112 protein-coding genes and 3 pseudogenes (2 of these 115 running past the window's edge) are annotated in these 113969 nt (G+C 65.9%); 82 read left to right on the forward strand and 33 right to left on the reverse strand.

Annotated elements, in window-relative coordinates:
• The 4 genes in view from NG696_RS09845 to NG696_RS09860 are tightly spaced (at most 55 nt apart) and all read left to right on the forward strand, a layout consistent with a single transcriptional unit that may run on beyond the window.
• Positions 1-506, forward strand: the 3' portion of a protein-coding gene (locus NG696_RS09845; protein ID WP_252564840.1) for a hypothetical protein. Its footprint begins 34 nt before the window's first position; the window shows 506 of its 540 coding nt (coding positions 35-540); the start codon falls outside the window, past its left edge; it ends in the stop codon at positions 504-506.
• A gap of 55 nt (positions 507-561) precedes the next feature.
• Positions 562-855 carry a YciI family protein gene (locus tag NG696_RS09850; protein ID WP_252564838.1) on the forward strand — a complete coding sequence of 98 codons (294 nt, stop codon included), beginning with the start codon at positions 562-564 and terminating at the stop codon, positions 853-855.
• A 46-nt stretch (positions 856-901) separates the two neighbouring features.
• Positions 902-2068, forward strand: a complete 1167-nt coding sequence (ispG, locus tag NG696_RS09855; protein WP_104063099.1) for a flavodoxin-dependent (E)-4-hydroxy-3-methylbut-2-enyl-diphosphate synthase — start codon at positions 902-904, stop codon at positions 2066-2068.
• Positions 2031-2921 (forward strand): GNAT family N-acetyltransferase, encoded by an 891-nt coding sequence (locus tag NG696_RS09860; RefSeq protein ID WP_252564979.1) that lies wholly within the window; start codon positions 2031-2033, stop codon positions 2919-2921. The genes ispG and NG696_RS09860 overlap by 38 nt, the downstream gene beginning before the upstream one ends.
• Positions 2922-2974: 53 nt before the next feature.
• On the opposite strand, the gene NG696_RS09865 is transcribed toward NG696_RS09860, so the two are convergent.
• Genes NG696_RS09865 through NG696_RS09875 form a run of 3 tightly spaced genes read right to left on the reverse strand, consistent with a single transcriptional unit; the run spans position 2975 to position 5168 of the window.
• A complete protein-coding gene (locus tag NG696_RS09865; RefSeq protein ID WP_374208649.1) occupies positions 2975-3631 on the reverse strand; it encodes a TetR/AcrR family transcriptional regulator in 657 nt (218 codons plus the stop codon).
• Positions 3628-4371 (reverse strand): ABC transporter permease, encoded by a 744-nt coding sequence (locus NG696_RS09870; protein ID WP_252564977.1) that lies wholly within the window; start codon positions 4369-4371, stop codon positions 3628-3630. The genes NG696_RS09865 and NG696_RS09870 overlap by 4 nt, the downstream gene beginning before the upstream one ends.
• Positions 4372-4379: 8 nt before the next feature.
• A complete protein-coding gene (locus NG696_RS09875; protein WP_252564836.1) occupies positions 4380-5168 on the reverse strand; it encodes an ABC transporter ATP-binding protein in 789 nt (262 codons plus the stop codon).
• A 409-nt stretch (positions 5169-5577) separates the two neighbouring features.
• Here NG696_RS09875 and NG696_RS09880 point away from each other — a divergent pair, with 409 nt between their 5' ends.
• The 3 genes and pseudogenes from NG696_RS09880 (at position 5578) to NG696_RS09890 (ending at position 9481) form a co-directional block, all read left to right on the forward strand.
• Positions 5578-7386 carry a proline--tRNA ligase gene (locus tag NG696_RS09880; RefSeq protein ID WP_252564835.1) on the forward strand — a complete coding sequence of 603 codons (1809 nt, stop codon included), beginning with the start codon at positions 5578-5580 and terminating at the stop codon, positions 7384-7386.
• A gap of 9 nt (positions 7387-7395) precedes the next feature.
• The gene (locus NG696_RS09885; RefSeq protein WP_252575295.1) at positions 7396-8190 is read left to right on the forward strand and encodes a sulfite exporter TauE/SafE family protein; all 795 of its coding nucleotides are present in this window, start codon (positions 7396-7398) and stop codon (positions 8188-8190) included.
• A gap of 65 nt (positions 8191-8255) precedes the next feature.
• A pseudogene (locus tag NG696_RS09890) lies at positions 8256-9481 on the forward strand (pyridoxal phosphate-dependent decarboxylase family protein).
• Between the two features lie 60 nt (positions 9482-9541).
• On the opposite strand, the gene NG696_RS09895 reads toward NG696_RS09890, so the two are convergent.
• The 3 genes from NG696_RS09895 to NG696_RS09905 are packed head-to-tail and all read right to left on the reverse strand — an operon-like array spanning position 9542 to position 12510.
• Positions 9542-10573, reverse strand: a complete 1032-nt coding sequence (locus NG696_RS09895; RefSeq protein ID WP_252575296.1) for an aminoglycoside phosphotransferase family protein — start codon at positions 10571-10573, stop codon at positions 9542-9544.
• On the reverse strand, positions 10570-11298 hold the full coding sequence (locus NG696_RS09900) for a VIT1/CCC1 transporter family protein (RefSeq protein WP_252575297.1): 729 nt from the start codon (positions 11296-11298) through the stop codon (positions 10570-10572). Before NG696_RS09900 ends, NG696_RS09895 begins: the two co-directional genes overlap by 4 nt.
• A gap of 51 nt (positions 11299-11349) precedes the next feature.
• Positions 11350-12510, reverse strand: coding sequence for a DUF4439 domain-containing protein (locus tag NG696_RS09905; protein WP_252575298.1), 1161 nt, complete (start codon positions 12508-12510; stop codon positions 11350-11352).
• Positions 12511-12616: 106 nt separating this feature from the next.
• Between NG696_RS09905 and rimP the strand changes: the two genes are divergently transcribed.
• The 5 genes from rimP to rbfA all read left to right on the forward strand — a co-directional run bounded on the left by rimP (position 12617) and on the right by rbfA (position 18583).
• The gene (gene rimP, locus NG696_RS09910; protein ID WP_058929501.1) at positions 12617-13231 is read left to right on the forward strand and encodes a ribosome maturation factor RimP; all 615 of its coding nucleotides are present in this window, start codon (positions 12617-12619) and stop codon (positions 13229-13231) included.
• Entirely contained in the window at positions 13231-14211 is a 981-nt protein-coding gene (nusA, locus tag NG696_RS09915; RefSeq protein ID WP_058929500.1) for a transcription termination factor NusA, read from the forward strand. Before rimP ends, nusA begins: the two co-directional genes overlap by 1 nt.
• Positions 14212-14382: 171 nt before the next feature.
• On the forward strand, positions 14383-14760 hold the full coding sequence (locus tag NG696_RS09920) for a YlxR family protein (protein ID WP_252575299.1): 378 nt from the start codon (positions 14383-14385) through the stop codon (positions 14758-14760).
• Between the two features lie 152 nt (positions 14761-14912).
• Positions 14913-17828, forward strand: a complete 2916-nt coding sequence (gene infB / locus NG696_RS09925) for a translation initiation factor IF-2 (protein ID WP_252575300.1) — start codon at positions 14913-14915, stop codon at positions 17826-17828.
• A 245-nt stretch (positions 17829-18073) separates the two neighbouring features.
• The gene (rbfA, locus tag NG696_RS09930; RefSeq protein WP_058929497.1) at positions 18074-18583 is read left to right on the forward strand and encodes a 30S ribosome-binding factor RbfA; all 510 of its coding nucleotides are present in this window, start codon (positions 18074-18076) and stop codon (positions 18581-18583) included.
• 111 nt (positions 18584-18694) lie between these two features.
• Here rbfA and NG696_RS09935 read toward each other — a convergent pair whose 3' ends face one another.
• Positions 18695-19840, reverse strand: a complete 1146-nt coding sequence (locus NG696_RS09935; protein WP_252575301.1) for a ScyD/ScyE family protein — start codon at positions 19838-19840, stop codon at positions 18695-18697.
• Positions 19841-20025: 185 nt separating this feature from the next.
• Here NG696_RS09935 and NG696_RS09940 point away from each other — a divergent pair, with 185 nt between their 5' ends.
• Positions 20026-20511 (forward strand): nucleoside deaminase, encoded by a 486-nt coding sequence (locus tag NG696_RS09940; RefSeq protein ID WP_252575302.1) that lies wholly within the window; start codon positions 20026-20028, stop codon positions 20509-20511.
• Positions 20512-20523: 12 nt separating this feature from the next.
• Here the strand turns inward: NG696_RS09940 and NG696_RS09945 are convergent, their stop codons facing one another.
• On the reverse strand, positions 20524-21690 hold the full coding sequence (locus NG696_RS09945; RefSeq protein ID WP_252575303.1) for a pyridoxal phosphate-dependent aminotransferase: 1167 nt from the start codon (positions 21688-21690) through the stop codon (positions 20524-20526).
• A 142-nt stretch (positions 21691-21832) separates the two neighbouring features.
• On the opposite strand from NG696_RS09945, the gene truB reads away from it, so the two are divergent.
• From truB to NG696_RS09995, 10 genes are all read left to right on the forward strand, one after another.
• Positions 21833-22816 carry a tRNA pseudouridine(55) synthase TruB gene (gene truB, locus NG696_RS09950; protein WP_252575304.1) on the forward strand — a complete coding sequence of 328 codons (984 nt, stop codon included), beginning with the start codon at positions 21833-21835 and terminating at the stop codon, positions 22814-22816.
• 2 nt (positions 22817-22818) lie between these two features.
• Positions 22819-23172 (forward strand): hypothetical protein, encoded by a 354-nt coding sequence (locus NG696_RS09955; RefSeq protein WP_248761780.1) that lies wholly within the window; start codon positions 22819-22821, stop codon positions 23170-23172.
• A 1-nt stretch (position 23173) separates the two neighbouring features.
• Positions 23174-23644: a hypothetical protein gene (locus tag NG696_RS09960; RefSeq protein ID WP_248761779.1), complete on the forward strand. Its 471-nt coding sequence runs from the start codon at positions 23174-23176 to the stop codon at positions 23642-23644.
• A gap of 223 nt (positions 23645-23867) precedes the next feature.
• A complete protein-coding gene (locus tag NG696_RS09965) occupies positions 23868-24851 on the forward strand; it encodes a bifunctional riboflavin kinase/FAD synthetase (RefSeq protein WP_252564813.1) in 984 nt (327 codons plus the stop codon).
• A gap of 40 nt (positions 24852-24891) precedes the next feature.
• The gene (gene kynA / locus NG696_RS09970) at positions 24892-25746 is read left to right on the forward strand and encodes a tryptophan 2,3-dioxygenase (RefSeq protein WP_248761777.1); all 855 of its coding nucleotides are present in this window, start codon (positions 24892-24894) and stop codon (positions 25744-25746) included.
• 8 nt (positions 25747-25754) lie between these two features.
• Complete coding sequence (gene kynU, locus NG696_RS09975) at positions 25755-27002, forward strand: kynureninase (protein ID WP_252575349.1); 1248 nt, start codon at positions 25755-25757, stop codon at positions 27000-27002.
• A 218-nt stretch (positions 27003-27220) separates the two neighbouring features.
• Complete coding sequence (gene rpsO, locus NG696_RS09980) at positions 27221-27490, forward strand: 30S ribosomal protein S15 (protein ID WP_056348417.1); 270 nt, start codon at positions 27221-27223, stop codon at positions 27488-27490.
• 248 nt (positions 27491-27738) lie between these two features.
• Positions 27739-29991: a polyribonucleotide nucleotidyltransferase gene (locus tag NG696_RS09985; protein ID WP_252575350.1), complete on the forward strand. Its 2253-nt coding sequence runs from the start codon at positions 27739-27741 to the stop codon at positions 29989-29991.
• Between the two features lie 124 nt (positions 29992-30115).
• A complete protein-coding gene (locus NG696_RS09990; RefSeq protein ID WP_252575305.1) occupies positions 30116-31459 on the forward strand; it encodes a M16 family metallopeptidase in 1344 nt (447 codons plus the stop codon).
• Between the two features lie 31 nt (positions 31460-31490).
• A complete protein-coding gene (locus NG696_RS09995; protein WP_252564809.1) occupies positions 31491-31952 on the forward strand; it encodes a DUF1579 family protein in 462 nt (153 codons plus the stop codon).
• 134 nt (positions 31953-32086) lie between these two features.
• Here NG696_RS09995 and NG696_RS10000 read toward each other — a convergent pair whose 3' ends face one another.
• Entirely contained in the window at positions 32087-32368 is a 282-nt protein-coding gene (locus tag NG696_RS10000) for a hypothetical protein (protein WP_252575306.1), read from the reverse strand.
• Between the two features lie 208 nt (positions 32369-32576).
• On the opposite strand from NG696_RS10000, the gene NG696_RS10005 reads away from it, so the two are divergent.
• Entirely contained in the window at positions 32577-33122 is a 546-nt protein-coding gene (locus tag NG696_RS10005; RefSeq protein WP_252564806.1) for a hypothetical protein, read from the forward strand.
• Entirely contained in the window at positions 33112-33717 is a 606-nt protein-coding gene (locus NG696_RS20960) for a helix-turn-helix transcriptional regulator (RefSeq protein WP_252575307.1), read from the forward strand. The genes NG696_RS10005 and NG696_RS20960 overlap by 11 nt, the downstream gene beginning before the upstream one ends.
• A gap of 12 nt (positions 33718-33729) precedes the next feature.
• On the opposite strand, the gene NG696_RS10015 is transcribed toward NG696_RS20960, so the two are convergent.
• From NG696_RS10015 to moaA, 3 genes are all read right to left on the reverse strand, one after another.
• Positions 33730-35232 carry an HNH endonuclease signature motif containing protein gene (locus NG696_RS10015; protein WP_252575308.1) on the reverse strand — a complete coding sequence of 501 codons (1503 nt, stop codon included), beginning with the start codon at positions 35230-35232 and terminating at the stop codon, positions 33730-33732.
• A 219-nt stretch (positions 35233-35451) separates the two neighbouring features.
• Positions 35452-35718, reverse strand: a complete 267-nt coding sequence (locus NG696_RS10020; RefSeq protein WP_252564801.1) for a MoaD/ThiS family protein — start codon at positions 35716-35718, stop codon at positions 35452-35454.
• A 4-nt stretch (positions 35719-35722) separates the two neighbouring features.
• Positions 35723-36925, reverse strand: coding sequence for a GTP 3',8-cyclase MoaA (gene moaA, locus NG696_RS10025; RefSeq protein WP_252564799.1), 1203 nt, complete (start codon positions 36923-36925; stop codon positions 35723-35725).
• Positions 36926-37056: 131 nt separating this feature from the next.
• On the opposite strand from moaA, the gene NG696_RS10030 reads away from it, so the two are divergent.
• The 7 genes from NG696_RS10030 to NG696_RS10060 all read left to right on the forward strand — a co-directional run bounded on the left by NG696_RS10030 (position 37057) and on the right by NG696_RS10060 (position 42818).
• Entirely contained in the window at positions 37057-38703 is a 1647-nt protein-coding gene (locus NG696_RS10030; RefSeq protein WP_308291961.1) for a molybdopterin-dependent oxidoreductase, read from the forward strand.
• On the forward strand, positions 38700-39971 hold the full coding sequence (locus tag NG696_RS10035; protein ID WP_252575309.1) for a molybdopterin molybdotransferase MoeA: 1272 nt from the start codon (positions 38700-38702) through the stop codon (positions 39969-39971). The genes NG696_RS10030 and NG696_RS10035 overlap by 4 nt, the downstream gene beginning before the upstream one ends.
• Positions 39959-40453, forward strand: a complete 495-nt coding sequence (moaC, locus tag NG696_RS10040; RefSeq protein WP_252564795.1) for a cyclic pyranopterin monophosphate synthase MoaC — start codon at positions 39959-39961, stop codon at positions 40451-40453. The genes NG696_RS10035 and moaC overlap by 13 nt, the downstream gene beginning before the upstream one ends.
• Entirely contained in the window at positions 40450-41019 is a 570-nt protein-coding gene (locus NG696_RS10045) for a MogA/MoaB family molybdenum cofactor biosynthesis protein (protein WP_252575310.1), read from the forward strand. Before moaC ends, NG696_RS10045 begins: the two co-directional genes overlap by 4 nt.
• On the forward strand, positions 41009-41470 hold the full coding sequence (locus NG696_RS10050; protein WP_252564792.1) for a molybdenum cofactor biosynthesis protein MoaE: 462 nt from the start codon (positions 41009-41011) through the stop codon (positions 41468-41470). Before NG696_RS10045 ends, NG696_RS10050 begins: the two co-directional genes overlap by 11 nt.
• Before the next feature lie 94 nt (positions 41471-41564).
• On the forward strand, positions 41565-42335 hold the full coding sequence (gene dapB / locus NG696_RS10055) for a 4-hydroxy-tetrahydrodipicolinate reductase (protein WP_252564790.1): 771 nt from the start codon (positions 41565-41567) through the stop codon (positions 42333-42335).
• Between the two features lie 3 nt (positions 42336-42338).
• Positions 42339-42818, forward strand: coding sequence for a hypothetical protein (locus NG696_RS10060; RefSeq protein WP_252564788.1), 480 nt, complete (start codon positions 42339-42341; stop codon positions 42816-42818).
• Positions 42819-42889: 71 nt separating this feature from the next.
• Here NG696_RS10060 and NG696_RS10065 read toward each other — a convergent pair whose 3' ends face one another.
• Positions 42890-44125 (reverse strand): heparan-alpha-glucosaminide N-acetyltransferase domain-containing protein, encoded by a 1236-nt coding sequence (locus NG696_RS10065; protein WP_252575311.1) that lies wholly within the window; start codon positions 44123-44125, stop codon positions 42890-42892.
• Between the two features lie 130 nt (positions 44126-44255).
• Between NG696_RS10065 and NG696_RS10070 the strand changes: the two genes are divergently transcribed.
• The 3 genes from NG696_RS10070 (at position 44256) to NG696_RS10075 (ending at position 45459) form a co-directional block, all read left to right on the forward strand.
• Positions 44256-44741 carry a tyrosine-type recombinase/integrase gene (locus NG696_RS10070; RefSeq protein WP_252564784.1) on the forward strand — a complete coding sequence of 162 codons (486 nt, stop codon included), beginning with the start codon at positions 44256-44258 and terminating at the stop codon, positions 44739-44741.
• Between the two features lie 158 nt (positions 44742-44899).
• Positions 44900-45214, forward strand: coding sequence for a DUF6262 family protein (locus NG696_RS21105; protein ID WP_374208651.1), 315 nt, complete (start codon positions 44900-44902; stop codon positions 45212-45214).
• 98 nt (positions 45215-45312) lie between these two features.
• A complete protein-coding gene (locus NG696_RS10075; RefSeq protein WP_252564782.1) occupies positions 45313-45459 on the forward strand; it encodes a hypothetical protein in 147 nt (48 codons plus the stop codon).
• Positions 45460-45659: 200 nt separating this feature from the next.
• Here NG696_RS10075 and NG696_RS10080 read toward each other — a convergent pair whose 3' ends face one another.
• The 5 genes from NG696_RS10080 to NG696_RS10100 all read right to left on the reverse strand — a co-directional run bounded on the left by NG696_RS10080 (position 45660) and on the right by NG696_RS10100 (position 49772).
• On the reverse strand, positions 45660-47126 hold the full coding sequence (locus NG696_RS10080) for a multicopper oxidase family protein (protein WP_252564780.1): 1467 nt from the start codon (positions 47124-47126) through the stop codon (positions 45660-45662).
• Complete coding sequence (locus tag NG696_RS10085) at positions 47126-47398, reverse strand: SHOCT domain-containing protein (protein ID WP_252564779.1); 273 nt, start codon at positions 47396-47398, stop codon at positions 47126-47128. Before NG696_RS10085 ends, NG696_RS10080 begins: the two co-directional genes overlap by 1 nt.
• A gap of 181 nt (positions 47399-47579) precedes the next feature.
• Positions 47580-48464: a F510_1955 family glycosylhydrolase gene (locus NG696_RS10090; RefSeq protein WP_252575312.1), complete on the reverse strand. Its 885-nt coding sequence runs from the start codon at positions 48462-48464 to the stop codon at positions 47580-47582.
• Positions 48465-48518: 54 nt separating this feature from the next.
• Positions 48519-49157, reverse strand: coding sequence for a DUF305 domain-containing protein (locus NG696_RS10095; RefSeq protein WP_252564775.1), 639 nt, complete (start codon positions 49155-49157; stop codon positions 48519-48521).
• A 138-nt stretch (positions 49158-49295) separates the two neighbouring features.
• The gene (locus NG696_RS10100; RefSeq protein WP_252564773.1) at positions 49296-49772 is read right to left on the reverse strand and encodes a hypothetical protein; all 477 of its coding nucleotides are present in this window, start codon (positions 49770-49772) and stop codon (positions 49296-49298) included.
• Between the two features lie 215 nt (positions 49773-49987).
• Here NG696_RS10100 and NG696_RS10105 point away from each other — a divergent pair, with 215 nt between their 5' ends.
• Together NG696_RS10105 and NG696_RS10110 are read left to right on the forward strand one after the other, a co-directional pair.
• Complete coding sequence (locus tag NG696_RS10105) at positions 49988-50440, forward strand: universal stress protein (RefSeq protein WP_252575313.1); 453 nt, start codon at positions 49988-49990, stop codon at positions 50438-50440.
• 48 nt (positions 50441-50488) lie between these two features.
• Positions 50489-50923, forward strand: coding sequence for a CPP1-like family protein (locus tag NG696_RS10110; RefSeq protein ID WP_252564768.1), 435 nt, complete (start codon positions 50489-50491; stop codon positions 50921-50923).
• Positions 50924-50983: 60 nt separating this feature from the next.
• Here the strand turns inward: NG696_RS10110 and NG696_RS10115 are convergent, their stop codons facing one another.
• Positions 50984-51328, reverse strand: a complete 345-nt coding sequence (locus NG696_RS10115; protein WP_252575314.1) for a heavy-metal-associated domain-containing protein — start codon at positions 51326-51328, stop codon at positions 50984-50986.
• 221 nt (positions 51329-51549) lie between these two features.
• Between NG696_RS10115 and NG696_RS10120 the strand changes: the two genes are divergently transcribed.
• The 13 genes from NG696_RS10120 to NG696_RS10180 all read left to right on the forward strand — a co-directional run bounded on the left by NG696_RS10120 (position 51550) and on the right by NG696_RS10180 (position 66212).
• On the forward strand, positions 51550-51861 hold the full coding sequence (locus NG696_RS10120; RefSeq protein WP_252575315.1) for a DUF2933 domain-containing protein: 312 nt from the start codon (positions 51550-51552) through the stop codon (positions 51859-51861).
• A gap of 162 nt (positions 51862-52023) precedes the next feature.
• A complete protein-coding gene (locus tag NG696_RS10125; protein WP_252564762.1) occupies positions 52024-52284 on the forward strand; it encodes an SHOCT domain-containing protein in 261 nt (86 codons plus the stop codon).
• A gap of 284 nt (positions 52285-52568) precedes the next feature.
• Positions 52569-55145 (forward strand): heavy metal translocating P-type ATPase, encoded by a 2577-nt coding sequence (locus tag NG696_RS10130; RefSeq protein WP_252575316.1) that lies wholly within the window; start codon positions 52569-52571, stop codon positions 55143-55145.
• A gap of 12 nt (positions 55146-55157) precedes the next feature.
• The gene (locus NG696_RS10135; RefSeq protein WP_252575317.1) at positions 55158-56519 is read left to right on the forward strand and encodes a phenylacetate--CoA ligase family protein; all 1362 of its coding nucleotides are present in this window, start codon (positions 55158-55160) and stop codon (positions 56517-56519) included.
• 559 nt (positions 56520-57078) lie between these two features.
• Positions 57079-57312, forward strand: a complete 234-nt coding sequence (locus NG696_RS10140; protein ID WP_252564756.1) for a class I SAM-dependent methyltransferase — start codon at positions 57079-57081, stop codon at positions 57310-57312.
• Positions 57313-57485: 173 nt separating this feature from the next.
• Positions 57486-57896, forward strand: a complete 411-nt coding sequence (locus NG696_RS10145) for a hypothetical protein (RefSeq protein WP_252575318.1) — start codon at positions 57486-57488, stop codon at positions 57894-57896.
• Positions 57897-57919: 23 nt separating this feature from the next.
• A complete protein-coding gene (locus NG696_RS10150) occupies positions 57920-58666 on the forward strand; it encodes a carbon-nitrogen hydrolase family protein (protein WP_252575319.1) in 747 nt (248 codons plus the stop codon).
• Positions 58667-58792: 126 nt separating this feature from the next.
• Positions 58793-59701 carry a 4-hydroxy-tetrahydrodipicolinate synthase gene (gene dapA / locus NG696_RS10155; protein WP_252564750.1) on the forward strand — a complete coding sequence of 303 codons (909 nt, stop codon included), beginning with the start codon at positions 58793-58795 and terminating at the stop codon, positions 59699-59701.
• A gap of 41 nt (positions 59702-59742) precedes the next feature.
• On the forward strand, positions 59743-61434 hold the full coding sequence (locus NG696_RS10160; RefSeq protein WP_252564748.1) for a ribonuclease J: 1692 nt from the start codon (positions 59743-59745) through the stop codon (positions 61432-61434).
• Between the two features lie 129 nt (positions 61435-61563).
• Positions 61564-64473 carry an FtsK/SpoIIIE family DNA translocase gene (locus NG696_RS10165; RefSeq protein WP_252564746.1) on the forward strand — a complete coding sequence of 970 codons (2910 nt, stop codon included), beginning with the start codon at positions 61564-61566 and terminating at the stop codon, positions 64471-64473.
• 9 nt (positions 64474-64482) lie between these two features.
• Positions 64483-65118, forward strand: coding sequence for a CDP-diacylglycerol--glycerol-3-phosphate 3-phosphatidyltransferase (gene pgsA / locus NG696_RS10170; protein WP_252575320.1), 636 nt, complete (start codon positions 64483-64485; stop codon positions 65116-65118).
• A 9-nt stretch (positions 65119-65127) separates the two neighbouring features.
• Complete coding sequence (locus NG696_RS10175; RefSeq protein WP_252564743.1) at positions 65128-65607, forward strand: CinA family protein; 480 nt, start codon at positions 65128-65130, stop codon at positions 65605-65607.
• A 152-nt stretch (positions 65608-65759) separates the two neighbouring features.
• On the forward strand, positions 65760-66212 hold the full coding sequence (locus NG696_RS10180; RefSeq protein ID WP_056342905.1) for a helix-turn-helix domain-containing protein: 453 nt from the start codon (positions 65760-65762) through the stop codon (positions 66210-66212).
• A 75-nt stretch (positions 66213-66287) separates the two neighbouring features.
• Here the strand turns inward: NG696_RS10180 and NG696_RS10185 are convergent, their stop codons facing one another.
• Positions 66288-66857: a MarR family winged helix-turn-helix transcriptional regulator gene (locus NG696_RS10185; protein WP_256472086.1), complete on the reverse strand. Its 570-nt coding sequence runs from the start codon at positions 66855-66857 to the stop codon at positions 66288-66290.
• A 41-nt stretch (positions 66858-66898) separates the two neighbouring features.
• On the opposite strand from NG696_RS10185, the gene NG696_RS10190 reads away from it, so the two are divergent.
• The 6 genes from NG696_RS10190 (at position 66899) to dapF (ending at position 72554) form a co-directional block, all read left to right on the forward strand.
• Positions 66899-67123 carry a DUF3046 domain-containing protein gene (locus NG696_RS10190; protein WP_252564741.1) on the forward strand — a complete coding sequence of 75 codons (225 nt, stop codon included), beginning with the start codon at positions 66899-66901 and terminating at the stop codon, positions 67121-67123.
• Positions 67124-67356: 233 nt separating this feature from the next.
• Positions 67357-68415 (forward strand): recombinase RecA, encoded by a 1059-nt coding sequence (gene recA, locus NG696_RS10195; protein WP_056342912.1) that lies wholly within the window; start codon positions 67357-67359, stop codon positions 68413-68415.
• 172 nt (positions 68416-68587) lie between these two features.
• The gene (locus tag NG696_RS10200) at positions 68588-69091 is read left to right on the forward strand and encodes a regulatory protein RecX (RefSeq protein ID WP_308291963.1); all 504 of its coding nucleotides are present in this window, start codon (positions 68588-68590) and stop codon (positions 69089-69091) included.
• Positions 69092-69152: 61 nt separating this feature from the next.
• Positions 69153-70700 (forward strand): tRNA (N6-isopentenyl adenosine(37)-C2)-methylthiotransferase MiaB, encoded by a 1548-nt coding sequence (gene miaB / locus NG696_RS10205; RefSeq protein ID WP_252575321.1) that lies wholly within the window; start codon positions 69153-69155, stop codon positions 70698-70700.
• Positions 70701-70703: 3 nt separating this feature from the next.
• Positions 70704-71600, forward strand: coding sequence for a tRNA (adenosine(37)-N6)-dimethylallyltransferase MiaA (gene miaA, locus NG696_RS10210; protein WP_252575322.1), 897 nt, complete (start codon positions 70704-70706; stop codon positions 71598-71600).
• A gap of 9 nt (positions 71601-71609) precedes the next feature.
• The gene (gene dapF, locus NG696_RS10215) at positions 71610-72554 is read left to right on the forward strand and encodes a diaminopimelate epimerase (protein WP_252564735.1); all 945 of its coding nucleotides are present in this window, start codon (positions 71610-71612) and stop codon (positions 72552-72554) included.
• On the opposite strand, the gene NG696_RS10220 is transcribed toward dapF, so the two are convergent.
• Positions 72535-73149 carry a class I SAM-dependent methyltransferase gene (locus tag NG696_RS10220; protein ID WP_252564733.1) on the reverse strand — a complete coding sequence of 205 codons (615 nt, stop codon included), beginning with the start codon at positions 73147-73149 and terminating at the stop codon, positions 72535-72537. The two genes, dapF and NG696_RS10220, sit on opposite strands and share 20 nt — an antisense overlap.
• A 442-nt stretch (positions 73150-73591) precedes the next feature.
• Between NG696_RS10220 and hflX the strand changes: the two genes are divergently transcribed.
• Both hflX and NG696_RS10230 read left to right on the forward strand, forming a co-directional pair.
• Positions 73592-75157 carry a GTPase HflX gene (gene hflX, locus NG696_RS10225; protein ID WP_252564731.1) on the forward strand — a complete coding sequence of 522 codons (1566 nt, stop codon included), beginning with the start codon at positions 73592-73594 and terminating at the stop codon, positions 75155-75157.
• Positions 75150-77207, forward strand: a complete 2058-nt coding sequence (locus NG696_RS10230; RefSeq protein ID WP_252575323.1) for an ATP-dependent DNA helicase — start codon at positions 75150-75152, stop codon at positions 77205-77207. Before hflX ends, NG696_RS10230 begins: the two co-directional genes overlap by 8 nt.
• Before the next feature lie 74 nt (positions 77208-77281).
• Here the strand turns inward: NG696_RS10230 and lexA are convergent, their stop codons facing one another.
• The gene (gene lexA, locus NG696_RS10235; RefSeq protein ID WP_058929464.1) at positions 77282-78028 is read right to left on the reverse strand and encodes a transcriptional repressor LexA; all 747 of its coding nucleotides are present in this window, start codon (positions 78026-78028) and stop codon (positions 77282-77284) included.
• 349 nt (positions 78029-78377) lie between these two features.
• Here lexA and NG696_RS10240 point away from each other — a divergent pair, with 349 nt between their 5' ends.
• The 8 genes from NG696_RS10240 to NG696_RS10275 all read left to right on the forward strand — a co-directional run bounded on the left by NG696_RS10240 (position 78378) and on the right by NG696_RS10275 (position 84677).
• Positions 78378-78818, forward strand: a complete 441-nt coding sequence (locus NG696_RS10240; RefSeq protein ID WP_252575324.1) for a LysM peptidoglycan-binding domain-containing protein — start codon at positions 78378-78380, stop codon at positions 78816-78818.
• A 78-nt stretch (positions 78819-78896) separates the two neighbouring features.
• On the forward strand, positions 78897-80015 hold the full coding sequence (locus NG696_RS10245; protein WP_252575325.1) for a histidinol-phosphate transaminase: 1119 nt from the start codon (positions 78897-78899) through the stop codon (positions 80013-80015).
• Between the two features lie 81 nt (positions 80016-80096).
• A complete protein-coding gene (gene hisB / locus NG696_RS10250) occupies positions 80097-80723 on the forward strand; it encodes an imidazoleglycerol-phosphate dehydratase HisB (protein ID WP_252575326.1) in 627 nt (208 codons plus the stop codon).
• Positions 80720-81451 carry an imidazole glycerol phosphate synthase subunit HisH gene (gene hisH, locus NG696_RS10255; RefSeq protein ID WP_252575327.1) on the forward strand — a complete coding sequence of 244 codons (732 nt, stop codon included), beginning with the start codon at positions 80720-80722 and terminating at the stop codon, positions 81449-81451. Before hisB ends, hisH begins: the two co-directional genes overlap by 4 nt.
• Positions 81452-81610, forward strand: coding sequence for a CG2302 family histidine operon protein (locus tag NG696_RS10260; RefSeq protein WP_201762377.1), 159 nt, complete (start codon positions 81452-81454; stop codon positions 81608-81610).
• Between the two features lie 57 nt (positions 81611-81667).
• Complete coding sequence (gene priA, locus NG696_RS10265) at positions 81668-82414, forward strand: bifunctional 1-(5-phosphoribosyl)-5-((5-phosphoribosylamino)methylideneamino)imidazole-4-carboxamide isomerase/phosphoribosylanthranilate isomerase PriA (protein WP_252575328.1); 747 nt, start codon at positions 81668-81670, stop codon at positions 82412-82414.
• A gap of 9 nt (positions 82415-82423) precedes the next feature.
• On the forward strand, positions 82424-83320 hold the full coding sequence (locus tag NG696_RS10270; RefSeq protein WP_252575329.1) for an SseB family protein: 897 nt from the start codon (positions 82424-82426) through the stop codon (positions 83318-83320).
• 55 nt (positions 83321-83375) lie between these two features.
• Complete coding sequence (locus NG696_RS10275; RefSeq protein ID WP_252575330.1) at positions 83376-84677, forward strand: MFS transporter; 1302 nt, start codon at positions 83376-83378, stop codon at positions 84675-84677.
• A gap of 75 nt (positions 84678-84752) precedes the next feature.
• Here NG696_RS10275 and NG696_RS10280 read toward each other — a convergent pair whose 3' ends face one another.
• On the reverse strand, positions 84753-85139 hold the full coding sequence (locus NG696_RS10280) for a DUF1844 domain-containing protein (protein WP_252575331.1): 387 nt from the start codon (positions 85137-85139) through the stop codon (positions 84753-84755).
• A gap of 387 nt (positions 85140-85526) precedes the next feature.
• Between NG696_RS10280 and infC the strand changes: the two are divergent.
• Positions 85527-85928, forward strand: a pseudogene (gene infC, locus NG696_RS21110) (translation initiation factor IF-3); the annotation flags it as partial.
• Positions 85929-86248: 320 nt separating this feature from the next.
• Here the strand turns inward: infC and NG696_RS21115 are convergent.
• A pseudogene (locus tag NG696_RS21115) lies at positions 86249-86566 on the reverse strand (hypothetical protein); the annotation flags it as partial.
• A gap of 129 nt (positions 86567-86695) precedes the next feature.
• Between NG696_RS21115 and rpmI the strand changes: the two are divergent.
• The 3 genes from rpmI to NG696_RS10300 all read left to right on the forward strand — a co-directional run bounded on the left by rpmI (position 86696) and on the right by NG696_RS10300 (position 88408).
• Positions 86696-86890, forward strand: a complete 195-nt coding sequence (rpmI, locus tag NG696_RS10290; RefSeq protein WP_009358635.1) for a 50S ribosomal protein L35 — start codon at positions 86696-86698, stop codon at positions 86888-86890.
• Between the two features lie 119 nt (positions 86891-87009).
• The gene (rplT, locus tag NG696_RS10295; protein ID WP_056342954.1) at positions 87010-87465 is read left to right on the forward strand and encodes a 50S ribosomal protein L20; all 456 of its coding nucleotides are present in this window, start codon (positions 87010-87012) and stop codon (positions 87463-87465) included.
• Positions 87466-87514: 49 nt separating this feature from the next.
• Positions 87515-88408 carry a TrmH family RNA methyltransferase gene (locus NG696_RS10300; RefSeq protein WP_252564714.1) on the forward strand — a complete coding sequence of 298 codons (894 nt, stop codon included), beginning with the start codon at positions 87515-87517 and terminating at the stop codon, positions 88406-88408.
• A 78-nt stretch (positions 88409-88486) separates the two neighbouring features.
• Here NG696_RS10300 and NG696_RS10305 read toward each other — a convergent pair whose 3' ends face one another.
• Positions 88487-88762, reverse strand: a complete 276-nt coding sequence (locus NG696_RS10305; protein WP_056342958.1) for a GlsB/YeaQ/YmgE family stress response membrane protein — start codon at positions 88760-88762, stop codon at positions 88487-88489.
• A gap of 203 nt (positions 88763-88965) precedes the next feature.
• Between NG696_RS10305 and NG696_RS10310 the strand changes: the two genes are divergently transcribed.
• Positions 88966-89970 (forward strand): cation diffusion facilitator family transporter, encoded by a 1005-nt coding sequence (locus NG696_RS10310; protein WP_252564712.1) that lies wholly within the window; start codon positions 88966-88968, stop codon positions 89968-89970.
• 59 nt (positions 89971-90029) lie between these two features.
• On the opposite strand, the gene NG696_RS10315 is transcribed toward NG696_RS10310, so the two are convergent.
• Complete coding sequence (locus NG696_RS10315) at positions 90030-91238, reverse strand: MFS transporter (RefSeq protein ID WP_252564710.1); 1209 nt, start codon at positions 91236-91238, stop codon at positions 90030-90032.
• A 66-nt stretch (positions 91239-91304) separates the two neighbouring features.
• Between NG696_RS10315 and NG696_RS10320 the strand changes: the two genes are divergently transcribed.
• Positions 91305-91757, forward strand: a complete 453-nt coding sequence (locus NG696_RS10320; RefSeq protein ID WP_252575332.1) for a (deoxy)nucleoside triphosphate pyrophosphohydrolase — start codon at positions 91305-91307, stop codon at positions 91755-91757.
• Between the two features lie 10 nt (positions 91758-91767).
• Here NG696_RS10320 and NG696_RS10325 read toward each other — a convergent pair whose 3' ends face one another.
• From NG696_RS10325 to NG696_RS10335, 3 genes are all read right to left on the reverse strand, one after another.
• Complete coding sequence (locus tag NG696_RS10325) at positions 91768-92883, reverse strand: Rv2578c family radical SAM protein (protein WP_252575333.1); 1116 nt, start codon at positions 92881-92883, stop codon at positions 91768-91770.
• A 145-nt stretch (positions 92884-93028) separates the two neighbouring features.
• The gene (locus NG696_RS10330; RefSeq protein ID WP_252564704.1) at positions 93029-93673 is read right to left on the reverse strand and encodes an SIMPL domain-containing protein; all 645 of its coding nucleotides are present in this window, start codon (positions 93671-93673) and stop codon (positions 93029-93031) included.
• A gap of 2 nt (positions 93674-93675) precedes the next feature.
• Entirely contained in the window at positions 93676-94158 is a 483-nt protein-coding gene (locus NG696_RS10335) for a hypothetical protein (RefSeq protein WP_252575334.1), read from the reverse strand.
• Positions 94159-94359: 201 nt separating this feature from the next.
• Here NG696_RS10335 and pheS point away from each other — a divergent pair, with 201 nt between their 5' ends.
• From pheS to NG696_RS10350, 3 genes are read left to right on the forward strand one after another with little or no spacing between them, the layout of a single operon-like run.
• Entirely contained in the window at positions 94360-95421 is a 1062-nt protein-coding gene (pheS, locus tag NG696_RS10340; protein ID WP_252575335.1) for a phenylalanine--tRNA ligase subunit alpha, read from the forward strand.
• A 2-nt stretch (positions 95422-95423) separates the two neighbouring features.
• Positions 95424-97967 (forward strand): phenylalanine--tRNA ligase subunit beta, encoded by a 2544-nt coding sequence (gene pheT, locus NG696_RS10345; RefSeq protein ID WP_252575336.1) that lies wholly within the window; start codon positions 95424-95426, stop codon positions 97965-97967.
• Between the two features lie 45 nt (positions 97968-98012).
• Positions 98013-98687, forward strand: coding sequence for a 4'-phosphopantetheinyl transferase family protein (locus NG696_RS10350; RefSeq protein ID WP_252575337.1), 675 nt, complete (start codon positions 98013-98015; stop codon positions 98685-98687).
• A 45-nt stretch (positions 98688-98732) separates the two neighbouring features.
• On the opposite strand, the gene NG696_RS10355 is transcribed toward NG696_RS10350, so the two are convergent.
• From NG696_RS10355 to NG696_RS10370, 4 genes are all read right to left on the reverse strand, one after another.
• Positions 98733-100088, reverse strand: coding sequence for a M1 family metallopeptidase (locus tag NG696_RS10355; protein WP_374208650.1), 1356 nt, complete (start codon positions 100086-100088; stop codon positions 98733-98735).
• A gap of 76 nt (positions 100089-100164) precedes the next feature.
• Positions 100165-104025, reverse strand: coding sequence for a Pls/PosA family non-ribosomal peptide synthetase (locus NG696_RS10360; protein WP_252575351.1), 3861 nt, complete (start codon positions 104023-104025; stop codon positions 100165-100167).
• A gap of 185 nt (positions 104026-104210) precedes the next feature.
• Positions 104211-105173: a quinone oxidoreductase family protein gene (locus NG696_RS10365; protein ID WP_252575338.1), complete on the reverse strand. Its 963-nt coding sequence runs from the start codon at positions 105171-105173 to the stop codon at positions 104211-104213.
• Positions 105174-105328: 155 nt separating this feature from the next.
• Positions 105329-106420, reverse strand: a complete 1092-nt coding sequence (locus NG696_RS10370) for a fatty acid desaturase family protein (RefSeq protein ID WP_252575339.1) — start codon at positions 106418-106420, stop codon at positions 105329-105331.
• Positions 106421-106594: 174 nt separating this feature from the next.
• Between NG696_RS10370 and argC the strand changes: the two genes are divergently transcribed.
• The 7 genes from argC to NG696_RS10405 form a co-directional block, all read left to right on the forward strand.
• A complete protein-coding gene (argC, locus tag NG696_RS10375) occupies positions 106595-107626 on the forward strand; it encodes an N-acetyl-gamma-glutamyl-phosphate reductase (protein WP_252564688.1) in 1032 nt (343 codons plus the stop codon).
• Positions 107623-108789, forward strand: coding sequence for a bifunctional glutamate N-acetyltransferase/amino-acid acetyltransferase ArgJ (argJ, locus tag NG696_RS10380; protein WP_252564686.1), 1167 nt, complete (start codon positions 107623-107625; stop codon positions 108787-108789). Before argC ends, argJ begins: the two co-directional genes overlap by 4 nt.
• Before the next feature lie 43 nt (positions 108790-108832).
• Positions 108833-109789: an acetylglutamate kinase gene (gene argB, locus NG696_RS10385; protein WP_252564685.1), complete on the forward strand. Its 957-nt coding sequence runs from the start codon at positions 108833-108835 to the stop codon at positions 109787-109789.
• Positions 109786-111072 carry an acetylornithine transaminase gene (locus tag NG696_RS10390; RefSeq protein ID WP_252575340.1) on the forward strand — a complete coding sequence of 429 codons (1287 nt, stop codon included), beginning with the start codon at positions 109786-109788 and terminating at the stop codon, positions 111070-111072. The genes argB and NG696_RS10390 overlap by 4 nt, the downstream gene beginning before the upstream one ends.
• Positions 111069-112139, forward strand: coding sequence for an ornithine carbamoyltransferase (argF, locus tag NG696_RS10395; protein ID WP_252575341.1), 1071 nt, complete (start codon positions 111069-111071; stop codon positions 112137-112139). The genes NG696_RS10390 and argF overlap by 4 nt, the downstream gene beginning before the upstream one ends.
• On the forward strand, positions 112139-112675 hold the full coding sequence (locus tag NG696_RS10400) for an arginine repressor (RefSeq protein ID WP_111906510.1): 537 nt from the start codon (positions 112139-112141) through the stop codon (positions 112673-112675). The genes argF and NG696_RS10400 overlap by 1 nt, the downstream gene beginning before the upstream one ends.
• Before the next feature lie 106 nt (positions 112676-112781).
• Positions 112782-113969, forward strand: the 5' portion of a protein-coding gene (locus NG696_RS10405; RefSeq protein WP_252564679.1) for an argininosuccinate synthase. The gene runs 18 nt beyond the window's last position; the window shows 1188 of its 1206 coding nt (coding positions 1-1188); the start codon lies at positions 112782-112784; the stop codon falls past the right edge of the window.

Raw genomic sequence — 113969 nt, forward strand, 5'->3', positions numbered from 1 at the left:
TGGCCGGATTCGCAGGGTGGCCTGTGACCGCGCTGGTGTTCCGGCTCGCCCGGACCATTGACGATAAAGCGGACGCGGCCAGTAAATCGGACCAGGACGCAGCGGCCCAGGACCCGTCAGCCGATGTCACGGTAGACACTGTTTCGGGAGCCCCGCGGGCCGGTACGGATCATCACAAGGGCGGGCAAACCGTCGACGGCGAGCTGACCGCGGGTGGCGGCCAGCCGCCGTCGGACGTTCCTCAGGTGGCGCCCGCGCTGCCGGCCCAGCGGATCCTGCGGGGTGGGGCAATCATCGGAGTGCTGGAGCGCCTGGGCGTCTGCGTGGCCATCCTGACCGGACAGCCGGTGGCCATTGCCTACATTGTGGCCATCAAAGGCCTGGGCAGGTTCGCCGAATTGAAGGAGACCCCCGTGGCTGCCGAGCGGTTCATCATCGGAACGCTCACGTCCATGCTGTGGGCTGCTGGAACGGCGGCAGTGATCAAGGTGGTGTTCCTGCAGTGAGTCTTGCTGACTGCCCGGATCGGCGACAGCCCACCCCTGGGGATAGGGTGTCTTTATGACTGTTTTTGCCGTTGAGTATGTGTACGCCGCCGATTCCTCCGCCGTCCGTGATGATCACCGCCCCGCGCACCGCGCCTGGCTGGCGGGTCTGGCGGACGAGCGCCAGCTGCTGACCAGCGGACCCTACGGTGACGGGGCAGGCGCCCTGCTGATCTTCAAGGTCCAGGACGAAACGCAGCTGAACGAACTCCTCAAGCAGGACCCGTTCGCCGTCGCCGGCACCATTGCCGGGATCCGGACAACCGAGTGGACTCCCGTGATCGGCCTCCTGGCCGCGCACGCATCCTGATTCCTGGACCTTTTTCACTACCGAAACACCTACCCAAGGAGTCCACGTGACCTCGGTCAGCCTGGGAATGCCGTCAGCACCGCCGCCCGTTCTCGCCCCCCGCCGCAAGACGCGGCAGATCAAGGTGGGTTCCGTCGGGGTCGGTTCGGATTCGCCCATCAGTGTGCAGTCCATGACCACCACGCCCACCACGGACATCAACGCCACCTTGCAGCAGATCGCGGAACTCACCGCCTCCGGTTGCGACATCGTGCGCGTCGCCTGCCCGTCGGCCGATGATGCAGAGGCCCTGCCAATCATCGCTCGCAAGTCCCAGATCCCTGTCATTGCGGACATCCACTTCCAGCCGAAGTACGTCTTCGCAGCGATTGAGGCCGGCTGCGCGGCAGTGCGGGTAAACCCGGGCAATATCCGCAAGTTCGATGACCAGGTCAAGGAAATCGCCCGCGCGGCGAAGGACCACGGGACCTCCATCCGGATCGGCATCAACGCCGGATCGCTGGAGCCTGGCATCCTGAAGAAGTATGGCAAGGCCACCCCCGAGGCACTTGTGGAATCCGCCGTCTGGGAAGCGTCGCTGTTCGAAGAGCACGGTTTCAACGACTTCAAGATCTCGGTCAAGCACAACGACCCGGTCATTATGGTTGCTGCCTACGAGATGCTGGCCGAGCAGGGCGACTGGCCCCTGCACCTGGGCGTCACCGAAGCTGGGCCCGCCTTCCAGGGCACCATCAAATCCGCCACGGCCTTCGGGGCGCTCCTGGCCAAGGGCATCGGCGACACCATCAGGGTTTCCCTGTCGGCGCCTCCGGTGGAGGAAATCAAAGTGGGCAACCAGATCCTCCAGTCCCTGAACCTGCGCCCGCGCAAACTGGAGATCGTCTCCTGCCCGTCATGCGGCCGCGCCCAGGTGGACGTGTACACGCTTGCCGAGCAGGTCACCGCAGGGCTGGAAGGCATGGAAATTCCGCTCCGCGTGGCAGTGATGGGCTGTGTTGTCAACGGGCCGGGCGAGGCCCGCGAAGCCGATCTCGGTGTGGCGTCCGGCAATGGCAAGGGCCAGATCTTTGTGAAGGGCCAAGTCATCAAGACTGTGCCTGAGAGCGAGATTGTTGAGACACTGATCGAAGAGGCCATGCGCATAGCTGAAGAGATGGGGGAGGCCGATGGCGAAGATGCTGTCAAGGGTAGCCCCGTGGTTAGCGTCTCATAAAGAGGACGCCGCCCCGGCGGGAACATCCGTCCGGACCCTCGCCGGCGCTGACACCGCTGCCCTGCGTCGCCTAGCGTCGCAGGATCCGGTGGCCAATGTCTTTATCCTGGCGCACCTTCGGGCGGCCGGCTCAGCCGCGCCCACCGCTGGTGGCGCCGGCGTCTTGGGAGTTTTCGACGACGGCATCCTGGTAGGCGCGTGCTGGGCAGGGGCCAACCTGGTACCGGTCCAGCTTGACCCCGAATTTTCCGGGCTTGTCGCTGCTGCAGCAAGCGCGTCCGGCCGCCGATTCGCCTCCGCCTTTGGCCCCGCAGATGCCGTCCTGGCTCTCCATGCTGAGCTTGCCGAACTGGGGCATGCGGCCCACGAGGTGCGGGATGAGCAGCCGCTGATGACACTGTGCGGTCCGCCGTCGGTGGAGCCGAACGCGGATCTGGGGCTTGGCCGGCTGGCCGATTTTGACCGGATACTTCCGGCCTGCGCCGCCATGTTCGAAGAGGAAGTGGGCTACTCGCCGTTCCTCGGGGGCAAGGAGTTCTACAGCCGCCGCGTGGAAGGCCTCATCCGGCAAGGCCATTCATTGGCGCACGTCAACGAATCCGGCGACGTTGTGTTCAAGGCCGAGCTGGGTGCTGTGACAACCGACGTCACGCAGATCCAGGGTGTATGGATGAACCCCGGTTACCGAGGACAGGGTCTGAGCGCCGGCTACATGGCTGCCGTAGTGGAGAAGGCGCGCACGCTTGCCCCCGTCACCAGCCTCTATGTCAACGGATTCAACCTCCGGGCACGGTCCACGTACGAGCGCGTGGGCTTCCGCCAGGTTGGCACCTTCGCTACGGTTCTCTTCTAGCCGCCAGGTCCCTGGCCTCAGCGTCGCCGCCTTTCAGGCCGCCCGCCGCCGGTTCACCGGTCAGCCTTCAGGTCGCCCGTCAGGTAGTGCTGGACGTTCGGAGCCACGAGCCGGACAACGTCGTCGGGGGAGGCGGACGCGAGCGGTTCCAGACGCACAACATACCGGACCAGCATCACGCCCACCATCTGCGTAGCCACGAGATTTCCGCGCATGGCCACTTCCGCGGGCGGTCCAGGAACTCCGGCCATGATCCGGCTGAGGATGGTGCGCTGTACCAGTTCCCGCAGCAGCAACGTCTTGGCCTTGGAGCCGATGGTTCCCCTGAGGAAGGCCACCAGGCTGTGCTGGGCCGAGCTCTCCCACAAGCGCAGCACGGCCCGCACGATCGCCTCTGCCCGGTCCTCCGGCGAGTAGCCGTCGACGCCCGCCAGGACCTTCTCCGGGTCGGCCGGCAGTGCCACGCTCAGCGCAAAAAGCTCGTCCTTGCCCTTGAAGAAGTGGTGGACCATGGCGGGGTCCACTCCGGTTTCCCGGGCGATCTGGCGCAGGCTGGTCCCTTCGAAACCGTGTTCGGCGAAGAGCCGCCGGGCTGTGTCCAGGATCTGGTCCCTCGTCTCGGTTGCCCCGCCGCGCCGGCCCCGCCGGCCCGGACCAGCCGCGCTACCTGCAAGACCCGCGGCGCCCGTGGGATCATGCTGTCCGTTCACGCGGTCCGCCGCCGCAGGGTCAACGATGCGAGCACCAGGACCGCCAGGACAATGGCCACGATGACTCCGGCATCCATCCACAGCTGGTCTGTGGGCTCGGTGTTGGTGGCGATCTCCTGGAGTGCATCCACCGAAAAAGTCAATGGAAGGACATTCGACACAGCCTCCAGGGCCTCGTTCATCCGTTCGCGGGCCACAAAGAGGCCACAGAGCAGGATCTGCGGGACCACCACCACCGGCATAAACTGCACGGCCTGGAATTCCGTCCGGGCGAAGGCCGAACAGAGCAGCCCCAGCGCGACGCCAAGAACCGCATTGATCACGGCAATCATGACCACCAGTCCAGGGCTGCCTTGGATGTCGAGCCCGAAGATCCAGTAGGCAACCGCGGTAGCCACCAGCGACTGCAGGGCAGCCATGATGGAAAATGCCAGCCCGTAGCCGAACAGCAGGTCCGCCTTGTGGATAGGAGTGGTCAGCAGCCGTTCCAGGGTCCCCGAGGTGCGTTCCCGCAGCATCGTGATGGACGTAACCAGGAACATAACCACAAACGGGAAGATCGCCAGCATCATCAGGCCAACGCGGTCAAAAGTCCTGGGCACGCCCGGCGGCAGCGTCTCATTCTCATAGAGAAAGTACACGGCGGTGAGCAGCAGCGCAGGGACCACCAGGATCAGTGCGATGCTGCGGTGGTCGTGCCGGAGCTGGTCCAGGACGCGCCGGGTGGTGGCCAACAGCATCAACAGGTTCATGACTGTACCGTCCTTTCGGGGGAACCGCTGGGCACTTCGGCGGTGTCCTGGATGATGTGCAGGAAAGCCTTCTCCAGATCGGCACTGTGCCCGCGTTGACTCAATTCCGCCGGCGTCAGCTGCGCCAGGAGCTTTCCTTCCCGCAGCAGGAGGAGTGATCCGCAATGGCTGGCTTCCTCCATCACATGGCTGGAAACCAGCAGGGTGGTCCCGGACTCGGCCATGGACCGGAAACGGTCCCACAGGTCAGCCCGGAGCACCGGATCAAGGCCCACGGTTGGCTCATCCAGGACCAGCAGGCTGGGGCGAGCCACCAGGGCACAGGCCAACGACACCCGGCTCAGCTGTCCGCCGGAGAGGTCACCGGTTTTCTGCCTGGCCTGCGGTTCAAGCCCGACGGCGGCGATCGCCTCTGCGGCCTCGGCGCGGCCCTTGCGGTGCATGGCGCCGAAGTAGCGGACATTGGCTTCGACCGTGAGGTCCGGGTACACGCTGGGGGACTGGGTCACGTAACCCACCCGGTGTCGCAGGTCAGGGTGCCCGGCGGGCAGCCCAAGCACTTGGACCGAGCCGGACGTGAGCACCTGGACGCCCATGATGGCCCGCATGAGCGTAGTCTTGCCGCTGCCGGACGGGCCCAGCAGCCCGGTGATCTCGCCTGCCTGGATGGCAAAGTCCAAGCCGCGCAGGACGGGAACCTTTCCCCGTGTGACGTGCAGGGTGGTGGCGGCCACAGCGATGCTGGCTTCCGTGACTGCCGGGACGGAAGCTGCTGAATGGGACATTAATGCCTCCGAATGCTGGGAGTCCGCGTTTGAATTCACCAGGTGATGAATTAAAACTAGACCTGCTAAAGGCGGCCGTCAATTACTTCGAATGGAAAAACCCTTGTGGATGTGTCGGCTATCACATATGTTCGATCTAGCTGCGCTGGAGTGGGTGGGCGGTCTCACCAGTCCTCACCAGTACCTAGGCGTCAACGGCCATAGAGCCACGTCCGCATGTAATGACCAGCCGTTTACGGCCAGGGGCTTTGCATGCCGGGCGTGGCTCTATTGCGTCTCGCCCCCGCGGTCTCTGGCCAGCTCAGGTTCCGCCGCCTGGCGTGCCGTGGATAGCCGGTAGATTAGTACCCAGAAGAATTGCCCGGCTCTGCTTTCCAGCAGCTACTCCCCAGAAACGGATAACCCACCCGTGGTCACAAGAATGTCCAAGCTTTTCCTACGCACCTTGCGTGAAGATCCCGTCGACGCTGAGGTCGCCAGCCACCGGCTCCTGGTCCGGGCCGGCTACATCCGCCGCGCGGCGCCCGGCATCTACACCTGGCTTCCGCTGGGGCTGAGTGTGCTGCGCAAGGTCGAGGCCGTCGTCCGCGAGGAAATGGACGCCATCGGTGCCCAGGAAGTCCACTTCCCGGCGCTGCTGCCGCGAGAGCCCTACGAGGTCACCAACCGCTGGACCGAATACGGCGAGGGTCTGTTCCGGCTCCAGGACCGTAAGGGTGCCGACTACCTGCTGGCCCCCACGCACGAGGAAATGTTCACGCTTCTGGTCAAGGACCTGTACTCGTCCTACAAGGACCTGCCCCTGAGTCTGTACCAGATCCAGAACAAATACCGCGACGAAGCACGCCCCCGCGCGGGCCTGCTGCGCGGCCGCGAGTTCATCATGAAGGATTCCTACTCCTTCGACGTGGACGACGCCGGCCTGGACGCCAGCTACGCCGCCCACCGTGGCGCCTACCTGAAGATCTTTGCGCGCCTTGGCCTGGAAGTCATTCCCGTTGCGGCCACCGCCGGCGCCATGGGCGGGTCCAAGAGCGAAGAGTTCCTGCACCCCACCGAGATCGGCGAAGACACTTTCGTGCGCTCAGCCGGCGGCTATGCAGCCAACGTTGAGGCCGTCACCACCGTTGTTCCGGCCGACATCGACTTCAGCAACGCCCCTGCCGCCGAGGTCCTCGATACCCCGAACACGCCCACCATCGACACGCTGGTGGCCGCATCCAACGACCTGGCTCCCCGGAGCGAGGCCGACGGCGGCGCCTGGACTGGCGCCGACACCCTCAAGAACGTGGTTCTTGCCGTCACCCTGCCCACCGGTGAGCGCCAGCTTGTGGTCATCGGCCTGCCGGGTGACCGCGGCGTTGACTTGAAGCGCGTGGAAGCCAACATCGGTTCCTTCCTACCCATCGGCGGCGAGATCACGCTCGAAGCAGCCAACGACGACGACCTCAAGAAGCAGCCCCTCATCGTCAAGGGCTACCTTGGACCCGGCCTGACGCTGGACAAACCCCTGCTGGGCAGCGAAAGCTCAACCAAGCTCCTCTACCTCGTGGATCCCCGCGTTGTCAGCGGCACGGCCTGGATCACCGGGGCCAACGAAGCAGGAAAGCACGTGTTCGGCCTGGTCGCAGGCCGCGACTTCACCTGGGACGGTGTCATCGAGTGCACCGACGTCCGCGAGGGCGACCCCGCCCCGGACGGCTCCGGTCCTCTGGAGACCGCCCGCGGCATCGAGATGGGCCACATCTTCCAGCTGGGCCGCAAATACGCTGAGGCCCTCGAGCTGAAGGTGCTGGACCAGAACGGCAAGCAGGTGGTGGTTACCATGGGCTCCTACGGTGTTGGTGTCACCCGCGCCGTCGCCGCACTGGCCGAATCCAACCACGATGACAAGGGCCTAGTCTGGCCCCGCGCCGTCGCCCCCGCCGATGTCCATGTCGTGGCTGTCGGCCGCGGCGAGGAAATCTTTGCCACCGCCGAGCAGCTGGCCCTGGAACTCGAGGCCGCCGGCCTGGACGTCATCTACGATGACCGGCCGAAGGTCTCCCCGGGCGTAAAGTTCGGCGACGCGGAACTCGTCGGCGTCCCCACCATCCTGGCCGTCGGCCGCGGCCTGGTGGACGGCGTTGTCGAGATCAAGGATCGCCGCAGCGGCGAAGCGGAGAACGTGGCCGTGGACAAGGCCGTTGATTATGTGGTCACCGCCGTCCGCAGCTGACCTGCGGCGGTGATTTCCGGGTTCGAGTCGATCCAGCTCACCACAATCATCCTGATTGTGGTGGCTGGATTTGCTGCCGGCTGGGTGGACGCCGTGGTGGGCGGCGGCGGTCTGCTCCAGCTGCCGGCCATGCTGCTGGTACCCGGGATCACGCCGGTCCAGGCCTTGGCCACCAACAAGATGGGGTCAATTTTCGGCACCACCACGAGTGCGGTGACGTACTACGGGCGGGTGAAACCGGGCCTTCGGACGGCCGTGCCCATGGCGGTGATCGCCCTTGCCGGGAGCTTCGCCGGGGCGGTGCTGGCCGCCACCCTGCCGGCGAGTGTCTTCAAGCCGATCATCGTGGTGGCGCTGGTCGTCGTCGCGCTTTTTACGGCGTTGAAGCCCAACGTCGGTGACATCACCGTGCTGCGGCACGATGGCCGCACGCACTACGTGGTGGCATGCATGATCGGGGCCGTGATTGGCTTCTATGACGGCCTGATTGGTCCGGGCACCGGCTCCTTCCTCATCATCGCGCTCGTCTCGGCGATGGGCTATGCCTTCCTGGAGGCAAGCGCCAAAGCCAAGATCGTGAACATGGCCACCAACGCCGGCGCCCTGCTCTTCTTCCTGCCCCATGGATCAATCCTCTGGGGTGTCGGGCTGCTGCTGGGCCTGGCCAACATGGCCGGCGGCTACCTGGGCGCGCGGACCGCCGTGAAGCAGGGAAGCCGCTTCATCCGCGTTGTATTCCTGCTGGTGGTGGGCGCCCTGATCATCAAACTCGGCGTCGACGTCTGGCAGGAAAACCTAGCCTGACAGGCTAGCCGAAACCCTCGCAGCCGGTAGCGCCCGCAGCCCCCGGCCGGGCGTACCATGCAGGTATGTCCGCAGGCGGGGAACCCTATTCCGAAGCATTGTCAGCCGCGGCCCGTCGCGCCGCCGAGTGGCTGGCGAGCCTGCCGGACAGGCACGTAGGGCCCGCCCAAAGCGCCCACGATCTCGCGGCTGACTTCGGCGGGCCCCTTCCGCAGCAGGGCATGCCCGCCGCAGCTGTGGTTGAGTACCTGGCGGACAAGGCCGAACCGGGGCTGATGGCGATGCCCTCGGGGCGCTTTTCGGTTGGGTGATCGGCGGGACGTTGCCTGCCGCCCTGGCCGCGGACTGGCTGGTCAGCGCCTGGGACCAGAACTCCGGCCTGCGCTATGCCACCCCCGCGATAGCAGCCATCGAGGAGGGGGCCGGCCACTGGCTGCTGGACCTTCTCGGCCTGCCGGCGGAATCCGACGTCGGCTTCACTACGGGTGCCACCATGGCCAACTTCACCGGGCTGGCTGCTGCCCGGTGGCGGTTGCTGGCCGATCCGCCTGCTGTCGGAAGGGTCCGGGCCCGCGCTGGTCTGTCTCCAGGCCGGCAACCTCCACTCCGGAGCTTTCGACCCCTTCGACGCCGCCATCGAGGTTGCCCGGCGGCATGGTGCCTGGGTGCACGTGGACGGCGCGTTCGGGCTGTGGGCCGCGGCAGTGCCCGAGTTCGCGGACCTTACGCGCGGCATGGCCCTGGCCGATTCGTGGGGGACCGACGCCCACAAGACCCTCAACGTCCCGTATGACTGCGGTATTGCCATCGTCAGGGATTCAGCAGCGCTACGCAGCGCCATGGGACTGCAGCACACCAGCTACCTGATCCACGACGTCGAAGGCCCGGGTGACCCGTTCGAAAAAGCGCCGGAGCTGTCCCGCCGCGGCCGCGGCGTGCCGGTGTGGGCCGCCCTCCGCTCCCTGGGCCGGGACGGCGTGGCAGCCCAGGTCCGCGGGCTCGCCGACGCCGCTTCGACGATCGGCAGCCGCCTGGCCGAGGTGGACGGTGTCGAGGTGCTCAACACGGTGGACTACACCCAGGTTTCGCTCGCCTTCGGGGACGACGCCACCACGCGCGCCGTGACAGCCCGGGTGATCGAGGACGGCAAGGTCGGATGTCCGGTTCACGCTGGCAGGGCAGGGATGTCCTGCGCGTCTCGGTCAGCAACTGGAGCACTGACGCGGAAGACGTCGGCACTGCCGTCGAGGCGGTCAGCTCCGCTTTGGCGGCTGTGCGGGCAGCGGGCTGATCGCCCGGGAGGCACAGTCCCGCCTGCGAAGCACCATCCAGCCCGGGAGGCACCCATCGCTCAGCTGTCGCCGTGCCCCGGCTCAGGCAGGGCGTGCGCCGAGGGGAGACCATCGAGGGTCCGCCCGGCAAGCGTGCTGGCCACCCAGAGTGACCGGGCAAGATCTCCTTGGTGGCGCGGCAAGGACGCGTAGCAGAGGGCGTTCTCGACTTCGCGTGCCACGGCCCACTGGCGCGCAGCTTCGGCGTCGAGGCCGGCCGCGGCGCTGAAGTCCTGGCACCGCCGCCTCAACCCTCCGGCCGGATCGCTCCGGGGCAGGTCGCCGAGACGGTTCCACAGCAGCGGTGCCACCGCGAACTCCGGTTCGCCGATCATGGGCTGCGGGTCGATGGCGACGAAGGCCTCCCCGGGCAGCCCTCCGCTGATGGTGTGGGGCCGGGCCAGGATGTTCAGGAAATGCAGGTCCGTATGGACCAGGACATCGCGGCCCGAGCGGCGGCCAACGGCGCCGCGGGTCTGGCAGACTTCCAGGGCCGCCTCCAGTAGCCAGCGCGGGAACGGGCGGCCCTGCTGTTCCCAGTCGGCGGGCAGGTCATCGCTCCATTGTTCGGCCCGCCCGGCGATGTGCTCGAACTCCCGCCACTGCGGCCGGCCGTCCGGCACCAGGCCCAACTGCCGCATGGTGCTGCCCCAGGCCACCGCCGCTTGATCCAGCGGAAGGGTCTGGAGCGAGGAGTCCGCATTCAGCCGCTCCAGCAGCATGGCGCACGTTCCGGCGTCGGATTCCAACAGCCGGACGGCGCCGGATCCGCCCCACAGCGCCAGCGCATGGCGTTCCACCCGTGCCTCATCGTGGGGAAACGCGATCTTGAGCGCCGCGGGCGTCCCGTCCGTCCGGCGGACAGGAACCACCACGCCGCCGTGGCCATGCCACGGGAGGGCGCCGGCTGCCAGGTCAACAGCCAGCTCCCAATGCTCCAGCCGCCCCTGCACCAGTCCCGGGAGGGAGGAAAGCCAGGCCCGTCCCGCGCTACTGTGGCTGAAACGCCCGCTGAGGGCTGGCGGGATCGGCACGCCAATCTGGACACTCACAGGACGCCGCTTGCGCCGAGCAGGTTGCCGATGGAGAACGTGGCAGCCAAGGCCAAAGCCCCGCCCGCCACCACCCTGGCGGCGGCCCGTACCTTCGAGCCGCCGCCAATCCAGGCGCCCAGGGCCCCGGTGGCGGCAAGGGCCACCAGCACGGCCGCGAAGGTCAGGGGGACCCGGATGTTTTCCGGCGGCAGGAGGATGGCGGCCATCGGCAGGATGGCGCCGGTCACGAACGCAACAGCTGAAGCAAAGGCTGCATTCCACGGGCTCACTATGTCTGTTTCGTCGATGTTCAGTTCGGCGGACAGGTGCGCGCCCAGGGCATCGTGGGCTGTCAGCTCCCGGGCCACTTTCCTTGCTGTGTCCAGGCTCAGCCCCTTGCCCTGGTAGATCGCCGCGAGTTCCTCCAGCTCTTCCTCCGGCTGTTCCTGCAGCTCCAGGCGTTCCTTTTCGATCAGGGCCCGCTGGCTGTCTTTCTGGCTGCTGACGGACACGTACTCGCCCAAGGCCATTGATACTGCGCCACCCACCAGGCCGGCCGTGCCGGCGACGAGGATTGGTCCGGACTGTGTGGTTACACCGGCGACTCCCACGACGATTGCGGCGACCGAGACGATGCCGTCATTGGCACCCAGCACGCCGGCGCGCAGCCAGTTCAGGCGCTGAGCGACGTCGTTTTGGTGGGGCTCATTCTCATGAAGGGCGGGGGCGCCGGCACTGTTCATGCCTCCAGCAAAGCATTAGTGCCTGCGGCTGGCCAGTGTGCCGTGCCTTGGCTACGAATTGCCGGGAGTGCTGGTTGTGGAAGTCCCCTGAGTTGATACAGGCTCCGGCAGTGGCGGCAGGAGTGCTTCGTCCAGGACCATGCCGGGGACCGGGCTTGGCGACGCACCCCAATGGACGGTCCGCCGGGCCGCCGACTGAAGTGCCGAGAGTGCCCATGCCCGTTCGGGTCCCTCGCTAAGGGCCACCACGTCGCCGAGCACCGGAAGTGTCTCTGCTTCCAGTGTTCCCAGCGCCGCTGCAGGGTCTGCCAGGAACGCCTGGCTCAGGGCATAGCCGGGCTGCCTCAGGGGTACCGCGGCGCAGCGGGACCTGCCCATGGCCTCCGCTTCGCTACGGAGGACGCCGTGCTGGGCCAGGAAGTTCGACGCCGGAGCAGCGGACCCGGAGTTAAGCCTGGTCAGTGCGGCCTGGTACGCGTAGACCAGTTCCAGCTCGCTCTCCACGACTAGGGCCAAGGCTGAGCCGAGGTCCACGCCACTGCTGGCGTCGGCGGCAGCTGCTTCGCTGGCACAGCTGGCGGCGGCTGAAGCCGAAACAGGCAGGGTGGGCGCCGTCGATGCGGGGAAGGAGGAGCCAGCGGCTTGAGGCGGTGCCAACGCGATCCCGGTCGCCGAGGCCAGGTCCTCTGCAGCCAGAAGCTGGGCAGTTCCGGTGCCGGCGAGAAGGCGGGCCATGCCGCCGTCGGCCGTTTTGGCATCGTGGAGCCGCTGTGCCCCGCTTGCCTGGAGGGCAGCGGCGAAGTCCGCGGTGGTCGACGGAGGCGTGACGGTGGCCAGCGCCGTGGACGGGACAGGGACGGGGGCAGTAGCCGTACGGTCCAGGGCAGGATCGCCGGCCGCATCAGCCGGCAGCATCAACGCCCGGGCCTGGACAGTCAGCAAAGTCACAATCCGGGTCAGGGCGGCCGCTTGTGGGGCCGGCGCAGTGGCGCCGGCAGTGCCTTCGAGGTCCAGGCCACCGGCCCTGAGGGTCAGGGAATCCGCGAACGCGGATGCCCTTGCCTGCTCGGAAAACGGCGGCGCCGCAGGCAGGGACGGTTCGCGGGGGATGAGCACCAATCCCAGGCTCACCACCAGAAGGGCGGCCAGCGCAAAAACGGCGTACTGGAAATAACGCCTGCGGCGGCCGGATTCCTGCGTGTCGTCTTTCACAACAGACCATGTTCTCACGCCTGATGCGAATCTTCGTGCACCACTGTGGCCGGAAAATCGTTAGGCTAGTAGTCACAACATCATCTATTGGAAGGCGGCCGGCATCGTGAGTAATGCAGAAGCCACGACTTCATCAGACGCTACCGGAACGGGTACGGCTGAAGCTGCGCCCGCCAACAATCCCGAAGCCGTCAGGCTCCGGGCGCTGTTAGAACCGGCGGTCCAGGCCAACCGCCTGTACCTCGAGGACGTATCCATCCTGGCCGGTTCACACCGCGTGGTCCACGTGGTGGTTGACCTGCCGCAGGAGGAAACCGGCGGCGTAAACCTCGATGTCATCGCGGACATCTCCAGGGTCCTCTCCGATGTCCTGGACAATGATCCCGCAGACGACGGGCGCCCCTACGACCTCGAGGTTTCCTCCCCGGGCGTCGCGCGTCCCCTCACCGAAGTCCGGCACTGGCACCGCGCCCGGGGCCGGATGGTCAAGGTCAACGTCATCCAGGGCGAAAACGTCACCGGCAGGGTCCAGTCCGTGGACGATTCCGGCGTCACCATCATCCCGGAGATCGCCGTCAAGAAGGGCATGAAGCCCAAGCAGGGCGAGCCCCAGATTCTTCCTTTCGACAGGATCCGCAACGGAAAAGTCGAGATCGAATTCAGCCACCTCGAAGAAGCTGGTCTGGAACCTGAGCACAATGGACCTTCTGAGGAGGCCTGATGGATATTGACATGAGCGCGCTGAGACTACTGGAGCGTGAACGCGAAATTCCGCTGGACCTCCTGATCCCCACCATCGAGCAGGCGCTCCTGGTGGCGTACCACAAATCGCCCGGCGCCTTCGAGAAGGCCCGGGCCGAGCTGGACCGCAAGAGCGGCCACGTGACCATCTGGGCAGTGGAAATCGACGACGACGGCGCCCCCATCGGCGAGTTCGAGGACACGCCTGCCGGCTTCGGCCGTATCGCGGCGAGCACCGCACGCCAGATCATCCTGCAGCGCCTGCGCGACGTCGAGGACGACGCCATCCTGGGTGAGTTCAAGGGCCGCGAGGGTGAACTTGTGGCCGGCCTGATCCAGCAGGGCAACAACCCTCACATGATCCAGGTCAACCTGGGTTCGGTGGAGGCCCTGCTGCCGCCGCCCGAACAGGTGCCGGGGGAGAAGTACATCCACGGCAACCGGCTCCGCGCCATCGTTATCGATGTCCACCGCGGCACCAAGGGCCCGTCCGTCACCCTGTCCCGTTCACACCCGGGCCTCGTCCGGAAGCTCTTCGAACTGGAGGTCCCGGAGATCGCGGACCGCTCTGTGGAGATCGTGGCACTGGCCCGCGAGGCCGGCCACCGTACCAAGATCGCGGTCAAGGCCCACACCCAGGGCATCAACGCCAAGGGCGCCTGCATCGGCGAAATGGGTTCCCGCGTCCGCGCCGTTATGACGGAACTGAACGACGAAAAAATCGACATCGTCGACTTCAGCGAGGATCCGGCTACGTTTATTGCCAGTGCACTTTCCCCATCGCGTGTGAATTCGGTCACCATCGTGGACGAGGCCACCCGCTCCGCGCGTGTGGTGGTCCCGGACTACCAGCTCTCGCTGGCCATCGGCAAAGAGGGCCAGAACGCCCGGCTGGCGGCCAAGCTGACGGGCTGGCGAATCGATATCGTCTCGGACGCTGCCCCGGCGCGCGAAAGCTAATCCGGTTCCGGGGCGGCGGCCGGCGGCGGATACATTCGGCCGAAGCCCCGGTTTCGGGCAGAACTGCCCCGAGGGGCTAGAATAGACATGACCGCGCCTAACGGCCGGTATTCGTGTGCCCTGAGAATTCCCGTTCCGCCGATGCGGTTGGGGGCCTCAGGGCCGGCAGTTATGAACGTCAGGAAGATACTCACCGTGGCAGAAGTGCTTCACACCGAGGATCAACCGCAGCGTACCTGCATCGGATGCCGGAAGCAGGCACCGCGGTCTGAGTTACTCCGGCTCGTCGCCGAAGGCAGCGGTTCCACCGCAGTGCTGGTAGACGAACGACGCCGGATGGCTGGCAGGGGTGCATGGCTGCACCCCAGCGAAGCGTGCCTGGCCCTGGCGGTCAAGCGGCGAGCATTCGGAAGGGCCCTCAACGGGGCAACCGGGTCCACCGCCGTCGAACGCCGGATCATGGCAGGCAAGCAGGACGCCGGCCCGTTGCAGGTACCCCTGGTAGCTGCAGCAAAAACCGTCCAACCTGAAAGCGGGTCAGAAAACTGATGGAAACCCGATGAGTTCCCAGCGATGAGTGCGCAACGATGACAACTTTGTTGCGCTCTGCAATGGGCCCTGTAGTTGCAACCGCGGCTGGGGCCCGCAGTAAGAAGTAGACGGTTCGTGCCTGGCTCGGTGCGGACCGAGACAGGAGAAATGTGGCCAAGGTCCGCGTACACGAGCTTGCTAAAGAGCTCGGTATTACTTCCAAAGATGCAGTAACCAAACTGCAGGAACTGGGCGAATTCGTTCGCTCCGCCTCTTCAACCATTGAGGCCCCTGTGGTGCGGAAACTCCGCAACGCCTACCCCGACGCAGCTGCCAAGACCGCAGCTCCGGCAGCCGCGCCCAAGGCGCCTGCCCCGTCGGCCGACACACGACCCGCAGCACCTGCTCCGGGCCCCGCAGCTCCCTCAGCCCCGGCGGCACCAGCTGCTGCGGCTCCGGCTGCACCCGCTGCCGTTTCCGCAGCTCCGGCAGCACCTGCCGCAGCACCGGTTGCGTCAGCCCCGGCCGCAAGCGCACCGTCCACCGGCGCCAAGCCCGGTGCCCGTCCGGCACCGAAGGCTGAAGCCCCGGCCGCACCGACCCGCTCTGGCGGATCAACACAGGGTGGTTCGCAGGGCGGCTCTGCACCGCGTCCCGGCGGTCCCCGTCCGGGCAACAACCCGTTTGCCACGTCCCAGGGCATGCCCCGCGGCCGCGGTGGCGACGGAGAGCGTGCTCCCCGTCCGGGTAACAACCCGTTCGCTCCTTCGCAGGGCATGCCCCGCGCGGGTGGAAGCCGTCCCGACGGCGACCGTCCGGGTGGTCCGCGTCCCGCGGCCGGTGCCGGTGGTCCCCGTCCGGGTGGTCCGCGTCCCGCAGCCGGTGCCGGTGGCCCCCGTCCGGGTGGTCCGCGTCCCGCAGCAGGCGCCGGCGGTCCCCGTCCGGCAGGTGCCGGTGGAAACCGTCCTACTCCGGGCATGATGCCCAACCGCACTGAGCGTCCCGCACCCGCTGGTGCAGGCCGTCCCGGTGGCGGCGCCCGTGGTCCCGGACGTCCGGGTGGCGCTCCAGGCACCGGTGGCGCACCGGGTGCCGGTGGCGGCGCTCCGGCCGGCGGTGGCTTCGGCAAGGGTGGCCGCGGTCGCGGTGGCACCCAGGGTGCTTTCGGTAAGGGCGGCGCAGGCCGTGGCAAGCAGCGCAAGTCGAAGCGTGCCAAGCGCCAGGAACTCGAGCAGATGAGTGCTCCGTCGCTGGGTGGCGTGAGCGTACCCCGCGGCGACGGCAACACCGTAGTCCGGCTTCGCCGTGGCTCGTCCATTACGGACTTCGCCGACAAGATCGAGGCAAACCCCGCAGCACTGGTGACGGTCCTCTTCCACCTCGGCGAAATGGCCACGGCCACGCAGTCGCTGGATGAGGAAACCTTCGCGCTGCTCGGCGAGGAGCTTGGCTACAAGCTCCAGGTTGTGTCGCCGGAGGACGAGGAGCGCGAGCTGCTCTCCGGCTTCGACATCGACTTCGAAGCAGAGCTTGAAGCTGAAGGCGACGACGACCTTGAGGCACGTCCTCCGGTTGTCACCGTCATGGGCCACGTTGACCACGGTAAAACCCGCCTGCTGGATGCCATCCGCAAGTCCGACGTTATGGCGGGCGAGCACGGCGGCATCACGCAGCACATCGGTGCTTACCAGGTCACGCACACCCACGAAGACATCGATCGTAAGATCACCTTCATCGATACTCCGGGCCACGAGGCGTTCACCGCCATGCGTGCCCGTGGTGCGAAGGTCACCGACATCGCCATCCTGGTGGTCGCAGCGGACGACGGCGTGATGCCGCAGACCGTTGAGGCACTCAACCACGCGCAGGCAGCCAATGTGCCGATCGTGGTGGCTGTGAACAAGATCGACAAGGAAGGCGCCAACCCGGAGAAGGTCCGCGGCCAGCTGACCGAGTACGGCCTGGTTCCCGAAGAATACGGTGGCGACACCATGTTCGTGGAGGTCTCTGCCCGCCAGAACCTCAACATTGACGAGCTGCTCGAGGCTGTCCTGCTCACCGCGGACGCTGCCCTGGACATGCGCGCCAACCCGAACAAGGACGCCCGCGGTATCGCGATCGAAGCCAACCTGGACAAGGGCCGCGGTTCCGTGGCCACCGTCCTGGTGCAGTCCGGCACCCTGCGTGTCGGTGACACGATCGTGGCCGGTACGGCTCACGGCCGTGTCCGCGCCATGTTCGACGACGACGGCAGTGTCCTGACCGAGGCCGGCCCGTCCCGCCCCGTGCAGGTTCTGGGTCTGTCCAACGTGCCGCGCGCCGGCGACACCTTCTTTGTGACCGCTGACGAGCGCACCGCCCGTCAGATCGCCGAGAAGCGTGAAGCAGCCGACCGCAACGCCGCCCTCGCCAAGCGCCGCAAGCGCATCAGCCTGGAAGACTTCGACCAGGCCGTGGCCGACGGCAAGATCGACACCCTCAACCTCATCCTCAAGGGTGACGTGTCCGGTGCCGTGGAAGCCCTCGAAGACGCCCTGCTCAAGATCGACGTCGGCGAAGGCGTGCAGCTGCGCGTCATCCACCGCGGCGTTGGTGCCATCACGCAGAACGACGTCAACCTGGCAACGGTCGACAGCGCCGTTATCATCGGCTTCAACGTCAAGCCTGCCGAGCGGGTTGCCGAACTGGCAGACCGCGAAGGCGTGGACATGCGCTTCTACTCCGTCATCTACGCAGCAATTGATGACATCGAGATGGCCCTCAAGGGCATGCTCAAGCCGGAGTACGAAGAGGTCCAGCTGGGCACCGCCGAGGTCCGCGAAGTCTTCCGCTCTTCCAAGTTCGGAAACATCGCCGGTTCCATCGTTCGCTCGGGCATCATCCGACGCAACACGAAGGCCCGCATCAGCCGCGACGGCAAGACCATCGGTGACAACCTCACCGTTGAGACGCTCAAGCGCTTCAAGGACGACGCTACTGAGGTCCGCACGGACTTCGAGTGTGGTATCGGTCTTGGTTCGTTCAACGACATCACCGAGGGCGACATCATCGAGACCTTCGAGATGCGCGAAAAGCCGCGCGTCTAAGGTTCGTTGCTTGACGGGTCGGGGGCGTCGGATTTTTCCGGCGGCCCCGCCCCTACGCTGGGCGGCATGGGATCTGCGATCCCTTGCCGCCCAGCTTCGGCAGGCCCGATGCCACTCCCTGGCCGCCGGAAAAAATCCAACGCGGGTCCGTCGTAGACTCGCCTTAGGTGCGTGGCATCAAAACCCAACAGTTGTGCGGGCACCGTTCCGGCGCCGTCGTACATCCCAAATTTTTAGGAGTGGAAATGGCTGATCCCGCACGGGCTGCCAAGTTGGCGCAGCGGATTAAGGTTGTTGTTGCCGAGGCTTTGGGCCGGAAGGTTAAGGATCCTCGGCTGGAGGGCATTACTGTTACCGATGCCCGGGTGACCAATGATCTGCAGCATGCCACGATCTACTACACCGTTTTCGGCGACCAGGCTGTGCAGGCTGATGCTGCCAAGGGCCTGGAGAAGGCCAAGGGTGTGCTCCGCCAGGAGGTGGGGCGCAACGTGACTGTCCGCCTGACGCCGACGCTGGAATTTGTGGCGGACCAGATCCCCGTCGTTGCCTCGAACCTGGAGGACCTGCTCCGGGCCGCCAAGAAGCGCGACGCCGAGGTGGCTGCGCTGGCAGAGAACGCCAAGCACGCCGGCGACGCCGATCCGTACAAGAGCGACATTCCCGCCGATGTGGAGATCGACGAGGACGACTTCGACGAAGAGGATATTGACCTCACCGACGACGAAGACCTCGACGAAGACGCCAACAAGTAACCGTCTGACCACCACATGTGGCTCACAGGAAGGCCCGGACTGCAGCTGCAGTCCGGGCCTTCCTTCGTCTGCCGGGTTTTGTTTCCCCGCAGGTCTTATTTGATAGCGGCCTTATCTGATGTCAGCCTTGATGACCTTGCCCGCTGATGCGGGGGGAGGCGGGGCCGTGAAGTCAGGCAGGGCATCCACCGTGGCATAGAGGGTCCGGCCGTGGATTTCAACAGCCGCCGGCGTTGTGGCCGCCAGGAACTGTGACCTCTCACCGCTCCAGCAGCTGATCTTGAGGATCTCGTTACCGAACATCGACGCCACGTAGACGTCTCCCGTGTTGGAAACGGCCAATCCGGTGGGGCTGAGGATGTCCTCGACCCAGAGGTGGGTAGCTCCGGTCCAGGGATTGACACGGAAGATGGCTCCGCGTGCGCCCAGCGACTCATCTTCCGGACCGCCCGGAAGCGATGATACGTACAGCCAGCCGTCGGGGCCGAGCTCCACGTCCGTCGGCACGGGCTCAAAGGCGTATTCGTGTCCCACCACGCACTCAGGCACCGTAAAGGAGTTACCCATCATGTCGATGGGGATCTCCAGCCCGGCTGGTACTACGGCTGGCCGGGGTGGCAACACAGCGAGTGTGGAGACAGCACCCGTGGCAGCGTTGACCTTGAGGATCGCATTCATCCCGGCATCCGCCACGAAAACCGTGTTGCCCTGCACCGCGGCGGCATAGGGATGGGAATCCACGATGCCGGTGTATCGGGTCGGTGGGAATTCAGGGAAGCCAGCAAGGCATTCGTCGGAGACCTCCGGACCAAAGCCATAGTGCTGCTTGCCGTCCGGGTTGTTGTCCCGCTCAAACGATGCCAGTTCGGCGATCGTCCGGACCTCGCCCCGAACGTTGATGGCCTTCAGATAGCCCTCCAGCGCCGCCGGATCGCCGCCGGCACCAGTACTTTCGAGGAAGAAGGTGGTTGTGCCGCGGGTCTCTACACCGGCAACATCCCAGCCTGGTCGCTCGTACACGTCTGTGATGGAGCCATCGCGGTCCACTCTGCTGAGCTTGCCGACGGGAGGCTCACCGAAGACGGTATGGGTAACCAGTACGGACTTGTTTGTGCCGACAGCGAGACTCAGCGGCAGCCCCAGTCCGTCAGCCAAGGGATCGTCAAGCGGGGACGAAGAACCGCCTGCCGACGCGGGTGTAATGGGAATAGCCAGCATCGCTGCGAGGCAGGCGATGATGGGTATCTTTTTGTTCATGTCAGTCTCCGGGATTGAAGTGCACCCCATGGCGGGGCCGGGCAATGAGACCATGGTCAGCGCTGTGCTGAATGAACCCCCGGCGCTAGGTTAGTCCCGCGAAAGGGACGACGTCGACGTTATTTCCCCCTAATGTGCCCCCTGTCTGACGCCGCAATCAACGCCGCCGTGGCTAGGATCGATCTATGACCCACGCGAGTGACCCACACGATGCCACGCCCTTCCTGGAGCAGGCCGTTGATCTGGCCGTCCGCAACGTCGCCGACGGTGGCGGCCCGTTTGGTGCGCTGGTGGTGACCCGAGACGGGCAGGTTTATGAAGGCACTAACCGCGTTACCCGCGACAACGACCCCACAGCCCATGCAGAAGTGGTTGCCATCCGTTCGGCGGCAGCATCAGGCGCCACGTTCGACTTGAGCGGGGCAGTGCTGTATGCCAGCTGCGAGCCGTGCCCGCTCTGCCTTGCCGCCGCGCTCTGGGCCCGAGTTGACCGGGTCTATTTTGCGGCCGACCGCCACGGTGCAGCCGCGGCCGGCTTTGACGACGCCGTTTTTTATGACTACTTCAACGGAACCCGTCCGGAACTGCTGCCGGTCGCCCAAGCGGCCATTCCGACGTCGGACGCTCCGTTTGACGCGTGGCGCCGCAACGCGGAACGTACGGAATACTGACCAGGTGCCGGGTCAGGAATCTTTGCGTTTAGGCAGCCTGCCGACGCCCTCCACCAAATCGTCGCGGGTACCGCACAGTGCGATCCGCACCCAGCCTTCGCCAATCGAGCCAAAGGCGGTCCCTGGCGCGAGCGCGACGCTGGAATCGGCGAGGAACCGGCGGGTCCAGTTACGGACGTCCCCGTCGCTGACATGGGAGACGTCGGCCCAAAGGTAGAAGGCTCCCTGCGCACTCAAGTACGGGATGCCCTTGGCTTCGAGCACGGCCGAGGCCGCATCGCGGTTCGCCCGGTAATGGGCATGGGCGTCCCGTACATACTCCTGCGGCCCGGTCAGAGCCGCGAGCGCGGCATACTGCGAGGGGGAGGCTACGCAGGAGACAATCGCTTCCATCACGTTGTTCATCTTCTGCTCCAGCCCCGGCGGACAGACCAGGGCGCCGATCCTCAGGCCGGTGAGGCCATACGTCTTCGAGAGAGTCAGCGACGTGAACACGCGCGCCTCGCCGGGCACGTCGCTGTCGAACCGGGCCGGGCTGACGTGGGGGACGTCGTATGTGAAGGCTTCGTAGCATTCGTCGGAAATGATCCAGAGATCGCGCTTGCGGGCCAGGTCCACAAGTTGCCGGGTCAGGTCCTCGTCGAGGACGGCGCCCAGCGGGTTGGACGGGGAGTTCAGGATGAGCACCCGGGTCCGGTCAGTGATGAGGGCCTCGATGTCCTGGATCCGCGGCTGGAAGTCATGCTCGGGATACAGCGGGTAGCCCACCGGCACGGCATTCAGGAGCCGGCTGGTCATGGCGAATGTGGGGTAGCCGGGGTTGGGGATCAGGATCTCGTCACCGGGGGAGAGCAGGAGGCTCATGGCGAAGTGCAGGCCCTGCTGCGCGCCGTCCACCACGTAGACGCGCTCGGCACCGAGGCCGTTGTTGAGTCCGGCGCGTTCACGGAACCTGGCGGCGAACGCTTCACGTAGGGCCGGGAGGCCGGCGTTGGGCGTGTAATTCGTCTCGTCCCGGTCAAGGCACGCCATGCCGGCTTCCAGGATGTGGCGGGGGAGCGCGAAGCCCGGCTCGCCGATGCTCAGGACGATGGCCCCGGGGGCATGCCAGGCGGCCTCGGTGATTTCGCGGATCTGGTTGACGGGGACGTCGCGCGCGTGCGCCGCAAGCTCAGGCATGGATGCCATCCTAGCCGCCACCGGAATCCAGCCCCGGAGCGGCCACACCGGAGCGGCCACACCGGAGCGGCCGCACCGGGGCGGGGGCTAGGGACAGGGCTTGTGGGCAAGGGCCGCGGCCAGCGCCGATATACTGGGAAGCGTGCTTTCTGGACTGGTGATAGTGGACAAACCGCAGGGATGGACCAGCCATGATGTGGTTGGTCGGATGCGGCGTCTCGCCGGGACCCGGAAAGTGGGGCACGCCGGCACCCTCGATCCCATGGCTACCGGCGTCCTGGTGGTCGGCATCAACAAGGCCACCCGGCTCCTGACCTACATCGTGGGCACGTCCAAGACGTACACGGCAACCATCCGGCTGGGCCAGTCCACCATCACGGACGACGCCGAAGGTGACGTGATTGCCGCCGCCAGTGCCGCCGCCGTCGCCGACGAAGCAATTCACGACGGCGTCGCCGCCCTCACCGGTGAAATCCAGCAGGTGCCAAGCAGCGTCAGCGCCATTAAGGTCAACGGCGAGCGCGCCTACGCCCGGGTCCGCTCCGGTGAAGAGGTTAAGCTCGCGGCGCGCCCGGTCACCATCCACCGTTTCGAAGTTCACGCCATCAACCGGGAAACCGGCGGCGACGTTGTGGACATTGATGTCACCGTTGAGTGCTCCTCGGGTACATACATCCGGGCCCTCGCCCGCGACCTCGGCGACGGGCTGGGAGTGGGCGGCCACCTGACCGCACTCCGCCGGACCCACGTTGGCCCGTACTCGCTGGATCAGGCTCGGACGCTGGAACAGCTGGCCGAGGAGCTGAACGTCCTGGAAATGTCCCAGGCTGCCCGGGCGCTGATGCCCAACCGCGAACTCACGGCGGAGGAGACCACCGAGATTTCCTTCGGACGCCGGATCGCAGCGGGAGCGGAAGCAGGCGATCCCGCGGCTGCCACCACGGAACACCCTGCGGCAGCGTTCGCGCCCAACGGCAGCCTCGTGGCGCTCCTGGCGGACTCCGGAAACTTTGCCAAGCCGGTCCTGGTATTCGCGCCGGGCAACGGTGCGTCCGAAAAAACTGCGCCCCAGAATGCTGCGCCCGAGAATGTTGTGCCCGAAGATGCTGCGGGCGGGGACGCCTAGGCATGGACGCCTATTTCTACATCATCCTGGTGGTCGGCCTGCTCTCCAGCGGAATCTGCCTCGGTGCCGGCATCCTGAAAAAAGCCCCCAACGATCTCACCATCCTGTCCGTTGCCGCCGTCGAGCTGGCACTGCTGGTTTACCTGGTGGGTTCGATCGTGCGGGTGATCGCGGGCGAACCGATTGCCGGGGAAGCCTGGGAATTCTGGGGATACCTGGCCACGGCGATGCTCCTGCCGCCGGCAGCCGTGTACTGGTCCATCCTGGAACGGACACGCTGGAGCAACTTTGTCCTCGCCGCCGTCGGGGTCACGGCCTTGGTGATGGCCGCCCGCATGAACCAGATCTGGTACTGAAATGGAAGAAGTACGCAACGTGAAAGCACCTCGTTCCGAAGCAGCCCGTGCCAAGGCCGATGCCAAGGCCGGCGTCAAGGACACTCGGAACACCGGCCCCGGACGCCTGCTCATTGCCGTCTATGCAGTGTTTGCCATTTCGGCCACCGCACGCGCCGGTTACCAGATCCTGACCAAGTTCTCCGAAGCCCCGCTCGCCTACCTGCTTTCCGCGTTCGCGGCGCTGGTCTACGTGGTGGCAACGGTGTCCCTGGCCAAGCCCGGCCGCACCTGGTTCAAGATCTCGCTGGCCGCTGTCCTGGTGGAGCTTGTCGGAGTGCTGGTGGTGGGGGCGTTGAGCGTGTTTGATTCTGTGGCGTTCCCGCATGAGACCGTCTGGTCCCTTTTTGGCCGGGGGTATGCGTTCATTCCGCTGCTGCTGCCTGTTCTGGGTCTGGTGTGGCTGTACCGGCGGCGGCCGAACCAGCAGTAAGCCTCATCAGCGACCGGCCGGGGCCGAGGCTTAGCCTCACTTCTTCGGCGGACCGGCGAGTACCGGCAAGCGGGTACCAGGAAGGCTCCCGGACATGTCCGCGCGTGCCATCCAGTTGGCCCGGCGCCGTCCGGCAGCAGTACTGAATGCGGGTAATCTTAGAGAGTTCCGGCGCCGGTGCGTTCGGAGAGATGTCAGTTTTAGGCAGTAAAAGGCGAGGGTGATGGTCTACATCTGGAACGATCCGTCCGAGGTCCCGGCGGACTTTGGTCCGTCCGTTGTCACTTTTGGCAACTTCGACGGCGTCCATCGCGGGCACCAGCAAGTGCTTTCCGAGCTCATCCGCTCGGCCCGCCTCAACAAGACCAAGGCCGTTGCCGTCACCTTTGACCCGCACCCGGCCCTGATCCACCGCCCGGAGTCCGCGCCCGAAATGATCATGGGCCTGCAGGACAAACTGGTGGCATTAGGGGAGCTGGGCCTGGATGCCATTTTGGTGATGAAGTACTCGCTGAACCTGGCCAGCCTCACCCCTGAGGAATTTGTGGGCCAGGTCCTGGTGGACAGCCTGCACGCCAGCCACGTGGTGATTGGTCACGATTCCCGATTCGGCCGCGGCAACTCCGGTGACCTTGACACCATGAAGCAGCTCGGCGAAAAGTTCAACTTCGACGTCCAGGTCATCAGCGAGTTCGGTTCGGAAGGCTACCCGTTGCATAACGACGGCGGCACGGACCGCCGCTGTTCCTCCACCTGGGTGCGTGAAGCATTGCAGGAGGGCGACGTCGCCACCGCCGCCGCGGTGCTGGGACGACCACACCGTATGCGCGGCGAGGTTGTACACGGTGCTGCCCGCGGCCGCGTACTCGGGTTCCCCACCGCTAACCTTGCCCACGAGGCCACCGGGTTCATCCCCGCGGACGGCATCTACGCCGGCTGGCTGGTGGACCAGGCCGGCACACGCTGGCCGGCCGCCATCTCGGTGGGGTCCAATCCCACGTTCGACGGCGTCAGCCGCCAGGTCGAAGCCCATGTGATCGACCGTCCGCATGAGGCCGTGGAGGATTTCGATCTGTACGGCCAGACAGTAGTGGTCGAATTCGTGGCTCGGCTCCGCGGCATGGTGGCATACCGTGGGCCGGAGGCGCTTGTTGACCAGATGCGCCTGGACGTTATTCAGGCCCACGATCTCCTGGTGCGGCGCTGACCGGGTCCCGCCCGCAACGAACACCCAGAGAGGCAGCACAATGGCCGTCGAGAAGAACACCCGCAAACTGGACAAAGGCATAGTCCGCGATTTCAGTTCCCGGATGAGCTACGCGTCCTACCTCCAGCTGCCCACCCTGCTCAGCGCACAGCAACCTGTCAGCACGCCCGAACACCACGACGAACTGCTGTTCATCATCCAGCACCAGACCACCGAGCTGTGGCTGAAGCTGGTGCTGCACGAGCTCCGGAGCGCCGCGGCCTGGCTGCGCGCAGACGATCTCGGCTCCGCCCTCAAAGGCATCGCCCGGGTCAAACACATCCAAAAAACCCTGACGGAGCAATGGTCCGTCCTGGCCACGCTGACGCCCACGGAGTACTCCCAGTTCCGCGGGTTCCTGGGCAACTCCTCCGGATTCCAGTCCAGTCAATACCGGGCCGTGGAGTTTATCCTCGGCAACAAGAACCGAAAAATGCTGCCGGTCTTCGAATCGGACCCGGAAGCGCACGCCATGCTGGAGGACGTGCTTAAGGCGCCCAGCATCTATGACGAGTTCCTGGCCTACCTGGCCCGGCAGGGCTTCGACGTGCCACAGTCCGTGCTCGAACGGGACGTCACCCGCGCCCACGAGTTCTGCCCGGAGTTGGTTCCGCTGTTCAAGCACATCTACGAAAACGCCGCCGCCAACTGGGGCGCGTACGAGGCCTGCGAGGAACTGGTGGACCTTGAAGACAATTTCCAGCTCTGGCGGTTCCGGCACCTGCGCACCGTCCAGCGGACCATCGGGATGAAATCGGGAACCGGGGGATCCAGCGGCGCTGCCTTCCTGCAAAAGGCCCTTGAGCTCACCTTCTTCCCGGAACTGTTCGCGGTACGGACGGAGATCGGCCAGTGAGCAGCGCAATGAACGCGAACATGGAGAACCACGCCGCCGCCGACCTCCTTGAGCAGGCCGCGCAACTGGATGCAGGCGACCCGTTGGCGCGCTACCGCGGCCTCTTCATCGGGACGGACACGGACCTTTCCTACCTCGACGGCAATTCCCTGGGCCGCCCGCTGAAGCGGACACAACGGGACATCAGCACCTTTATCGAGGAAGGTTGGGGCGGCCGGCTCATCCGTGGCTGGGATGAGGAATGGCTGGACCTGCCCCAGACCATCGGCGATCAGCTGGGCCGCGCTGTCCTCGGCGCAGCCCCGGGCCAGACCGTCATCGCCGACTCAACCACAGTGGTGCTCTACAAACTGATCCGCGCTGCGCTGGCCACCGTGGCTGACCCCGCCCGCACCGAAATCGTCCTGGACACGGACAACTTCCCCACGGACCGCTACCTGGTCGAGGGCATCGCCCGCGAGGAAGGACTCACCCTGCGGTGGATCGAAGCCGATCCTGCGTCCGGCGTCACCGTCGAACAGGTGCGGGACGCCACCGGCCCGGCCACCGCCGTCGTACTTTTGAGCCACGTGGCCTACCGCTCAGGCTTCCTGGCGGACCTTCCGGGCATCACGGAAGTTGCACACGGCGCAGGGGCGCTGGTGGTCTGGGACCTGTGCCACTCCGCCGGATCCGTGGAGCTGGACCTGGACGGGGCAAACGTGGATTTTGCCGCGGGCTGCACCTACAAGTACCTCAACGGGGGACCGGGCTCGCCGGCATTCGCCTACGTCAACCGCCGGCACCTGCCCGGACTGAAGCAGCCGATCTGGGGCTGGATGGGACGCAAGGACGCGTTCGAGATGGCCGCAGGCTACGAGCCGGCGCCCGGGATCCGGAGTTTCCTCAGCGGCACTCCGGCCATCTTCGGGATGCTGGCAATGCGGGGGACCCTGGGCCTCATCGAAGAGGCCGGCATGGCTGCCATCCGGGAGAAGTCCCTGAAACTCACGGCCTACGCCGTTCAGCTGTTTGAGGCGTGGCTGGAACCGGCGGGCGTGGAGCTGGCGTCGCCGCGGGACCCGGAGCTTCGAGGGAGCCACATCACCCTGGATCATCCGGCGTTCCGGAACGTGACGGCGGCGCTGTGGGAACAGGACGTCATCCCGGACTTCCGCGCACCACATGGGATCCGCGTCGGGTTGTCGCCCTTGAGTACCAGCTTCGCGGAGCTGTTCCGGGGGATGGCCACCATCCGGGATCAGCTGCGTCGCTGAGCGGCCGCCTTTTCGGGGACTGCCTTTTGGGGACGGCCGCGGCTGTTTCGACAAGATTGCGGCGGGGCCGGTAAACTAACAGATGGATCCGGCTGCAGTCCGTGGCGGCTGGTTCCTGCCATGTGTGGAAATTCCCTGGTTTCCGGGGGATTCCCGCGCGGGCAGACCCGGCAGTGAAGTACTGAATCGGGCCTCACGGCACATCTCTAGGAGTTATTGTGGCACTTGACGCCGCTGTAAAGCAGTCCATCATCCAGGATTTCGCAACGTCCGAGGGCGACACCGGTTCGCCGGAGGTCCAGGTTGCAGTCCTGACTCAGCGGATCAAGGATCTGACTGAGCACATGAAGGTGCACAAGCACGATTACCACACCCAGCGCGGTCTGCTGGCCATGGTTGGTCGTCGCAAGCGTATGCTCACCTACCTCAAGAACACTGACATCACCCGCTACCGTGCGCTCATCGAACGTCTCGGCCTGCGCCGCTAGTCAGCTTTAAGGGGCGGCCCCTTCCGTGACGGAAAGGGCCGCCTTCTTCAGAAGAAAATTAAACAGGAGGATCAACCGCATCACGCATTCGCGGTCCTCGGTAGTGATCCCCGGGAACGGCTTCGAAGAATGAAGCCCTCGGCCCGTGGGTCTCGATCGATGACCGGGTGCAGTGCAGGCCAGTAGACAGATGCTGGACTGGGTTGATGCGGCTGGACTCCGTGAAACAAGAAACGGAGGTGACTCTCTTGGAGGGTCCCGAAATCCAGTTCTCAGAAGCAGTCATTGACAATGGCCGCTTTGGCAAGCGTGTAATCCGCTTTGAAACCGGCCGTCTTGCCAAGCAGGCAGCCGGCGCAGCCATGGTGTACATCGACGAAGACACCGCGCTGCTGTCCGCCACCACCGCAGGCAAGCACCCGCGCGAAGGCTTCGACTTCTTCCCGCTGACGGTTGACGTTGAAGAGCGTATGTACGCCGCCGGCCGTATCCCGGGCTCGTTCTTCCGCCGCGAAGGCCGCCCGTCCACCGAGGCCATCCTGGCCTGCCGCCTTATGGACCGCCCGCTGCGTCCGGCCTTCGTCAAGGGCCTGCGCAACGAGGTCCAGATCGTGGTGACCGTCCTGGCCATCAACCCCGACGAGCTCTACGACGTGGTGGCCATCAACGCCTCCTCCATGTCCACCCAGTTGTCCGGTCTGCCGTTCTCCGGCCCGATCGGCGGCGTCCGCGTTGCCCTCGTCGCTGACGAGCACGGTTCACAGTGGGTTGCTTTCCCCAAGCACTCCCAGCTCGAGAACTCCGTGTTCAACATGGTTGTAGCCGGCCGTGTTGCCGGTGACGACGTCGCCATCATGATGGTCGAAGCCGAGGCAACCGACAACTCCTGGAACCTCATCAAGGAACAGGGCGCCACCGCTCCCACCGAAGAGGTTGTCTCCGAGGGCCTCGAGGCTGCCAAGCCGTTCATCAAAGCACTCTGCGACGCCCAGGCTGACCTGGCTGCACGCGCTGCCAAGCCCACCGTTGAGTTCCCGGTCTTCCTGGACTACCAGGATGACGTCTACGCCGCTGTTGAGTCGGCTGCCGCTGAGAAGCTGGCCGCTGTCTTCCAGATCGCCGACAAGCAGGAACGCGATGTTGCAACGGATTCGCTCAAGGACGAAGTCACTGCTTCCCTGGCCGGCCAGTTCGAAGGCCGCGACAAGGAGCTGTCCGCAGCATTCCGCTCGGTCACCAAGCAGGTTGTGCGCCAGCGCATCCTCAAGGACCAGATCCGCATCGACGGCCGAGGCCTGACGGACATCCGCCAGCTCACCGCCGAGGTTGAGGTTCTGCCCCGCGTGCACGGCTCGGCAATCTTCGAGCGCGGCGAAACCCAGATCATGGGTGTCACCACGCTGAACATGCTCAAGATGGAACAGCAGATCGATTCGCTGTCGCCCGTCACGCGCAAGCGCTACATGCACAACTACAACTTCCCGCCGTACTCCACTGGCGAGACCGGCCGCGTGGGTTCGCCCAAGCGCCGCGAAATCGGCCATGGCGCCCTCGCAGAGCGCGCCATCATGCCGGTGCTGCCGTCCCGCGAGGAATTCCCCTACGCGATCCGCCAGGTGTCTGAGGCTCTCAGCTCCAACGGTTCGACGTCGATGGGTTCGGTCTGCGCTTCGACGCTGTCCCTGCTCAATGCAGGCGTGCCGCTGAAGGCAGCTGTTGCAGGTATCGCCATGGGCCTGGTCTCCGACCAGGTTGACGGCCAGACCCGTTACGCAGCCCTGACCGATATCCTCGGCGCCGAAGATGCCTTCGGCGACATGGACTTCAAGGTTGCCGGCACCGCCGAATTCGTTACGGCCATCCAGCTGGACACGAAGCTCGACGGCATCCCCGCGTCCGTGCTGGCAGCAGCGCTGAAGCAGGCCCGCGAAGCCCGCCTGCACATCCTTGACGTCCTGAACTCCGCGATCGACACCCCGGATGAGCTCTCCGAGTTCGCGCCGCGCGTCATCGCGGTCAAGATCCCGGTTGACAAGATCGGCGAGGTCATTGGGCCCAAGGGCAAAATGATCAACCAGATCCAGGAAGACACCGGCGCCGACATCTCCATCGAGGACGACGGCACGGTCTACATTGGCGCCACCAACGGTCCGTCTGCTGACGCAGCACGCTCCGCCATCAACGCCATTGCCAACCCGCAGATCCCGGAAATCGGCGAGCGTTACCTGGGTACGGTCGTGAAGACCACCACCTTCGGTGCCTTCATTTCCCTGACTCCGGGCAAGGACGGCCTGCTGCACATCTCCGAGCTGCGCAAGCTGGCCAACGGCAAGCGCGTGGACAACGTTGATGACGTGGTTTCCGTCGGCCAGAAGATCCAGGTGGAAATCACCAAGATCGATGACCGCGGAAAGCTGTCGCTGTCCCCCGTAGTGGCTGAAGAAGAAGACGCCGAGAGCGTTGACTCTTCCGCCGCAGAGGGCGCTGCCGAAGCGGAGTAGTCCACTGACGCGGAGTAGCATCCTCCTCCACACAGCATGAATCGGCGGGGCCGGTGGATGATCCACCGGCCCCGCCGCTGTTACGATGGCAGCCAGATCCGGCTGCCGCTCCTGAAAGGCTTCAATGACTGTTGTACCCCTGCCGCTTGAGCAGAACCAGCCCGGCGACACCCTGGTCCACGGCTCCGACGGCGGTTCTGTTGTCCGGCGTTCGGTGCTGCCGGGCGGCGTGCGGGTGCTCACCGAAGCGATGCCGGGCCAGCGTTCGGCGACCATCGGTTTCTGGGTGGGCGTCGGGTCACGCGATGAAGCCCCGGGCCAGCACGGCTCCACGCACTTCCTGGAGCACCTGCTGTTCAAGGGGACCAAGCGCCGCACAGCCCTGGAGATCGCCTCGGCCTTTGACGAGGTGGGCGGGGAGTCCAACGCAGCCACGGCCAAGGAGAGCACGTGCTATTTCGCGCGGGTGCTGGACACGGACCTGCCCATGGCCATCGACGTCATTGCCGACATGATCACCGGCGCCGTCCTGGATCCGGCCGAGATGGAGCAGGAGCGCGACGTCATCCTGGAGGAAATTGCCATGGACAGCGATGACCCCACGGACGTGGCGCATGAAAACTTTGTGGCTGCCGTCCTGGGCACCCACCCGCTGGGCCGCCCCATCGGCGGCACGCCCGCCGCGATCCGCGCCGTCGCCCGTGACTCCGTCTGGGAGCACTACCGCCGTTACTACCGCCCGGATGAGCTGGTCATCACCGCCGCCGGGGGCCTGGAGCACGACGTCGTCTGCAGCCTTGTGGTGGACGCCCTCCACACTGCCGGGTGGTCACTTGAGCCGGACGCCGCCCCGGTGGATCGCCGCTCCACCGAGCGGGCGGACATCACCGGCACTGCAGGACTGCATGTGGTCAAACGTGCGGTGGAGCAGGCGAATATCATCATGGGCTGCCCCACGATTGTGGCCACCGATGAACGTCGCTACGTCATGAGCGTCCTCAACGCCGTCTTGGGCGGCGGGATGTCCTCGCGGCTGTTCCAGGAAATCCGCGAAAAGCGTGGCCTGGTGTACTCCACGTACTCCTTTGCCTCCTCCTACGCCGACGCTGGCTACTTCGGGATGTACGCAGGGTGCACTCCGTCCAAGGTCCGCCAGGTGCTGGACCTGCTGGGGCTGGAACTGGACAAGCTGGCCGAAGGCGGCATCTCCGACGACGAACTGCGCAAGGCCGTGGGCCAGCTGTGCGGTGGCATTGTCCTGGCACTTGAGGACACGGGTTCCCGCATGTCCCGACTCGGCCGCGCTGAACTGGTGTCCGGTGAATACCAGGACATCGACGAGACCCTGCGCCAGATCAAGGCGGTCACCGCGCAGGAGGTCCAGGAACTTGCCAGGGAACTGGCAGCCGCCCCGCGGACTGTCACCGTGGTGGGTCCATTCGCAGAGTCCGAAACCTTCGGTCTCTGACCGGCAGGCTTGCGCCCGCCATAATGAACCTATGAACCTTCCGCAGCCGGGCACGGTGCACGCCGTCCTGGAGAACTTCCTGGGCCATTGGCGCGGCACCACCCGGCTGGACGCGTCGGCCTGGGGGCCCAAGCGCACGGCCTCGGCGGAAATCAGTTACACCAGGGCAGCCGGGGGCTACGCCGTCGTGCAAAGTTACAGACACACCGAAGCTGATGGCACGCACTTTGAAGGCCACGGCGTTTTTACTGTCGACCGCGACCACAACGACATCCTCTGGTACCACGTGGACAGCATGGGCCTGCCGCCGGGAGCTCCGGCCCGCTGCACTTGGGTGGACGGTGTGCTGCGCGTGGAACGCCACAGTGACCGGGGGACTGCCCGCAATACTTTCCGCGTGGACAACGACGTGCTGATCCACACCGCCGAGTTGCGCCTCGGCGAGGGCCAGGACTTTGTCCCGTTCATGACCTCCGAGTGCCGCCGCGTCTGACCCCATCCAGCCCCCGCGCGAACGGACACTTGAGCCCCTGCTGGTTGGCAGGCCCGCAGGTTGGCGCGAGAGGCCAGTTAAGACCCCTGCTTCTGCGCGAACGGACACTTGGGGCCCCTGCAGAATTCCGACCGTCAGCCGGCTGATTCCAGAATCCTTGTCCGCGGAGCGCCGTTCAAGGCTGGCGCCGCGGAGGAGGAATTCCACACCCTACTTTTCAGGTTCGCCAGCAAATGCTCAGCCTGGCCGCGTTCGTTGAAATCGAGTTCCACCACCACGTAGTGGGAATCATCCACAGGCTGGGAAATCCGGTGGCTGACGACTCCGGAGGCCGCGCGGTCCACCGGATCCCGGTCGAAGGCTTCTTTCCACATGCCAAAGTCCTTTATGCCATGTTCGATTTGCAGTGTGTACATTGCTGCTTCTCCTTAGCTGATCGTATTAGTTGATCGCACTTATTTGCCTCCGTGCTGTCCAACCCATGGCTCCTGTCCTGGGACAGCCGCACGGTTCCGCTGCGTCGCGTACTGTCACGTTAACCGCCGGCCGATGTGGCCGGTATCCCAGAAATCTAGGGTCTTGGTAGAAAACCCCGGCGCTGCCTACAGAGTGCATACTGGGGGAATGACCCCCGGCAGGCCCTGGAACAGGAGCCTTGAACGGATCCGGCTCATCGGCGACTCCGCCCCGGATCACCACTCGTTACGCACTGCCGTGCTCGCTGAGTTGGGCCGGGTGCTTCCGTTCAGTGCTTTCGTGTGGCCGCTCTCAGATCCGCTGACGGCGACGGGCATGTCGCCCATTGCCAGAATTCCGTGCCCGGACGAACTGCCGTTGCTGATCAGGCTCAAGTATCTGACGCTGGCAGGTCGGTGGACGCAGTTGGCGATCAGCCCGTCGCCAGTGACGACGCTGCTGCGCGAAACTGCCGGCAATCCATCACGGAGCCTGGTGTGGGAGGGACTTATGAAGCGCTACGGAGTGACCGATGTCCTGTTCGCAGTGCTGGCGGACAAGCACGGCTGCTGGGGTTGGATTGACCTCTGGCGAACGGCGCAGGACGATCCTTTTACTGCCGACGAAGTGGGATACATCGCTGCCGTGACGCGTGAGGGTCATGCCCGCCCTTCGTCGTTCGATAGCCGGGCAATTTCTCCTGGTGGTGCCTGACGGACGCGACCCCGCAGGACACGAGGTGGTCCGTGTGGGGGCGTCAGCCATCGGCGAACGTCCTGGGCCGGACTTGCCTCAGCAGGCAGTGCTGACTCTGGATGCGGATATGGCGGTGGTGGGTGGAACTGCTTCTGTGGAGGAGTGGCTGGGACTGCTTCAGGCTGGCCCGCATCCCTTTCAACGTGTACCGGCCGAGGTTCTCAACGTGGCTGCCCAGTTGCTGGCGCGTGAGGCGGGCGTGGATCGTCATCCTGCGTCCGCCCGTGTGCACACAGGGTCGGGCCAGTGGGCTCTGCTCCAGGCCAGCCGGATGGACTCCACCGGCACGGCGGCCATTCCGCCATTGGCCGTCACCATCCAGGCCTGCCCTCCGGCGGCGAGGCTTGATATGTTCGCCCGGAGCTTCGGGCTGACAACGCGGCAGCGGGAATTGTTGGAGCTTGCCGCCTGCGGCGCCGACACCAACGCCATGGCTGACGCCTTGGGGATCGGGGCCTATACCGTCCAGGATCAGTTCAAGCAGATTTTCGAGACATGCGGCGTCCATAGCCGTGCGACGTTGTTGGCCCTGGCGATGGGAACGGCCGAGTAACCGAACCCGCCTTCACCTCTGTGCCGGTGGCAGGCTTGTGTCCAGGTCCAGGTCCAGGTCCAGGTCCAGGTCCAGGTCGAGTTCCAGGTCCAGGTCCGCGTCCAAGACCGCACCGGTGTCGATGCCGGTGTTGGTCATGGGGATGTTTGATGGCCAGTCTGGTGGTTCCCAGTCGGGGTGTTCGCTGGCGTAGTGGCGTCCGGTGGGTGATATCCAGCCGGGTGGTTCGTTCTTGGTGGCTGTTGTGGGTGTCCAGGCTGTGGTGTGTCTTAGTCTGTGGTGTTTGGGGCAGGGCTGGCCGAGGATACTGATTCCGGTGCTGCCGCCGTGGGCCCAGGCGAGAATATCGTCTGCTTCGTTGTCCAAGGACTGGTTGCTGCAGCCGGGGAACGGGCACTTCCCGTCCCGCAGCCGTAGCCATTGGCGTTGGGCTTTCGTGAGTCGGTAGCTGGTTCTACCGATTTCCAGCGGTGCGCCGTCGCGTGGGTCGGTCAGGACTCGGTGGAAGGACTCGGCGCCGTCGGCAATGAGCTTGCGGGCCATGGACGGCGGGATCGGGCCGTAGCCGTCCAACATGGCGGGCTCCTGAGTGAAGCCCAGCAGCGACATCACCGGGACCGTGACCAGCACCTGCGCCTGCGGCGACGGAACACCATCGGCACGACGGCTGCTCATTTCCCCACCCTCATCACCGGTTCCGCCGAGGAGCCACGTGGCTGCGATGTCTGCGCGGATCTGGCCGATGGTCCGGTCCTCATGAGGTCCTTGGAGCGCTCTGCCTGCGGCGGTGGTGCGGTCCCAGATCCCCGCGGCCTGATCGGCGGGAAGGTAGGCGGAGAGCCAGGCCATGCCGTCACGGTCCGGGGCGTACTCCACCCGCCGGTCGGCGGCACTCCTTATGTGGCGCTTTTCGATGCTAACCGGGTGATGCCGTTCCCGCCAGGTGCGGGCTTTGTGCCGGAACCGCCCGGGGACGAGCCCACCGGCCGGACACCCCCGCGCTGGGTTAACCGCGTCGGGGTCCAGGAAATGCGCCTCCAACGCCGCAGCCGCCAGCCGGTCAAGGTTGGTGGTTTCGTCGACCATGACCCTCGCGTGCTGCCACGAAATCTGCCCTGCCTGCAGCGCGGATAGGGTCAGGGGCAGCCTGGTGGTGAGTTGGTGGGCCTCGGCCAATAGCGCCCCAGCGGACCGTTCGCTCACCGTTAGCACGCATGCCACCTCCGCGACCACGGCCATCTCTTGCCCGGTGTTGTCCTCAGGTGACGTGGCCGGACCCGCCAGGGCTTGGGCAGCGTCGTCATAGTCGTCGACTGCCTGGACTTTGAGGCCCGCCATCTTTGCCTCCGCGCAAGCGACTTCAGCCAAGGTCATCAGGGCATTATTCGCCCTCCGGCGCAGCGGATCAGAGTCCCGGGAACCTGAGGATTCGGCAGCTTCACGGATGACAACAGCAAGCCGAGCGACGGAAGCCTCGATGGCCTCTAACGCCTCCACAGCTGCTCTGCGATCCATACCTCAAGCGTCACAGGTGGGTCTGACAAAAACCGCGTAGACGAATGCCTATGTGCATAACTCAGAAGCCACGCGAGCCTCTGTGAAGGTGATCAGGACTATGGATCCGGCAGCTTCGGCGGGAAGGGACACTTACGGCCCTGGGATCGGGGGCCTCTACTGTCCGTCGCGCCAAGGTCCTGGGCCTCAAGGATCCATTCGCACGGTCTGAAGGGTGCCCTACCCGCCAGCGAACGGAGGCAGCACGTCAACCACATCGCCCGGATTTAACACAGTCGTGCGGTCCCTGACGGCCACCTCGTTGAGCAGGAAACTGCTCCGGGACAGGATGCGTTGCAGAGGAGGAGTGCCGGCAGGGGGCTCGGCGCGGTCCACAGCCAGGACTGCCTGCAGCAGGCCGGCCACTGTGGTCCCCGACGCGAGATCAAAGAACTCCTCTTCGACTCCAGCGGCAGCGCGTGCGGCAGCGAAGTAACGAACGTTCAAGAATTCAGCCTCCGATGGCGCTCATGCTGCGGTCCGGCTGGACAAAGTCCGCTGCGCCGAGACCTGTGTGGTCCATGCCGTGGGCCTTTGGCTTGACCCACATGGCGTCCTGCCAGCGTTCGGCCAGGGCCTGATCACTGGCACCGTCCCGCAGCAGACCCAAGAGATCAAACTCCTCACGGGAGAACAGGCAGCTCATGATCTTGCCCTCGGCTGTGATCCGTGTGCGACGGCAGTCGGAGCAGAACGGCTCCGTGACGGACGCGATGATGCCCACGGTGCCGAGCGCCGGCCCGGGGGCTTCCGGCGCCGCCTCCACGCCTTCCGGCCGAGGCCCGCCAGCGGCAGGCACAAGTCCCTCGGTACCCAGCGCCGGACCATCCGGCCCCGCGGTCCCGGCCGTCCGGCGTCGTACTTCAAAGCGTTCTGCGGGGGCTCCATCGCGGGCGCGGGGATCGGGACTCAACACAAAGTCGTGCGAGAGCAGGGAGCGGATCTCGGCCGCCGTGATCATGTTCCGCCGCGTCCAGCCGTGATCCGCATCAAGGGGCATCTGCTCGATGAAGCGCAGTTCGTAGCCGCGGTCCAGCGCCCAGGCCAGGAGGGACGGCGACTCGGTATCGTTGATGCCCCGCATCAGCACGGCGTTGAGTTTGACGGGGCCCAGCCCGGCCGCCCAGGCGGCGTCGACGCCCGCAAGCACGCGGTCCAGGAAGGGGCGCCGGGTCAGCTTGGTGAAAGTTTCTTCGTGCAGCGAATCCAGCGAGACATTGATGCGGGTCAGGCCCGCGGCCTTAAGCGCGGCAGCCTTTTTGTCCAGGCCCACGCCGTTGGTGGTCATGGAGATCGGCAGCTCCGGATGATTGCTTCGCAGGGCCGCGAGGATGTCAATCAGGTCCGCCCGGACCAGAGGCTCCCCGCCGGTCAGGCGCAGTTCGCGGACACCGAGCAGGTCCACACCAATCCGGACAATCCGCACGATCTCCTCGGCGGACATCACGGCCTGCTTCGACAGCCATTCAAGCCCCTCTGCAGGCATGCAGTAGGTGCAGCGCAGGTTGCATTTGTCCGTCAGCGACAGCCTCATGTCCGTGGCCCGGCGGCCGTACTGGTCCAGCAGCCCCTGCGGCGTGCCGGCCGGCCGGGCAAGCGGCAGGCCCGGCCCTGCACCTTCCCGGGGTTGCGGCATGCCTAGCTGAACAGTCATGAATTCAGGCTACGCCACCTTTACCCTTGGATCACGCCCATGACGCCCGGGATCCGGTCCATCGCCCGAAATCCATCCGAACGGTGGCGAAGTCCGGCGCTGCCGTGGCGCGGCGAACCTATGCTGGAGAGGTGAACAGCTCCCAGCCCCTGCAGGAAACGGCCGACGACGGCGCCACCTCTTCAGGGCGTTCGGGAACCGACGGTGCCGCTCAAGGCAGCCGCCGCTGGGCCGCTGTGTCGGGAGCCGTGGCCGCGGGCGCCGCCGTCGTAATAGGGGAGCTGCTGGCAGGTCTGTTCAGTCCGTCCCTCTCGCCCCTGACGGCAGTAGGCGGGGCCATGATCGATGCTGTTCCGCCGGGTGTGAAGGACTGGGCCATCTCCCTTTTCGGCACCGCCGATAAAGCGGTGTTCGTGGCCGGGATGCTCCTGGTTATCGCAGCAGTCGGGGCGTTGGCCGGAATTCTGGAACAGCGCAGGCGGTTTGCCGGTGCAGCGGTGATTGCTGTTTTTGGGCTTGTAGGCCTTAGCGCGGTCCTTACCCGCGCCCAGATGACCCCGGCCGCGGCTGTAGTGCCACTGGCCGCTGCATTGGCAGGTGCGCTCCTGCTGGGATGGCTGATCCGCCGCCTCCACGAAGGGCTCCCGGCCGGCGCAGCCGGGACAGGTGCCGCAAACACGCAAGTTCCCGCGAGGACAGTAACAACCGCCGGGCGGCGCACGTTCCTGCAGGTCTTGGCTGCGAGCGCCGGGGCCACCGCCGTTGGTGGGGTTGTGGCCGCGGTCTGGCGAGGAGCGGCATCCGCCATCAGCGCCGCCCGCGAAAAACTGCAACTGCCTGCCGCAGTCTCTGGAGCGCCCGCCATCCCGGCCGGCGCCGACGTAGGCCTGGACGGAATGCAGCCGCTGGTCACACCGAACCGGGACTTCTACCGGATCGACACCGCCCTGATCGTCCCTTCCCTCGACCCTGAGTCCTGGGTCCTCCGCGTCACCGGGATGGTGGAACAGGAGATTGAGCTGAACCTGGCTGATCTGCTGGCCAAGCCCCTGATCGAACGGCACGTGACCATCGCCTGCGTCTCCAACGAAGTGGGTGGAGACCTGATCGGCAATGCACGCTGGCTCGGCTGGCCGGTGCGGGAACTCCTGGCCCTTGCCCGGCCGCAATCCGGCGCCGACATGGTGCTGTCCCGAAGCTCCGACGGCTGGACGGCGGGCACCCCGCTGGAGGTCCTCACTGATCAGCGGGACGCCCTGCTTGCGGTGGGGATGAACGGCGAACCGTTGCCGCTGGAACACGGCTTCCCGGTCCGGTTGATCGTGCCGGGCCTCTACGGCTACGTTTCCGCGACCAAATGGCTGACGGAACTCCGCGTCACCAGGTTCGCGGACGACGTCGGCTATTGGACTCCGCGCGGCTGGTCCGACCGCGGCCCCATCAAGACGTCCTCACGGATCGACGTGCCCCGCACCGGCCGGCGGGTGGGCGCCGGAACGGTCATGTTTGGCGGCGTGGCCTGGGCCCAGCACACTGGGATCGGCAAGGTGGAACTCCGCGTCAACCGCGGTCCGTGGCAGGCGGCCCGCCTCGCACCCGGGATTTCGCTGGACACCTGGTACCAGTGGCAGCTTGGCATCGAGCTGACGCCGGGCCAGTACGAGGTCCAGGTCCGCGCCACGGACCTCAACGGCGAGCCGCAGGTGGAGGATCGCCGGCCGGTTGCTCCCGACGGGGCCACCGGCTTCCACACGATTAGAGTTGACGTGAATCCATGACGGCCCGGACCGAAGGCAGGACCTTGCACAGCTCTCCGCACCAGCACAGCCACACGCCACACCAGGCACGGTCCGTGGCCCTGCACCGCGCCGCCGTCACCGAACTGCTGGCGCCCCTGCGGGCCCACGGACGGACGGAAACGCTGGCACTCCGCGACGCGCTGGGCAAGGGCCTGGCCCAGGACGTGATGGCCCCCTTGAGCCTCCCGCCGTTCGCCAACTCCCAAATGGACGGTTTTGCCGTCAACAGCCTGGACGTGTCCGACGGCGGTGCGGAGCTGCCTGTGGTTGTCCCCGTTCCGGCAGGTGCCGTGCCGGCGGCCCTGGACTGCGGCACTGCCGCCCCCATCATGACGGGGGCCATGATTCCCGTCGGTGCTGACGCCGTCGTGCCCGTGGAACGTGCCGTTCCCGACCGGTTCCCCGCCCCGGGGGAAACAACCACTGTGTGGCTGCCGGCGACGGCGGCAGGCACCTTCGTGCGGTCGGCCGGCAGTGATATTGCGGTGGGGGAGCGGGCGCTGGCCGCGGGAACCTTCCTCGGACCGGCGCAGCTGGGGCTGCTGGCGGCCCTGGGGATCGCCGAGGTTACGGTGCGCAGGCCGGTGACCGTTTTGCTGGCTACCACCGGCGACGAAGTAGTGGAACCGGGCCAGCCCCTGCCGGCCGGCAAGATCTACGATTCCAACGGAACCCTCCTCGAAAGCGCCATGCGGCAAGCGGGCCTGGCCGTGGTGCGCACGGGCATCGCCTCGGACCATCCTGACGAATTCCGGGCACTCCTGCGCAGCCATGTTGGTGCGGTGGACCTGATTGTTACTACGGGCGGGGTCAGCAAGGGAGCCTACGAAGTGGTCCGCCAGGCCATGGACGGCCAGGCTACCGAGTTCCTGCATGTGGCCATGCAGCCCGGCGGCCCGCAGGGCATCGGGACGTTCGACGGTGTGCCCTTCCTCGGATTCCCGGGAAATCCCGTTAGCTGCCTGGTTTCCTTCGAAATGTTCCTGCGGCCTGTGCTGACCGAATTGTTTGGCTCGCCGGCACCACGGATCCCTGTCCGCGCACGGCTGGGCCACAGCCTTTCGTCGCCGGAACTCAAGCATCAGGTCCGGCGCGGAACCCTCCAGGGGGACGGAACGGTCCGCCTGGAAGGGGGCGAAAGCTCCCACCTTATGCATGCCCTCGCCGGCTCCAACGCGCTGGTGCACGTACCCGTTGGAGTCTCGGCGCTCGCCGAGGGTGACGAGGTGGAAGTATGGATGCTGTGAATCCAGAACATAGCCCGTCCGCGCTGACCCACCTGCGCCAGGACGGAAGCGCCCAGATGGTGGACGTGTCGGGCAAATCCGAAACCACGCGGGAAGCCACCGCCACTGCCACCGTCCGCACCACTGACGAAGTGCTGGGCCTGCTCGGATCCGGCGGCCTGCCCAAGGGTGATGCCCTGGCCGTGGCGCGGGTTGCCGGCATCATGGCGGCAAAAAAGACCCCCGAACTCATCCCGCTCTGCCATCCGTTGCCGCTCTCGAAAGTCACCGTGGACTTCGAGCTCGGAACCGATTCCGTGGCGATTCTGGCCACGGTCAAGACCCGCGGGGTCACCGGGGTTGAGATGGAAGCGCTGACGGCGGCCTCCGTGGCTGCCCTCAGCGTGTACGACATGATCAAGGCCGTCGACAAGCACGCCGTGCTGACCGACATCAAAGTGCTGGCGAAAAGCGGCGGCAAGAGCGGGGACTGGACACTATGAGCACCGAGAGCACTTACCCGGCTGAGCCAGACACGGAGCCGCACACGCCGCAACCTCACCTGCCGGAGCCGCACACGCACGGCGAGGTGCAGGGCCGGAAGGCCGGGGTTGTCATTGCGTCCACTCGGGCCGCCGCAGGCATCTATGAGGACGAAACCGGGCCCGTCATCATCGACTGGCTCACCGAGCATGGCTTCGAGGCGTATCCCGCCATGGTGGTGCCGGACGGCGCGCCCGTCGGGGCGGCCATCCGCGCCCTCCTCACCCAGCATCCCGCCGTCGTGATCACGAGCGGCGGCACCGGGCTCAGCCCGGACGACCGCACACCAGACGTAACCCTGCCCCTTCTGGACCGGGAAATCCCGGGCATCATGGAGGCCATCCGGCGCGAGGGCGCAGCCAAAACGCCGCTTGCGGCGCTCAGCCGCGGCCACGCCGGAGCTGCCGGGCAGACGTTCATCGTTAACCTGCCCGGCTCACCCAAGGGAGTTATGGACGGCCTGTCGGTGCTGGACCCGTTGATCGGGCACCTGTGCGACCAGCTGGAGGGCGGCCATGGGCACTGAATCGGTTTTCGAAGTGGTCCACGCGGTGCTGAGCGCAGAACCCATCTCCGTGGACCAGGCCATCGCTGCCGTGGAATCTGACACCGCAGGGGCCGTGGTCAGCTTCAGCGGCGTGGTGAGGAATCACGACGGCGGCAAGGCAGTGGAGCGGCTCAGCTACAGCGCGCACCCCACGGCTCACCAGGTGATGGCCGACGTCGTCGCCCGTCTGGCCGCCGAACATGCCGGCGAGGGATCCGCCACCCAGCCCGTGCGGATTTGGGCTGCCCACCGCATCGGCATGCTCGACATCGGAGATCCGGCGCTGGTCTGTGCGGTCTCCGCGGCGCACCGCGGGCAGGCTTTTGCCGTGTGTTCCGAACTGGTGGACCGCATCAAGGAGCAGGTTCCCATCTGGAAGGAACAGTTCTTCGCCGACGGCACGGTGGAGTGGGTGGGCGCAGGCCGCTGAGCACCACTGGCTTCCCTTCGCCTGCCGGTGGTTGCGAGGTAACGCACAGCCTCCGGTTCAATCCCGCACCCGGCCCGACGGTAGGGTTAACGGCATGACCGAACAACTCTCCGTGCCCACACGCGTGGCTGTCCTGGGCGCCAGCGGGCGCATGGGCGCCGAAGCCGTAAAGGCCGTTGAAGCTGCCTCCGACCTGATGCTCGTAGCCGCCCTGGGACGCGGCGACTCGCTGGACCAGCTGGCGGAGTCGGGTGCCCACATCGTGGTGGACCTAACCGTCCCCGAGAGCACGGAAGCGAACGTGCGCTACGCCGTCGAGCATGGCATGCACGCCGTCGTGGGAACCACCGGCTGGGATTCCACCCGGCTCGCCGCCCTGGATGCACTGCTCGCGGAGCATCCGGAAACCGGAGTGCTGATCGCCCCCAACTTTGCCCTCGGCTCCGTGCTGGCCTCAGCCTTCGCTGCCAAGGCTTCCAAATATTTCGAGTCCGTGGAAATCATCGAACTGCACCACCCGGAAAAGGTTGATGCGCCGTCCGGGACCGCTGTCCGCACCGCCGAGCTCATCGCAGCCGAGCGCAAGGCTGCGGACATTCCGCCCAGTCCTGACGCGACCACCAGCGAACTCGCCGGCGCGCGGGGTTGCGACGTTGAGGGAGTCCGCGTTCACAGCGTCCGGCTGCGCGGGCTGGTGGCCCACCAGGAGGTGCTGCTTGGCGGCCCGGGCGAGCAGCTGACCTTCCGGCACGATTCCTTTGACCGTGCTTCATTTATGCCCGGAGTGCTGCTTGGCGTGCGCAACGTCGCCGCGCATCCGGGACTGACGGTGGGCCTGGACGGCTACCTGGACTTGGGGCTCTAGGCCGTGGGCGAGTTCCTGGCTGCGTTCCGGAAGAACCGCACCAAGATCTGGGTGGGTGCCGTAACGCTCCTGCTGGTCTTCTACCTGGTGGTGTCCTTCCAGCGCTCCGTGCTCCTGCTGCTGGACAGCAACCCCGCCGCCAAGGCCATCGGGGCTGCCTACCTGGTCCTCCCGGCCATCGGCGCCTGGGCCATGATCCGTGAACTGCTGTTCGGTGCGCGCACGGAACAGATGGCCAAGGTGCTGGAGGCCGAAGGCGGGCTCCCCATCGACGAACTGCCGCGCACACCCGCCGGCCGGATCGTCCGCTCAGCGGCGGATCTGGAATTCGAAAAGTACAAGGCCGAGGCTGAAGCGGCGCCCGGTGACTGGCGTTCGTGGTTCCGGCTCAGCTGCGCCTATGACGCTGCCGGGGACCGCAAGCGCGCCCGCGCGTCCATGCGCGACGCCGTGAAGCTGTTCCGCGGCCAGGTTCCGGCGTAGGAGCCTGCTCGTAGCCGTCCGCGCTGCGGCGGCCGGTCACTGCGGCAGCGGCCGGTCGCGGCGGCGGTAGGTTAGCGCAGGCCGGCTCGTCCGCCGCGCCCCAGCTGGTTGGCCGCATGGCCCACCAGCTCCAATGGGCCCCGCCATTTCAGGACGACAAACACGATGCCCACGGTGATGGCCGTCGCGGCATGCGCCCAGTACACCCCCTCCTCGGTCCAGCCGGCGGGCAGTGGTTTCAGGTAGAACGCCGAAACCACCCAGACATGCGCTGAGTAGAGCGTGAGCGTCATGGCTCCCGCACCGCGCAGCGGCAGCAACGGGTCCAGGTCCAGCCAGTCAGCGAGCCTGCCGAGCAGGAGGAACACGCCCACGACGGCTGCTGCCACACCGCAGGTGTGAAGCAGATCCAGCGTGGTGGCCGAATGCGGCGCCGCGGCCGCCAGCCACCACCAGGATCCTTCCTGCGGGATTCCCGTGAGGTTGACCTGGAGGACACTGTCCAGCGGGTATCCGGGGGCGTTCAGGACTGCCTCCAGCGCGGCCCGGCCGCCCCAGTTCTCCATCGCGGCCGTGCCCAAAGCCTTGGCCAGTGCGGCCACCGCAGTCCCGCCGGCGAGCAGCAGGACAGGAACCATCGCCTTGGTGAGGGCCAGCCGGCCAATGACCAGGCCCACCAGCAGATATGACAGCCACTGGAACACCGGGTAGTAGCCGGTCAGGAACAGGTCTCCCAGCAGAGGGAACGGCGTCGAGAGGTCTTCCCAGGACGGGTTGTGCCCCAGATTCAGGGGCGGATTGGCTGCCATGAGCCAGGGGCGGAGCAGATATGCGAGCGCCGGGGAAACCACGGTCCAGCCGGCGGCCCAGGCGCACAGCGCCTTGACCTTCAGGCCCAGGAACGGCAGGATGCACAGGAACAGCAGCGCGTAATGGACCAGGATGATCGCAAGGTTCACTTCCAGCCCGCCCAGTGAGAGCCCGACGGCGGCAATCACCAGGGCTCGCAGTGCGATGCCGCGGCGGGCTGCGTTCAAGGCAGTACCTTCCGGAGGCAGCTGCTTGCCGGTGGACAGCGCCAGGCCCACGCCCGCCAACACGGCAAACAGGGCTGCCGCGCGGCCGGAGAAGGTCAGGCCGATCCATGTGGGCGTGAGGTCGGCGTTTGCCTCGAAGGTGGGGAGCAGATGCGTGGCCATCATGCCAAGGAGCGCCAGCCCCCTTGCTGCGTCAATACCGCGGAGTCGGCCCGCGGCCTGTGAGGTTCGAGGCACCCGCGAGGGTCTTGCCGGGGCACGGGACGTCATGAGGCGATGTTCTCACACCAACCTTTGTGGCGGCAGTCAAGAGCCAGCCGGAAACACGATCTTGAAGACCTTGTGTTCGAATATATGTTTCCTTCAGCCCTTGGCTGGACGTCTTTGACGTAGCCTACGGGTGGCCTACGACAGTCACGCTCGGCTTGGGGGAGCGTTATCTGGAGTGTTGTCCACGAGTTCACGGTTCAGTCAATTGGGCCTGTTAGACCGGAAGCCAGAACATGAGCCTGTTTCCAAGGAGCCGCCATGCCCATGGAACCCCGGAACCGCCGCCGGCCTCATCCAGGTCTGGCAGACGACGATCGGGCTCCATGATGAACAGGGCCACCCGTTCCGCTTCACCGCCCACCAACTCCGCCATACCTACGCGCGACACGACTCATCAACGCCGCCGCCGCAGGAAGTGGTCCGCCGGTTACTGGACCATGAATCACACGAGATGACCGCCCGCTACGCGCGGCTGATGGACGAAACCGTCCGGCGGCACTGGGAAAAGGCAACGAAGATCAACATCAGAGGCGAAACCATCAGCCCCGGGCAAGACAACGGGCTCAACTCATCGCAGAAGCCGAAACAGCAGGCCAGACACGCATGGTCGAAATGAACCTCAAAGTCGCCACCAACCTCGAGAACATCATCAACGCCATCCAGACCACCCCCACGGACGATGAGGACCCCCCGGATGCAGGCTGACAACACCCACCACCTCCTGGCAGCGGCCCGCGAACGATCTGAAAAAGCACGCGCACGCGCCACCAAGCCCTGACACAAATTCACGAAAGCGGGCGGACAGCCACCGCATCCGAGCTTGCCCGGGCCGCAGAAGTGTCACGCTCCTGGCTCTACACCCAACCGGACCTGCTGGACCTCCTCCAACAGCAGAAAACACCGACCCGAACCTCAACGTCTGGGTCCTCCACCCGGGCATCGGACACGTCCCTCCACCGAAGTCTGCAACTCGCCCACCAACGCATCCGACAACTCACGGACGAGAACACCCGGTTGCGCGAACGACTGGCCCGAACCCACGGAGCACTCCGCGCTGCAAACCTCACCAACGTGAACGGGCGTCCCTAACGATCGCTCTCCGCGGTGCCATGCCAAGGGAAACTGACTGGCACTAGGGTCACGCACGCGTTGATTCAGGGCCCCGGCCGGTGTCGTAGCCCTGCACTATGATCCCGGACGTGGTGAAAATCGACGTGGAAGCGGTCGGCGCGATGCTGGACGACGTGGACACGCCCCCATCAGCGTACGGGGAGCTGGAACCCGACTACGAGTACTTGGAACCGGTGGCTATCTGCACATGCTCATGCCACTAGCCGAGCCCTTACCGGTCCGAAAACTGGCCGTCGAGTGCGTGGGACCAAAAGTCACCTGACGGCGAGGGCCGAGACGTCCAGAGGCAAGCAACCCTCATCAGGCAAGCGAATTCCTTGGTGGCCGCAATTGCCATACTGTCCGGAGCTTGGAACCTCGCCGATATGAGCTTCGCCCGAGCCGGCTTCCGGCCCACGTCTTCTCACTGCACTTCGATGACGCCCATCATGCCAAGGTCCTCGTGGTCAAGGATGTGGCAATGGTAGGCGGATCGTCCTCGGAAGTCCTTGAAAGCCACTCTGACCTTTACCCGCCCGTTCGCAGGTACGTTCACTACGTCCTGCCAGACAGCGGCCTGCTTGCCTTGGCCGTATTCCTCGATGATCTGCATCGGCCAGACGTGCAGGTGGAATGGGTGGTCCATGGGGCTGGTGTTGATCAGTGTCCACTCCTCGACGTTCCCGCCCGCGACCGTGGTGTCTGTTCTGGCATCGTTGAATTCCCTGCCGTTGATGGTGAAACGCATCATGCCCGCGCCCATACCCATGCCCATGCCAGCGGCCAGGACCAATTGCCGGCGTGCCGCGACTACGGCTGAGCGCAGGTCTCCCAGCCCCTGGTAGCCAGGCACGGCGGTCGGGGGTGCGGCCGGTGCGCCCGATACGCGGAGCGTGGCCAGTGCCGCGCCGTCGGGCTCCTCTGCTGGGTTCCGTGCACCGAATCCAGGGCCCATCATTCCGGGCATGGTTCCCCGGTCCCGGTAGAACGCGCGCAGGACGGAGTCGCCGGGTGCTGTGGTCACCAGGAGGTCTGCCCTGTTTCCCGGCGTGAGCACCAGGTCATCCACTTTATCCGGTTTCTGGAAGCGGCCGGAGTCCATGCCGAGGAGCTGCATTTGCTGTCCGTCGAGCCGCAGCCGGAGGTAGCGGGCGACACACGCGTTGACGATGCGCCACCTTTCCCGTTGCCCGGGGCGGGCACCGAATTGCGGGTTGCGTTGACCGTTGACCAGGAGCAGTTCACCCTCCCGGCCCATCATCCGCTCCATCGCCGGGACCGCAGGGATGTTCCCCAGCCCGTCCAGGGTGGTGTCCGACACGACCAGCACCCGCTCCACGCTCGCCTCGATGGGCTCGTGGTCTTCGATGATGATCGCTCCGAAGAGGCCTGCGAAGATCTGATCCGCGACCATGCCGTGATGGTGGGGGTGGTACCAGTACACGCCCGGGGGATGATCCTGGGGAAGGTTGTATTCGTAGTCGAAGCTGCTGCCGGGTTCCACCGAGACGAAGACATTGTCCCCGTTGCCCTCGGGGGACACATGGAGGCCGTGAACGTGCAGGTTGGTGGCCTGGGACAGGTTGTTGACAAGCTTGATCTTCAGGACGTCGCCTGCGCGTAGGCGAAGCGTCGGTCCGGGGATGCCGCCGTTGTAGCCGAGGGCCGCGGCCTGCCGGCCGGCCAGCAGTATCTGTCCAGGGGCAGCCTCGAGCCGGACCTCCAACTGCCCGTCAGCGCTTCGTTCCTCCGGCGGCTGGGTCAGCTCGCCTCCGCTGGCCGGGACAGGTGGGGAGGTCAGCGTCCACATCAGCCCGGCCCCGCCGACGACCGTCCCGGCGGCGCCCAGGCCGCCCAGGAGCAGCGCCTGGCGGCGGCTGATGGGCCGCACTACCGGCCCTCACCGAGAACCTTGAGCTGGTCGCGGTACTGATCCGCGGTCAGCTCTCCTTTCGCGAAGCGTTCATCGAGGATCTGGCGCGCCCTGCTCCCTCCCATGGGCGGCGGACCCCCTAGCCCGTCCGGGCCTCCGGGCCCGTAACCGCGGCGGATGCCGCCGCCGGCGACCCTCACTGCCAGCAGCACCAGGAGCGCGATCCCGATAAGCAGGAGAGGGCCCCAGAGCCACATCCACTCCATGCCTTGTCCGTAACCCCACATCATGACCGGCGCCTTCCGCTTCCAGGAGTTGGTACTCCGATTCTCTGCGCGGCGCCGGCTGACCGGTAGGGTCCGAGGTCCCGGGTCCAAGGTCCCGGGCCCCGGGTACCACTGTTCGGCGAGTCCGACCCGGCCAACGGAGGGCCGGCTGATGCTCAGGATGATGCAGTGAGGAGGAAGGTGGTCAGGAGCCGTCTGCGGCGGGTCGGAACGTGACTCCGCCGTCGGTGGAGATGACCAGCCCGCCGGCCGTGGCGGCCCAGATCGAGAGGTTTGCCTCCTGGCCCTTCACCGCGGCCACAGCCTGGACTGCGCCTTGGATTTTTCCTTTTCGGGTCCAGGTCGCGCCGGCGTCCGCGGAGGAGTGGACTGTCCCGTCGGGTTCGACTCCGACGGCGTCGGCGGGGCTGGCGAAGGCGGCGAACTGGAGCACGGGTCCGGTGTCCACCGTGTTCCATGCTTTCCCGCCGTCGGTTGAGCGGCGAATCCCTTGCGGGGTGGTGGCCAGGATGGTGTCGCTGGTCGGGCTCCCGGCCAGGACGGCCGGGACGAAATCCGTGGGCACGGTGTTCCAGGTTTTCCCGTCCGGGCTGGTACGCAGTCTGCCGTCGAAGCCGACGATTCCGGATTTGGTGGCGGTGAGCGCGTGGAAGTCGGATTCGCCTTGCCGGGAGAGCTGTTCCCACGTTTTCCCGGCGTCGGTGGATCTGATGAGCCCGAGCGGGTTGGGAAGGTCGGAGCCTTCTCCGGGGTGTCCGGAAGCGTACAGGACGCCGTGGTCAGTGCCGCCGGTGAAGCCCATCAGGTCGTTGGTGGCACCGATTTTGGTGGCGGGCTGTTTCGTCATGTCGAACAGACCCTCGTGGGTGGCCAGGAGCACCTGGCCGGTCTTGCTGCTGACGCTCAGGCCGTGAATGTGAGCGTCAGGCATGAGGCTACCAGTGCTGCCTGCAGGGGATGCTCCGGCGGTGACGGAGGACGGACTGCACGCTGTCAGGGCAAAGATGAGGCCGGCGCTAGCTGCCAGGGCAGCCGTGGCGCGGGTCCGGGGACGGGAGGGATTGGGCATGGGGGCTCCAGGATTCAGGCGAGGCATGGCAGGGATGGCGCCGGAGGACACCGGTCAGAGGGTGGCCAGGAGGTCCTGCATTTCCTTGATTTCAGCTTCCTGCGCGGTCACGATGTTTTTGCTGAGGTTGATCGCGTCGGCGTTCTTGCCCTGGGCAGTTTCGGTCTTGGCCATCGTCACGGCGCCCTCGTGGTGGGCAATCATCTGCTTCAGGAAGAGCTTGGCCGCTTCGGTGCCCTGCGCCGCTTCGAGCTGCTTCAGGTCGTCCTCACCCATCATGCCGTTCATGGTGTGGCCGGCGCCCATGGTCGCGGGTTCGTTCCAGCTCTTGAGCCAGCCGGTCATCGTTTCGATCTCCGGTGCCTGGGCCGCCTTGATCCTGGTGGCCAGGTCAGTGACCGACGCGGGGATGTCCTTCTTCTGGAGCATCATCTCGCTCATTTCCACGGCCTGTTCGTGGTGCGGAATCATTCCCTGGGCGAACATGGTGTCGGGCGCGTTGTGTTCGGCTGCGGCAGCCGGTGCGCTGCTGGACATCATGCCCGTGCCGTGGTCCATGCCCGGCATGGAGCTGCCGGTGGAGGCGGAGCTGGAGGTGGCGGAGGATCCGGAGGTCCCGGTTGAGCATCCGGCGAGGGCGAGTGCCGCGGCGATGGCGGTGGCGGAAAGGCTCAGAAATTTCTTGTTCATCATTGGTATTCAAGTCCTTCAAGACATCAGGGGGCGCGTTGGGCGCCATGGGAGTGTGTGCATCAGTGATACGCCGGACGGGTCCGCAGGGGAGCGTCGGACGGGGACGGGCGCCGGTCAGGTCACAGCGCGAGCCCTGTTTTACGTTCGGCTGATGCAGAGCTCGCCCGGTGAAGGGCTGCCGGGAAGATAGGGCCACCGCGCGCTGGTCGTGGTGAGGGCCCCGGTGTTGGTGCTCCGGGCGATGATTCCGGTGCCTGACAGCGGTGCTGTCAGGGAGCCGGTCTTTGCCGACGGGGTACAAGCCTCGGTCATGGCCTGCATGCTGGTGCAGTTGCCCGAGTCCGTACACTGCACGGTCCGGGCACTTGTCTCGTCCTGGACCCCGGGCTTGTCCGGGGCAGAAGACCGCCCTTGAGCATGTTCTCCGGTGTGGCCGGCAGGGGATGAATTGTGATGGGCGCTGACAGCGGCTGCCGCCGTGGCCGGTGAGTGCATGGCATGGGTGGTGGTCATGACATGCATGCCGAAAATCCCGGCAATAAGGGCCAGGACGGCTGCGAAGAGGCCCGCACGGAGAAGGAACGCGATCGCGGTAGCGTGTGCCGGTGCGGTCATGACGGTCCTCCTCCGTTCCGTTGCGGGCTTTCTGTTCAAAGACTACCGGCCCTGTGGCAGGGCACTTACCGCTACAACGAGCCTGCGCCGGATTCTGTTTCAGCCCCCGGCCGGTGCTGGTGACGAGACCGGGATCTTCGGCCCTTGCGGTGAAAATCAGGTGGAGAACACACTAAGGGCAACACTTGTGAAGAACCTGACGGAGGGCGGCATTCATGGGCGGCGATGGAGGATTCAGGATCCTGGCCGGGGTGGACGGCTCGGTCCCGTCGCGCCTCGCGCTGGAATGGGCAGTCACGGAGGCGCGGCTGCGCCACGGCCAGGTCCGCGTCGTGACCGCGTGGGAGTTCCCGCCCGTCGCAGTCGGTATGGAAGGCCTGGTCCGGGACCCGGACGTCTTCCCGCAGACCGCGCGCCGTCTCCAGAACGAGGCCCTGAAGCGCGTGGACAGCGAGGGCGTGACAGTGACCGGTGATGTTGTACAGGGCAATGCGGCCGATATGCTCCTGCGTGCGGCCGAGAATGCCGATCTGCTGGTCGTAGGTTCCCGCGGTCTTGGCGGATTCACCGGATTGCTGCTCGGCTCCGTGTCCACACAGGTCCTTCATCACTCGCCCTGCCCGGTACTCGTGGTCCGTACCCGGTCCCGGACCGGCGGCGAGGAATGAGTTATCTGAAGCCCCGCAGGGGCAACCCCGACGGCGAAAGCAGCGACGGTGACCGGTGACCACACCTCCCACGCTCATCCGCTGGCCGACCCCCACAGAGGGACGGTTCCAGGACGGACCTTCCGGGGCAGCTTCCAAGGCCTGTGGCACACGGTCGTCGGCGCGGTGGGCCTGGTCATGGGGATCCTGCCGCACGTCCTGCACCACATCGGGCTGCTCGCCGGGACCGCACTGGTGGCAGGATCCGGCGGCACTGCGCTGTTCGGGGCGCTGGGGCTCCTGGCGTCCGTTCCCATGCTCGTCCGCCTCCACCGGCGGTTTGGCAGCTGGGTCGCACCGGCGCTGGGACTGCTGGTCTTCGGCGCCATGTTCTCCCTGTCCGCGTTTGTCATCGGCCCGGCCATCAGTGGCACCGGAGGGGACGTGACCCCTGGCCCGGTGCCCACCCTGGATCACACCGCCGATCACACCGGCGGCCACTGACCACCCGCGGAGCCCGGGAATCCGGTGCTCACCCGGGCCCGCGGATTGCGTGGGTGAAGGCTATTTCGCGCCGGCCAGGACATAGCCGGAGGAGCTTACGGCCTCAGCCAGCGCCTCCCGGTCCGCGGTGCCGGTGATGCTCAGCCGGGACGTGCCGCCCGGGACCAGGTCCACTGTTGCCGATTCAACCCCGGACACACCGGACACGGCCTTTTCAACGGTCCGGACGCAGTGTCCGCAGGTCAGCCCTTCCAGGGCGTACTGCGCACCGGAAGCCTGAACCGCCGGCTTTCCGGCGGCCGGAGCCGCAGCACGCTTTTCGGCGGCGGGCGAGCAGCAGCTGCAGCCCTGCTGCGCCGTGGATGCCAGGGGCAGCCGGGTTCGTGGTTCGGGTGTTCCGCACATGTCAGTTTCCTTCGAAGCGAGGGACGGGAAAGAGCTGTTGCGGTTGAACGGCTGTAACGGCCCGGGCCTGGACAAACCACGTCACTGGCAACACTGAAAGAATACCCCCTAGGGGTATGTTGCGCAAGGGTTGTTGCAGCACCGGGCAGCCTCGTCCGCCTCCCTGCACTGCGGGCCGTTAGGCCCTTGCCGACGGGACCCTGCGGGTCAACACTCAGGGTATGAGTAGTCTTCCTGATCCGCGTCTCCCTGAAGCACCGCGGCCGTCCCGCGGCCCATACCAACCGTGGACACAGACGCTGCTGATAGTCCTCATCGCCGCAGCGTCGATCTACCTCGTCACCAACCACTGGCTCCATGTCCTGGATGCGCTGCCCTATCTGGGTGTGGTGCTGGTGATGAGCTTTTGTATGTTCGGGCATGGGGGCCACGGCGGACACGGTGGCTCCACCCATCAGGGGCACGGCGAGCAGGAAGCCCCGGGCGGCCCTGCCCGCCCCGGGCCCGGGGGAGCTGACGACCATGTCCACTGATTACGGGTACGACCTGTCATCGGCGTCTCCCTGTTCCTCCCCGGGGAACGCCCGCCGCCGGGGGGCAAGGGGACCAAAGACTCTGACGCCGCACACCGGGCGGGACGATAATGAACCGCAGGGGGCGGCACTGGTGCGTCCGCGTGCAGGGAGGAGACAGCGATGATGTATTGGGACGGGAACATGGGCGTCTGGGGGTACATCCTGATGGGGGTGAGCTTTGTGCTGTTCTGGGCCGCCATCATCACCGCCATTATCCTCTTCGCCCGCTCCATGGGAGCGGGCAGCCGCCGGTACGAGGGCGGCGCACCCGGTGCGGGCGTCGCAGAGAATCTGCTCGCGGAACGGTTTGCCCGCGGTGAAATCGACGAGAGCGAGTACACCGCCCGCCTCGCCGTGCTCCGCCGCGGACGCGGAGCGTGACCCGCCGCCAGATCCGGTCCGAGACCTTGACGTATACCCCTGGGGGGTATATGTTCAGTGTAACCGGAAAGCGACGTCCCGGGCGAGAGCCCATACGCAGTGAAGGTCCGGCAACGGGGTTGATAGAGCCCGCTGCCCCGCCCGAATCCCTTCATTGCAAAAGGACGCGCCATGCCTGCTGACCCGAAGCCCGCTCACGCTCAACGACCGGCGCAGGCCAATCGCCCAAGCATGCCTTCTGCTTTCCGGGACGTCGGTCCAGCAGCGGGGCTGAAGGAGGAGCAGTGACCACACCGCTGAAACGCACCGTCGTGGAGGTCCGCGGCCTGCACTGGGCCACCTCCAAGGCGGTAGTGGAACGCGTGCTGCTTCAGCGGCCCGGAGTCGCCGCCGTCGACGCGAACCCGGTCGCCCAGACCGCGACCGTGAGCTTTGACCCGTCAGTGACCTCGGTGGAGCAGATCTCCGGGTGGGTACGGGACTGCGGATACCACTGCCGGGGCGAATCGGTTCCCAACCACGTCTGCTACCCGATGGAAGAAACAGTGCGCACCCCCGGGCTGATGCACCCCACCACGCGTAAAGCCGGTGCCGGTCACCGGCCGTCCGGACACGTCCAACCCGCCGGGACCGTCCATCCGATGGAGCACGTGCATCCGGTGGAGCGTGATCAGCACGCCATGCACCCGGGTCATGCGCCGGAAACCTCGGAACCCCACACCGGGCATGCCCATCCGCCGGCCGAGAGCCATGCAGGCCACGGCCCGGACCAGCACGGTGAGATGGCCCGGACCGCTCAGGACATGATGGGCCACGGCGGACACCACGCCGGAATGTCTATGGATGACATGGTCAAGGACATGCGCAACCGGTTCTGGGTCGCTGCGGTCCTGTCCATCGGGGTGACGCTGTGGTCCCCGATGGGCCGGGACATGTTCGGCTTCACCGCCCCTACCCCGTTCGGGCTCCGTGACGACGTCATGGCCCTGATCCTGTCCCTGCCGGTCATCTTTTACTCGGCATGGATCTTCTTCGACGGCGCCTACCGGGCGCTGAAGGCCCGCACGCTGGACATGATGGTCCTGGTCGCGATCGCCGTGGGCACCGGGTGGCTGTACAGCGTCTGGGTCACCTTCACCGGCGGCGGTGAAGTGTTCTATGAAGCGGCCACCGTCCTTGCCTCCTTCGTGCTGCTGGGCCACTGGTTCGAGATGCGCGCACGGGGCGGAGCGAACGAGGCCATCCGCACGCTGCTCGAGCTTGCTCCGCCGGTCGCGGTCGTGATCCGCGACGGCGACACGGTTGAGATCCCCACGTCCGAAGTCCAGACCGGGGACCTGCTGCTGATCCGGCCGGGGTCGAAAATTCCCGTTGACGGGGAGGTCGAGGACGGCCAGTCGGAGGTCGATGAGTCCATGGTCACGGGCGAGAGCCTTCCGGTGACCAAGGCCATCGGTTCACAAGTGATCGGCGCGTCCATCAACACCACCGGCACGTTGCGGGTCCGGGCCACCAAGGTCGGAGCAGACACTGCCCTGGCGCAGATCGTGGCCCTCGTCCAGGAAGCCCAGAACTCCAAGGCACCAGGCCAGAGGCTGGCCGATAGGGCCGCGTTCTGGCTGGTCCTGGTCGCCCTGATCGGCGGAACCGTGACGTTCGCCGCCTGGCTCGCCCTCGGCGCCGGAGTCCAGGCGGCCCTGCTGTTCGCCATTACCGTTGTTGTGATCACCTGCCCCGACGCGTTGGGGCTTGCCACGCCGACGGCCATCATGGTGGGCACCGGGCTCGGCGCCAAACGGGGCGTCCTGTTCAAGAACGCCACCGCCCTGGAGGTCTCCGCACGGATCGACACCGTCGTGATGGACAAGACCGGCACCCTGACCAAGGGCGAACCGGAAGTGACCGACGTTGTTGTTGAAGGAATCGACCAAAACGAACTCCTGGCGCTCGTCGCCGCCGTGGAGCAGGAATCCGAACACCCTCTCGCTGCGGCCGTGGTCCGGCACGCCCGCGAACACGGCGCGGCCGTCCTGGCTGCCTCGGATTTCCTGAACGTTCCAGGCCACGGGGCCGGCGCGACCGTGGAAGGACACAGGGTACTGGTCGGCAACCGCAAACTCATGGCCAACGAAGGCATCGACCTAGGCCCGCTGGCCGCGGTGCGCGATGAACTTGCCGCCACCGGCCGGACCGCCGTGCTCGTCGCCGTCGACGGCCGGGCCGCGGCGGTGATCGCTTTGGCGGATGCTGCGAGGGAAACCGCGGCTGCTGCAGTCGCGGCCCTGCACGAGGCCGGGATCGAAGTCGTCATGCTCACCGGGGACAACGAAGCCACCGCCCGGAGGATCGCCGGCCAGCTGGGCATCGACACCGTCATCGCCGAAGTGCTCCCCGGAGACAAATCAGCGAAGATCGCCGAGCTGCAGAAGCGCGGAAGGGTCGCCATGGTCGGGGACGGCGTCAACGACGCCCCGGCCCTGGCGCAGGCCGACCTCGGCATCGCGATCGGCGCCGGCACCGATGTGGCCATCGAAACGGCCGACGTCGTGCTCATGCGCTCGGACCCGCTGGATGTGCCGATCGCCCTGAGGATCGGCAAAGGCACCCTGCGGAAAATGCGGCAGAACCTGGGCTGGGCCGTGGGGTACAACGCGATAGCGCTGCCCATCGCGGCAGGGGTGTTCGCCTTCGCCGGGATCGTCCTCAGCCCGGAGATAGCGGCCCTGTCGATGTCCGGTTCCAGCTTCCTGGTCGCCGTCAACGCCCTGCTGCTCAAGAGGTTGCGGCTTCCCCGGCCGGCGACGCCCGAGGCCACCACGGCGCATGCTGCCCGGCCGCTGGCCCCGGCCGGGAACCGTTAGGCCCATCCCGCCATGGACATCCACCTCATCTCCCGTGTGTTGTTCCTACGGGCCGCATGGCGGAGAAGGGACCACTGGGACGCCGCGCGGATCACCGCCCACCAGGAACGCGCCCTGCAGGAACTGCGACGCGCAACCTACGCCGGCTCGGAGTTCTACCGGCGCCATCATGCCGGACTGCACGACGGTCCGCTGGACCAGCTGCCGTCGGTGACGAAAGCGGACCTGATGGACCACTTCGACGAGGCCGTCACCACACCGGACCTGAGGCTGGCGGATCTGGAGAACCATCTGCGGTCCCTGACGCAGGGCGGTGGAGACCCGGGAGTGCCGTGGAAGGGCCGGTGGTGGGCAGCTGCGACGGCCGGGACCACGGGCCGGCGCGGAACCTTCATTTGGAACCGCACGGAATGGGCGACCGTCCTGGCCTCCTACGCCCGCGCCAACGATTGGGCAGGGATCTCCGCCGGGCTGACCCGGCCGCTGAAAATGGCCTTGGTCAGCTCCCGCGTCCCCACACACCAGTCCGCCGTCGTCGGAGCATCCCTGCGCTCCGGACTCGTCCCCACCCTCCGCCTGGACGTCACCGCACCCATGGATGAGACGGTCGCCGCGCTGAACCGGTTCCAGCCCAGGATCCTGGTGGGCTACGCCTCAGCACTCAAACCCCTCGCGGCGGAGCAGCGGGCCGGACGCCTGCGCATCTCGCCGCAGGGCGTGATGTCCGCCTCCGAAGTGCTCAGCCCACACACCGCCTCGGAACTGGAGGCGGCATGGGGAAGCGCCCCCTTCGATGTCTACGCCGCCACCGAAACGGCCGGGATCGCCTCCCCTTGCACCTACCGGAACCGCCATGTCTACGAGGACCTGCTGATCATCGAACCCGTGGACCAGGCCGGCAACCCCGTCCCGGCCGGGACAACCGGGTCAAAGCTCCTCGTCACCGTGCTGTTCTCCCGGACCCTGCCGCTGATCCGCTACGAAATGTCCGACACTGTGAGGCTGGGCGGACGGGGCTGCCCCTGCGGACGCCCCTTCACCCTTCTGGAGGACATCGAAGGGCGGATCGAAGACGTCCTGCAGCTGCCAGGCACGGAGGGGCCGGTCAGCGTCCACCCGATAGTGTTCCACCACGTACTTGACGAAGCAGGAAGTGCGGGGTGGCAGGTCATCCAGGAGCCGTCCGGGCTGCGGGTCCTCCTCGCAGGCCTCGCTCCCGGAGCCTCCACCGAAGGGGTTCGGACTGCCGTAGCCGGCGCGCTCAACGAAGCCGGTGTAGTAGACACCCAGGTGGACGTACACGTTGTTGAACGCGTTGAACGGACCGCTTTGGGGAAAGCACCCTTCGTGCGAGGGTTGACGGGCCGGCGATGACAAATCCGTCCTTCTGAAGGAACCCCTGACGCTATTCGGCGATGCGTCGAATACGTGCAAACCGGGTCGTCATCGGGTTGCGAGGAAGCTCTCATGCAGAACTGCGTCGCGGCCCCGGGCCGGTATTGAGTTGGTCAGGGGCAGCACACGAAGCGTGTTGACCGCTACTGCCCGCCGGAGGAGCATGGGTGGCAGGCGCGTGCGCGGAACCGGGGCAAGATGCGGCGAATGCGAGGAACGGCATCGGTTGCCTTATTTCGCGTGATCCAGGTGGCGCTCGTCCCGGTGGGGACAATCGGTTACTTGCGGGCTGTGCCTAAGCTGCTCGTCTTCAGCCGGCAGGCGCGTGTGTCGGCGACCCTGTTCGCTTCGCTCTACACGCGATACATGCAGTACCGGTTGGGCGCCAGGGCGGATGAACCAGCATCGCGGCTCATGATGGTCATGCCCGATGTTTCCCGGGCCGGCTTCGGACTGGCGACCACACCGACGATGGCGGCTCATTTCCTCATCGGCTACTTTCCAAGGATCTACCGCTATCCGTACGAGGGCGACCCCCATGCGTCATCAACAAAGCGCACGGACCACCTTCTACGCCGCCGCCCTCGCCCGGCACCTCCCCGGCATCACCCAGCTGGCCGCCGACTTCCAGGCAGAGGCCTGGTTCGAGAAGCTTGCCGAGGCTGGCTTCGACTCTGCCGGGACGACGTTCTTCCTCTGGGAAGCGGTGACCATGTACCTTGGACCGCAACGTCCGCCAACCCTGCCTGCTTCATCCGTTCGGGAGGCCTGAATAACCCGATTAGGTGGGACCACTTTCACCGGCCCTACCGGCGCCGCAAATACTAGACCCAACGATCTTTTCCAGGCAATCAAAGACACCTGTCCAGAACGTATAACCGCAGGTCAGGGGCCTAAATTAGCCCCGAAGTTTATGGGAATATATGTTCGAATAATATGGACACCATGCAAACCCCATCCCAGCCGCGACCGTCTCCGGAATCCCCACCCGCCGGCGGATCGGTGCGCCCCGCCCGGGATGCCCAGGACGCCGCCTCGGCACAGCCTGCAGGTCTGATGAAAGCGATGAGCCCAGGAGTGGTGGACTTCCTCTTCCGCCAGCTCGTCGCAGGTCGGCTCCCTGTGGACATCCAGTGGCAGGAGGAAGGCGTCACATTGACCGCCCAGCCGGCGGGGGCAGAGCTGGCCCGCAGGTTGGACGAAACCGACCTCGATGCCTTGACGCCCACGGAACTGTTCCACTACGTCCGGGCGGCCCAGCGGCTCGCGGCCTGGGCTGAGGGGCAGCGGGAGGCTGCGGTGGACCGGTACTGCCAGCCCAGGGAAGCCGCAGGATGGCATAGTTCCCTCGGCTAGGCGCGCATCCCTAGGATAAAGGGGTGACTGATGCCCTGACCGTCTCTGCCGTGCAGTACCAGGCGCTGGAAGGCGGGATTATCCCGAACGTGCAAGAACACGTCCGGCTGATCGAGGATGCCGAATCCCACGGTGCCCGGCTGGTGGTGTTCCCTGAGCTGTCGTTGACGGGGTACAACCTGGCGCTCCTGGCCGCTGACGACTCGTGGCTTCAACGCGATGACCCACGTCTGGCCGATCTCCACGAAATCTGCCGCCGGACAGGGATCACCGTGGTGGCAGGTGCTGCCTATCGGGAACCTGACGGGACGCCGCGGCTCGCCAGCCTCGTGATCCACCCCGACGGCACCACCGAACTCGGCTTCAAAACCCACCTCCACGGCCCGGAGCGGGAGGTCTTCGCCGCGGGCGGCGGTGCCGTCGTGATCGAGCTGGATGGCTGGAAGATCGCGCTGGCCATCTGCTTTGATGCCGCTGTTCCGGCCCACTCCACCGGGGCAGCCCAGGCCGGCGCGGATATCTATGCCGTTTCGGCCCTGTACACGCAGGCGGCAGAACGGCGGCTTGGCCTGCATATCGGAGCCAGGGCCATGGACAACCGGATGTTCGCCATTCTGGCAAACCTTGGCGGATCCACCTCGCTGGGCCCCTCCTGCGGCCTCAGCGGGTTCTGGGGACCGGACGGGTTCGAAGTGAAAAGGGCGGCCGGAACCGGCACTGAAGTAGTCACCGCCATCCTGCAGCTGAGTGCAATGCGAAAATTCCGCTGACCCCGCGGGAGTCGATCTGCAAAGAGTGCTGACCGCTGTCCCGGGGGGCTTCGCAGCCCGCTAGTTGACGCGGATCACGCCGCCCCCATTGTCCTAACCAGCCGCCGACAGGGTAACGTTTTTTCCATGCCTCACAAATCCGCCACCGCTCCTGCCCTTGGTACGCTCCTGACCGCCATGGTCACGCCCTTCACCAAGGATGGCGCCGTGGACTACAAGCAGGCAGCCGAACTGGCCACCAAGCTTGTGGACGATGGCTGCGACGGCTTGGTCGTCACCGGTACCACCGGCGAAACGTCCACCCTCTCGGATGAAGAGAACCTTGGCATGTTCCGCGCTGTCAAAGAGGCAGTGGGGGACCGCGCCGCCATTATCGCGGGCACCGGGACGAACGACACCGCACATTCGGTGCACCTCTCCGAGCAGGCGGCAGCGCTTGGCGTCGACGGCCTGCTGCTCGTCACGCCGTACTACAACAAGCCCAGCCAGGCCGGCGTCCGCGCACACTTCGAAGCTGTCGCGTCCGCAACCGATGTGCCCGTTATGCTCTATGACATTCCGGGCCGCTCCTCCATCGCGATCGAGCCCGAAACCATGATCCGCTTGGCGCAGCACCCGAACATCGTCGCCGTCAAGGATGCCAAAGCCGATTTCATGGCAGCCAGCCGCGTGATGGCAGAGACTGACCTGTACTTCTACTCCGGCGACGACGGACTGACCCTTCCGTGGATGTCCTTGGGCGCCGTCGGACTCGTGGGTGTCACAACCCACGTCGCAACGCGCCGCTTCCGCGAACTGATCGACGCCATCAACGCGAACGACCGCGAAACCGCGCGTAAGATCAACTTCGAGCTGCTGCCCGTGATCAGGGCAACGATGACCCGTGTCCAGGGAGCCGTTGCAGCCAAACAAATTCTTAAATGGCAGGGAGTCCTGCCCAACTCGATTGTCCGTTTGCCCCTCGTGGAGCCGGACGAAGCCGAGATCGTATCCATCCGCGAGGATTTGGCGGAAGCGGGGCTGGTCTTTCCCTAAGGGCTAAGACCAGCACCCTTCCGCCTGGAAAGTAGTGCACTATGACCCAAACCGCCCTTCCCGGCCTTGTCACGCCTCCACGCCTGCCGCAAGGCACCCTTCGGATCGTTCCGCTGGGCGGACTGGGGGAGATCGGCCGGAACATGGCCGTGTTCGAAATCGATGGCAAACTGCTCATCGTGGACTGTGGTGTCCTCTTCCCGGAGGAGACCCAGCCAGGCGTTGACCTGATCCTGCCCGATTTCTCCTACATCGAGAGCCGTGTCGACGACATCGTGGCCGTTGTCCTGACCCACGGCCACGAGGACCACATCGGCGCCGTTCCCTACCTCCTGCGGCTGCGCGCCGACATCCCCCTGGTGGGCTCACAGCTCACGCTGGCGCTCATCGAGGCCAAGCTGCAGGAACACCGGATCCGTCCGTACACGATGACCGTTGAAGAGGGCCAGGTCGAAAAGTTTGGCCCCTTCGAGTGCGAGTTTGTAGCGGTCAACCACTCGATCCCCGATGCTTTGGCTGTGTTCATCCGCACGGCCGGCGGCACTGTCCTGCACACGGGCGACTTCAAGATGGACCAGCTGCCCCTGGACGGCCGGATCACCGACCTCCGGCACTTCGCCAAGCTGGGTGAAGAGGGCGTTGACCTCTTTATGTCCGACTCCACCAACGCTGACGTGCCGGGCTTCACCACCGCCGAAAAGGAAATCGGCCCCACGCTGGAACGGCTCTTCGGCCAGGCCACCAAGCGCATCATCGTGGCGTCGTTCTCCTCGCACGTCCACCGCGTCCAGCAGGTGCTTGACGCCGCCGCCAAGCACAACCGCAAGGTGGCCTTCGTGGGCCGCTCCATGGTCCGCAACATGGCCATCGCCGCCAAGCTCGGCTACCTCGACGTTCCCGAGGGCCTCCTCGTGGATATCAAGAACATCGATAACCTGCCGGACAACCGCGTGGTGCTGATGTCCACGGGTTCCCAGGGCGAACCGATGGCTGCGCTTTCCCGCATGGCCGCCGGTGACCACCGCGTGGTGGTGGGCGACGGCGACACCGTGATCCTGGCCTCCAGCCTCATCCCGGGCAACGAGAACGCCGTTTTCCGCATCATCAACGGCCTGCTCAAGCTCGGCGCGGACGTCATCCACAAGGGCAACGCCAAGGTGCACGTCTCCGGACACGCGGCCGCCGGCGAGCTGCTCTACTGCTACAACATCCTTGAGCCGCTCAACGCCATGCCGGTGCACGGCGAGACCCGCCACCTCATCGCCAACGGCAAGATCGCCATCGAGTCCGGCGTCCCCACCGCCAGCGTCATCCTTGCCGACAACGGCACCGTCATTGACCTCAAGGACCACCGCGCAGACGTGGTGGGCCAGGTTGAAGTGGGCTTTGTCTACGTGGACGGCTCCAGCGTCGGCGAAGTCACCGAAGCAGACCTCAAGGACCGCCAGACGCTCGGCGATGAAGGCTTCATCTCCATCATCACCGTCATCAACCGCACCACCGGCAAGGTGGTCTCCGGACCCGAGATCCACGCCCGCGGCGTGGCCGAAGACGATTCGGTCTTCGACGAGATCATCCCCAAGATCAACGCCGCCCTGGAAGAAGCGGTGCTTAACCGCACGGACCACACCACCCACCAGCTCCAGCAGGTTGTCCGCCGCGTCGTCGGCACCTGGGTCAACCGCAAGCTGCGCCGCAAGCCCATGATCATCCCGGTGGTCCTCGAGGCGTAACAGCCCCGAAGACAAGCGATATTGAAAGGCCCGGTTCTTTTGGAACCGGGCCTTTCGCATCCGCAACATGAGGCCGGGAACAGCCGGAAATCCGCGGAAAACCGCGCCAGTTCCGGTACCGTGGCACGTATGGCCACTCGTACTACTCCCGCGCCCCGAGGCACCACTGGCGGCAAATCCGGCAGCTCGGCGGGCCGCGGTGCAGGCGCCACAGCGTCCACCCGCACCGGCGGCCGGGCTGGCTCATCGGCGGGCACCGCACGCACCCGCCAGCTTCCCGCCGTCGAACAGCGGCAGCCCTGGCTGCTGCGCGTTGTGGGCGGCGCCTGGTTGGGCGTGGGCCATCTGGTCGGCGGCGGAGTCCGCAGGATCGGCTCCGATGTCAGCGACCTGCCGGCAGAGGAACGCCGCGACGGCGCGGCCCTGTTCAACCTTGCCCTCGGCGTCTTCATCGCCACCTTCGCCTGGTGGGGAATGACCGGCTGGTTCCCCGACGCCGTCTACGGCGTAGTCAACGGCACCTTCGGCTGGATGTCACTGCTTTTGCCGCTGATGCTTTTTGTGTGTGCCTTCCGGCTATTCCGGCAGCCCGACGACGGCCGCGGAAACAACCGGGTGGGGATTGGTTTCCTCATCATGACCTTTGCGGGCTGCGGCATTGCCCACGTTGTGGGCGGGCAGCCCACTGTTGCCGAAGGCTTCGACGGCCTCCGCCAGGCCGGTGGGATGCTCGGCTTCCTGGCCGCATCACCCCTCGCGGCCATCCACGCGGCGGTGCCCGTGGTGGTCTACGGCCTGCTGGCCTTCATCTCACTGCTCATCATTACGGCAACCCCGTTCGGAGCCATTCCACGCCGCCTGCGGGCAGCCTATGAGCACCTGATGGGCCTGGACCTGCAGGAACCCGGCGACGACGGGGACAGCCACGACCGCAGCTACCTCGAGGAAACCCGGGCAGCCGCTGCGCCGCGGAAGAAGAAGCGGCGCTTCTTCGGTAAGGACGACGAGTCCGACGCCGGGCTGGAAGGCTACGTGGGCGACGAAGCCTTCGAGCACGCCGTCATTGACGACGACGAGGCCGACGCAAAGTCAGGCCGCGGACCGCGCCCCGCTCCCGGCGTGCGCCGCCCCACCCAGGCGGAAATCGCCGTCGAAAAAATCAAAGCCGCCCAGGGCCTCGGTACTGCAGGGAGGGCTCCGGCAGAGGACAACGCCACCGAGGCCATCCCGCTGGTCACACCCGGGATGGTGGCCGCCGGCTCACTCAACCCTGCACACGCCGCCGTTGCGCAGGTGCCGGCCAAGCCCGTCACGCCCATGCCCCTTCCGGCTCCCATTCCGCAGCGGACCGAGCAACTCTCACTGGCGGGCGACGTCACCTACACCCTGCCGCCGTCGGACGTTTTGACCCCGGGCTCCATCCCCAAGGAGCGCACGGAGGCCAATGACGCGATTGTGGCTTCCCTGACCGAGACCCTCAACCAGTTCAACGTGGAAGCGCAGGTGACCGGCTTCAGCCGCGGGCCCACCGTCACCCGCTACGAGATTGAACTGTCGCCGGGCACCAAGGTGGAGCGCGTCACCGCCCTGTCCAAGAACATCTCCTACGCAGTGGCTTCCAGCGACGTCCGGATCCTCAGCCCCATCCCGGGTAAGTCGGCCATCGGTATCGAGATCCCCAACACGGACCGTGAGACCGTCTCCCTTGGTGACGTCCTCCGCAGCCAGAACGCCCGCCGGACTGACCACCCCATGGTGATGGGCGTCGGCAAGGACGTCGAAGGCGGCTACGTCGTGGCGAACCTCGCCAAGATGCCCCACCTGCTCGTCGCAGGTGCAACCGGCGCGGGTAAGTCCTCGTTCGTGAACTCCATGATCACCTCGATCCTCATGCGGGCAACCCCGGATGAGGTCCGCATGGTCATGGTGGACCCCAAGCGTGTGGAGCTGACCGCCTACGAAGGCGTCCCGCACCTCATCACGCCCATCATCACCAACCCGAAGAAGGCTGCTGAGGCCCTGCAATGGGTGGTCCGCGAGATGGATGCGCGGTACGACGACCTCGCCAACTACGGGTTCAAGCACATCGATGACTTCAACAAGGCAGTCCGCGCCGGCAAGGTCCAGCCGCCTGTGGACTCCAAGCGCGTCATCCGGCCCTACCCGTACCTGCTGGTGATTGTTGACGAGCTCGCCGACCTGATGATGGTGGCCCCGCGCGACGTGGAAGATTCCATCGTCCGCATCACCCAGCTGGCCCGTGCCGCCGGCATCCACCTTGTCCTGGCCACCCAGCGGCCTTCCGTGGACGTCGTCACCGGCCTGATCAAGGCCAACGTGCCTTCCCGGATGGCCTTCGCCACGTCCTCCGTCACGGACTCCCGCGTGGTCCTTGACCAGCCCGGGGCCGAAAAACTCATCGGCCAGGGCGACGCTCTGTTCCTGCCAATGGGTGCCTCGAAGGCCATGCGTGTCCAGGGCGCCTGGGTTACGGAGTCTGAAATCCACAAGGTGGTGGAACACGTCAAGGGCCAGCTCAAAGTCGACTACCGCCACGATGTCGCCCCCGAGGCGCCAAAAAAGCAGATCGACGACGACATCGGGGACGACCTCGAAGTGCTGCTGCAGGCCACCGAACTGGTGGTCACCACACAGTTCGGTTCGACGTCGATGCTCCAGCGCAAGCTCCGGGTGGGCTTCGCCAAGGCCGGACGGCTTATGGACCTCCTCGAGTCCAGGGGAGTGGTTGGCCCCTCCGAAGGGTCCAAAGCACGCGACGTCCTGGTGAAGCCGGACGATCTCGCGTCGGTGCTGGCAGCCATGAAGGGCCAGGACGTGCCGGCGGTTGCTGACTCGCAGACGGCGGCGCTCAGCGACAACGCCAACGCGAACATCGCCCAGGGCGGTTATGCGGAGGACCTTGTGCAGGCGGACCTGGACCAGCGCAGCCAGAAGGTTGAGTACTTCGACGGCGCCGACGGCACCTCCGGCGACGACGAGGACGGCTCCGAAGACGCGTGGTCACTCACCGGACGGTAGCCTAGGAGTGTGACTAGCACCGAAGCAACTGCCGCCGGCTCCAGCAGCCCAGGAATCTGGAATCTTCCCAACATCCTGACCATGCTGCGCATCGCCCTGGTGCCGTTCTTCGTCTGGTTCCTCCTCGCCGATGCCCCCGGGCTGAGCAGCGAGTCAGGGCCGTGGCGCTGGGCCGCGGTAGTGGCGTTCGCCGTCGCCATCTACACAGACAAGCTCGACGGCGACATCGCCAGGAGCCGCGGCCTCGTCACCAATTTCGGCAAAATTGCAGACCCCATCGCCGACAAGCTCCTCATCGGCTCAGCCCTGGTGATGCTCTCCATCCTGAATGAACTGCCGTGGTGGGTCACCATCGTCATCCTCGTCAGGGAATGGGGCATCACCGCCCTTCGTTTCTTTGTCATCCGGTACGGAGTCATCCCGGCCTCGCGGGGAGGCAAGCTCAAGACCGTCGTTCAGACAGCCGCGATCTTCCTGTACCTTCTGCCACTCGGCGCGCTGGCGCCGTGGCTTGTCTGGGTGGCTTTCGCCGTCATGATGGCGGCCGTACTGATCACGGTGTGGACCGGCGTCGAATACGTCATTGAAGCCCTGCGCATCCGGTCCCAGGGCAAACGGGCCGGAAAAACTACAGCTGGCAACTAGGGAGCCGACGTGACTAACCTTCACCACCTGGCGGAACAGACAGTCAAAAAGGCCCTGGAAATGGGCCGCACCGTCGCGACCGCAGAGTCGCTGACCGCGGGAATGGTCAGCGCCGTACTCGCCGACACAGACGGTGCCTCAGGCATGCTCCAAGGCGGTGTGGTGGCCTACCAGCACTCCGTCAAAGTGGATGTCCTGGGCGTTCCGGCAGAGCTGCTGGACGCCGCCGGATCAGTAGACGGTGCTGTCGCGGCGGCCATGGCGGCCGGGGCCAGGACTGCGCTGCATGCTGACATCGGCGTTGCCACCACAGGAGTAGCCGGCCCGGAGGAACATGACGGCAAAGCAGTGGGGGCGGTCTTTATCGGGGTTGCCACAGCGGACGGTGCGTCATATCTCGAATACGCCTTCACCGGGAACCGCGCAGAGATCCGCGGACAGGCTTGTGGCGCTGCACTCGAAAGTCTGATCGCGGCCCTATCTTCCTGAAGCTACCGGGCGTAAAGTTGCCGGGAACAAATCCCGGTGTCCATTAGTTATTACATTGTGTCGCTTCCGGAGAGCGGAGGCGCCTAGGATGAATAAACCACCACGGTTCGCTCCACGGCGGACCGAACTTATGAAGGAGCAAGGCGATACAGATGGTAAAGCAGCCCGTATCCATAAACGGCGTTGTCCGCTGGAAGGATGTGGGCCTCGCCGATCAGGCCAAGAGCGAACAGAAGGAGCGCAAGATGGTTGTACTTCGTCACGAAATCGGTGATGTCCTGCGCGATGTACGCCAGCGCCAGGGACGCACGCTCCGCGAAGTTTCGCACAGTGCCCGTGTTTCCTTGGGCTACCTCAGCGAAGTAGAGCGCGGCCAGAAGGAAGCTTCATCAGAGCTCCTCTCCTCAATCTGCTCAGCCCTGGACGTGCCGCTTTCCAGCATGCTCAGGGAAGTCAGCGACCGTGTCGCCGTCGCCGAGGGCGTTGCCGTTCCGGACACCGTTCCCCAGGAATTCTCACAGCGCTACGGCCGCGACCTTGATCGCGATCTGAACGCTGAACTCAACAACGAACTGTCCAAGGGCCTGCTTTCCGGCGCACGGTAAGCCGTCCGCAGGAGCCAGACAGGAAGTGCGACAAAGCCTCCGGCCAATGGCCGGAGGCTTTGTCGCGTGTGGTGGCTATTTTGCAGTGTCGCCGGCGGACGGGTCCTTCGCGAAGCCGTCGAGTTCAAAGATGGAGTTGAGCTTTGCCATGTATTCGGCGAGGGTTTGCAGTTCCCCGACAGGCCACTCACCCAGCCGCTCACGGAAATCCTGGCGGCGCGCATCCTGGACCTGATGCATCCTTTCCTCGCCCTTTTCGGTGAGGCGGATCGACTGCGCCCTTCCGTCCAGGGGGTCAGCTTCCTTGAACACCAGCCCGATGCTTTCCAGGAAGGCGATCTGGCGGCTGACGGACGGCTTGCCCACGCCGATGTTCAGGGCGAGGTCTGTCAACCGGATGGGCCCCTCGCGCCGGATGACCGAAAGCAGGCCGTAGGCCGCCGGTTCCATGTCCGGGTGCACCTGCCGCGAGAGCTGATGGGACACCGACCGGGCCCGCCGCCAAAAGAGACTGATTTGGTGTTCCACGGTGTTCAGGGCCTCATCGACGGTGTCTTTGCCGGTACCTGCCTCCGCAGGGGACGCCGCGGGAACGCCGGTCTCAGGACGGCCTGTCGCAGGAGGGCCGTCGGCAGGGTTGCTCATGGCAACAATTCTAGGGTCCGGGAACGTGAGAGACTCTATTGGTGCGGATCAGTGACTATTGGCGGCTTATGGACGACGAATTCGGGGCTGGCTACTCCCGGGTCTTGAGCAGCACCCTGGTCCTGGCCGGGGCCGGGGGGCGAACCGCCGACCAGGCCCTCGCGGCCGGAGTGAGCCTCCGGCAAGTGTGGCTGGCCATCTGCGATGTCCAGGATGTGCCGCCGGAGCGGCGCCTGGGCCGCGACGTCAAACCCCTGCGCGACTGACGCCGCCACCAACCAGACAGCGCTCCTCAGGCTCATGTGCGCCCCTTCCTGCGCTGACACGCCGCCGGATCTGTTCGAATATCTGTTCGGGTAAAGCTATGCTTTTCGTAGTGGTTATCCACATAGGCGATGTCATCCGGCCAGAATGTCAGCGGGTGCCATTAGCGTCAGAGATGACCAAGAAATGGCCGCTGAGGCCACTCCAAAGCGAGAAAGCATTAGAGGTGTGAACCATGGCGGCAGCCCCGGATCGTCAAAAGGCGCTCGACGCAGCGCTGGCACAGATTGACAAGCAGTTCGGCAAGGGCTCGGTCATGCGGCTGGGCGATGAAGTCCGTGCCCCCATCGAGGTCATCCCCACCGGATCCATCGCGTTGGACGTGGCTCTGGGAATTGGCGGCCTGCCCCGCGGCCGCGTCGTGGAGATCTACGGCCCGGAATCTTCGGGTAAGACCACCGTGGCCCTGCACGCCGTTGCCAACGCACAGCGCCTGGGCGGCATTGCCGCCTTCATCGACGCCGAGCACGCCCTGGACCCCGAATACGCCGCCAGGCTGGGCGTGGATACGGACGCACTCCTGGTCTCGCAGCCGGATACAGGCGAGCAGGCCCTGGAAATCATGGACATGCTCATCGGCTCCGGCTCGCTGGACGTCATCGTCATCGACTCTGTTGCTGCCCTGGTGCCGCGTGCGGAAATCGAGGGCGACATGGGCGACAGCCACGTGGGTCTGCAGGCCCGCCTCATGAGCCAGGCCCTGCGTAAGATCACCGGCCGCCTGAGCCAGACCAAAACCACCGCCATCTTCATCAACCAGCTCCGTGAAAAGATCGGCGTGTTCTTCGGCTCCCCGGAAACCACCACCGGCGGTAAGGCCCTGAAGTTCTACGCGTCCATCCGCATCGACGTCCGTCGGATTCAGACGCTCAAGGAGGGTGCCGACTCCGTCGGCAACCGCACCAAGGCCAAGATCGTCAAAAACAAGATGGCCCCGCCCTTCAAGATCGCCGAATTCGACATCATCTATGGCCAAGGCATCTCCCGCGAGGGCGGCATCATCGACATGGGCGTGGAGCACGGCATCATCAAGAAGTCGGGTTCGTGGTTCACGTACGACGGCGACCAGCTTGGCCAGGGCATGGAGAACTCCCGCAGGTTCCTGCGCGACAACCCCGAGCTGGCGACCGAACTGGAGCGCCTGATCAAGGAGAAGCTTGGCGTCGGGGTAGTCAAGCCCGCCGAAGCCGATGCCAAAGACACACCAAAGCTGAAGGCTGTTGACGGCTTCTAGGGACGCCCCTGACCTGACAGCCGGTCAGAGCGCCGGATGGCGTGCGGCCGGGCAGGACGCCGGATCGGGACGACGGCAGCGGAGACGGGGCGGTGGACGTCCCGGCTTCGGGCCGGACGGACCCCATCCGGATGCTGCCATCGCCGCGGACGCCGAACCGGATCCCGCGTCCGTGGCGCGGGCCATCGTGCTCCGGCAGCTGACCAGTTCCGCCAAGAGTCGGCTGCAGCTGTCGCGAAAACTGGCGGAGCGGAACATTCCGGAGGACGTGGCCGAAGCCGTCCTGGACCGCTTCCAGGAGGTCCGCCTCATTGACGACGCCGAGTTCGCCGACATGTGGGTGCGCAGCCGGTCGCAGTCTCGGAAGCTCGCCAAAGGGGCCCTCCGGCGCGAGCTGGCGGACAAGGGAATTGACCCGGACACCGCAGCCGCCGCGCTGGAACAGCTTTCCGACGCGGACGAAGAAGTGTCTGCCCGGCTCCTCGTGGAGCGGAAGCTCCGGGCAGGCACGGATTTGTCGGACCGCGCCGAGCGGGACAAGATCACCCGGCGGCTGGCGTCGATGCTGGCCCGTAAGGGCTATCAGCCGTCGCAGGCGTTCCGGATCGTCGGAGAGGTACTCGACGCGCGTGCGGATAGCCAGGCAGAGTCACTGGAGAGCCTGCCGGATCTGTAGGCTCGGTGAAGCGGCGCCTCCCGCCAACCCCGTAACCGTGGCGACCCGGTACCCTTAACAGGTGAGTTTGACCATTCCTTCCCCCGCATCCGGTACCGCCCCGACATCCGACCCAGCCCTCCAGCAGCCCCGTACCTATCAGGTGCGAACGTTCGGCTGCCAGATGAATGTGCATGATTCGGAGCGGATGGCCGGCATGCTCGAGGACGCGGGCTACGTGCCGGCCAGCGGTGAGCAGGCCGACGTCGTGGTGTTCAACACCTGCGCGGTCCGCGAAAACGCGGACAACAAGCTCTACGGCAACCTGGGCATGCTGGCGTCCGTCAAGGCGGCCAACCCCGGGATGCAGATCGCCGTGGGAGGCTGCCTGGCCCAGAAGGACCGCGAGACCATCCTCAAGAAGGCTCCATGGGTGGACGCAGTCTTCGGCACCCACAACGTCGGGGCGCTACCGGCCCTGTTGGACCGGGCCCGTCACAACAACGAAGCCCAGCTGGAGATCCTCGAATCCCTGAACGTCTTCCCCTCCACCCTGCCCACCAAGCGTGACTCGGTCTATTCCGGCTGGGTCTCCATCTCGGTCGGCTGCAACAACACCTGCACGTTCTGCATCGTCCCGGCCCTGCGCGGGAAGGAAAAGGACCGCCGCCCGGGCGACATCCTGGCTGAAATCCAGGCCCTGGTGGATGATGGCGCCATCGAAGTCACCCTGCTGGGCCAGAACGTGAACTCCTACGGTGTTGAGTTCGGTGACCGGCAGGCGTTCTCCAAACTCCTGCGCGCGTGCGGGGAAATCGAAGGCCTGGAGCGGGTCCGCTTCACCAGCCCCCACCCTGCCGCCTTCACCGACGACGTCATCGACGCCATGGCCGAAACCCCCAACGTGATGCCGCAGCTGCACATGCCGCTGCAGTCCGGGTCGGACAAAGTCCTGAAGGACATGAAACGGTCCTACCGGTCCACCAAGTTTCTGGGCATCCTGGATAAGGTCCGCGAGAAGATCCCGCACGCCGCCATCTCCACTGACATCATTGTCGGCTTCCCCGGCGAAACCGAGGAAGACTTCCAGGCCACCCTTGACGTTGTGGAGCAGTCGCGCTTCGCCACGGCTTTCACTTTCCAGTATTCGAAGCGTCCGGGCACTCCGGCCGCGGACTTGCCGGACCAGCTTCCCAAGGCCGTGGTCCAGGAGCGTTTTGAACGCCTGACCGCGCTGCAGGACAGGATTGCCGCCGAGGAAAACGCCACGCAGCTTGGCCGCCGGGTGGAGGTGATGGTCACTGCCCATTCAGGGCGCAAGTCCGAAGAAACCCACAGGCTGTCCGGCCGGTCCCAGGACCAGCGGCTGGTGCACTTCTCTGTTCCCGATGGGGCAGAGGCGCCGCGTCCCGGCGACCTTGTCACCGTGACCATCACCGAAGCCGCAGCCTTCCACCTTGTGGCTGACCCGTCGGTGCAGGACTACAGCCTGCGACGTTCCCGCGCGGGGGACGCCTGGGACAGGTCCCAGGCAGATTCGTGCGGCGCTCCCGTGCCGGCTGCCGCAGGCGGCGTCGGCCGGACCGGAGTCTCGCTGGGTATGCCCACGCTGCCGGTCCGGGGCCGCTGACCGGTGGCCCAGCCTCCGGTTATTGCCGTCGTTGGTCCCACAGGGTCCGGTAAATCCGATCTGGCCGTGAACATCGCCCTGGAACTGGACGGCGAGGTCATCAATGCCGATGCCATGCAGTTCTATCGCGGGATGGACATAGGCACTGCCAAGATCACGCCGACAGAACGCAAGGGCGTTCCCCACCACCTTCTGGACATCCTGGATGTCACGGAGGAGGCCAGCGTTTCAGACTTCCAGCAGCAGGCCCGGAGCATCGTCAGCGATATCCACGCGCGTGGCAAGCGCGCCATTCTCGCGGGCGGTTCGGGTCTCTACGTGCGGGCTGCCCTCGACGTCCTCGAATTCCCCGGCACGGATCCCGTCCTCCGGCAACGGCTTGAGGCCGAACTTGAGGAAGCCGGCCAGGATGCCCTTCTGGCGCGGCTCCGGGAGGTGGATACGGTGTCCGCGGGCCGTGTCTCCGATTCGCGCCGGATCATCAGGGCGCTCGAAGTCCACGAGCTCACCGGCCGGCCCTTCAGCTCCTTTATGCCCCAGCGCGAGTATTTCCAGCCTGCCGTCCAGATCGGCCTGGCCGTGGACCGCGACATCCTCCGTGAACGGCTGGCACTGCGCGTCCACAACATGGTGGACCAGGGACTGTTGGCGGAAGTGCGCCGGCTGGACGCGCTGGGTCTCCGCGCCGGCAAAACTGCGCCGCGGGCCCTGGGCTATGCCCAGTTCCTGAAAATGCTCGACGGCGGCTCAACAGTTGCCGAGGCGGCCGAGGACACCATTGTGGCCACCCGGCAGTTTGCCAGGCGCCAGCTCACGTGGTTCCGTGCCGATCCCCGCATCACCTGGCTGGACTGGCAAGCGCCGGACCTTGCGGCCCAGGCCGTGGCTCTCAGCCGGTAATCTAGGACCATGGACGCAACTCCCGCAGAGATCACAGAGCCCGCCTTCCGCACTTTGGGCGGTCTCCGCTTCTCCAAGGGCCATGGCACAGGTAACGACTTTGTGCTGATCGCTGATCCCGACGGCGTCTACACCATCGACGCCGGCCAGGTAGCCGCCCTGTGCGACCGTCACCGCGGGATCGGCGGCGATGGCCTGATCCGGGCCGTCCCCTCCCGGTACCTCTCCGAAGGCCGCGAGCTGCTGCTGAGCAGCCCGGAAGCGGAGTGGTTCATGGACTACCGCAACGGCGACGGGTCACTCTCGGAAATGTGCGGCAACGGGGTACGCGTTTTTGTGCACTTCCTGCGTGCCGAAGGCCTGGTTGACCTGCCCGACGGCGGCGCGCTCACCATCGGGACGCGCGGCGGCGTCAAGACCGTGGTCCGGACAGGGGACAGCTACGCGGTGGACATGGGGCGGTGGGAGTTCATTTTCCCCGGCGACGCGACCGCCAAAGGCATGGATTCGCTGGTAACCGCGGACGGCTTGGAAGTGCCCCGCCCGGCCCTGTCAGTCAGCATGGGCAACCCTCACACCGTGGTGGCACTGGCGGAACTGTCCGAATTGGAAGCCACCAGGCTCTACACGGCTCCGCAGGTCGATCCGGTTCCCGCCAATGGAACCAACGTTGAATTCGTGGTGCCTTCTGAACCGCTGGTCCACAACGGGATCGGCACCGTCACCATGCGCGTCCATGAGCGGGGCGTGGGCGAAACCCAGTCCTGCGGAACAGGCGCGTGCGCGGCCGCAGTGGCCATCAGGCACTGGGCAGGGGCGGAAGCGCCGGACTCCTGGCTGGTCAACGTGCCGGGCGGCGTCGTCGGCGTTAAGTTCTTCGCCGGAGCGGGCGGGCACGAGCACGTCGAGCTCAGCGGGCCCGCCGAGATTGTGGCTACTGGGACGCTTTCCTGACCCGAAGGATCCGGAAGGACTTGGACGTGGACTCCCGGCTTACGGCGAACGATGCGTCCAGCTCCGTCGACAGCCAGCGCTGAAGCGAATCCGAGCCCAGGTTCTTTTGGACCACCAGCCACGCGGAGCCGCCCGGCGCCAGCCGGGGCAGCCACATCTTCAGGAGGCTGTGGAGTTCATCCTTGCCGATCCGGATGGGCGGGTTGGACCAGATCGTGTCAAAGCGCAGCTCAGGGTCCACCGCGTCAGGCGCGCTGGCCAACACGTTGCCCAGGCCCAGCAGGGCCGCATTCTCATTGGTGAGCGTGATGCAGCGTTCATTGACATCCACGGCGTACACCTTGGCATGCGGCGCCCGCAATGCGAGGGTCAGGGCAATAGGCCCCCAGCCGCAGCCGATGTCAAGGAGGTTGCCTGTGGGGTCCGGGGCCGGGACCTCAGCCAGGAGCACAGCTGTCCCCTTGTCGATGCCGTCGGGGCTGAAGATGCCGCCGGACGTCTGCAGCGTGCGCGTCTCGCCGGCCAGTTCCACTGTGAGCGGTTTACGGGTGAACGGCCCGGCGGGCGATGCGCTGAAATAGTGTGCGGACTCCATAACTGGCCAGATTAGTTGGCCGGGGTGGTCAATGCGAAACCGCGGCCACCGCTTCTGCTAATCTTGAACCCATGTTCTTGATCTTCGAGTAGCCGGCACGGCCGGCGTCCCTCCCGGACGCCGCCTGTCCCGAAGCCGTGCCCCGCAGCGATGCAGGTATTAACCTTCCGCAAGTGCGCCACATAACAGGTCTTTCGTACCCGTTATGCCGCCGGGCAATACTCGAGCGATCTGCCGCTGCCGGTCCCTTGCTGTTTTGCCCGCGCTTTCCACCACTCCACGCATCTCCCGGATGCGGAGACTCCCTGCGCCACGGTGCTGACCGGTGCACGCAGCAGACCAGGAGGCCCGGATGACTGCAAGCCGTCAGCCCAGCGCGAATACTTCACCATTGACCAACGATCGGCACTATTCTGAAAATGCCGAAACTTCAAAGGAGACCATGACCAGCCAGCCCAACACCGGTTCCGATCCAGCAGCCCAGGACATGAGTCCCGAGGAGATCCAAGCTGTCATCGACCGGATTCTCGCCAAGGACGTACCGGCCAGGAACGTCACCGCCGCAGACGGTGACAAGGCCGTGTTCGGCAGGGCTCAGGCGATCTCCCGCCTGGACGACGAACACACCAGCTACGACGGCGACCAGCAGGACCGGGAGGAACGCCGGGCACTGCGGCGCGTGGCTGGCCTGTCCACCGAACTCGAAGACGTCACTGAAGTCGAATACCGGCAACTGCGGCTCGAACGTGTGGTGCTGGCCGGGCTATGGTCCGAAGGCACCTTGGCGGACGCGGAGAATTCACTGCGTGAGCTCGCCGCCCTCGCCGAAACAGCAGGCTCCGAAGTCTTGGACGGGATGGTGCAGCGCCGTGCCAAACCGGACCCGGGCACGTTCCTGGGTTCCGGAAAGGCCCTTGAGCTCAAGGAAATCGTGATGTCCACGGGGGCTGACACCGTTGTGGTGGATGCCGAGCTGGCACCGTCCCAGCGCCGTAGTCTCGAGGACATCGTCAAGGTCAAAGTCATTGACCGCACGGCCCTGATCCTGGACATCTTTGCCCAGCACGCCAAGAGCCGTGAAGGCAAGGCCCAAGTGGAGCTGGCGCAGCTCGAATACCTCCTGCCACGACTGCGTGGCTGGGGTGAATCGATGTCCCGCCAGGCCGGTGGCCAGGTGGGCGGCGCGGGCGCCGGCATGGGTTCGCGCGGACCGGGTGAAACGAAAATCGAGCTGGACCGCCGCCGGATCCGGACCCGCATGGCCAAGCTGCGGCGCGAGATCGCTGCGATGAAGCCGGCACGGGAAACCAAGCGGGCCAACCGCCGTCGTAATTCAGTGCCTTCGGTTGCGATTGCCGGGTACACCAACGCCGGGAAGTCATCGCTGCTGAACAGGCTGACCGACGCCGGCGTGCTGGTGGAGAACGCACTCTTCGCCACCCTGGATCCCACCGTGCGAAAGGCAGAGACCTCCGATGGCCTCGGCTACACCCTGGCGGACACCGTGGGTTTTGTCCGTTCACTGCCCACCCAGCTGGTGGAGGCCTTCCGCTCCACGTTGGAGGAAGTGGCTGACGCGGATCTGATCCTGCACGTGGTGGACGTGTCCCACCCGGACCCCGAGGGCCAGATTGCCGCTGTCCGCAAGGTCTTCAGCGAAGTGGATGCCCGCAAGGTGCCCGAAATCATTGTCCTGAACAAGGCCGATGCCGCGGATCCTTTTGTGGTGGAGCGCCTCAAGCAGCGCGAGCCGCGCCACGTAGTGGTCTCGGCACGCACAGGCCAGGGGATCCCCGAACTGCTGCATGCCATCAGTGAGGGGATTCCGCGGCCCGGCGTGAAGCTGGAGCTCCTTATTCCCTACGACCGCGGTGACCTGATCAGCAAACTGCACGAGACCGATGCCGAGATCCTGAGCCTGGATCACGGCGAGCACGGTACCCGTGTTTTGGTGATGGTGCGTGAGGGCCTTGCGGCTGAACTGGAACCCTTCATCAACCATGACTGAGGTTGCGGCAGGGGAAGTCAAAGGTACGGCCGGCGAGCAGTTCGTGATCGAATTGCTCGACCGCGCCGTGGCCGGCATGGGCGGTCAAAGCCGCAGTGGGCAGCACGAGATGGCCAGGCAGGTGGCCAAGGCCATCGAAACCGGCGACCACCTCCTGGTTCAGGCCGGAACGGGGACCGGAAAGTCGCTGGCCTACCTGATTCCGCTCATTGCGCACTCGCTCGTGAGCAACAAACCCACCTTGGTGTCCACGGCCACGCTTGCGTTGCAGACCCAGATTGTGGGGCGCGACCTTCCCCGGCTGCTGAAGACCATCACCCCTGCCCTGGACCGACCGGTCAAGGTGGCCCTGGTCAAGGGCCGCTCCAACTATGTCTGCCAGCACAAGCTCGTTGGCGGGTTCCCTTCCGAGGAACCCGCCGAGGGCCAGCTGTTCTCCCTTGGCGAAGACACCAGCGTCCCGCATTTCGCCGCCGTATTGGGCGGGCCGTCGTCCCAGCTCGGCAAGGAAGTGGTGCGCCTGCGCGAGTGGGCGGAGAAGACCACCACGGGCGACCGTGACGAACTTCTGCCCGGCGTTACTGACCGGGCCTGGCGGCAGGTTTCGGTGACGTCCATGGAATGCCTGGGGGCCCAAAAATGCCCAGTGGCAGCCGAATGCTTCAGCGAACTGGCGCGCCACGACGCCGCCGAGGCCGACGTCGTGGTCACCAACCATGCCATGCTCGCCGTCAGCGCCTTTGAAGGCTTGGCAGTGCTTCCCGAATACGACGTTGTGGTGGTGGACGAGGCGCACGAACTGCAGGACCGCGTCACCGGTGCGGTGTCGGGGCAACTTTCCGTGGCAATGGTCCATGCTGCCGCGTCGGGCGCACGGAAACACACGGCCATCACCGTGGATGCCCTCAACGCAGCCGCCGCCAACCTGGAACTCGCCCTGGCGGGGGTGCCTAACGGGCTGCTCCCAAACGGCCTCAACGACGAACAGCTGGATTGTGTGGACCAGCTGCGTGAGGCCTGCCGCGCTGCCCTGTCCGACTCCAAGGGTGACGGCAGCCAAACGGCCGACGGCGGGCGGCAGCTAGCGCGCTCACGCCTGATGCTGATCCTCGAACTGTGCGAGCGGTTGATCGTGGCCCGTGAGAACCGCGAAGTGGTGTGGTTTTCCCGGGCAAGTTCCTTCGATCCGCAACAGGGCTATGCGCAGCCCGACGACTCTGCGCCGGTCCTGGTCAACATCGCGCCGCTCAGCGTTGCCGGCAAGCTCCGCGAAGGGCTGTTTGCCGGCCACACCGTGGTGCTGACCTCAGCGACGCTTGCCATCGGCTCAGCCTTTGAACCGGCCGCCGGGGGCTTGGGGCTGGTGGGGGAGGGCGCACCGAGCTGGACCGGGATCGATGTCGGATCGCCCTTTGACTATCCCAAACAGGGGATCCTCTACGTCGCGGGGCACCTCCCCAAGCCAGGCCGCGGGGCGTCGCCGGAGGCCCTCGATGAACTTGAGGCGCTGATCCGGGCGTCCGGCGGCGGCGCCCTGTGTCTGTTTTCGTCGCGGCGTGCCGCTGAGGAAGCCGCGGAGGCGATGCGTCCCCGGCTTGGCCTCAGCATTCTCTGCCAGGGCGACTCCACCATGACGGCACTGGTGAAGCAGTTCGCGGACGAGCCAGATACCTGCCTGTTCGGCACCATGTCCCTGTGGCAGGGTGTTGATGTTCCGGGCGGATCATGCCGGCTTGTGGTGATTGACCGCATTCCGTTCCCGCGGCCGGATGATCCGTTGATGACCGCACGGTCCCGCGCCGTTGCGCAGGCCGGCGGAAACGGCTTTATGGCGGTATCGGCGACCCACGCGGCCATCCGCCTGGCCCAGGGCGCGGGTAGGCTGATCCGTTCCACCGGAGACAAAGGCGTGGTGGCCGTGCTTGATTCCCGGCTTGCCACCGAGCGTTACGCCGGATTCCTCCGCGCCGCGCTGCCGCCGTTCTGGCCCACCACGGACCGGAAGACAGCGTTCGCAGCGCTGGAAAGGCTGGCCGGGAAAGGCGCCTGACTGAGCGCGGACCCTGCGCGGGTCCTACAAGCCAGAGCCCGTCCTAGCCAGCGCGTGAAGCGCCAGCTGGCATCCTATAGCGACCGCAGTACCGAGACGACCTTGCCCATGATCGTGGCGTGATCGCCCAGGATGGGCTCGTACTGGGTGTTCTGCGGCAACAGCCACGTGTGGCCATCGCGCTGGCGGAAGGTCTTGACGGTGGCTTCGTCGTCCAGCAGTGCCGCGACAATATCGCCGTTGGAGGCGTCTGCCTGCCGTCGGACCACTACCCAGTCGCCGTCGCAGATGGCAGCGTCCACCATGGAGTCGCCAGCCACGCGCAGCATAAAGAGCTCACCTTGGCCCACGAGCTGCCGGGGCAGCGGCATCACGTCTTCCACAACCTGATCAGCAAGGATGGGCCCGCCGGCCGCGATCCGGCCCACCAACGGCACCATGGCGGTGTCCATGGCAGAGGGCAGTTCGGTGACCGTTCCGCCGATGCCGTGCAGGACTGAGGGCTTGGTTGTCCCGTTGGACTTAGTGGACCCCCCGTCCAGCGTCAACGGCATTAGGACTTCCATGGCGCGCGGACGCTTGGGGTCCCGGCGCAGGTATCCCAGCTTCTCCAGCTGCGACAGCTGGTGGGTCACGCTGGACAAACTCGCCAGGCCCACGGTGTCACCGATTTCACGCATCGACGGCGGATAGCCGTTGTCATTCACCGAGCGCTGGATGGTTTCAAGGATCTTCTTTTGGCGGGCGGTGAGCCCCTTGGGGGTCCGTGGGGGCTGGCGGCGCTGCGGTGTCGCCTTGCCCTCGGCGGCTGGTGCTGCCATGTTCGCCAATGCCTTTCGGTTGCCCGGCTCCGCTCCGGCCGCTGGTGCCTGGAACGCCCCGGGGCTGGTGTCGGAGTTGATTGTCAGACCCTGCTGATCAACTACAGAGGTGGTTGTTCTTTGATCCAAACGTAGGCCAGCCACAGGCCTTTTTCAAACATTTGTTCTAGCGAGTCTCGACAATATTCGTTGATAAGTGCTAAAAATGAAGAAGCAAAGTTCGAACATGTGTTCTACTCGTTGCTTGCGGATTCGAATATTCGAATTTACGGACGGCTCAGGCCGGTACCGGCAAGTGGACGCGGAGGGCGCGCCGGGCAGCACAGTATGGTCCAGGAGGGCTCATTTCATGTCAGCTATATCTGCTTCGCAGGACTCGCGTCCGCAGCTCATTTCCGTGCAGGACCTCACCTCGCGGCAGTGGTCCGCACCCGTTTCGACGACGGGTTCGGCGCCAAGGCAGCGCAGGGAATCGTTGCCGCCGCTGCGCCTGACCCGCAGGGGCCGGATTGTCCTCATCGGCATCCCGCTGGTGATCCTTGCCGCAATCCTGCTTTCCCTGGCAGGTTTCCTCAACGCCCCGGCAAAGGCGGCCGATTCTGCCGCCGACCTGTCACTAACGCCAACAGTCTCGGTCACGGTGCAGGCCGGCCAGTCACTCTGGGCCATTGCCAGTACCGTGGCGCCCGAGCGTGATCCCCGTGATGTCATCGCGGATATTGCCCAGTTGAACAACCTTTCCGCCGGGGGCGTTGTCCCCGGACAGGAGCTCTTCGTCCCCACCAAGTAAAGAGCCTGCAGGCTCGGGCGTGTGCCGCCGCAGGCCGTCACATTTTCCGGCCGTCTGCTTCGGACCTAAACTGTTCAGGTGAATGACCAGCTAGAGCGTCTGAACAGACTTCCCCTCCGGACCAACCTCCGCGGACTGACTCCGTACGGTGCCCCGCAGCTGGATGTACCTATCCTGCTGAACGTCAACGAAAACACCCATGGCGTCCCGGCGGACGTACGGGCAGCGATCAGCGTGGCCGTGACGGAAGCCGCGGCAGGCCTCAACCGCTACCCGGACCGTGAGTTCACCGAACTCCGGGAAGCGCTGGCCGAATATCTCGGCCACGGTCTTGATGCCACCAACATCTGGGCGGCCAACGGGTCCAACGAGGTCCTCCAGCAGATCCTCCAGGCTTTCGGCGGACCCGGGCGGACGGCCCTGGGATTCCCGCCGACGTACTCCATGTATCCGCTCCTGGCCAGCGGCACGGACACCGGGTACATCGTCGGGCAGCGGGCCGGTGATTACGGGCTCAGTGCCGAGTCGGCTGCGTTGCAGGTCAAAGAGCTTCAGCCCAACATCGTTTTCCTCTGCTCGCCGAACAATCCCACCGGCACGGGCCTGGGCCTGGACGTTGTGGAGGCCGTGTACGAGGCCGGCGAGGCCAGTCAGACCATCGTGATCGTTGACGAGGCGTACCACGAGTTCGCCCACGATGGAACGCCCAGCGCCCTTACGTTGCTCCCCGGCCGGGAGCGCCTCATTGTGTCCCGCACCATGAGCAAGGCGTTCGCCCTCGCGGGCGCCCGCCTGGGCTACATGGCCGCCGCTCCTGAAGTCGCGGACGCACTCCGCCTGGTCCGGCTGCCGTACCACCTTTCGGCCATCACCCAGGCAACAGCCCTCGCCGCCCTGCAGCACCGCACTGCGCTGATGGCCGACGTCGAGGACATCAAGGAGCAGCGCGACCGCATAGTGTCGGAGCTGACCCGCATGGGCCTCAAGCCTGCCGCCTCCGATTCGAACTATGTCTTCTTCGGCGGCCTCGACAGCCCGCATGACGTCTGGCAGCAGTTGCTGGACGACGGCGTGCTGATCCGCGACGTCGGCATCCCCGGCCACCTGCGTGTCACGGCGGGAACTGAGACGGAGACCACAGCGTTCCTGACGTCGCTGGAACGCATCCTGGCCCGTCAGGCCAAGCTGCCCGCCTAAACTGGAAGTATCGGCGCCGCCGCGCGCCGGCACATCTCCTTCGCTTACGCACCACTGACTTCGCTTAAAGGACATATGACCATGAGTTCCACCGGATCGAACGCTGCCGAGCCCCGGACCGCACGCATGGAGCGTGCCACCAGTGAATCGTCAGTGCTCGTGGAGATTAACCTCGACGGCACGGGCGTATCGGACATCGACACGTCTGTCCCGTTCTACGACCACATGCTGACGGCGCTCTGCAAGCACTCGCTCATTGACATGACGGTCAAGGCCACCGGTGACACCCACATTGACGTCCACCACACGGTGGAGGACGTCGCCATCACGTTCGGTGAAGTGCTGCGTACCGCGCTGGGCAACAAGGCGGGGATCCGCAGGTTCGGCGAGGCCACCGTGCCCCTCGACGAAGCCCTGGCGCACGCCGTCGTCGACGTCTCCGGCCGCCCCTACCTGGTGCACGGCGGCGAGCCTGCCGGGCAGGAGTACCACCTCATCGGCGGCCACTTCACCGGGTCACTGACCCGCCACGTTTTTGAGGCCATCACGCTTCACGCAGGCATCTGCTTGCACATGAACGTCATCGCGGGCCGCGACCCGCACCACATTGTGGAAGCACAGTTCAAAGCCTTCGCCCGCGCCCTGCGTGCTGCAGTCGAACCCGATCCCCGCGTGGAGGGAATCCCCTCCACCAAGGGTGCCTTGTGAGCGGCCAAATCCTCCGGGGCGGCGCCGTCATCGATCCGGCCGCCGGTATGAAGCCCGTATCGCCCGAAGGCAAGCCTACGGTCACCGTTCTGGACTATGGTTCCGGAAACGTCCGGTCCGCCGTGCGGGCTCTTGAACGGGCGGGGGCCCAGGTCGTCCTCAGCTCCAAGCCCGAGGACGTGCTTAATGCTGACGGCCTGGTAGTACCCGGCGTCGGCGCGTTCGAGACTGTTATGCGCGAGCTCAAGGCCGTGGACGGCATCCGGCTGATCGGCAGACGCGTGGCCGGGGGCAGGCCGGTGCTGGCAATCTGCGTCGGCCTGCAAGTCCTGTTCGAGGCCGGGGTTGAGCACGGAACAGAAGCCGAAGGCATGGGGGAGTGGCCGGGCAAGGTGGAACTCCTTCCCGCCGAGGTGGTGCCGCACATGGGCTGGAACACCGTGGACGTTCCGGCAGGGTCCAAGCTCTTTGCCGGCGTCGCGGACCAGCGCTTCTACTTCGTTCACTCCTATGGTGTCCAGGAGTGGAACTTCGACGTGATCCAGCCGCGGATGACTGCGCCGCTGGTGACCTGGTCAGAGCACGGCGCCCGCTTTATCGCCGCAGTGGAAAACGGACCGCTCTGCGCTACCCAGTTCCACCCCGAAAAATCCGGCGACGCCGGTGCACGGTTGCTGCGCAACTGGGTAGACGGCCTTCGCAAGCCAGCTGCCACGGACGCCGCCTAGATGTGGTCGATTGTCCTGATGGGCCTGGCCGGCGTCCTGGTGGGCGGCGCCCTGTCCTTCAGGCAGCAGCACAAACCGCTGTGGACCCAGGTGGGCTTCTACGTCCTGGCCGGTATGGCGCTGCTGGCCGCCTACCTGCTGACGCTTCCTGGAACCTAGCCCACGCATTGACCAGTTCTGCTTCCACGAGCAACCCAACACCCAAGAGGATTTGAGATGACCACCGCAACCGATCTGCCGGTTCTTGAACTGCTGCCCGCCGTCGACGTCGTAAACGGACAGGCCGTGCGGCTGGTCCAAGGGGAGGCCGGCAGCGAGACCAGCTACGGCACTCCGCTGGAGGCAGCCCTCAACTGGCAGGAGCAGGGCGCCGAATGGGTGCACCTGGTGGACCTCGACGCCGCGTTCGGCCGGGGCTCGAACGCCGAGCTGCTCCGTGAAGTGGTGGGCCGGTTGGACATCAAGGTGGAGCTCTCCGGCGGACTCCGGGATGATGAATCCCTCGAGGCGGCGCTGGCCCTCGGCGTGGCCCGCGTTAACCTCGGCACGGCGGCGCTGGAAAACCCCGAGTGGACCCGCAGTGCCATCGAACGCTTCGGCGACAGGATCGCCGTCGGCCTCGACGTCCGGGGAACCACTCTGGCAGGCCGCGGCTGGACCAAGGAAGGCGGCGACCTCTGGGAGGTCCTGGGCCGGCTCGAAGAAGCCGGGTGCTCCCGGTACGTTGTCACGGACGTCACGAAAGACGGCACGCTGCGGGGCCCCAACGTTGAACTCCTGCGCCAGATGGTGGAGAAGACCGGCAAGCCGGTGGTCGCCTCCGGCGGCATCTCCAGCCTGGACGACTTGAAAGTGCTGCGCTCCCTGGTGCCGCTGGGCGTGGAGGGCGCGATCGTGGGCAAGGCGCTGTACGCCGGTGCCTTCACGCTCCCCGAAGCCCTCGACGTCGCCGGACGCCGCTAGGCAGTTTCCGTGGACAGCACGCACAACGCCGACCCGGCAACGGAATCGCCGCCGCCGCGCCATCTGCCCGGACACATTGCCGCGGCATTGGCGGGCGCGGGTGGCCGTACTGACTCGGCCGGCCAGCCATGGAAAGGCCGGAGCCTCGCCGGGGACGACGGCAGGATCCACAACTTTGAGGACGACGACGGAACGGCCGACGCCGGCTACCTCGCCGCCGTCGCGGCCCTGGTTGACGGCAACGGCGACGAAGCGGCTGTGGTGGCTTCGCTGGCCACCGCCCGCGTGTTTATCCCGATCATCGCGCAGCTTGGCGAGGAAGCGGCCGGCGTCGACGGCCTGACGGCGGACAAGCAGGCGGACATGGCGATGGTCACCCTGAAGGCCGCCGACGGCCGGACGGCCATGCCGGCCTTCACCTCGGCGGTTGCTTTGGCTGCCTGGCATCCCGAAGCCCGGCCGGTGGCGGTTTACGCCGCCAGGGCCGCCCTCTCAGCCGTGGCTGAGGGGGCCGAGTTGCTGGTGCTCGATCCGGGCTCGGAGGTCACGTTCGTGGTCCGGCGGCCCGCCGTCTGGGCGCTGGCCCAACAACGGGAGTGGATCCCTTCCTACACAGATGCGGCGTTGGCAGCTGAGATGGCTGAGGTAACGGCCGCCTTCCCGGCTGTACGCCAGCTTGCCCTCCTCCCGGGTTCCGGCGTCGCCGTCCTCTCCGGTACGGGTGCCAGGCTCACCGGGGGCGGTGCCGGGCCGGAACTTCAGGTGCTGCTCCACCTTGAGGAGGGGTTGGACGCTCCGGCAGTCCAGGACCTGGTGTCCGGGCTCCAACAGGCATGGTCCCGGAATGTATTGTTTGGAGAGCGTGTTGACTCGATCGAAATCAAGTTGCGGCGCGCAGCACAATAGCTGACGGTTGGCGCGGAGATCCCGGGCTGCCGCGGGCAGACCCAAAGGATTTTCCGTGAACTTCGCTCTTTACCGGGAGCTGCTGGCCGACCAGCCCATCCGGCGGCTGCTGCTGGTCGGCATGGTCGCCCGCATCCCCCACTCGGCGGCAGGCATGCTGCTGACCCTGCACATCGTGCTGACCCTGGACCAGGGCTACGCAGCGGCCGGTGCCGCAGCGGCTGTTATGACCATCGGCATTGCCGTTGGCGCACCATGGCGCGGCCGACGCGTGGACACTGTTGGCCTGCGCCGGGCGCTGATTCCGTCAGTGGTATCAGAGGCCCTCATCTGGTCCATAGTGCCGCACGTGTCCTACCAGTGGCTGCTTCCGCTGGTGTTTGTCGGCGGCCTGCTGACGCTGCCGATCTTCAGCGTGATCCGCCAGTCCCTAGGCGTACTCGCGGACGGCGACCAGCGGCGGACCGCTTTTGCACTGGACTCGATCGCCACAGAGATGGTGTTTATGATCGGGCCCGCCGCCGGAGCCGTTGTGGCCACCGGCGGCTTCACCGTTCTGGGACTCACGGTGGTGGGTGTTTCCACGTCACTGGCCGGATTGTTCCTCATCTGGTTTAACCCGCCCACTCGAAGTGCCTCGCAGACTGAGGAAAGCGAGGCAGACCAGCGCCACGCCGCGGAAGTGGCTGTGGTTTCCGCCGCGCCGGCCCACCTCCAGGAAGCAGCGGCAGACCTCGTCCCGGCCGGGGCAGAACGCGCCGGGAGTGGGCCGGCGGGGCTGCGCGGCAAGGTGGCCCACAACTTCGCCTGGCTCACGGCCACTGTCGCGGCCGTCTTCGCCGTGGCGGCTGGAACCGGCATGGTGCTCAGCGGCACCGACGTTGGCATTGTTGCTGCCCTGGAAACCGGCGGGCACCAGAGCGAAATCGGCATTGTGTTCCTCTTTTGGTGCGCCGCATCGGTAGTCGGCGGACTTGTCTACGGGGCCATGCACCGTCCAGTTTCTCCGATCCTCCTGCTGCTGGGGATGGCGGCCCTGACTATCCCGATGGGCTTCGCCCAAGGCACCTGGACGCTGGCCGTCGTCTCGATCCTTCCGGGCCTGTTGTGCGCCCCCGTCCTGTCGGCCGCCTCCGAACACGTGGCAGACCTGGTGGCGGAGGACCGCCGCGGCGAGGCAATGGGCTGGTACGGCTCTGCGCTGACTGCCGGCGTGGCGCTCGGGGCGCCCCTTGCCGGGATTTTCATCGACGGGATGGGGCCCTCCGGCGGATTTATCTCCGTGGGCGTGGCCGGCGTTCTGTTCTGCGTTGTGGGACTGCTGCTCCAGGCGCACCGCCGCCGCGCCGCTGCCTGAACGACGACGGCGGCGGAGGGTCCGTGTGGACCGTCCGCCGCCGTCGTCGTACTTTGTGAAGTTTGCTCGTTGGGGCTAGTTGACGGCGCCGGTGTACTTCTCGCCCGGGCCCTTGCCCGGGGCATCCGGGATGACGGATTCCTCGCGGAACGCGAGCTGCAGGGAACGCAGGCCATCGCGCAACGGGCCGGCGTGCTGGGATCCGATTTCGGGGGCCGCTGAGGTCACCAGTCCGGCAAGGGCGGTGATGAGCTTGCGGGCCTCGTCCAGGTCCTTGAGTTCCTCGGCATTGTCCTCGGCGGCGAGGCCCAGCTTGACCGCGGCTGCGCTCATCAAGTGCACTGCGGCCGTGGTGATGACCTCGATGGCCGGCACCTCCGATATATCGCGGATTTGCTGGGACACGTCAGCCTTGGCGGCCGGGGCCTCGAAAACGTGTGAATTACTGTCTGGGGTGCTCATACTGGTAAGCTTGTCACAGACCGACTGGATGTCGTTATTTTGCTGTGGAAGGTCCCATCAACGCTTAGCTGCGTTAGGCGGGATTTGTTCTGTAGAATGACATGCAGTTTGCAAGCGGAGTACCCTCCCACCCGCGTCAGCCGTTTTCCCGGCGGAAGTAATTCCTGAGGAAGCAAGGTTGCCGGGTATCGGTCGGACAGTTCTTTCAGGCGTTGAGCCTGGGGAAGTGCGCACTGCCTCTAGTGAGGTCGGTGCATCCGATCATCGAGGCCTTCGATTGCTCCGGCAATTGGGGGCCTTCTCTATTTGCCGGTGGAATACCACATCAATCACAGGAGCTTTAACATTAGCGAGCCAAGAATCAATGAGCGTATCCGCGTCCCCGAGGTGCGGTTGGTCGGTCCTGCAGGTGAACAGGTAGGAATCGTCCGTATTGACGATGCCCTGCGTTTGGCTGCCGAGTCCGATCTTGATCTCGTTGAAGTTGCACCGCAGGCCAAGCCTCCGGTGTGCAAGCTGATGGACTTCGGCAAGTACAAGTACGAGGCCGCCGTCAAGGCACGTGAAGCACGGAAGAACCAGACCAACACTGTTCTGAAGGAAATCCGCTTCCGCCTCAAGATTGACACCCACGACTACGAGACCAAGCGCGGCCATGCACTGCGCTTCCTCGGTGCCGGTGACAAGGTCAAGGCCATGATCCAGTTCCGCGGCCGTGAGCAGCAGCGTCCGGAAATGGGCATCCGCCTGCTCCAGCGCTTCGCTGACGATGTCGCCGAAGTGGGCGTTGTTGAGTCCAGCCCGCGTATCGATGGCCGCAACATGGTCATGGTTGTGGGCCCGCTGAAGAACAAGGCCGAAGCCAAGGCTGAGGCACGCCGCGCATCGCAGCGTGCAGAGGCCAAGGCGCAGAACGAAGCGAAAGCTACGGGCGGCGGCCGCATCGACGTCTCCGGCGACGACCAGGCACCGCTGACGCAGTCGCTGGCTGACCTTCTTCCGGAAGGTTTCGCCATCACCACGGAGCCGGAAACCGAAGCTCCGGCACAGCCTGAAACGCCTGTTGAAGCCGCTCCGGAAGCCGAAGCACCTGTCAAGGAAGCTCCGGCGAAGGAGGCTCCCGTCCAGGAAGCCGCCGCGAAGGAGGCTCCCGTCCAGGAAGCCGCCGCGAAGGCAGCCCCCGTAAAGGAAGCCGCCGTCCAGGAGGCGCCCAAGCAGGCTGCCCCGAGGGCTGCTGCTCCCAAGCGTGAGGCTCCCAAGGCAGCCCCGGCGCCGGTCAAGGCTCCTGTCGCTGCCAAGCCCGCCGGAGCTGCGGCTCCGGCAGCCCCGAGGCCGCCGGTGCCGATGCCTAAGCCGATCGCCCGGCCGGCAGCGCCGAAGCCTGCTGCAAGGCCTGCCCCCAAGGCAGCTCCGAAGCCGGCTGGCAAGAAGACTACCTAGTTCAAAGCTGCGGGAGGTTATCCTCCTGCAGTACGCAACCAGCATGCCGCCTGCAGGGGTGGCTGCTCGAAAGAACTGCAGACAATGTCTGTGGACACGTAAGGAGATCGGTTCCCATGCCGAAGATGAAGACCCACAGTGGTGCTAAGAAGCGCTTCAAGCTGACCGGCAGCGGCAAGCTGCGCCGCCAGCAGGCCAACCGCCGCCACTACCTTGAGCACAAGTCCTCCAGGCTGACTCGTCGCCTCGCCGGCGACAAGATTGTCTTCAAGGGTGACGCTAAGGTCATCCGGAAGATGCTCGGCATCTAAGTTCCAAGTTCTCTGACTGATGCCACCTGGCAGCAGTCAACTACCAAAAAGGCTTCTCAGGCCAGCCGGTTGTTCCGGCAGTAGATGCTTGGGATCAGAATTTTCGAAGGAGTACGCACGTGGCACGTGTGAAGAGGGCGGTCAACGCCCACAAGAAGCGCCGGGTTATCCTTGAACGCGCAAAGGGCTACCGTGGACAGCGTTCACGCCTGTACCGCAAGGCCAAAGAGCAGCTGCTGCACTCGTTTGTGTACAGCTACGGCGACCGCAAGAAGAAGAAGGGCGACTTCCGCCGCCTGTGGATCCAGCGCATCAATGCTGCATCCCGCGCCAACGGCCTGACTTACAACCGTCTGATCCAGGGCCTGAAGGCCGCTGAGGTTGAGGTTGACCGCCGTATGCTTGCTGAGCTGGCCGTTTCGGATGCGAACGCATTCGCCGCGCTGGTGAAGATCGCCAAGGATTCCCTGCCTGCTGACACGTCCGCTCCGGCCGTCGAGGCTGCAGCCCCCAAGGCTGCCAAGGCACCCAAGGCCAAGGCTGCAAAGCCTGCCGCTGACGTAGCTGCCAAGTAGCACCCACGCCAGTTCGAGGACTGGTGGCTGAAGCCACTAAGGTTCTTATATGAACGAAACCGGGCGCCCGCAAGACTTTCCACTCTCCAACCCCCGAGCTGATCGGGTGAGGAAGGTGGCACAGCTTGCCGGGCGCCCGGCCCGTTTAAAGCGCAGCGAGTTTCTGGCGGAGGGTCCCCAGGCTGTCCGTGAGGCCCTGACCCTGCACCAGAAAAGGATTGCAGCGGGGGAGCCCGGCGTCGTCTATGAGGTGTACGCGAGCGAGGCCTGCCTCGACCGGCACCCGGACCTGGAGGCTCTCGCGGAGGGCATTGACGCATACCTTACTACCGACGAAGTGCTGGCCGCGATGGCGGACACGGTAACCCCGCAGGGCATTCTCGCGGTCTGCGGTTTCCTGGACGTGAGCCTTAAGCAGGTCCTCGACGCAGGCCCGCGGCTGATTGCAGTGCTGTGTCAGGTCCGGGACCCCGGCAACGCCGGCACCGTGCTCCGGGCAGCTGACGCGGCAGGGGCGGACGCCGTCATCCTGACCTCGTCCAGCGTTGACATCTATAACCCCAAGGCGGTCCGTTCCACCGCCGGTTCCCTGTTCCATCTGCCCGTCGTCCTGGGCGCCGATATTGGGGACGTGGCAGCCGCCTGCCGCGCGCGGGGGATTGGCATACTGGCCGCCGACGGCGACGGTGACGTCAACCTGGATACGCTCCAGGACGAAAACGCCGCCCGCCGGATCGCAGGCCCTGGCGTCGAATCGCTGTTCGCCTTGGAGGGGCCCACAGCGTGGCTATTCGGAAACGAAGCGCAGGGGCTCGCCGAAGATGAACTGGCCTTGGCCGATCACCGGGTGGCCGTGCCCGTTTACGGCGCAGCGGAAAGCTTGAACCTCGGCACAGCGGCAACAGTGTGCCTCTACGCGAGTGCCAGGTCCCAGAAAGCGTGACTGAATACGTGACCTAAAGGCAGGGCCCCGGACGTTCTCCGGGGCCCTTGCTGTATGAATCAGATGAGGTGTGGGTAATCAGGGCGCCCGGGTGCTCTTGCTGCGTCCCGTGATGGCGCCGTAGACGCCGGCAACTACCAGGCCGCCTACGATAGCCAGGATCCAAGTACCCAGATCAAAGAAGGCAAGGTCACCCTTGCCGAACAGGAGGCTGCCAATCCAGCCGCCTACAATTGCGCCGACCACGCCGAGCACGAGACTCGTCACCCAGCCGCCGCCGACTTTGCCCGGCATAACGGCTTTAACGATGGCCCCTACGATGAGGCCGAGAATAATCCAAGCAAGAAAACCCATGTCTCCTCCTTCATATTCGTCGGGATTAAACGTCCCGATTAGTGTTCAAGCTAACATACGGCCCTTCTAATGTCAGCAGGCTTAGTGCATGTCAGGGATGCGTCTTCTGCACCCGAAAAGGTACGGTGTTCGTGGGCGGAGCCGACTGCGGCGCCGCGAATATCCCTGCTTGTTCTTGAAACCTGTGAAGAGGAGAAGCCTCCGTGGCTGCAAATGGCGGTACCAAGGCGATCGTCGCGGCCCTAGCCGCAAACCTGACCATCGCCGTCCTGAAATTCGTGGCCTTTTTTCTGACGGCATCCTCGTCAATGCTGGCCGAAGCCATCCACTCCGTGGCCGACTCGGGCAACCAACTGCTGCTCCTGATCGGCGGCAAGCGCGCCAGGAAGGCTGCCAGCCTAGAGCACCCGTTCGGGTATGGCCGGGAACGCTACATTTACGCTTTTATCGTCTCGATCGTGCTCTTCAGCGTGGGCGGGCTTTTCGCACTGTTCGAAGCGTGGGAGAAGTTGCAGCACCCGCACGCCATCGAAGGGGACTTCTGGTGGGTTCCTCTGGCGGTGCTGATCGGTGCCATTGTTGCTGAGTCCTTCTCGTTCCGGACCGCCATCATCGAATCTAACCACGTCCGCGGCAAGCAGGGCTGGGTGAGCTTTGTGCGCACGGCCAAGCAGCCGGAGCTGCCGGTCATCCTGCTGGAAGACCTCGGGGCGCTTCTTGGCCTTGTGTTCGCGCTCGTGGGTGTGAGCATGACCCTCGTCACCGGCAACGGGATCTGGGACGCCGCGGGTACCGGCATGATCGGCTTGCTGCTCGTGGCCATCGCTGTGGTGCTGGCTATCGAAACCAAGTCCCTGCTGCTGGGCGAGTCCGCCACCCGGGATGACGTGGCCCGCATCAGTGAGGCCATCGAGGCCGGGGGACACAACCGCATCATCCACCTCAAGACCCTTCACCTCGGACCGGAGGAGCTGTTGGTGGCCGCCAAGATCTCCGTGAGTGCCGCAGAAACCGGCCGGGACATCGCCGCCGCGATTGATAGTGCAGAGTCCCGAATCCGCACGGCCGTTCCGATGGCCCGGGTGATCTACCTCGAACCGGATCTGCACCGCGAGGACAGTCGCACGGACGAGGACTCAGGCGCCGGTCAGGTTCCCAGTGCCGGCCAGATAGCCGCGGAGGCCGGGGCTCAGGACCTGCAGGCCTGACGCTCCTGCCTCAGCGCACCGAATGCTTCGGTGAAGCCGCTGCCCGCCCGTTCCCAGTATCAGGCGGCCAGCGGCTTTTTGCGTTCCAGGACGCCGCTGGTCACCGCGATGCCAAAGCCCAGGACTGCCAACACGGCGCCCACGAGCGCGGGTGCCACGAAGCCCCAGCCCCAGGCGATCACTACGCCCCCCAGGAAGGCGCCAAGGGCATTGGCAACGTTAAGCGCGGCGTGGTTGAGCGAAGAAGCGAGGGAGGGGGCGTCCGGCGACGCATCCAACAAACGGGTCTGCAAGGCCGGGATCAGCATGGAGCCGGACGCTCCCACCACAAAGACCATCACCAGGGCTGACCAGGGCCAGTGCACAGCCACCGCGTAAACCACCAGTGCGACGGCGATCCCGGGCAGGACCCAGTACAGCGTCCCCATCACCGACTTGTCGGCCAGCCTGCCGCCGACGACCGTACCCGCCACCATGCCCAGCCCGTAGAGTGCTACCACAATGGGCAGCAGCGACGCCGGAATCCCGGCCACCAGGGTCATGGTGTGGGCAATGTAGGTGTAGGTCGCGAAGAAGCCACCAAAGCCCACGATGCCGATCAGGATGGCCAGCCACACCTGAAGCCGTTTGAGCGCACCGAGTTCGCGGCGGATGCTCGCGTCAGGATGAGGTGCCTGGTACGGAACATAGCGCCACAGCAGGACCAGCGTCAGCAAGCCAATGCCTCCTACGAGGAGGAACAGCAGCCGCCAGCCAAAGGTCTGGCCGACCCAGGTGGCCGCGGGTACGCCGATGACGTTCGAAACGGACAGGCCCGCCATCACCATGGAGATGGCCCAACCGCGACGGGTGGGGGAAACCAGGGAGGCGGCGATCACGGCCGCGACCCCGAAGAAGGCACCGTGCGGCAGTCCGGCTGCAAACCGGGAAACCAGCATGCTGCCGTAGTCGGGAGCAAGATAGGAGGTCAGGTTGGCCAGCGTGAAGAACAGCATGAGGCCGAGCGCGAGGTGTTTGCGTGGCAGTTTGGCACCGACTGCGGCGAGCAGCGGCGCGCCCACCACGACTCCGAGGGCATAGGCGGAAATGAGGTGCCCGGCCTCCGGGGTGCTGATGCGGAGTCCTTGTTCCACCTCTTTCAACAGGCCCATCATGGTGAACTCCGTGACACCGATGCCGACGCCGCCCATAGCCAGCGCCAAAATTGCTGCGCCAACGTGCGGAGTCTTCGCCCTGGAAGCGGTGGAGGTTTGGACGACGCTGCTCATGTGCCTGCTTTTCAAAGGGGATGCTGGGGGAAGGCCCCAAACCATTCTCCCTCATAGACTGGGGCGGTGAGTGGACTGATACAGGTAGTTGGCGGAGCAATAGTGGACTCGTTGGCGAACCCTGCGCGCATGCTGGTGGCTAGGCGGACTGCTCCCGAGCAGTTCGCCGGATTTTGGGAATTTCCCGGCGGAAAAGTGGATGCCGGTGAGGAATGCGAGGCCGCATTGCACCGGGAACTGAGTGAGGAGCTCGGCGTGCGTGTCCGGCTGGGGCTCGAGCTCCCGGCAGCGGCGGCCACCGGATGGCGGCTGAACGACCGGGCAAGCATGCGGGTCTGGCTGGCCGAAATTATCCAGGGCGAGCCGCAACCCCTCGAGGACCACGACGCATTACGCTGGGTCGCGCTGACGGACCACCGGGAAGTGCTGGACCTGCTCTGGATCCCGGCCGATTTCCCCATTGTCGAAGCCCTCCTGCACTCACTCAGCGCGCAGCAGCCAGACACGCACGCGCGTTGAAATCCTGACGTCAGAACAGGGTAGGTTGACGGAGCGCTGTTGCTTCGTCGGCGTTCCGAAAGTCAGCGCCTGCTGTCCCGGGGACAGGCAGGATTCCTTCCGGATACTGGGCTTCCTCGCCGCGGGGATCGTCCGCCAGATCGCGGTGGCTGAAACCGTGGCCGCTGGTGAAGCCGTGCCGCTGCTTGAAGTAGCGGACTTTGGCGGCGAGCCACGTGCGGTATTCCTTGGACGCGTAGGACCCTGTTTCGTAGAGGCGCCGGTAGCGGCCAGCCAGTTCCGGATGGTTCTTGGCAATCCACTGCATAAACCACTCGCGTGTACCCGGCTTCAGGTAAAGGGCGCCGGCCGTCACCCCCGTGGCTCCTGCTGCGGCCAGGGAGCTGAAGAGGGCATCGAGCGCTTCGTCGCTGTCAGAGAGCCACGGCAGGATGGGCATCGCCATAACGCCGCAGGGGAGCCCGGCCTCGCGCAAGCGGGAGACGAGTTTCAGCCGCGCACGCGGCCCCGGCGTGCCTGGTTCCACAGCTTCCGAGAGTGCCTCGTCCGTCATGGCCAGGGAAATGCCCACCCCTACCGGCACCTGGGCGGCAGCCCTCTTCAGGAGCGGAATGTCCCGGGCCAGCAACGTCCCCTTGGTGAGGATGGACAATGGCGTGCCTGAGTCAGCCAGCGCCGTGATGATTCCCGGCATCAGCTGGTAGCGGCCCTCGGCCCGCTGGTAGGGGTCCGTGTTGGTGCCAAGCGCCACCTGGTGGCGGCCCCAGGACGGCTTAGCCAGCTCCTTCCGGAGGATCTCGGCGGCATTGACCTTGACCACCACCTGGCTGTCGAAATCCAGCCCGGCGTCAAAGTCCAGGTACGTGTGGCTCTTGCGCGCAAAACAGTAAACACAGGCATGGCTGCAGCCGCGGTACGGGTTCACGGTCCATTCGAACGGCATCCGCGACCCGGCCACCACCTTGTTGAGCACCGATTTGGCGGTGACCTCATGGAAGGTGATGCCGGCGAATTCGGGGGTGGTCACAGAACGGACCAACCCGGCAAGGGGGAGCAGGGCAGGTGATGGGCCACTTCCGAGGTCATCGGCGGGCCGGGGCATCAGTGCTTGTGCATCCCATCTCATATCCCCCATTCGAATATATGTTCGAACTTAAGTCAAGGGCCGGGCGCTGCGGAAGTCCGCACGCCGGGCTCACCTCCGGCCCTGCGGAACCCTGGACCCTGGACTTCCCACGGGAACCGTCACCCTTTACTTCCCACGGGAAACGTCAGGCCTGCAGTTCCCACACCACGGTGACGCTGGCGTTAATGCTCGCGTGGCCCGCTTCCACATTGATGGCTTCGCTGGCGGCGGCGCGCTGGATCCGCGCCACCGGAACCGGCCCGGGCGCATCGGGGCGCTCGGCAACGGACATCACCGCGCCAAGCCGCGCGGACGCCAGGGATGCAAACTGTTCGGCCCTGGCAGCGGCATCCTGCCAGGCAGCTTCCCGGGCGAGGGAAGCGACGGCTGACTCATCCGAGAAGCCAAGCTCGAGTCCGTTCAGGCGCACGTCATCGCCGCCGGCATCTACTGCGGCCGCTATGACAGCGGACGCCGCGCTCACCTGCCGCAGGCGCACGGTGAGCACACTGGAGGTCACGTACCCGGTCACCTGCTGGCCCCCGCCGTCGCGCCAGACGACCTCCGGCCGGACATTCAGCCCGGAGGTCCGGATGTCCGCGTCAGCCACGCCGTGCCGGCGGAGCGCACCGGATACAGCCCCGGATGCTGTTCCCGCATCCGCGTAGGCGGCGCCCACGCTGTCCCGCCGGCACTCGACGCCCACAGAAATCGTCAGTAAGTCGGGTGGCGCCTCAGCCGTCCCCGTCCCGGTAACGGTGATGGTCCTGGTGTTGGGTTCGCCCGTCATTGTCAGACCTCGATTCTGCCGGCCCCATGCGGCGCCGGCTTTGGTGTCCTGATGTCAACGTAACCGCCGGCTGCCAGGCCGGCCTGCCGCTCGAAGAAATTTGCCGACGCCGGATTGCCCGTCCGGAGCTGCGACCAGCCGGCGGCCAGGAAATACAGCGGAAGGAAGGGCAGCCCCAGGCAGTAGGCGTACTGGCTGCAGTGCTTTTCCTCATGCCCCAGAAGCGCCGGATTGGACGTCAGTTCTTCAGTCCGGATCCGGCAGATGACCACGTTGCCCAGGGTGAAAGCCCCCGCAAACGGAATGCGCCACCGGTAGCCGGACGCTATGACCAGCCCGCGGGGGCCTTTGCTGACGGCGGTTCCCGCAGCCGCGGCAACGGCCAGGCCCAGCAGGGTAGTGCCGTTGGCCAGGTTGGCGAACTGCCGTACCCGCTGCCCCGGCGTCAACAGCTGCGCGGCTGCCCGGCCCTGCCCTGGTGTCATGAGGCCATGGTAGCCGGAGCCTTCACTTAGACTGGAGGATAGTGGCCGCCAGTTTTGACCGGTGTGCCCTGACCTGGTCATCGAGTGCATTCATCAAGCATGGATTCACGGAATGACCTGCCAGTGACGGATGCGCTGCGGGGAAACCGCGCACGGCTGCACCGCTCACCGGCAGCCCCGACTCGTAGCTAAGAACAGTAGATGACTGAAACTTTGCCGGGCGCCGCCATCCCGAACCCTACGGATGAAGCCGCCATCACCGCCGCTGTAGACCAGGCCATCGCCGCCATCGCCGGCGCTGGCTCCCTTGACGAACTCAAGGCGGTGAGGCTGGCCCACACCGGTGAGAAGTCACCGCTCAGCCTGGCCAACCGGGAGATCGGCGGCCTGCCGAAAGACCAGAAAGCCGTAGCCGGAAAGCTCATGGGCTCATCCCGGGGCCGGGTCAACAAGGCGCTCGCGGACCGCACGGCCGAGCTGGAAGCTCAAAACGACGCCCGGATCCTGCTGGAAGAGACAGTGGACGTCACTGCCGCGCCGCGCCGTCGTCGGGCCGGAGCACGGCACCCGCTCTCCACCCTGCAGGACCGAGTGGCGGACATCTTTGTTGGCATGGGCTGGGAAATCGCCGAAGGCCCCGAGGTTGAATCCGAGTGGTTCAACTTCGACGCGCTCAACTTCAAGCCGGACCATCCGGCCCGCGAAATGCAGGACACGTTCTTCGTGGAGCCGCCCGAGGCGCACCTCCTGATGCGTACCCACACCTCGCCGGTCCAGGTCCGCTCCATGCTGGAACGCGAAGTGCCGATCTACGTGCTGTGCCCCGGCAAGGTGTTCCGCACCGACGAGCTTGACGCCACGCACACCCCGGTGTTCCACCAGTTCGAGGGCCTGGCCATCGACAAGCGCCTGAGCATGGCAGACCTCCGCGGAACACTGGAGCACTTCGCCCGGCAGATGTTCGGCGACGAAGCCCAGATCCGGCTGCGCCCCAACTACTTCCCGTTTACCGAGCCGTCCGCCGAGCTGGACATCTGGCACCCGGGCGCCAAGGGCGGCCCGCGGTGGATCGAGTGGGGCGGCTGCGGCATGGTCAACCCCAACGTGCTCCGCGCGGCGGGCATCGACCCTGACATCTATTCAGGTTTTGCCTTTGGCATGGGCATCGAGCGCACCCTGATGTTCCGCAACGAGGTGGGCGACATGCGCGACATGATCGAAGGCGATGTACGTTTCAGCGAGCACTTCGGGATGGAGATCTAACAGTGCGTATCCCACTTTCCTGGCTGCGTGAATTCGCAGCAGTACCGGCCGGAGCAACGGCCGAAGACGTGATGGCCGAACTGGTCAAGGTCGGTTTTGAAGAAGAGGACGTTCACCGCCCCACGGACACCCTTCAGGGTCCGGTTGTGGTGGGCCAGGTCCTGAGCATCGTCAAGGAGCCCCAGACCAACGGTAAAACCATCAACTGGTGCCAGGTCCGGGTTGTCCCCGAAGGCCAGGAACAGACCCTGACCGGCGAAGGCATCGACCCGTCCGGCGTGCAGGGGATCATCTGCGGCGCCCACAACTTCGTTGAGGGCGACAAAGTAGTGGTCACCCTGCCCGGCGCGGTCCTGCCCGGCGACTTCCGGATCTCCGCCCGGAAGACCTACGGCCACCTGTCCGCCGGCATGATCGCCTCCGTCCGCGAGCTTGGCATCGGAGAGGACCACGACGGCATCCTGGTCCTGTCCCGCATCGGGCTTGATCCGGAAATCGGCACGGACGCCATGGAACTGCTCGGCCTCTATGACCAGGCAGCCGAGATCAACGTGACCCCGGACCGCGGCTACGCGTTCTCCATCCGTGGTGTGGCCCGTGAATACGCCCACGCCACCGGCACCGTATTCACGGACCCCGCTACCAAGGTCCAGGCCCCGTCGGAACTTTCCGGTGGCTACGGCGTCAAGCTCAACGACGACGCTCCCATCTACGGCAAGCCTGGCTGCGACCGTTTCGTGGCCCGCACCGTCCGTGGCGTCGACGCCACCAAGCCGACGCCCCCGTGGATGACCTCGCGGCTGCGGCTTGCCGGGATCCGCTCCATCTCCCTGCCCGTGGACATTTCCAACTACGTGATGCTCGAGCTTGGCCAGCCCACACACTGCTATGACCTGGACAAGCTGTCCGGCGACATCGTGGTCCGGCGTGCCGTGGCGGGGGAGAAGATCACCACCCTGGACGACAAGGAGCGCACGCTCGACGTCGAGGACCTCCTCATCACCGACAGTTCCGGCGCGATCGGCATTGCCGGCGTGATGGGCGGCGCAGCCACCGAGGTGAGCGATTCGACGTCGAACGTCCTGGTGGAAGCGGCGCACTTCGACGAGGTGTCCATTGGCCGTTCCCGCCGCCGGCACAAGCTGCCGTCCGAGGCGTCCAAGCGCTTCGAGCGCGGCGTCGACTGGCACGTGGCGGACATAGCCGCCCAGCGTGTTGTTGACCTCCTGGTGGAACTCGCCGGTGGGGTTGCCGACCAGGCGGGGACCGACGTCGGGACCGCGCCGGACGCCGTGACCATCGCGCTGCCGGCAGCCTTCGCCGCCCAGCGGATCGGCATCGATTTCACGGAAGAACAGATCACCACCTCGCTAGTGGACCTGGGTGCCGTGGTGGAAAAAGCGGACGGCGGCTGGACCGTTACCGCCCCCAGCTGGCGCAACGACCTGGAAACCAAGGAAGACCTTTCCGAGGAAATCGCGCGGCTGGTGGGCTACGACAACATCCCCGCCACCCTTCCGGTGGCCCCTCCGGGACGTGGCCTGACCCGCGTGCAACAGCAGCGCCGTCGGCTCATCCAGTCACTGGCTGACGCCGGTCTGACCGAAGTCCTCGCCTACCCGTTCGTCTCCAAGGCGGCCAACGACACATTCGGCGTCGCCGAGCTGGGTGCTGCCCGGAGCGCGGTCAAGCTGGCGAACCCGATCAGCGAGGAACACGGCTTCCTGCGCACGTCCATCCTCCCCGGGCTCATCGAGGTGGCCAAGCGGAACTACTCCCGCGGCTTCCGCGACCTGGCGCTCTTCGAGTCGGGCCTCGTTTTCCTACCGGGCGAGACCGTGGGCACGCCGTCCATCCCGCCGCTGGGCGTCAAGCCTTCCGACGAGGTGCTGGATGCACTGTACGACGGCGTTCCGGACCAGCCGCTGTACGTCGCCGCTGTCCTCACGGGCCACGATTCACCCGCTGCCGCCGGCCACACGCCGCGCTTGTGGGACTGGTCCGACGCGCTGGACATCGCGCGGCTCGCCGGGGACGTCCTGGGTGTGGAGGTTGTGGTCAGCCAGGGTGCGCACCAGGCGTTCCACCCGGGCCGTGCCGCGCAGCTCTCGCTGCGGACCGGTGAAGTAGTGGGTTACGCCGGCGAGCTGCACCCGAAGCTCCTGGCCGCGCACGACATGCCTGCCCGTTCGGTGGCGCTGGAATTCAACGCGGATGCGCTGTTCGAGGCAGCCGCGGATGTGATTGTGGCCCGCCACATCTCCACGTTCCCGGTGGCCACCCAGGACGTTGCCCTGGTGGTGCCGCAGGACATTCCCGCGGACCAGGTCCTCGAGGCGCTCCGCGAAGGCGCCGGCGAGCTGCTGGAGGACGTGGCGCTGTTCGACGTCTACGCCGGCAAGGGTATTGAAGAAGGCAAGAAATCGCTGGCCTTCGGCTTGCGTTTCCGGGCATCGGACCGGACGCTGACGGCCGATGAAGCCTCGGCTGCGCGCGAAAGCGCTGTGGCCCTGGCGGCAGAGCGCTTCGGCGCCGTCCAGCGCTAAGCACGGATCCGGATGGCAGGGCCGGGACCAGAGATGGCGGGGCCGGTGGCGCCAGTGCCGGTTCTGCGGTCCTGGTCTCTCGGATTACAGGGAGGGCAGGATCCGACGGCGGGCCGCCAGTCAATAGTTCTGGGGCCCGCCGAGCTGGCCCGCGCAGCTGCCCTGGCACCCGGCCCGCGGGCCGTTTTTGTCGCTGGCCGGCGTGCCCTGCGAAGGTTCGCAGCAGAATTGCTGGACGTCCCGGCGTCTGACCTCACCACTCACTTCAGCTGCCCCCGGTGCGGCTCCGGCCCCGAGCTATCGCACGGCAGGCCGGGCTATACGCTCAGGGGAGAGCCGCTGCCGCTCGCGCTGAGCCTGTCCCGTAGTTCCGGGTGGATCCTGTTGGGCGCCGTGGTGGATCCACCTGCCGGAGTCACGATGGGCCTGGACCTGGCGGACCCGTCCGGCATGGCCTTTGAGGGGTTCGACGGCGTGGCCCTCACCGCCGCCGAGCGCGCGGCCCTGGCCGGGATGGCCGGGCCCCTGCTGCTTCAGGCGCGGGCACGGCTCTGGGCGCGCAAGGAAGCCTGGCTCAAGATGACGGGCGACGGTCTCGCCACGGCGCCGGACACTCTCGACGTTTTGTCGCGCCCGGAAATCCGGGACCTGGCCGCCGGCGAGGCGGGCCTCCCGCTCAAATTTCGCGCCGCCGTCGCGGTTTCGCGCGGCGGCAGCTAGCGCACCGGCCGAATGCAGCGGCGGCCTGCCAGCGCACTCTGCCTGTCAGCGCACTGGCAGCGGCGGAAGTGCTGCCTCGAGCAGCCACGGGTGAAGCAGCGCCTCGGTGTCGAGGCCGGTGGCCCGGTCCGCGGCGAGGATAAAGGCCGCCGTGGACACTGAACCGTGACGGTGGGCATCCGTCCAGTCGTGCAGCAGCGCAAAGAATGCCAGGTCGCCGCAACGGATCCGCAGAGCATGGAGGGCCAGGGCGCCCCGCTTGTAGACGCGGTCATCAAACATCAGCTCCGGTCCGGGGTCGCCCACGATGATGTCCTGGCTGCCGGCGGCCAGCTTCCGCCAGGCTGCGGCGGCCCGGTTCGCGACAGGAAGGACGCCCGCCTCCTCCGACCAGATCCACTCCGCGTAGCACGCGAAGCCCTCGTGGAGCCAGATGTCCGACCAGGATGCGGCAGTGAGGGAGTTCCCGAACCACTGGTGCGCGAGCTCGTGGGCGATGAGCCGCTGGGATTCCCACTCCTGCGTCAGGTGGTTCCGGCCCAGAATGGAGAGCGTCTGCGCTTCGAGCGGTATTTCCAGCTCGTCTTCGGTCACCACCACAGAGTATTCAGGGAAAGGGTAGGGCCCGAAACAGTTGGCAAAGGTGCGCATCATCTCAGGCTGCCTCGCCAGGCCTTCGCGGGCCGCATCGACCAACAGCGGCGGGACGGCGGCGAACTGCGGAACCTGCCCGTCCACGGGGAAGGGAGTCAGGGCGAGGAACTCATACCGGCCGATCTGGACCGTGGCAAGGTAGGTGGCCATGGGCTCGGTCTGTTCGTAGACCCAGGTCTCGCGGCTTGCCCTGCCGGTGTGGGAGATCAGGGTGCCGTTACACACGGCCCGGTAATTGGCGTCGGTGGTCACACTGATCCGGTAGCTGGCCTTGTCACCGGGGTGGTCGTTGCACGGGAACCATGAGGCGGCACCGTTCGGCTGGCCGGCCACAAGGACGCCGTCGGTGAGTTCCTCCCAGCCCACCTCGCCCCAGAACCCGCGCCGGGGACCAGGGTTGCCTTCGTAGCGGATGTCGAGAGTAAATTCCTCGCCCGCCGGCAGCGCGGCCTCGGGCACAATGACCAACTGCCCTGCGCGCTGGCTGAACTTCTTTACCCGGCGCCCGCTGAGCTGGATCTTCGTGGCCCGGAGCCCGGTAAGGTCCAGCACGAGGGCCGCCGTCGCGTACTGCGTGACTGCGTTCAGGACCGCGCGCCCGCTCAGGCGGTTATTGCTGAGCTTGTAGTCAATGTCCAGTTCGTAGCGGCTGACCTTGTACGCGTTCGTGCCATGGCCGGGCATATAGGGGTCAGGCGCAGATGCGCCGTGCTCCGAGTTGCGTGCAGGGCCGGTACTCGCGGCCATGGGGCTCGGTGCGGGGGAACTCATAAGACGGTCTTTCCGATCAGCGTAGGGCGGCAGGACAGCTGGTACTGCGGGGCTAGCGTGGTTTGGGAGCGGACGCTGCGGGACCACTCCAGGGGCTCACCGGGTTGCCCATCCAATAGGTCGCGGCGGGAACAGATTCGCCCCGCATCACCAGCGACGCCGGTCCTACAGTTCCACCGCTGCCGATGCTCGCCTGCGGCAGGATGACGCCGTGGGGCCCCATGGTTGCTCCGTCTTCGAGGGTAACAGTGTCCAGGCTCATGACCCGGTCATGGAACAGGTGCGTCTGGACCACACAGCCACGGTTGACCGTGGAGTTCCGCCCGAGGGTGACCAGGTCCGCTTCGGGAAGCCAGTAGCTTTCGCACCACGTGCCGCGGCCGATCCGCGCGCCGAGCGCCCGGAGCCACCAGACCAGGGCCGGGGTTCCGGTGGCTGCCCGCGCGAACCAGGGGGCGCCCACCATTTCGATAAACGTATCCACCACCTCGTTGCGCCAAATGAACGAGCTCCAGAGTGGATGCTCGCCGGCACGGATCCGGCCCACGAGGACCCATTTGGCGACGACGGCGCTGCCCGCGGCCACCGCGCCCGCCAGCAGCATCACGACGCCGCCCAGGGCTGCGGCAATCCCGTAGTTGTAGGCGGCAGCCAGCCAGTCAAAAGCAAGCATCACGCCGGCGGCGATCGCCACCGTTACCACCACGGGGATGAAGCGGCCCAGTTCCCAGAGGCAGCGGGCAAACTTGAGCCGCAGCGGCGGCTGGTAGGTGCGGGTGTCGTCCGAGGCGATGGCGGTGCGCCGGAGCCGCACAGGCGGGCTGCCCAGCCAGGATGTCCCGGACTTGGCCTTGGCCGGTGTGGCCGACAGGACGGCGACAAGGGAGTTCTTGGGGACATTCCGGCCGGCTGCGGTCATGCCCGAGTTGCCCAGGAAGGAGCGTTTGCCGATCTTCGCGGGCGCAATCCGCAGCCACCCGCCGTCGAGCTCGTAGGAGGCCACCATGGTGTCGTCGGCCAGGAAAGCGCCCTCGCCTACGGTGGTCATCTTGGGGATGAGCAGGACCGTGGAGGCTTCGACGTTCTTGCCGATCTTGGCACCGAGCAGGCGCAGCCAGACCGGAGTGAAGAGACTGGCATAAACAGGGAAGAGCAGGTCGCGGGCCAGGTCCAGCACACGTTCCGTGGCCCAGACCTGCCAGCCGATCCGGCTGCGGACGCGGTAGTAGCCCTCCGCCAGGCCGATTCCGAGCAAGCGGGTGCTGGCCAAAATCAGCAGGAGGTTGACGACGAACCACACAAGGGCCGCGGGTGCGAGGGCGAGCAAGAGCTGCGGGACGGCTGCGGAGAGTGATTTGCTGCCCTGGATGAAGGCAAAGACCACCAATGCCGCGGCAGTGGCAGACACGTAGGGAATCAGGGCCAGCACGGCGGAAGCCACGGCGAATCCGGCGAACCAGAGCCGGCCAATCAGCCGATGTTCTGCAGGAGTGTCCGGCAGCGAGTGCTTGGCCTTGCCCCGGCGCTCGGCGGGGGAGCCGGCAACGTGGTGGCCGGCCTTCACCTTGCCGAGGACGGCCGAGCCGGGCTCCACCTGGGCTTCGGCGCCGATGGAAGCGCCGGGCATCAGCGTGCTGCGCGCCCCGACGCTGGCTCCTGCCCCGATACGGACGGCCCCGATGTGGACGATATCCCCGTCGATCCACCAGCCGGAAAGATCCACCTCAGGCTCGACGTTGGAGCCACTGCCCAGGGAAAGCATCCCGGTGACAGGCGGCAGCGAGTGCAGTTGGACGTTGTTGCCGATCTTGGCGCCCAACGCCCGGGCGTAGTACGGCACCCATGGTGCGCTGGCGAGGCTGATGGCCCCGGCGAGGTCCTGGATCTGTTCGGCCAGCCAGAGGCGCAGGTGCACCCGTCCGGAGCGCGGGTACGTTCCGGGCCCCACCTTCCGGAGCAGCATCCGGGCCGCGGCCACGGAAATCAGCATCCGGCCGGCCGGGGAGACGAAGACGAGCCAGGAGGCGGCCACCCACCACCAGGAAACGGTGGGGGCAGCGCTGAAGCCGGCCAACGCGGCCAGCACGTTGTTGGCCGCCATGAGGTAGGTCAGCCAGCGCATTCCCACCAGGATGTGCAAGGGAATGCCCATCAGCGTCTGGAAGACCTGGGACTTGAACGCGGTGGGGCGTACAGTCCGGGACGGCGCAGGTCCGGTGGCCACTCCGTCGGGAAGGGTCTGGCGGGCCGCATCGATCAGGGCACCGATCCTGGGTGTGGCATAGATGTCGGCGACCGTGATGGTCGGGTACCGGACCCTGAGGGCTGAGACCAGCTGGGCAGCGGACAGGGAGCCGCCGCCGTAGGCGAAGAAGTCGGCGTCGAGGCTTGTTACGGTGCTGCCAAGGACTGCAGTCCACTGTTCGGTCACCCAGGAGGCATCTTCGGGCAGGTTCAAGGGGGCAGCGTCGGCCTCCGCCGCGCCGGTCCCGGTCAGCGGCCAGGGCAGGGCATGGCGGTCCACCTTGCCGCTGGTTTTGGTAGGCAGGGAGTCGACGACGGTCAGCAGCGGAATGAGCGGCGCGGGGAGGCTCGCTGCCAGGAGTTCGCGGGCGGCCACCAGATCCAGGTCAGGGTCGGCGGCGGCCAGGTAGCCCACCAGGATCTGGTTGCCCGCAGCGGTTGTCCGTACTGCCGCCGCGGCTCCGGCAACGTGCGGGAGGGCCTGCAGGGCGGCGTCAATTTCGCCCAGTTCGATCCGGCGTCCACCGAGCTTGACCTGTTCGTCGGCGCGGCCCACAAAGATCAGTCCGGCGGCTTCGAAGCGGACCAGGTCGCCCGAACGGTAGGCGCGATCCCAGCCGAAGGACGGCATGGGCGCGTACTTGACCCGGTCCTTGTCCGGGTCAAGGTAACGGGCCAGTCCGACGCCGCCGATAATCAGTTCGCCGATCTCCCCTTCGCCGACGGGCAGTCCTTCAGCATCCACCACTGCCAGGTCCCAGCCGTCCAGGGGCAGTCCGATCCGGACCGGACCGGGGCCACCCAGGGGAGCCGCGCAGGCCACTACCGTGGCCTCCGTGGGGCCGTAGGTGTTCCAGACTTCACGGCCCGGGACGGCAAGCCGCTCGGCCAGCTCGGGCGGGCAGGTCTCGCCGCCGAAAATCAGGAGCCGGACGCTCTCCAGGGACTCGGCCGGCCAGAGGGCAGCCAGCGTAGGAACGGTGGACACTGCGGTGATGCCGTGGCTGATGAGCCACGGGCCGAGGTCCGTTCCGGTCCTGACCAGGGCCCGCGGTGCGGGCACCAGGCAGGCGCCATGACGCCAGGCAAGCCACATTTCCTCACACGAGGCATCAAAGGCGACGGAAAGCCCTGCCAGTACCCTGTCATGCGGGCCGAGGGGCTCCGCTTGCAGGAAGATCCGGGCTTCGGCGTCAACAAAGGCGGCGGCGGAGCGGTGCTGGACCGCGACGCCCTTGGGCGTGCCGGTGGAACCGGAGGTAAAGATCACCCACGCGTCATCGCCGGGCTCGGCAGAACGGCTTTCGGCGTGACTACGTTCAGCGGGTTCCGGGGAGTCAGGCACGGAGACCGCGGCCCCACCCGTGAGAACTGCGGCTACACCAGCCTCACCGAAGACGAGCCGAGCACGTTCCTCAGGGTCGTCGGCGTCCACAGGAACGTAGGCGGCACCGATGTGCAGGATAGCGAGAATCGAGATGTAGAGCTCGCTGGTCCCGGACGGAATCCGCACACCTATCCTGTCGCCGGCGCCCAGCCCGGCGGCCTGGAGCTCCCGTCCTTTGGCCCGGACCGCGGCCATCAGGTCGGCGTAGCTCAGGGAACGCCGGCCGTCGTCGAGCGCTGAGGCCTCCGGGAAACGCGCGGCCGAGTCCGCCAGGATGGCCATGAGGGTCCGCTCGGGCGGGGCCAGGGGCAAACCGGCCAGCTGGGGGCGGTAGGGATCTTCCGGCAGGGATGCGGCGACGGTTGACTGATGCTCACTCACGGACGGATTCTGCCTGAGTAAAGTGAACGGAAGGTTCCAAGATTAGTTGAAGACTCATGTTTTTTTCACGCGTGTGCTTGTATCCATCAGGGAACCAGCAGGACCTTGCCCGTGGTACGCCGGCCTTCGAGGTCCTCGTGGGCGCGTCGCGCCTCGGCCAGGGGGTAGGTGGCACCGATCCGGACCAACAGGCGCCCCTTTTCTGCGGCGGCGAAGATCTCCGCCGACCGCCAGCGGCGCTCCTGCTCGTTGAGCAGGAAGTGGGCCAGGGACGGGCGGGTCAACGTCAGCGACCCGCCCGCATTGAGACGCTGCGGATCCACCGGCGGAACGGCTCCCGAGGCTGCCCCGAACAGGACCAGCGTGCCTCTCGTGCGAAGGCAGGAGAGGGAGCCGTCAAAAGTGTTGCGGCCCACCCCGTCGTACACCGCGTCCACGCCCTTCCCGTTGGTGAGCTCGCGGACATGGTGGGGAAAGCCCTCGTAGCGCAACACGTGGTCGGCCCCGGCATCGCGGGCAAGTTCTTCCTTGGCCGCCGAGGAAACCGTCGTGATGACGCGGGCGCCCCTCTCCTTCAGCAGTTGGATCAGCAGCAGGCCGACGCCGCCGGCGCCGGCGTGCGTCAGTACTGTGTGGCCCGGTTCGACCTTGAAGGAGGAATTGATGAGGTAGTGGGCGGTCATGCCTTGGAGCGGCAAGGCAGCCGCCGTCAGGTCGTCGACGCCGTCCGGCACCGGAAGTGCCTTGGCCGCATCGAGCACCGCGTAGCCGGCGTAGCATTTAGTGCCCTCGGCCGTGGCCACCCTGCTGCCAACTGCGAAGTTTTCGACGCCCTCGCCGAGCTCCTCTACAGTCCCAGCGGCTTCCGAGCCAGGCGTAAAGGGGAACGGGACCTGGTACATGCCCCCGCGCTGGTAGGTGTCGATGAAGTTCACCCCGGCTGCCGCCACCTTGATGAGCAACTGGCCAGGGCCCGGCGTCGGACGGTCCACCTCGGCAAGCTCGAGGACTTCCGGACCTCCGGACTGGCGGGCAACGATGGCTTGCATAAAAGGTCTCCTCTCCGGGCGGGGGTTTCCCGCGGCCGGTGTCTCTGACCATCCTAGGGATACCGCTACCGACGACGAAGCGACGGCCGGTAGCTGGCCGTCGCTTCGGGTCATACGGGGCAGAGTCTGGGAGCCCGCGTGGCTCGGGGTGCGTGCTAGAACCGCCGGGTCACCGTTGCCATGGGGCACTCGAAGTGGCGTCCTGCAGCAAGGCCTACATCGTTCAGGTAGCGGACGATGATGCCGTAGGACTGCAGCAGCGTGGTTTCCGTGTAGGGTACCTGGTGCTTCTTGCAGTACTCGCGGACGATCTTGGCTGCCTTATCCAGTTGGGGGCGTGCCATGTCCGGGAAGAGGTGGTGCTCAGCCTGGCGGTTAAGGCCGCCGAGCAGGATGTCCATAAACCGGCCGCCGGAGATGTTCCGTGACGTCAGGACCTGGCGGCTGAAGAAGTCCACGCGGCTGTCCGCGGGCAGGACCGGCATGCCCTTGTGGTTCGGCGCGAAGGAAGCGCCCATGTAGAAACCGAAGACGGCGAGTTGCACGCCGATGAAGGCGAACGCCATTCCGAGCGGCAGGAACGTAAAAGCGAGCGCGGGCAGGAGGCTGAGCCGGACCAGCAAAATGGGAAGCTCTACCCATCGGTGTGTCACCTTGGCCCGGCGGAAGACGAACTTCACGGAATCGATCTGCAGCCCCAGGCCAACAAGGAACAGCAACGGGAAGAAGAACCAGCCCTGCTTGCGGGTCAGGAACGAAAACCGGCCCTGCCGGGTGGCGGCACCTTCGGTGTGGAAGGCGATGGCCCCCGTGGCAATGTCCGGATCCTTCGAAATGACGTTGGGGTGGTTGTGGTGGGCGCCGTGCTTCTGCTCCCACCAGGAATAGCTCATGCCGGCAACCGAGGTGGCCAGGATCCGGGCGGTCCAGTCGTTGGCCCGGCGCGACGCGAAGATCTGGCGGTGCCCGGCCTCGTGGGCCAGGAAACTCAGCTGTGTGCAGAGGACCCCGACGGCCGCGGCGATAAGGAGCTGGAACCAGCTGTCGCCGATCAGGGCAAACCCGAACCAGGTGGCGGCCATGAGGAGTACCAGGCTGGCAAAGAGCGTGATGTAGAAACCGACGCGGCGTTCCAGCAGGCCTTCAGCCTTGACGCTCATCAACAGCTCCGAATAGCTCAGGACAACGGCGTTGGGCTGCCGGACACGCGATTTAGGGCGCTCTGACGTGGGAAGGGTGGTGGTCATGGAGCGGGGCCTCGTAACTGTTTCGGGCAACGCTGCAGCCGACATTCGGACTGCACGGTCAAGATCACCCTCACTCCAGCTTACGCCCTGCTTGTCCACCGGTCCTGGGAATCGATGTAACGCCGATGCATAAATATCGGGCACACTGAATACTTTTGCTGTAAGATTCACGGCATGACTATTTCTGTTGCCGTCTCCGGGGCCAGCGGCTACGCCGGGGGAGAAGTCCTGCGGCTCCTGGCCGGACATCCGGACGTGACCATCGGTGCCATCACCGCGCACAGCAATGCAGGCTCCCGCCTTGGCGAGCTGCAGCCGCACCTGCACGGACTGGCCAGCCGCATCCTGGAAGACACCACCGTGGAGAATCTGTCCGGGCACGATGTCGTGTTCCTGGCACTTCCGCACGGTGCTTCCGCCGAGATCGCGGCACAGCTCCCGGAGGGCACCGTAGTGATCGACGCCGGCGCGGACCACCGCCTCGAAGATCCAACCGCGTGGGAAAAGTTCTACGGCACGGCCCACGCCGGAACGTGGCCCTACGGTCTGCCGGAGCTCCCCGGCCAGCGCGAGGCCCTCAAGGGCGCCACGCGGATCGCCGTCCCGGGCTGCTACCCGACGTCGGCCCTCCTGGCCCTGGCGCCCGGGTTCGCCGCCAAGCTGCTCCAGCCCGACGACGTCGTGATTGTTTCCGCTTCCGGCACCTCTGGTGCGGGCAAGGCCGCGAAAGTGAACCTCATCGGTTCTGAGGTGATGGGCTCCATGAGCCCCTACGGCGTAGGCGGCGGCCACCGCCACACGCCGGAGATCGAGCAGGGCCTCTCCAATGCTGCCGGGGAGAGTGTCACCGTGTCCTTCACCCCGACGCTCGCACCGATGAGCCGCGGCATCCTCACCACGGCCACCGCGGCGGTCAAGCCCGGCACCACCGCGGCGGACCTTCGCCAGGCGTGGGCGGATGCCTACGACGACGAACCGTTTGTCCACTTGCTGCCGGAAGGGCAGTGGCCCGCCACCAAGTCCGTCCAGGGCTCCAACCACGCCGCTATGCAGTTGGCACTGGATGAACACACCGGCCGCGTGATTGTGACGTGCGTCATTGATAACCTCACCAAGGGGACTGCAGGCGGCGCCGTGCAGTCCATGAATATTGCGCTTGGCCTGCCGGAAACCGCCGGCCTCAACCTGCAGGGAGTTGCACCGTGACCGTTACCGCCCCCCTGGGATTCCGCGCCGCCGGCGTCACCGCCGGCCTCAAGACCTCCGGCAAGCCGGACTTCGCCCTGGTGGTCAACGACGGCCCGTCGAAGGCGGCGGCCGCCGTCTTCACCAGCAATCGCGTGGCCGCGGCCCCCGTCCACTGGTCCCGCCAGGTGGTCTCGGACGGCCGCGTGGACGCAGTGGTCCTCAACTCCGGCGGTGCCAACGCCTGTACCGGTCCCCAGGGGTTCCAGAACACCCACAGCACGGCCGAAAAAGTGGCCGCGGTCCTCGGCATCTCCGCGACGGACGTGTTTGTCTGTTCCACCGGCCTGATCGGCGAGCAGCTGCCCATGGACAAGATCCTCCCGGGCGTCGAGGCTGCCTCGGCAGCGCTCAGCACGGACGGCGGGCCGGATGCGGCCAACGCCATCATGACCACAGACTCGGTCCCCAAGTCCGCACTGTTCATCGGCACGGACGCCGACGGCCAGGAGTTCACCATCGGCGGCATCGCCAAGGGCGCCGGCATGCTGGCACCCGGCCTGGCCACCATGCTGGTAGTCCTTACCACTGACGCCGACGTCGAAGCGGAAATGCTCGACATCGTTCTCCGCGACGCCACGCGCGTCACCTTCGACCGGGCTGATTCGGACGGCTGCATGTCCACCAATGACACCGTGGTGCTGCTGGCCTCCGGCGCGTCAGGCGCCGTCCCGTCCGCGGAAGCCTTTGGTGGCGGGCTGACCCAGGTATGCGCCGAACTGGCGCGCAAGCTGATCGGGGACGCCGAAGGCGCCAGCCACGATATCGCCATCCGCACGTTCAACGCGGCCAGCGAGCGGGACGCCGAAACGGTCAGCCGCTCCGTGGCCCGGTCCAACCTGTTCAAGGCAGCCATTTTCGGCAAGGACCCCAACTGGGGCCGCGTGCTGTCCGCTGTGGGCACCACGGACGCCATGTTCGAACCGGACCAGCTCAACGTGGCCATCAACGGCATCCAGATCTGCCGCAACGGCAGCATCGGCGACGACCGAAACCTGGTGGACCTGGAACCCCGCGAAGTACTGGTGGAAATTGACCTGCAGTCCGGTGACGCCGAAGCCACCATCTGGACCAACGACCTCACTCACGACTACGTCCACGAGAACAGCGCCTACTCAAGCTGATCCTCAAGCTAGATCCACCAGCAACCCTGGAGATACTGCACGCATGAACACCCAGACCCGTGAAACGACGTCCATGAGTGATGCCCAAAGCAAGGCCGGCACGCTGATCGAGGCGCTGCCCTGGATCCAGCGGTTCGCCGGCACCACCATGGTGATCAAATACGGCGGCAACGCCATGGTCAACGAGGAACTGCGCCGTGCCTTCGCCGAAGACGTGGTGTTCCTGCACCATGTGGGCATCCACCCCGTGGTGGTCCACGGCGGCGGTCCGCAGATCAACTCCATGCTGGCGCGGCTGGGCATCGAGTCCGAGTTCAAAGGCGGCCTCCGCGTCACCACGCCCGAAGCCATGGACGTGGTCCGGATGGTCCTCACCGGCCAGGTGGGCCGCGAACTGGTGGGCCTGATCAACTCCCACGGCCCCTACGCGGTGGGAATGTCCGGGGAAGACGGCGGCCTGCTCCGTGCCGTCCGGACCGGCACCGTCATTGACGGCGAGGAAGTGGACCTGGGCCTGGTGGGCGAAGTTGTCGGCGTGAACCCCGAGGGCATCCTGGACATCCTGGCCGCGGGCCGCATCCCGGTCATCTCCACCGTGGCACCGGAAATCGAGTCCGACGGCCTCGAGACGGCAGCCGGAGAGGTCCAGACCACCGGCCAGGTCCTGAACGTCAACGCGGATACTGCTGCAGCGGCCCTCGCCGAAGCCCTGGGGGCCTCCAAACTGGTGATCCTCACCGATGTCGAAGGACTGTACGCCAACTGGCCGGACCGGTCCTCCCTCATCTCCTCCCTGACAGCCTCGGAGCTGCGCCAGCTGCTGCCGTCGTTGGAATCGGGCATGATCCCCAAGATGGAAGCGTGCCTCAAGGCGATTGACGGCGGAGTGGAACGCGCGCACATCGTGGACGGCCGCCTGCCGCACTCGATGCTCCTGGAAACATTCACGACGGCGGGCATAGGCACGCAGGTTGTCCCCGATACAGAGGAAGATTCATGAGTAACGTCGAAGATCTCGACAAGCTCGATCACCAGAGCCCGGTGGTTGAGCTTGTCGAAACCAAGGGCCACACCAGCGGGGCGGACTGGCTCGCGCGCTACTCCACGTCCCTGATGGGTGTCTTTGGCACGCCGCAGCGTGTCCTGGTCCGTGGTGCCGGCTGCCTGGTCTGGGACGCCGACGGGAAGGAATACCTGGACCTGCTCGGCGGTATTGCCGTCAACGCCCTGGGCCACGCCCATCCGTTTGTCACGTCCGTGATTTCGAGCCAGCTGGCCACCCTGGGCCATGTCTCCAATTTCTTCACCAGCCCCACGCAGATCGCGCTGGCCGAAAAGCTGTTGGCGCTGACGCACGCCCCGGCGGGCTCCAAGGTGTTCTTCACAAATTCCGGCACCGAAGCCAACGAAGCGGCCTTCAAGCTGGCCCGGCGCAACGGAGCCGGCCCGGACGGCACCACGGGCAAGCGCACCAAGATCATCGCCCTCGAGGGAGCCTTCCACGGGCGCACTATGGGTGCCCTGGCCCTGACCGCGAAGAAAGCCTACCGCCTACCGTTTGAGCCTTTGCCCGGCGGAGTGGTCCACATCCCGTTCGGCGACGTCGCGGCCCTGGAAGCAGCCATCGACGAAACCGTGGCCGCCGTTTTCCTGGAGCCCATCCAGGGCGAAGCCGGAGTTCGGCCCCTGCCTCCTGGCTACCTGAAGGCAGCCCGCGAAGCGACCACAAAGGCCGGCGCCCTGCTGATCCTGGACGAGGTCCAGACCGGTATCGGCCGCACCGGCAAATGGCTCGCGACGGAGGACGCCGGGATTGTTCCGGACGCCGTCACCCTGGCCAAGGGCCTCGGCGGCGGCTTCCCCATCGGTGCGCTTCTCACGTTCGGTGAGCGGACGTCGTCGCTGCTGTCCGCGGGCCAGCACGGCACCACCTTCGGCGGCAACCCGGTGGCGACGGCGGCCGCGCTGGCCACGCTGCACGCGATCGAAAGCCAGCGGGTCCTGGAAAACGTTGCACTTGTGGGGGACTACCTCCGCACCGGCCTCGCCGCCGTCGACGGCGTCACCGAAGTCCGCGGCGAAGGCCTGCTGATCGGCTTCGACCTGGACGCCGACGTGGCTCCCGCCGTCGTGACCGCAGGCCTTGACGCCGGTTTCATCGTCAACAGCCCCGGCCCGCACACCATCCGGCTCGCCCCGCCGCTGATCCTCACCAAGGACCAGGCCGGCACCTTCCTCGCCGCCCTCCCGGCACTCCTCCAGACAGCTAAGGACGCGCAGTGACCCCTGTAGTTTCTTCCGCCGGCACAGCCAGCACCACACGCCACTTCCTGAAGGACACGGACCTGAGCCCCGCCGAGCAGGCCGAGGTCCTGGACCTGGCCGTCCGCATGAAGGCAGCGCCGTACAGCGTGCAGCCCTTTGCCGGGGAGGGCAATGGCCGCAAGACGGTGGCCGTCATCTTCGATAAGACCTCCACCCGTACGCGGGTTTCCTTCGCCACCGGCATCGCGGACATGGGCGGCAACGCGCTGATCATCAACCCGGGCGAGGCGCAGATCGGCCACAAGGAATCTGTCGAGGACACCGCCAAGGTCCTGGAGCGTATGGTCTCCACCATTGTGTGGCGCACCGGCGCGCACTCGGGCCTGGTGGCCATGGCGGCGAACTCCAGGGTGCCGGTTATCAACGCCTTGTGCGATGACTACCACCCGTGCCAGCTCCTGGCGGACCTGCTCGCCGTCAAGGAACACAAGGGCGAGCTCAAAGGCCTCACCATGAGCTACCTGGGCGACGCCGCCAACAACATGGCCAACTCCTACCTGCTGGCCGGGGTCACCGCCGGGATGCACGTCCGCATCGCCGGGCCCGAAGGCTACCTCCCGGCAGCGGAGATCGTTGCCGCGGCCGAGGAGCGCGCCGCCCAGACCGGCGGTTCCGTGCTGGTCACCACCGACGCCGCCGTTGCCCTCAAGGGCGCCGACGTTGTGGCCACGGACACCTGGGTCTCCATGGGCCAGGAAGCCGAAAAGGAGGCCCGGCTGCAGCTGTTCCGGGAGTACTCCGTCGATGAGGCGGCTATGGCACACGCGGCGGATGACGCCGTCGTGCTTCACTGCCTGCCCGCCTACCGCGGCTACGAGATTTCGGCGGGCGTCATCGACGGCCCGCAGTCGATCGTGTGGGACGAAGCCGAGAACCGGCTGCACGCGCAGAAGGCCCTGATGGCCTGGCTGATGCACCGATCCGGACTCGCCGTCGTCGAAGGCCTGGCCCTGGTGGACGGGCTGGCGCCGGTGGACGGGCTGGCGCCGGTGGACGGGCTGGCGCCACGGGAGGTTGGCAACTAGTGTCCGTCCCGCCGGCATCGCCGGGCTCCAGCCCGGCCACCAAAACGGCCCGCCAGGCGCGCATCACCGCGATCCTGACGGGTGAATCGGTGCGCTCCCAGGCGGAGCTGGCCGCTTTGCTGGCGGACGACGGCGTCCAGGTCACCCAGGCCACGCTGTCCCGGGACCTCGTGGAACTCGGCGCCGTCCGGGTCCGCGGCAAGGAAGGCGTGCTGGTTTACGCCGTCCCCGGCGAGGGCGGCGAACGTGCGGCCAAAAGCGGAGTCAGCCAGGAGATCCTGGATGCCAGGCTTGCCCGGCTGTGCAGCGAACTTCTGGTCACGGCGGAAGCCTCGGCCAACATCGCGGTGCTCCGGACCCCGCCCGGTGCGGCCAACTTCCTGGCCCTGGCCATCGACCACTCGGTGATGCCCTCCATCCTCGGGACCATTGCCGGTGACGACACCGTGCTGCTGGTCTCCCGGGATCCGCAGGGCGGGCAGGACCTCGCGGTCCGGTTCCTGCAGCTCGCCGAGGAAGCCGGCGGCAGCCAGTAGGCCCACACCGCCCGAACACCCTCCCGGTGTGACAGGCTTTCCCCAGAACGTTTTTCCCTGAAGAATTTCCCCGACAATATCTACAACCCCAATTAGGAGCATTTTCGTGACTGAGCGTATTGTTCTGGCCTACTCCGGTGGCCTCGATACTTCCGTAGCCATCGGCTGGATCGGCGAAGCCACCGGTGCCGAGGTCATCGCCGTAGCGGTCGACGTCGGACAGGGCGGCGAGTCGCTGGAGACCATCCGCCAGCGCGCACTGGGCTGCGGCGCCGTTGAAGCCTACGTGGCCGACGCCTCCGATGAGTTCGCTGACGAATACTGCATGCCCACGCTGAAGGCCAACGCCCTCTACCAGGGCCACTACCCGCTGGTTTCCGCCATCTCCCGGCCGGTCATCGTCAAGCACCTGGTCAAGGCCGCCCGTGAATTCGGCGCCACCACCGTGGCCCACGGCTGCACCGGCAAAGGCAACGACCAGGTCCGCTTCGAAGTGGGCATCCAGACCCTCGGCCCGGACCTGAAGTGCATCGCTCCGGTCCGCGACCTCGCCCTCACCCGCGACAAGGCCATCGCCTTCGCCGAGGAAAAGGGACTGCCGATCGAGACCACCAAGAAGAACCCGTACTCGATCGATCAGAACGTCTGGGGACGCGCCGTCGAAACCGGTTACCTCGAGGACATCTGGAACGCGCCCACCAAGGACATCTACGACTACACCGCGACGCCGGAGTTCCCGCCGGCCCCGGACGAGGTCACCATTTCCTTCGAAGCCGGCGTGCCGGTAGCGATCGACGGCGTCCGGGTCACCCCGCTGCAGGCCATCAAGGAACTGAACCGCCGTGCCGGCGCGCAGGGCGTGGGCCGGATCGACGTCGTCGAAGACCGCCTCGTGGGCATCAAGTCCCGCGAAATCTACGAAGCCCCCGGTGCCATGGCGCTGATCACCGCGCACAAGCACCTCGAGGACATCACCATCGAACGCGAGCAGGCCCGCTTCAAGGCCACTGTTGGCCAGCGCTGGGCCGAACTGGTCTACGACGGCCAGTGGTTCTCACCGCTCAAGCGCTCCCTGGACGCCTTCATCGAAGACACCCAGAAATACGTCACCGGCGACATCCGCATGGTGCTGCACGGCGGCCAGGCGATCGTCAACGGACGCCGTTCCGAGACCTCGCTCTACGACTTCGACCTCGCCACCTACGACACCGGCGACACATTCGACCAGTCCATGGCACGCGGCTTCATCGAACTGTGGGGCATGTCCGCCAAGGTTGCCTCCGGCCGCGATATC

The sequence above is a fragment of the Pseudarthrobacter cellobiosi genome (assembly GCF_023913755.1).
GTDB classification, from domain to species: Bacteria; Actinomycetota; Actinomycetes; order Actinomycetales; family Micrococcaceae; genus Arthrobacter; species Arthrobacter cellobiosi.

Bases quoted from the DNA above. Each gene is read 5' to 3' on its own strand.
- NG696_RS10160 (WP_252564748.1), top strand. From the start codon at position 59,743: ATGACCCAAACCGCCCTTCCCGGCCTTGTCACGCCTCCACGCCTGCCG.
- NG696_RS10090 (WP_252575312.1), bottom strand. From the start codon at position 48,464: ATGCCCAATCCCTCCCGTCCCCGGACCCGCGCCACGGCTGCCCTGGCA.
- moaA (WP_252564799.1), bottom strand. From the start codon at position 36,925: ATGACTGTTCAGCTAGGCATGCCGCAACCCCGGGAAGGTGCAGGGCCG.
- NG696_RS09945 (WP_252575303.1), bottom strand. From the start codon at position 21,690: ATGCCTGAGCTTGCGGCGCACGCGCGCGACGTCCCCGTCAACCAGATC.
- dapA (WP_252564750.1), top strand. From the start codon at position 58,793: ATGCCTCACAAATCCGCCACCGCTCCTGCCCTTGGTACGCTCCTGACC.
- NG696_RS09920 (WP_252575299.1), top strand. From the start codon at position 14,383: ATGAACGTCAGGAAGATACTCACCGTGGCAGAAGTGCTTCACACCGAG.
- recA (WP_056342912.1), top strand. From the start codon at position 67,357: ATGGCGGCAGCCCCGGATCGTCAAAAGGCGCTCGACGCAGCGCTGGCA.
- NG696_RS10390 (WP_252575340.1), top strand. From the start codon at position 109,786: ATGAGTAACGTCGAAGATCTCGACAAGCTCGATCACCAGAGCCCGGTG.
- hisB (WP_252575326.1), top strand. From the start codon at position 80,097: ATGAGTTCCACCGGATCGAACGCTGCCGAGCCCCGGACCGCACGCATG.
- NG696_RS09860 (WP_252564979.1), top strand. From the start codon at position 2,031: ATGCTGTCAAGGGTAGCCCCGTGGTTAGCGTCTCATAAAGAGGACGCC.
- NG696_RS10305 (WP_056342958.1), bottom strand. From the start codon at position 88,762: ATGGGTTTTCTTGCTTGGATTATTCTCGGCCTCATCGTAGGGGCCATC.
- NG696_RS10230 (WP_252575323.1), top strand. From the start codon at position 75,150: ATGACTGAGGTTGCGGCAGGGGAAGTCAAAGGTACGGCCGGCGAGCAG.
- NG696_RS09940 (WP_252575302.1), top strand. From the start codon at position 20,026: ATGACCCACGCGAGTGACCCACACGATGCCACGCCCTTCCTGGAGCAG.
- NG696_RS10125 (WP_252564762.1), top strand. From the start codon at position 52,024: ATGATGTATTGGGACGGGAACATGGGCGTCTGGGGGTACATCCTGATG.
- NG696_RS10335 (WP_252575334.1), bottom strand. From the start codon at position 94,158: ATGACACCAGGGCAGGGCCGGGCAGCCGCGCAGCTGTTGACGCCGGGG.
- dapB (WP_252564790.1), top strand. From the start codon at position 41,565: ATGACCGAACAACTCTCCGTGCCCACACGCGTGGCTGTCCTGGGCGCC.
- NG696_RS10050 (WP_252564792.1), top strand. From the start codon at position 41,009: ATGGGCACTGAATCGGTTTTCGAAGTGGTCCACGCGGTGCTGAGCGCA.
- NG696_RS10180 (WP_056342905.1), top strand. From the start codon at position 65,760: ATGGTAAAGCAGCCCGTATCCATAAACGGCGTTGTCCGCTGGAAGGAT.
- NG696_RS10035 (WP_252575309.1), top strand. From the start codon at position 38,700: ATGACGGCCCGGACCGAAGGCAGGACCTTGCACAGCTCTCCGCACCAG.
- kynA (WP_248761777.1), top strand. From the start codon at position 24,892: ATGGCCGTCGAGAAGAACACCCGCAAACTGGACAAAGGCATAGTCCGC.
- moaC (WP_252564795.1), top strand. From the start codon at position 39,959: ATGGATGCTGTGAATCCAGAACATAGCCCGTCCGCGCTGACCCACCTG.
- NG696_RS09850 (WP_252564838.1), top strand. From the start codon at position 562: ATGACTGTTTTTGCCGTTGAGTATGTGTACGCCGCCGATTCCTCCGCC.
- pheS (WP_252575335.1), top strand. From the start codon at position 94,360: ATGACTGAAACTTTGCCGGGCGCCGCCATCCCGAACCCTACGGATGAA.
- NG696_RS10315 (WP_252564710.1), bottom strand. From the start codon at position 91,238: ATGAGCAGCGTCGTCCAAACCTCCACCGCTTCCAGGGCGAAGACTCCG.
- NG696_RS09875 (WP_252564836.1), bottom strand. From the start codon at position 5,168: ATGTCCCATTCAGCAGCTTCCGTCCCGGCAGTCACGGAAGCCAGCATC.
- NG696_RS10145 (WP_252575318.1), top strand. From the start codon at position 57,486: ATGCAAACCCCATCCCAGCCGCGACCGTCTCCGGAATCCCCACCCGCC.
- hflX (WP_252564731.1), top strand. From the start codon at position 73,592: ATGACCAGCCAGCCCAACACCGGTTCCGATCCAGCAGCCCAGGACATG.
- rbfA (WP_058929497.1), top strand. From the start codon at position 18,074: ATGGCTGATCCCGCACGGGCTGCCAAGTTGGCGCAGCGGATTAAGGTT.
- NG696_RS09870 (WP_252564977.1), bottom strand. From the start codon at position 4,371: ATGCTGTTGGCCACCACCCGGCGCGTCCTGGACCAGCTCCGGCACGAC.
- rpmI (WP_009358635.1), top strand. From the start codon at position 86,696: ATGCCGAAGATGAAGACCCACAGTGGTGCTAAGAAGCGCTTCAAGCTG.
- kynU (WP_252575349.1), top strand. From the start codon at position 25,755: ATGAACGCGAACATGGAGAACCACGCCGCCGCCGACCTCCTTGAGCAG.
- NG696_RS10045 (WP_252575310.1), top strand. From the start codon at position 40,450: ATGAGCACCGAGAGCACTTACCCGGCTGAGCCAGACACGGAGCCGCAC.
- NG696_RS10355 (WP_374208650.1), bottom strand. From the start codon at position 100,088: ATGGCCGCGAGTACCGGCCCTGCACGCAACTCGGAGCACGGCGCATCT.
- NG696_RS10005 (WP_252564806.1), top strand. From the start codon at position 32,577: ATGACCCCCGGCAGGCCCTGGAACAGGAGCCTTGAACGGATCCGGCTC.
- NG696_RS10100 (WP_252564773.1), bottom strand. From the start codon at position 49,772: ATGACCGCACCGGCACACGCTACCGCGATCGCGTTCCTTCTCCGTGCG.
- NG696_RS10365 (WP_252575338.1), bottom strand. From the start codon at position 105,173: ATGCAAGCCATCGTTGCCCGCCAGTCCGGAGGTCCGGAAGTCCTCGAG.
- NG696_RS09955 (WP_248761780.1), top strand. From the start codon at position 22,819: ATGGACGCCTATTTCTACATCATCCTGGTGGTCGGCCTGCTCTCCAGC.
- NG696_RS10085 (WP_252564779.1), bottom strand. From the start codon at position 47,398: ATGATGTGGGGTTACGGACAAGGCATGGAGTGGATGTGGCTCTGGGGC.
- NG696_RS10280 (WP_252575331.1), bottom strand. From the start codon at position 85,139: ATGAGCACCCCAGACAGTAATTCACACGTTTTCGAGGCCCCGGCCGCC.
- lexA (WP_058929464.1), bottom strand. From the start codon at position 78,028: ATGGCAGCACCAGCCGCCGAGGGCAAGGCGACACCGCAGCGCCGCCAG.
- NG696_RS10075 (WP_252564782.1), top strand. From the start codon at position 45,313: ATGATCCCGGACGTGGTGAAAATCGACGTGGAAGCGGTCGGCGCGATG.
- NG696_RS10105 (WP_252575313.1), top strand. From the start codon at position 49,988: ATGGGCGGCGATGGAGGATTCAGGATCCTGGCCGGGGTGGACGGCTCG.
- NG696_RS10240 (WP_252575324.1), top strand. From the start codon at position 78,378: ATGTCAGCTATATCTGCTTCGCAGGACTCGCGTCCGCAGCTCATTTCC.
- NG696_RS10325 (WP_252575333.1), bottom strand. From the start codon at position 92,883: ATGAGATGGGATGCACAAGCACTGATGCCCCGGCCCGCCGATGACCTC.
- NG696_RS09900 (WP_252575297.1), bottom strand. From the start codon at position 11,298: ATGAACAGTGCCGGCGCCCCCGCCCTTCATGAGAATGAGCCCCACCAA.
- NG696_RS10000 (WP_252575306.1), bottom strand. From the start codon at position 32,368: ATGTACACACTGCAAATCGAACATGGCATAAAGGACTTTGGCATGTGG.
- NG696_RS10015 (WP_252575308.1), bottom strand. From the start codon at position 35,232: ATGGATCGCAGAGCAGCTGTGGAGGCGTTAGAGGCCATCGAGGCTTCC.
- NG696_RS10185 (WP_256472086.1), bottom strand. From the start codon at position 66,857: ATGAGCAACCCTGCCGACGGCCCTCCTGCGACAGGCCGTCCTGAGACC.
- NG696_RS10120 (WP_252575315.1), top strand. From the start codon at position 51,550: ATGAGTAGTCTTCCTGATCCGCGTCTCCCTGAAGCACCGCGGCCGTCC.
- NG696_RS10360 (WP_252575351.1), bottom strand. From the start codon at position 104,025: ATGGCCATCCTGGCGGACTCGGCCGCGCGTTTCCCGGAGGCCTCAGCG.
- NG696_RS09965 (WP_252564813.1), top strand. From the start codon at position 23,868: ATGGTCTACATCTGGAACGATCCGTCCGAGGTCCCGGCGGACTTTGGT.
- NG696_RS10165 (WP_252564746.1), top strand. From the start codon at position 61,564: ATGGCCACTCGTACTACTCCCGCGCCCCGAGGCACCACTGGCGGCAAA.
- argB (WP_252564685.1), top strand. From the start codon at position 108,833: ATGAACACCCAGACCCGTGAAACGACGTCCATGAGTGATGCCCAAAGC.
- NG696_RS10220 (WP_252564733.1), bottom strand. From the start codon at position 73,149: ATGGAGTCCGCACACTATTTCAGCGCATCGCCCGCCGGGCCGTTCACC.
- NG696_RS09995 (WP_252564809.1), top strand. From the start codon at position 31,491: ATGAACCTTCCGCAGCCGGGCACGGTGCACGCCGTCCTGGAGAACTTC.
- NG696_RS09960 (WP_248761779.1), top strand. From the start codon at position 23,174: ATGGAAGAAGTACGCAACGTGAAAGCACCTCGTTCCGAAGCAGCCCGT.
- NG696_RS09935 (WP_252575301.1), bottom strand. From the start codon at position 19,840: ATGAACAAAAAGATACCCATCATCGCCTGCCTCGCAGCGATGCTGGCT.
- priA (WP_252575328.1), top strand. From the start codon at position 81,668: ATGACCACCGCAACCGATCTGCCGGTTCTTGAACTGCTGCCCGCCGTC.
- NG696_RS10140 (WP_252564756.1), top strand. From the start codon at position 57,079: ATGCGTCATCAACAAAGCGCACGGACCACCTTCTACGCCGCCGCCCTC.
- NG696_RS10095 (WP_252564775.1), bottom strand. From the start codon at position 49,157: ATGATGAACAAGAAATTTCTGAGCCTTTCCGCCACCGCCATCGCCGCG.
- NG696_RS09990 (WP_252575305.1), top strand. From the start codon at position 30,116: ATGACTGTTGTACCCCTGCCGCTTGAGCAGAACCAGCCCGGCGACACC.
- nusA (WP_058929500.1), top strand. From the start codon at position 13,231: ATGGATATTGACATGAGCGCGCTGAGACTACTGGAGCGTGAACGCGAA.
- NG696_RS10260 (WP_201762377.1), top strand. From the start codon at position 81,452: ATGTGGTCGATTGTCCTGATGGGCCTGGCCGGCGTCCTGGTGGGCGGC.
- NG696_RS10135 (WP_252575317.1), top strand. From the start codon at position 55,158: ATGGACATCCACCTCATCTCCCGTGTGTTGTTCCTACGGGCCGCATGG.
- argC (WP_252564688.1), top strand. From the start codon at position 106,595: ATGACTATTTCTGTTGCCGTCTCCGGGGCCAGCGGCTACGCCGGGGGA.
- NG696_RS10370 (WP_252575339.1), bottom strand. From the start codon at position 106,420: ATGACCACCACCCTTCCCACGTCAGAGCGCCCTAAATCGCGTGTCCGG.
- NG696_RS10115 (WP_252575314.1), bottom strand. From the start codon at position 51,328: ATGTGCGGAACACCCGAACCACGAACCCGGCTGCCCCTGGCATCCACG.
- NG696_RS10330 (WP_252564704.1), bottom strand. From the start codon at position 93,673: ATGACGGGCGAACCCAACACCAGGACCATCACCGTTACCGGGACGGGG.
- NG696_RS10065 (WP_252575311.1), bottom strand. From the start codon at position 44,125: ATGACGTCCCGTGCCCCGGCAAGACCCTCGCGGGTGCCTCGAACCTCA.
- NG696_RS10300 (WP_252564714.1), top strand. From the start codon at position 87,515: ATGAACGAAACCGGGCGCCCGCAAGACTTTCCACTCTCCAACCCCCGA.
- dapF (WP_252564735.1), top strand. From the start codon at position 71,610: ATGGACGCAACTCCCGCAGAGATCACAGAGCCCGCCTTCCGCACTTTG.